Origin of the sequence: Paenibacillus sp. FSL R5-0519 (genome assembly GCF_037974275.1) — a bacterium.
Lineage (GTDB): Bacteria > Bacillota > Bacilli > Paenibacillales > Paenibacillaceae > Paenibacillus.
The window spans coordinates 3,573,873-3,689,215 of sequence record NZ_CP150234.1 but is presented as its reverse complement, the minus strand read 5'-3'; the positions used below and the strand labels follow the sequence as shown (position 1 = coordinate 3,689,215).

Sequence of the window (115,343 nt, the reverse complement as noted above, 5' to 3'; positions counted from 1 at the left end):
TCCGGCATTACCCAATGCTTACGCGGTGGCAGATGGATCAGCACAGCCCCTGCATATGTTCGGTTTTATACCTGTCGTGGGTTATCAGGGATCGGTTCTGCCCGCGTTCTTTGTAGGTTTGATTGGAGCCAAGTTCGAGAAGGTACTAAGAAGACGGGTGCCTGAGGCACTGGACTTAATTCTGACACCTTTTATTACGTTAACGGTTATGATAACGCTTGGACTATTCGCGATTGGTCCCGTGTTCCATTCCCTGGAAGAGTGGGTACTGCATGGAACAACGGCCGTATTGGATCTTCCGTTTGGCATCGCAGGTATTATCATTGGATTCTTCCATCAGATTATTGTCGTTACCGGTGTGCATCACATCTTTAACTTCCTGGAGATTCAGCTATTGGAGAAAACGGGATTCAATCCGTTCAACGCGATTATCACGTGTGCCATGGCTGCACAAGGAGCCGCTTGTCTTGCGGTTGGTCTGAAAACCAAAAATATGAAACTCAAAGCACTCGCATTACCTTCGTCATTGTCTGCTTTTCTGGGCATTACCGAGCCAGCTATCTTCGGTGTTAACCTGCGTTATATGAAACCATTTATTATGGGGCTGGTTGGTGGTGGTGTGGGTGGTTTCATCGCTTCCCTGTTCCATCTGCAAGGTACAGGCATGGCAGTAACGGTTATCCCTGGAACATTGCTCTATCTCAACAGCCAACTTCCGTTGTACATCTTGTCTAACGTGGTTGCCATGGCGATTGCTTTTGCACTTACCTGGTTCTTCGGATATAAGGATCAACCGATTGCAGAGGAATCGGTGAGCCATGACAATAGTGGAGTAACATCAGTTGACGTTCATGCAGCGGATTCTAATCCGCGCGCTAATTCAGTTACCGATGCTGTTACAAGCAACCGTCCTAAAGTAGATCTGCTCGAAATCGCTTCACCGCTGAACGGTACCATCGTTGCTCTGGAGCAAGTTCCTGACCCGGCGTTCTCGGAAAAACACATGGGTGAAGGCATTGCCATTGAGCCATCAGAAGGTAAAGTGTATGCACCGTTTGATGGTGTCATCGCACATGTCATGAACAAGAGTAAACATGCGGTGATCCTGGAGCATGAGACAGGTGTACAAATGCTGGTTCATATCGGAATTAATACCGTTGGACTCAAAGGAAATGGTTTTACTGCGCATGTGAATAGCGGAGATCGTGTAACTGCAGGGCAATTATTGATCGAATTCGACATGGATGTCATTCAGGCTGGGGGTCTGCCGTTGATAACACCTGTGCTGATTCCAAGCGGGAATGAAGCGATAGCAACGGTTACAGGAACCTCAACCGGTCCTGTGCAAGCCAATGGGGATGCAATACTTGTGGTGAGATTCAATGAACCTCAATAAGTGAACATATTAAATCATTTTCGCCAGATTTTTATGCAATTATTATAACAAAACAGAACGTTCTGTCCGAGCCCATTGCTCTGGACAGAACGTTTTGTAATTCCGATGGGAAATAAGAATTTAGGAACCCTCAAAACTGTTAAGAAGCTACGCCAACAACACTCGTTCCATTTTTTGTGATTTTATACGTAAGCACATCGCCGTTCCAGAAGTGGAACTTGAGGGTGACTTCGCCATCATTGGTTTCATTAAAGAAGTTAGGTTTTAGCTCGATCACCTGACGATCGTAATCTGGGCTGAACGTGTAAGAGAACTCTTTGAACGAAGTCCAGTTCTGTGGACCGGCGTTCTCCCCGTTGGCATATGTCGCTTCCATCGTTGCCAGTTGGTTGCCGTTAAACGTAGTTGGAATGGCAAATGCACTGGTTGTACCAGTCGTATCGTTTAACGTAGGTGTGTTATATTTTATGATATTAAAATTCCAGTCCGCACCTTGGTTGAATCCTGCTGTGAGTGTGGCATTTACGCCCAAATCACCAGAGGCTGTCAATTTGGTTAACAGATTGGATTTTAACGTAAGTACATCTTTTCTGATTGTATAGTCTTTACCTCTGACAAGAGGAGTAGTTCCATTCTTCAACGAATTGAATTTGTTGCCATTCAGATTAAGTTTTACTTTTTTATCTTGAATGCTTTCATTTTGTTTAAGGTACACGAGGTCCGTTTCAGCTGTGGATGAGCGACCTGTCCAGCTTGCTTTCATCGTATCAAACAGTTCCTGATCAGACCAAGTAAAGCTTGTGCGTCCGAAGTGTTGTCCGTTATCCCACAACATCGTTGTCATCTGTTTTTGACGCAGATATTGCCCAACAAATTCGAAGAACTTCAGCTTTTCGCCTTGTTCAATGACACCTGTATGCTGGTCAAAACCAAGCAAGCCATACTCACCGACGATAACCGGAATGCCTTTGGCTGTAAAAGCATTGTATACCCGATCGAAGGTATCGGTAATGTCTTTCTGGACTTCCTCGTTATACTTGGTGTAACCTGCAATATTCACACTGAATGGCCAGAACCCGTAATAGTGAACGGTTGCAATAATGTTGGAGTCACTCAATTTTTGAATGGTCTTATTCAGTTCATCCAGATCAGGTTGAGCGGAAGAGGTATGCATCGTTGGAAGCACAAGTGGACGTGTATCGTTGTTTCCACCCGAAGTTCTTACAATCTTATGAAAAGAAGTATTCAACTCGTCCAGCATGCGATATCCAATAGCCGCATCTGTTGTACCTCCTTCGGAGAAGCGGGGTTCGTTAACACTTTCGAACATGAGCTTGTCGGATGCATCTTTGAACTTGTCAGCGATCTGAGTCCAAGCAGCATTATAACGGGCAAGTACGTTGTCATGGTCTTTCTCCATGTAACTGATCCAGCGCCAGGAGTCATGGTGAAGATTGATCATGACGTAGAGATCGGCATCGAGGGCCCAGTTCACTACTTCTTGAACCCGATTCATGTAAGCGGAATCAATTGTATAGTCGGGTGCGTCACCGATGTGAGCTTCCCAGGTCACAGGAATACGGATACTGTTGTAGCCCTCAGCTGCGATTGATTGAATCAGTTCCTTCGTAATGCGCGGATTGCCCCAGGCTGTCTCATCCTCACCAACGGCATCCAGAGAGTTACCCAGATTCCAGCCAGGCTCCATGGCGTTCACGTATGCCTGCATTTTGCTTGGCGCGGTTGAGGTACTGGCCTGTTCACTGTTGTCTGGTGCAGCGGAAGCGACAGCCGAAGAGAACAGAGACAGAATCATGGCAGTTACAAGAGTAAGAGAGAGGACCGATTTACGATTTTTTTTCATCAACATAATCTCCTTCAGTTAGAATGGTTGAACTTGAATAGAAGTTAAGCAACTGTGAAAATGGAACTTAACTCAAACCAAATCATGACTTGTTCAAAAATGGGATCACCACCGAATTATGTATTGAAAGCGTTTTCGGAATTTAATATATCATGATTATATATAGGGGGATACCCGCATAATTGCAATAAAACTCATATGATAATTAGTGATCTGGTATAGCTAGTAGATTGTGTGAAGATAATGATTTTATTTGGAATTGAGATGATATAATTGATTTTAACAATAATTAGATTCATATACTCTTGGAGGAATGTAAAATGAAGCTGGATGCACATCAACATTTCTGGGAATACAATATTGCCGAGTATGGATGGATTGGGGAAGAGATGAAAGCCATTCGTCAGTCTTTTCTCCCACGTGATTTGGAACCTATATTAACACAATCGGGGATGGACGGATGCATTGCAGTGCAAGCGAGACAATCACTGACAGAAACTGAGTGGCTTCTGCAACTGGCAGACCAATACGAGTTTATCAAAGGTGTGGTCGGATGGGTGGATCTTTGTTCGGATGATGTTCGAAATCAGCTTGAACTGCTCGCGTCCAATCCGGTTCTGAAGGGTGTGCGTCATGTCATACAGGATGAGCCTGATCTTCAGTATGTTTTGAGAGAAGATTTTCAGCGCGGGATTTCATTGCTTAAAGAGTATGATTTGGCCTATGATCTGTTGGTATCCAAGGAGCAACTGCCTTATGCCGTTGATCTGGTTAAGGCGTTTCCTGAACAGCGATTTGTACTTGATCATTTAGCCAAACCCGACATAAAATCAGGAATAATCTCACCATGGCGAGAAGCACTGGAGTCGTTGGCTGCCCAACCAAACACATATTGTAAACTTTCAGGAATAGTGACTGAAGCAGATTGGGCAAGTTGGACTCCGAGTGACTTTACATCCTATCTGAATATCGCCATAGAAGCCTTTGGTGCGGAACGGTTAATGTTTGGGTCCGATTGGCCAGTGAGTAACCTTGCGGCTTCGTATTCTGAAGTATACGGTCTCATTAAGACCCACATTCAATCTTTATCAGAGTCTGAGCAACAGATGATTCTTGGTGGGACATGTGCTGCCTTTTATCAAATATCATAATGGGCATTTCTTCGTTAAACCGGCTTTGGGAAGTTGACAACGGTTCTGATTCTTGCTAAAGTTTTATCCAATCCGCATAATTGATCTGGGAATGTTACCGATATGGGCATAACCTGAGCTGGCTTGTTTACACGTAATCGTGTACCCAGGCTGGTTCGGGTTTTTTGTATTTAAGTTGAACAACTTAAATATTTTGTCTTTTTAATATTCTAACGATTTGAGCGGGTATCTGGACTACATATTTGGAAGGAGAATGATGATGACTAATTTTGAGTTTCCTAAAGATTTTCTATGGGGTGGAGCCATTGCTGCCAATCAGGCGGAGGGCGCGTATCTGGAAGATGGCAAAGGACTGAGCATCGTTGATTTGCTGCCAACAGGAGAGAGCCGCAGAAGCATTATGAAAGGTCATGTCCCGGCTTTTACGCCGCTCGATACCGAGTTCTATCCTTCACATGAAGCAATCGATTTTTATCACCGTTACCCTGAAGATATTGCTCTGTTTGCCGAAATGGGATTCAAGGCACTGCGTGTCTCCATTGCCTGGGCACGGATTTTCCCAACAGGAGAAGATGCACAGCCAAATGAAGCAGGATTGCAATTTTACGATAACCTGTTTGATGAATTATTGAAGAACGGTATTGAACCTGTCGTTACATTAGCTCACTTCGATGTGCCTGTGCACCTGATCGAGAAATATGGCAGCTGGAGAAGTCGTGAACTGGTAACTTTATTCGAGACGTACGCTACAACGGTATTCACACGGTACAAAAACAAGGTGAAATACTGGATGACATTTAACGAGATCAACATGCTGCTTCATCTTCCATTCCTTGGGGCGGGACTGGCGTTCAATGAAGGGGATAACATCAAGGAAATTCAATATCAGGCTGCTCACCATCAACTGGTTGCAAGTGCACTGGCAGTCAAAGCATGTCATGAGATTATCCCTGGTGCCATGATTGGTTGTATGCTTGCGGCAGGAAGCTTCTATCCGTATACCTGTAATCCGGAAGATGTATTCCAAGGTATGGAGAAAGATAGAGAATCCTATTTCTTCATTGATGTGCAATCACGTGGGGAATATCCGGGTTACGCCAAACGTTTCTTCAAGGATCATGGGTTGAACATTGTTATGCAACCGGGTGATGCGGAAATCTTGAAGAATCATACCGTAGATTATATCGGATTCAGCTACTATTCAAGTCGTACTACGAGTACCGATCCTGAAGTGGTCAAAAACATGACCAGTGGCAATGTATTTGGCTCGGTAGCCAATCCATATCTGGCGAAGTCCGAATGGGGATGGACAATTGATCCGAAAGGATTCCGTATTACTGCCAATCAGCTTCATGACCGTTATCAGAAACCGTTGTTTGTCGTTGAAAATGGATTTGGTGCCAATGACGTGGTTACACCGGAAGGTGAAGTGGATGACGCGTACCGGATTGACTATTTGAAACGTCATGTCGCTGAAATGGGTGAGGCCATTCAGGATGGGGTGAACATCATCGGTTACACCAGCTGGGGACCTATTGATATTGTAAGTGCATCCTCAGGTGAGATGAGAAAACGTTATGGCTACATTTACGTGGACCGTGATAATGAAGGTCAAGGAGAGCTAACACGACTGAAGAAGAAGAGTTTTGAGTGGTACAAAAATGTGATTGCATCCAACGGAACAAACCTGGGTGACAAGTAGTTTATATTTATCTGAATTAAAATGGCCTTGTACAGCAATAAAACATCGGAAGTTTCATCTATATAAATTGAACTAAACATTTTATAAAAAAGAAGAGGACAGGAGTTCAATTTATATAACCATGGAACTTCCGTTTGTTCCCACATTGAAAGCGTTGACATATAGTCAGGTTCGCGCTATACTTGACGCAATTATATCGTTTCTGGGATTGTTACTACTCCAAGTAGGCAAAACCTAAGCACCAAAAAAGCAGACCACCATGTCTTGTTTATTTTGTGATGCTTCAGGTTTTTTTTGTATGCCCAAAAGACGATGTATAACTGCCAAGAGAGTGGAACGTGACGGGGGGATTGAAGTGAAAATAGCAAAGGTTATCAACAATAACGTCATTAGCATCTATCAGGCGGATGGAGCAGAGCTTGTGGTGATGGGACGTGGGATTGCCTTTAAGAAAAAGCCGGGGGATAAAGTAGACGAGACCCGCATCCAAAAAGTATTTGCATTGAAAAACAAACAGACATCCGATAATTTCAAAATGTTGCTGCGTGAAGTTCCGATGGAACTGATTGAAATTGTGGAAGAGATCATCACGTATGCGCGTGAGAATCTTGGCCGAAAGCTCAATGAGAACATCTATGTGTCCCTTACGGACCATATTAACTTCGCCATCGAACGTTATCGGGAAGGCGTGGAGATCAAGAACGCATTAATGTGGGAGATCAAGCAGTTGTACAAGCCTGAATTCGAGCTGGGTCTGAAGACACTGGAACAGATCAACACTCGCATGAATATTGAGCTTCCACCAGATGAAGCCGCGTTTATTGCCCTTCATATTGTCAACGCAGAGATGAACGAAGAAGTCATTACAACGATGAACATTACGAAGTTTATTCAGCAAATTATTAATATAGCGAAATATCATTTCAAAATGGAATTTGATGAGGATTCTCTCAGTTATTTTCGCTTCATTACACATTTGAAGTTTTTCTCTCAGCGAGTGCTCAGTGGTACGCATTACGACAACAACTATGATCATTTCTATGACATGATTAAGGAGAAGCATCCTGATGCCGCAGCGTGTGCGGAGAAGATTGAGTTGTTTGTCAGAAAAGAGTACAACCATGAGCTGACCAATGAAGAAAAGTTGTATCTGACAGTTCATATCGAACGAGTGGTTAATCGATAATATTTAAATGTTGACAAAAATGGTTTAATTATAATAATATGTGATTAACAGGAATTGAATACGATTTAACTGGGATTGTTACTGGTTATGCAGGCAAAACCTAAGTCATGAGAAGGTCAGGACCATTGTGTCAGTGTCCCCTTACTCAAGGCTTAGGTTTTTTGCGTGCAAAAAAATCGGTAAAGGGCCTGTTTGAGAAAAAGTGGGGGTGCAGATGATGAGTCAAGAGAAACTGGCCAAAGAGATTGTAGAACTCGTCGGCGGTGAGAAAAATGTGGAGTCGCTTGTTCATTGTGCAACACGGTTACGGTTTGTATTGAAGGACGACGCCAAGGCAGACAAGGCCAAGCTGGAGAAAACAGAAGGTATCATCGCAGTCAAAGAAAATGGAGGACAGTTCCAGGTTGTTGTTGGTAACAAGGTGCCTGAAGTCTATAATGCCATTGGACAGATCAGCAACATTCTGGATGATTCGTCAAACAAAGAAAAACCGGGCAAAAAAGCCAAGGGGATTGGCGGTATCATTGATATCATTTCCAGCATCTTTGCTCCACTTCTGGGAGTTATGGCGGGAGCCGGTATTCTAAAAGGGTTATTGTTGATTGCAAGTAATATCGGATGGCTGGAAACGACAGAAACAACTTATACGATCCTGTATGCAGCAGCAGATAGTCTCTTCTACTTCCTGCCTCTGTTGTTAGCGGTTACAACAGCGCGTAAATTCCAGGGTAATATGTTTGTAGCGATGACGATTGCGGGAGCACTGATCTATCCATCCATCGTCACGTTGAAAGCAGAGGGAACACCAACGGATTTCTTCGGTATCCCTGTCATTCTGATGAACTATTCATCTACGGTTATTCCTATCATTTTAGCTGTCATTGTCATGAGCAAGTTGGAGAAGTTCTTTAATAAGACACTTCACGATAGTGTGAAAAACTTTGTTACACCTTTATTTTTGCTAGTAATTATGGTACCTCTGACACTGTTGGTATTTGGACCATTTGGTGTATACGTTGGTAATGCAATTGCAGCCGGACTCGTTGCTGCATTTGGATTCAGTCCATTGCTTGCGGGAGCCGTTATGGGTGCAAGCTGGCAGTTGCTCGTGATCTTCGGAATACACTGGGGTCTTATTCCGGTATTTATCAACAACGTTGCAGTGTATGGACAGGATGGCGTTAAACCGGCTGCGACAGCTTCGATCTTTGCTCAAACGGGCGCGGCTTTTGGGGTTATGCTGAAAACCAAGAACAAAAAACTGAAAACGCTGGCTGGATCATCCACGTTAACGGCTTTATTCGGTATCACTGAACCGGCTATCTATGGGGTAACATTACCACTGAAACGTCCGTTCATTGCTGGGGTAATCGGTGGTGCAGTTGGTGGAGCGATCATTGGTCAAGCGGGCACATTAGCATTCGCGTCTGGTGCACCGGGATTGCTGACTTTGCCAATCTTCTACGGACCAGGTGGGCAAGGCTTCCCAGGATTGATTCTGGGTATCGTAGTATCCTTTGTCGTTTCGGCTGTACTGACGTACATCCTGGGCTTCAAAGATCCGGTTGAGGAAGAAGAAACAAAATCCGATTCTACGTCATCTGCTCAGCAACCTGCCCGTACAATGAATGCTTCAGACGAAGAAGTATTTAGCCCAATTCAGGGAACGATTGTGGAATTGTCGGAAGTTCCAGATCCGGCATTTGCATCGGGAGCTATGGGTAAAGGGATTGCGATTGAGCCAGCTGTGGGCAGAGTGTTAGCGCCATTCGACGGTACAGTTACCGTTGCATTCAAGAAAAAACATGCCTTGGCTGTAGTATCAGACACCGGTGCTGAAATATTGGTTCATGTAGGTGTAGATACGGTCAAGCTGGACGGACAGCATTTTGTCTCCCATATCAAGGAAGGGGATCGGGTTCAAGCGGGGGATCTGCTGCTTGAGTTCGATATTGCACAGATTAAGGCGGCTGGGTACCACACGGTGACACCTATTATCGTAACGAATTCCGCCAACTATGAGGAAGTTATTCCGCAGGCAACAGGTCAGGTTGATACCCAGGACCTTCTATTGAAGTTGTACAGTGGAAAGGGAGAGGAATAAAGTAGATTAGATGCAAAATCAGTGTTATAGGTTTTCATGGTTCCGTTGACAGGGTGGAATTGGAAATTTATAATTGGAATTGTACATCTATTACCTGATAATGAAAGGTGGATTATTGAACATGACGAATGCGATGAGACTGCGTTTCTTTCCTTTGAATCGTTAAATTAAATACGTTCAAAGGCTCTGACCGTTAGTTCAGAGTAAACGGGATCAGTCTGTCATTTTCAATTATCCTGACCTTATATACATGGTTTAACTTGTATTCTCGTTTACATTGGATCACAGGCCTTTGGCCTGTGATTTTTTTGGTTTACTTATCACGAGTCTGAGCCGATATGATGCTCGATAGAGACTACAGGAGGTACACCGCTATGATGACATTACTATTCTATTGATACGAGCTGGCACGATAAGCTCGTATCGATAGAAGTGTTCTTCGCTATCGATACGAAATAAATCTTATTTCGGAGGTAGCGAATATGGAAAAGATATGTTTTGAATTAGTGCAGGTTGAGATGTCCTATATGGATAAAGCAGTTCTGAATATTGAGCGACTGGCCGTGCATCAACTGGATCGCATCGGTGTAGTTGGTGGTAATGGTCAGGGTAAAAGTACATTATTGAAACTCATTGCGGGACAGATCCAGCCAACAGCCGGAAAGGTAAAACGTTACGCAGAGTTTGGTTACATGGAACAAGTAGAACCACCCCAGCCAAACGAAAATCTGGAGGTTGACAGGGCTTTACTCAGCAAATTGGCGATTCCTCAACATGATAAATCATGGAGTGGCGGAGAACAGACCCGTTTGAAACTGGCTCAATTGTTCACTCATTACCATGAAGTATTATTACTGGATGAACCCACAACCCATCTGGACCAAGAGGGCATTACATTTTTACTGGATGAATTGCAGTATTACTATGGGGCAATCGTGCTGATCAGTCATGACCGTGCGCTTCTGGATGAACTGGTGACCACGATCTGGGAAATTCATCAGGGAGAAGTCCACGTATATACCGGTAACTATAGTGATTATCAGGAACAGAAGAGGTTGGAGCGTGAACAGCAGAACCTGGCCCATGAACAATTCTCCAAAGAGAAAAGAAGATTGGAGCTGGCCGCCAAGGAAAAGATGAAGAAAGCCGAGAAAATAACGCAGGCTGGAAACATGTCCAAAAAAGAATCCAAGGCAAAAGCAAACCGCATGTTTGAGACCAAATCCAAAGGTACCAGTCAAAAAGCAGTGCATCGTGCTGCTAAAGCGATTCAACAACGCATGCAACAACTTCAAGAGGTGAGTGCGGTGCAGGAGGATCGACCGATTATCTTCCGTCAGCCGAAGACATTGGAGTTGCACAACCGATTTCCGATTATGGCAGATCGCCTTACGCTTGAGGTGGATGGAAACATATTGTTGCAGGATGCAAGTTTTCAAATTCCGTTAAAACAAAAAATAGCGATAACCGGAGCCAATGGCAGCGGGAAAAGCACATTGCTTAACCATGTTTTCCTTGCTGGAGATGGAATCACGATGTCTCCAAAAGCAAAGATCGGTTATTTTCAGCAAATGAGCTATCGTTTCACGATGAAAGATACTGTATTACAATTTCTGAAAAATCGTTCGGAATATGAGGAATCAGAGCTTAGAAGTGCGTTGCACGCGATGCAGTTTACAGGGAATGACTTGCTCAAGAATGTGGGAACATTAAGTGGAGGAGAAGCGATTCGTCTTCAATTATGTTATTTGTTTCTTGGGCAATATAACATTCTATTGTTGGATGAGCCGACGAATTTTCTTGATATGCATGCCTTGGAAGCGTTGGAGCGTTTTATCAAAGCGTATGAAGGAACGATTCTCTATGTATCTCATGACCAGAGGTTCGTTGAAAATACAGCGGATCAACAATTTCAGATTACGGAGCGTCAATTAATTCGGGTGAATATATAAGTTGAACTAAAGAATATTTACACTGGACACTACGATGACAGAACAACGAACAAAAACAGCCAAAGAGATTTTGGCTGTTTTTGTTTTAGAATATGGATGCTCGTGATCCAATAGGATATGTAGATTCATTAAGAATCGATTTTTACAACCGTTGAATGCATGTTACCTGTGAGACGTTGAGGTGGAAATACCATGCGCACGGGTGCGATGATGATCGTGGCAAATACCGCTTTGATCAGATCACCAATAATGTAAGGATAGAATCCCTGAATCATGGCCTCGGGCAAGGACATTTTGTATGCATAAGCCAGCCAGGGAACGCCGGAGACATAATTTAATAGTGAACCAAATAATTCAATGATGATAAACGCAAAAATAAAACCTTTAAACCCTTGGATTCTCACTTTGGAGAGGAACAAACCGATCAGGAGTGCGGAAAAGGGCCAGATTACAACATATCCCCCGGTCGGACCTAAGAGAACAGCAAGACCACCAGTTCCATGTAGAAGTGGGAAGCCTAGTGCTGTCAGCACAACAACGAGAGCAATACTTAAGAACCCATACAACGGACCAAGTAACCCTCCGGCCAGCATAACAGCCAAGGTTTGTAATGTTATGGGTACCGGGGAAAAGCCAATAGGAATGCTTATGTAACCAAAAAGTACTAATATTGCGGCCATAAGGGCGCTGAATACAATGCCTCGCAAAGATAATTTCATGTTTGAACAATCCTCTCCATTTTGGTAATATGATTGTTAACCAATTATATAAATGTGGTTGACGATTAGGATCGTACCACATAAAAATAGAAAGGGAAAGGACTAATTTACGATGCAAGGCAACCTGCCCATAATTACATTAGAAGATATCCGAGTGCATTATGCTTCCGAAGATGGTCAAGTAAGGAAAGCGCTGGACGGTATCTCGCTTATACTGCATCAAGGAGAATGGATTAGTATTGTAGGGGCGAATGGCAGTGGGAAAAGTACGCTCGCCGGGCTACTCATTGGATTCATTCCATTATCGGGAGGGGTACGGATTATCCCAGAGGCACTAACCGTCCGAGGTGTATTGCAGCAACCGGATACCCAGGTATTGGGGGACAACATTGAAGAGGAATTCCATTATGCATTGTCTCCATTAATGATTACTGTAGAAGAACAATTGGAGCTCAGGCAGGACGTATTACATACCGTAGGACTTCAATATGCACCGGATATGGCCATCTCACAGTTATCTGGTGGACAGAAACAACTGCTCAACATTGCTGTAGCGCTCGTGTCCAGACCCGATGTATTGATTCTGGATGAACCAACAGCCATGCTTGATCCCGGAGCAAGAGACCGTATTGAGACCATAGCTCAGAAGATCACCCAGCGGGGGACAACGGTAATCTGGATTACGCATCATCTGGAAGAAGCGACCTTGTGTGATCGGATTATTGCTATGGACCGAGGGCGTTGTGTGTACGACGGAAAGCCCGAGTCCTTTTTCTATGAAAAAGAGATGACTGAGAAAACTATTCTGAATAAAGAGCAGCTATCTCCCTGTGAAAGATTGGGGTTGGATCCTCCGTTCACTGTGAAGACTGCGTTATTGCTCAAGCACAAAAAAGGCATCAGGCCAGAAGCCATGCCACTGAGGCCTGAACAATTGGCTAAGGAGGTCGCACGTTGGAGATCGAATTAACCAATATACGTATAGAAGCATCGGAATCGAGCAAGCGTGCACTGCTTGAAGATATAAATATTCAGTTGAACAGTGGGGAAATCACGTTGCTGTTGGGCTGTACGGGTTCAGGAAAAACGACTTTACTACAGACGTTGGCTGGTCTGAGACTTCCCGATGCAGGCAGTATCACATTGGATGGTACACCTTTCTGGAAAGAAGGAAAAGTGCCGAAGTCCATTTTATTGCAAATGGGACTATTGTTTCAATTTCCGGAACAACAACTGTTTGCCAGAAGTATTCAGCGTGAATTCACATATTCTCTGCGTTCCTATCGATATTCAGAGAAACAACAACAAGAGCAGATCACAAAAGCTCTGAATCAGTGGGATCCGCCGGTATCCCCGGAGTTGGAACGACGTTTTCATCTGGACAGGTCGCCATTTGCCCTAAGTGGGGGAGAGAAGCGCAGACTAGGTCTTGCTCTCGGAATGGTGACCAACCCACATTGGCTTCTGCTGGATGAGCCGAGCGCTGGTTTGGAAGCGCAAAGTGTCGTGCTTTTGCTGGATGCATTGGAGCAACATCGTCAGGCAGGTGGTGGGGGCGTGGTAGCAACACATGATTTGGATACATTCTTGCCTTGTGCGGATCGGGTATTGTTATTGCAGGAAGGTCGCCTAATCGCCGATCTTACGCCGCGAGAACTTCACGATAGGCCTGAATTGCTGGAGCAGACAGGGATCGGACTGCCACCTTCGATGCGACTAGCACAGCAGATGAGGGCTGCGGGTCTTGATCTGCCTTCTATTGGGATGACGCCAGAAGAGATGGCTGAAAGTATTATTCAGTCTACGTTCGTTGAGGTGGGCGTTCAGAACGAAGCGAAAGTGGCATCCGGACCAGCGATTGACCTGGCAGAGAGAGAGACAACGGAGAACATGAAAGTGCACGATCCGAAGCTTCTTCCGAACACATGGACTCCTTCAGGCGGATTATATGGTGTTATGGACCCGCGTTTGAAATGGATTTTATATATTTTGCTGGTCACCGCCGCGATGCTTCAACATCGATGGCTGGGATTGACATTAACACTGGTGCCGGTAGTCACAGCACTTGTCGGGCTCCCGCGTCAGACTTTGGCTGGATGTATGAAGTTAATGAAGCCATTATTATTCTTTTTCATCATATCGACAGCGCTATCGGGGACAACCCTTTCAACAGAGGGAGGAGGTCTGCACTTTGGCTTTTCCCTGATGCAGGCAGAAGGCACTTTGCTGAATGTGTATCGTTTGTTTATTGTCACGTTGGCAAGTTTATGGTTTTCACTAACGACACCATATGGGCGAATGGTAGAAGGCCTGAATTGGGTACTCGGTATCGGTAAAAAGATCAGACTGCCCGTAGCTTCGTTTGCTCTTGCTGTATCGTTAATCTTTCGATTTATCCCGATGATCTGGAGTGAATGGCAGCGATTCTCACTGATTGTACGGGCACGTGGAAAGGTCGCTTTAAGACCAAATACCGTACGGATTCGTGATTTGGGTCCGATGGTGATTCCCTTGTTAATGGCACTGTTCCAACGTGCAGAGGATATGACCATTGCGATGGAAATGCGTAAAGTTAGAGAGCACTATATGCTTGGAATGCGCTCTTCGTTATTGGTGTGGTCCAAGCGTGATACCTGGATTAGCATGGCTGGCCTCATTGGTTTTGTACTATTAATATGGATTGGCCAATTGTGAAGAATTAGAATTATAAACGCAGTGTTTTTCCAAAGATCATGAATAAGTACGGTCGACCTTGCTCACAATAAGTGTGCGTGAATCATCTGGAAGTGGATCAGGAGGGATAAACGATGAAAGATAAGTTTTTGCGTGAAGAACGACAAGAATATACCGATGTGTCTACGGTGGAGTCGCAGCGAAACGATATCACACTCGAAGAATTCCCGGAGGGTCCTTACGGTTCATCTCTGTTATCCGAGTCTCTTGGGAAAAGTTCTCCGTGGCGGGCGGATCAGAGGTCTGCACATCGTTTTGATTATGAGAATCATGAGCTTCACGAGGGAGAAGTACGGGATTATCCGGGTCAGGATGTTTTTGACGAAACGGTTCCGGATAATATGTCCAAACCTCAATACACGGAAGAATCATAATGTGATATGGATATAAAATAGAGTGCAGCCTCCGACAGGTTTTATCTTGTTCGGGGGCTATTTTCGTTTGTGCTCAATAAAAACAAATCTCCTTCAATTCCACATTATGGGTTATTATATTTGTAGCTCGAAGTAAAAATTTGGTTGAATATGCGGAGGATTCGGAATGAGAGAGATCGATTATAGTCAATATTTCTGGCTGGATGATAAGGTCAGATTGCGAGCTATGCGTGAGGAAGATTGGGAAGATCATTATTACAACCGCTTTGATACACCTGCCCGGAACCAGAGCTGTTCGCATTTTGCTGAACTATGCCTTCTTCGAGCGCAGGCTCAATAAATTTAATGATTATGTTCTCCAAGGAAATGAACCTTCCGCAGCCATGATGAGAAAACTAGGATGTGTTCAGGAAGGTGTGCGCCGCCAGGTGATCTATACGGATGGAAAATACCAGGATCTAATTCTCTTTGGTTTAACCAAAGACGAGTTTATGGAAAAAGAGGGGCTTGTTTGATTGTTTGATTCCAGCATATATAAGATCACTAGGTGCTTAAAGTCTGCCAATGATCATTGGATAAATGGTAATGTACATTACGCTAAAAGTGAGAGTGTATTCTAATGATATCAAAATCTGAGGTGATCATGTGGCTAAAGCGATACCCGATCCGACATGGAAAAGGTTAGGTTTTGGTGAACAGCCTGATTTTCATACTTCTGGTCTGGGCGTGGGAATTGTAATTATCGATTCAATTAAACCACATTATCTCGTAGATCACTTAAAAACACGAATTAAATGTGTTACCGTACATGAAGATATGACGGTCACTATGCGAGACGTAACTTCTATCAACAGGGAGGAAGGGAATTCGAAAGGTGAGCATGGCCTTATGAGTGTACTAGCTTTGGCCCATGAACCGATTCAATTTGAGGGACAGATTCATGTCGGGATTGCACCAGCAGCAACATTTATCGTTTTAGATCATGGGGCATTTACAACTGGAGAAGGAGAACGTCTGAAAAAAGGAATGCAATGGATTCTTGAACATGGGCTCGAATGGAATATAAAAATTATTTTAAGCACTGGTTGGCAGGCATTAGATAATGAAGTTTATCTTAAAAATACGAGTGAAAACTCAACGGTTAAAGCATTGGCGACAGCTGTGCAACAGGGCATTTTGGTTATTTGTTCGAATGGGAATACACGTTTAAATAACATCATGCCTCCAATACAGTATTTAGCAGTAGGGGGGTTTGTAGATCGTGGAAAGGCTGATCGTTCATTACACGCTCCTTTCCCTGATGAACCTTATGGCAGAAATGGAGATGGTCACTTTAGACCAGATATATTAGCGCCCAGACTAGACCTTACGATCCCCTTTTGTGAAATTGAAGAATCTACTCGGCGTGTATCTTTTTATGGGGGCACATCTGGAGCGGCTGCCCTTGTTGCTGGTGTCGCGGCTCATCTATTCTCCCGATTTCCGAGTTTAAGTTCTGAGATGCTAAGACACTTATTAGTCGAGCATGGAGAATCACTGGAGGGTGATGATAACCTGGCTCCTCGAATTAACGTTGAGAATACAATTCGTTATATGAACAGGGCAGATAAGCCAAGGTACATAACAAAAACTTTACCCATGGTAAGTATAAAAAATCAAAATCCCTATAACACAATTCATTCAATGGATGATATCGAAAGAGCGCTCTCTTTAACAGTTTTAGTGGAGAGGGGAGGATTATCACGTGAAGAGTTGTGGAGCTTCACTAGGGATTCATCCGCTATTGTTCGTAAAATTGCAGTATCGACCCTCGGCCAACCGATGAACGAAGAAGAGCGAAAGTTGTATTGGATGTATTTAATGAATGAAACAGAAGGGGGAGTGCGTGGTTGGTATATGCATGGATTATTGCAAAATGCTCTAAAGGAGGAAATACATAAATGGATAAATTGGTCAACAGATATTAACTGGTCGGTTCGATGGTGTGTTAGCGAATATTTGGCTCAATATCCAGAGTGTTTTCCCCAACTGGAAAAAACCCAAGATCCTGACGCTATACATATCAAGGCATTGCCTTTAAGGCAATGGTTCACGACTCTATTTCTATAATGAAGTAACGTAAATCAGTATGTGGAGGTAACCTTATGAAACAAACCATTTCAAGTGATGAATTGATCATTGATTGCAAGGATATTTATTTGCGCGAGTATCGACTTGAGGACTTAGAGAAACTGCAAGAAATTACGTGGCAACCTGAGGTGTATGAAATGTTACCGGGATGGAACGCTACAATGGAAGAGAGAACCCTGTGGCTCACCGAATATGAAATTCCTGAGAATCAGCGTTTTAAACAAGCAGTGATGGCGGGAGGCAATATCGGAGAGTTATATTTACGTATGGCTATCGTACTTAAAGAAAATGACGAGTTCGTAGGGTGGTGCTGCTCAGGGACCAAGGACGAACTGCCAGCACCCAATCGGGAGATTATGTACGGTATTTCGAAACACTTCAGGAATCGTGGCTATACAACGCAGGCAGTAAAAGGGATGACACAGTATTTGTTTGAACATACAAACGTTGAAATATTAAATGCCATCGCTTTGATTACCAATCAAGCATCCAATAAGGTGATACAGAAATGTAATTTTGAACGGTTAAATTTGATCGAGATTGAGAATGAACCTTATCACCATTATCAACTGTGTAAGTATCAAGGTCATTTGTGATAGAACATAGTCCCATGTAGAATTGTTATAACATTAACATTTTGGGTCAGGCTAGACAGTTATTGCTGGCTGCCTGATCTTTTTCTTTCATTTAATTTATAGGACAAGACTTATTTTAAAAATTTTCTCCGCGATAATAGCGTTCCAGTTTGTGATCCAAATGAACAAGCTGCGCTTTTTTTTCCTCGATATCATTCAGCAACTTTTGCTTTTGATCCTCAATTAGCCTGGTTCTTTCTTTCAACGTGGAGGTTCCTTCATTGACCTGATCATAATACTTCTTGATGTCTTCCACACTCATCCCCGTTTCACGAAGGCATTTGATAAAAACCAGCCAGTTCAGATCATCCTCCAAATAAAGGCGGTTATTCTGCTCATTTCGTGCAGCAGGTTTCAGCAGTCCCTTTCTTTCATAAAAGCGGATCGCTCCAATCGAGATATCAACTTTTTTGGCAACTTCTCCAATCGTTAACATGTGAATCCACCTTTTTATAAAAAAAATTTGACCTGCACTAAGTGTAGCATAGTAACTTATACATTGTTAAATAAAAATCTAATGACGGAAAGAAGGATTCACATGAAAAAGACTGTTTTTGTAACCGGAGCAAATAAAGGAATTGGATATGAAATTGTCAAGCAGTTGGGTGAAGCTGGTTGGAAAGTTATCCTTGGCGCAAGGAGTGTCGAACGAGGGGAAGCAGCTGCTTCGGAGTTAACTTCCAGGGGATTGGATGTAGAATTTGTGCAGATCGACATGATCGACATGAAGAGTATCGAACTTGCAGCTGATACGATCTATAAGAAGTATCCCTCAATAAACCTTCTGATCAATAATGCAGGTATGCCTGGTGCATTCTCTCATTCCTTCACGGATACGAAAGAGAAAGACCTGCGGAACGCCTTCGAAGTGAACTTTTTCGGCACGTTCCGTTTGAATCAGCGACTGTTCCCGTTAATCAAAGATAATGAAGGCACAATCATTAATGTTTCGACCGACATGGCATCTCTGGACCATATGCAAAATGCGGAATTCACTTTAAATGCCTTCGACTATAACTCATCCAAAACGGCCAATAGTGCCATGACTCTTTCCATGGCCTATGAAGTCAAAAACAGCAGAGCTCAAGTTTTTGCAGTCACGCCCGGATTCACATCAACAGATCTTAACGGCAATGCCGAAGGCGGTAAATCAAAAGAAGCCGGCGCTGCGATTATCGTGCGTTATGCGACAGATGGTAAACGCCATAATGGGGAGTTCCTTGATGAGAATGGTGTATACCTTTGGTAATCCATAAGATGATGGGTAAGAGGGGCTAAAAAGTCTTAAGCTTCATTCATGAAACAAACATAAACATAAACATAAACGTAGACGAACATCTTTCTTGTACCAGGTTAAGAGAGCATGTACTGAAAAATCATATTTCTAATAAGTGTATCAATCGGAGGTATATATTTAATGGGGGTTTCATTAGATAAAGCATGTTTAACAGATGCAGTGACTATTCATGAGATGAAAGTTAAATCATTTATGCCTTTGTTGGAGAAATATCAGGATTTTGAAACAAGCCCTGCTAATGAAACCGTAGAAAGAGTTATTACTCAAATCAATCAATCTTTTACAGATTATTTCATAATTCGTCATCTTGAAATTGCTGTTGGTGGAATAAGAGTCGTGAAAAAAGAAAATCAAATCTACAGTGTTAGCCCAATTTTTATACTGCCAGAACATCAAGGAAAAGGAATTGCTCAAAAAGTCTTTACAATAGTTGAGCAGATATATGATGATGCAAAATCATGGAAACTGGGTACCATCTTGCAAGAGAAGGGAAGCTGTTATTTGTATGAAAAGATAGGCTATAATAAAACGGGTGCAACAAAAGCAATTAACGACAAAATGACAATGGTATTTTATGAGAAGCATTTATAGGCCGTAAATCCTTGAACAAGAGGCTTCAGATTCATAAGCTTGTAAGCCCGGAAGCCTCAAACCAATTGGACTACTACTCTTCACTCTATCAAACAGATACAAAAAAGAATCCCCCATTCGTTTCTTAATTGAAATGATGGGGGATTGTTCATGGCAATGAAAAGCCGGAGTTTACCTCAATTTCAGACATCAGTCTTATACAGCGGCAGCAAAATCATAAATTCAGTTCCCGCACCTACCTGACTTCGTACTGTAATTTTCCCGCCATACGACTCCACAATTGAGCGGGTAATGGCTAGACCGAGACCTGCACCACCTTGTTTGCGCGAACGAGAACTGCTTGTGCGGTAAAATCGCTCAAAGATATGGGGCAGATGTGCAGGTTCAATGCCTGTGCCGTTATCCTTTACTGACAACTCAGCCTTATGGTGCGTGGCATATAACGTGATGGAGATGGCCCCATGCTCTGGATCGGTATGCTGCACCGCATTATGGAACAGATTCAGCACAACCTGCTTCAGCTTGTAAGGGTCGGCCAGTATATGGACCGCAGCCGTCAAGTCCAGATGAATGGACCTCAGCTGAGCCATCATCGCAAGTTGGGGTTGCATTTCGAGAAGCAGACTGTCCAACTGAATGACCTCACGCTCCTGCTTCGGAGCCTGGTCCAACTTGGTCAGGAGCAGTAAATCTTCAACGAGCTTGTTAATACGTACCGATTCGCCGTGCATGCTGTCCAGTGCTTTATACAATTGATCCTGATTGGTCGCTGCTCCCCGCTGTAGAACTTCAATGAAGCCGTGAATGGAGGTAAGCGGGGTACGAAGCTCATGGGAAGCATCGGACAAGAAACGCTGCATCTGCTCTTTCGATTCCCGCTCCGCTTCAAACGAGTTCTCCAACCTTTCAAGCATCCCATTAAATGAAACGGCGAGCTGATCCACTTCCTCTTGTCCCTGAACGACGGGAAGGCGTTCTGCAAGGCTGCCTGCATCGATCTGCTGAACTTTATTAACCATGTTGGACAGGGGAATCAATGTCCGGCGTAATACCTTAGTGTATAGAATAAGACCGGCTACCATCGCCAACAGTGATAACATCAGAAAGATCAGAAGCTGTTTAATAATCAAGTCTTTCAGTGGCTTTGTGGCTGTGCCCATCTGAACCATGGGTAAGCCCCGATTGCGTGGACCTGGTGAGGCGAATACAATCAATTGCTCATTCCCTTGACTATCCGTTACGATCCGGTAGGGAATATGTTTTTGTTCTTTCAACTCCGCTGTAATGTCTTGATATTCAACGCTTGATAGATGAGGAGCTTTCAGACCGTCTTCCCCAAAAACATCCTCAAATGTACCTTGATTATCAAACAACGCCAGTGACCGGTCCGGAATAAATAGCACCCGATTGTCAGATCCGTTACCTGCCTGTCCTCCAAAAGGATTGTTGGAAGAGCCACTACGTGACTGGATTCCAAGCCAAACCGGGGGCATGGACATGAGCTGTTCTTGCATGGTTTTTGCCTGATTTCGATACAGAAAGCTTTCCATGATCCAGAATTGCAGGATACCGATTAACAATAGCAACCCAGCAAGCACGAACAGAGAACGTGAGAGCAATTGAGAACGCAGTGAACGGGGCCAGAGCCATTGGTGAAAGCGTCTTAAACGAAGTTTATTTTTCTTAGGCAGTGAGTTCATCAGAGGTCCACCCTGTACCCGACACCCCGAAGCGTGCGTATGAGTTTATGCTCTTTGTCCCCGAGTTTGTCGCGCAAGGAGCGAACATATACCTCCACAATATTTTCTTCTCCGCCAAAATCATACCCCCATACCCGGCTCAGAATGGTCGCTTTGCTAAGTACGATCCCATGATTAAGCACAATAAATTTTAACAGTTCGTATTCGGTTGGAGATAGCTCCAGGACCTGATTCTGATAGGTGATTTCCTTGCGCTGATCATCAATTCGGAACGGACCGTGGGTGACGGCTCCTATTAATAAAGGAAATTGATTGCGCAGTCTGGCCTGAATTCGAGCGAGCAGTTCGTCGAAGGCAAAGGGTTTGATCATATAATCATCAGCCCCCAGCCAAAGGCCCTTAACCCGATTCTCGACTTCGTCCTTCGCTGTCAGCATAATAACACCAACCTGAGCTCCGGTCTTACGAAGACGCTCAACCACTTCGAATCCATCCATCTCTGGCATCATGACATCCAGAATAGCCATATGTGGCCTGAATTCAAGTGCCAACTCAAGCGCAGCCGCTCCATCCGGTGCCGTACGCACATCGAAACCTTCATTGCTTAATCCAAGCTCCAGAAATTGCAAAATATGTGGTTCATCATCAGCCAATAGTATTTTAATTCCGCTGCTAAGCTTCATAATGCGGGGTTCCTCCTTGCTTGCTTCCATCTTAGTTCTCCCTCAAGTGAGAGGGACTATATGTTGTATTATCGCTTGCGAAACTGAAATTTAGCTGAAAGGATTATGAATTATCCTCAGACAACATTCAGCGGACACTCATCCCAGTTTTATTTTGGCATGTCAGAATAGTAGACATGAAGAACTTTGAAGGAGTGATTAACATTGAATAACACCAAAAGAAGGATGGATTTTGTCCTTCTGCCAATTGTATTACTGGCGGCGTTTTTGAATGGGTACGGTATCTGGAACGATCAATATGCCAATTCCTACTATACGACTGCCGTTGGTAGTATGCTCAGCAACTTCCACAACTTTTTCTATGCTTCACTAGACTCGGCAGGCTCCGTCACTGTAGACAAACCACCGGTCGTCTTCTGGATTCAGACGGCCTTTGCCTATGTCTTCGGATTGCACGGATGGAGCGTTATTTTGCCGCAGGTATTAGCGGGAATCGGTTCGGTGCTCCTGATCTATTTCATGGTGAAACCTACATACGGTCTTGCAGCAGCACGGATCTCGGCGCTTGCAATGGCAACTGTGCCTGTCGTGGCAGCAGTCAGTCGTACCAACAACATTGACAGCATGCTGGTGTTTACACTACTGCTGGGTTCATGGTTTTTGTTCAAAGGCAGCAAACAAGGCAGTGCTTGGCGAATTCTCGTTGCCTTTGGATTAATAGGCGTAGCCTTTAATATGAAAATGCTTCAAGCCTACATGGTTCTCCCGGCTTTTTACTTGTTCTATCTACTTGCATTTCAGGCGAAATGGAGAAGGAAGATCATCCTGATGATCGGCAGTACAGCGGTTCTGGCGGTCGTTTCCTTATCCTGGGCGGTCACAGTGGATTCCATACCCGAAGACGAGCGGCCTTATATCGGCAGCAGTGAAACGAACTCGGTCATGGAACTCGCATTTGGATACAATGGCCTGGCTCGCCTAACGGGTCAGCAGAATACGGCAGGTAACGCAGGTATGCCAAATGGTATCGGACAGGGGAATAATCGTGGCAATCGAGGAGACTTGTCTACAATGCCTAATCAGACAGGCACTGGTGTTCCTGGCGCTGGGCAAGATGTCAATGCACCGGATAACGATAATATGAATGGTTCGAATGGAACAAACGCCATGGGCGGCATGAATGGGCCGAATGGCAATTTCCCGAACGGGCAGATGCCGAATGATATGGAAATGCCAAACGGAAGAAATTTCGGCGGAGGTATGGGCGGAATGTTTGGAACAGGGGAGAAAGGTCCTCTGCGTCTGTTCCAGACGGAACTGTCAGGTCAAGCCAGCTGGCTTCTGCCAGTTGTATTGCTTGGATGCATTGCCATATTTGCAGGATTAAGACGGAGAAATATTACGAACAAGCACAAGGAGGCTTTGTTCTGGCTCGCCTGGTTGATTCCGGTTGCTGCCTTTTTCAGTGTGGCAGGTTTCTTCCATCAATATTATCTGATTATGCTCGCACCTCCAATAGCGGCGCTGACTGGTGCAGGATTTGTAGCGATGTGGAAGTTGTATCGTGATCGCACCGGATGGCAGGCATGGTTGCTTCCGGTGTCCGTACTGCTTACGACGCTGTTCGGCTGGTATATCATGCACGTGTATAACGATACGATTGGTGCAGGATGGTCGATTAGTGAATTAATCGCAGGCATTCTGGTTACGGCCATTCTGGTCGTTATGCTTCATCGCACACATCGATGGAAACAGGGCTTCATTATCGCGGGATTCATGGTGATGCTGATTGGTCCAATCTATTGGGCATTCACCCCAATTACTTATGGTGGCAACAGCATGATTCCGGCAGCAGGACCTACGGGTTCCAATGGCATGTTTGGTCGAGCCGGAATGGGCATGCCGATGGGAAACGGTGCAGGAGATACAGAAATGCCTGCAACGGGTGGCCGTGGTGGAGTGGGTAACCGTAACGAAGAAGTGGATACAGCCACATTGAATTATCTGAAAGAGCACAGTACGGGCGAAACGTATCTCTTCGCCACTACGGACTATAATCAGGCAGCGCCTTATATCATCGATGAGAAAGCAGAAGTGATTACACTTGGCGGTTTCTCCGGATCAGACCCCGTGTATACCACAGAGGAACTTGAGGAACTCGTGAAGAGCGGGCAAGTGAAATATTTCATGGTTGGTGGCATGGGAGGCCGTGGAGGAAACTCGGAAATTACCGATTGGATCAAAGAACATGGAACCGAGATTCCAACGTCAGAATGGAAGACAGGCAACGACAGCGGATCTATGGATAACGGAGACACCGGAAACAGAGCTGGCTTTGGATTCGGCGGACAGACGACCTTGTACGAAGTGAAATTGTAGCTATATAAATTGAACTTATCATTTACACGATAACGAAGAGGACAGAAAAAACCTGAAAAAGCGAAGCGTTCGCCTACAAGCTTTCTGCAAGAAAGCTACATCGGAAGCATACGCTATCCCCGGATTTCCCCTTAAGAAAAGGGAATCAAAAAAAATCTGGGGATAACAGCGATTGGAAGGTTGTTCTGTCATCGAAGTGTGCAGTGTAAATATTCTCTAGTTCAATTTATATAGAGTGAAAATCTCGAACGAAGTCCAATGGAAAAGGGAGGGGACGAACATGGCTCACGCGTACCGATACAGCATTATTATTCCCATGTATAACGAGGAAGCGGTGATCGAAGAGACTTATCGGCGTCTGAAGAAGGTCATGGGCAGCACAGGAGAGAGCTATGAACTGCTGTTTGTCAATGATGGCAGCGTGGATGGAAGTGCACAGATGATTCGTGATTACGCCCGTTGGGACGAGAGTGTGAAGCTGATTGATTTTGCTCGTAACTTCGGACATCAGATTGCGATAACAGCAGGTATGGATTATGCAGCGGGGGATGCCGTGGTTATTATTGATGCGGATCTGCAGGACCCTCCCGAACTGATACTGGATATGATCGCCAAATGGAAAGAGGGTTATGAAGTCGTATATGCCCGTCGCACCAGACGAAGCGGGGAAACTCGCTTCAAGAAATGGTCGGCAAGTCTGTTCTATCGTCTACTTCGTGCCTCAACGGATACGGATATCCCGGTAGACACCGGAGATTTTCGCCTCATTGACCGCAAAGTATGTGATGAAATGAAACGTCTTCCGGAGAAAAACCGATTTGTGCGCGGGTTGGTCAGTTGGGTCGGATTTCGTCAGACGGCTATTGAATATGAACGGGATGAACGTCTGGCAGGTGAAACGAAATATCCGCTGAAGCGCATGCTGAAGCTGAGCCTGGATGGCATTACGTCATTTTCTCATAAACCGCTCAAGCTGGCAGGATATGTAGGTGCGATCCTGTCGGTAGGCGGATTCATCTACATGTTAACGGTTATTGGTTCAGCCATCTTTACGGATTCTACGATTAAAGGGTGGCCATCCATTGTGAGTATCATGCTGATGTTTAACGGATTCATCCTGATTATGCTGGGCATTCTGGGCGAGTACGTTGGCCGAATCTATGATGAGACCAAGGCACGTCCACTATACATTGTTAGGGACGTGGTTCAGGCCGAGAGTCAGCAAGCGCAATCCCGATTGACAGCCCGAGTTGCTCATCATGACTAAGCGTCTGGCAACAATCTTCAAGTTTGGTATTGTGGGTGTTGCGAATACCGCAGTGGATGCGGCGGTGTTTGCTATACTCGCACTGGTCGGCATGCCGATTCTGATTGCTCAAGGAGTCTCGTACAGCTGCGGTGTTGCGAACAGCTATTGGCTGAACGGCAGGTGGACTTTTCGAGATGCGACGCGAGGGGGTAACGATAGAGCGAAGCTTATTCGTTTTCTAATCACCAATCTCATCGTTCTTGCATTATCCGCCCTCATTCTGATGACGTTGCACGATGTGTTGGGTTGGAGTCTCGTGATGAGCAAGATCTTGGCGACCTTGATGGGGATGGTGTTGAACTATATGGCCAGCAGATATTGGGTGTTTCGTATAGCAACTTAGCTGCCTGCAGCGTGCAATATGGGTTATATGAAGCAAATGAAAGGAGTGTATGATGAAATGCGAATTAAAAAAGCCGTTATTCCGGCAGCGGGTCTCGGAACCCGTTTCCTGCCAGCAACGAAAGCACAGCCTAAAGAGATGTTGCCAATCGTGGATAAACCGGCTATCCAATACATTGTTGAAGAAGCAGTGCAGTCAGGCATTGAGAATATCCTCATTGTGACTGGACGCAACAAAAAATCCATAGAGGATCATTTTGATAAATCGGTTGAACTTGAGCATTCTTTATATGCCAAGGGCAAACAGTCTTTACTGGAAGAGGTGCAAGCGATCAGCGAGATGGCCAATATTCATTTTATTCGTCAAAAAGAACCGCTGGGTCTGGGGCATGCCATTGGATGTGCACGGCAGTTTGTAGGAGATGATGCCTTCGCAGTACTGCTCGGCGATGACATTATGGTGTCTGATCCGCCTGCACTTGCCCAGATGGTTCATCTCTATGAAAAGACAGGCAGCCAGATCATCGGTGTTCGTCAGGTAGACGCGGCAAATGTGAGCAAATATGGCATTATTGATTCGGATGGTGCAGAGGACCGGGTTCACCGAGTCACCAATCTGGTCGAAAAACCTTCCCTTGCAGAAGCACCATCCCGAACAGCTGTAATGGGAAGATACATTCTGAAACCTTCCGTCTTTCCCATTCTGGATCAGATCGAGAGAGGGGCCGGAGGGGAATATCAGTTAACGGATGCCTTGAAAGAAATAAGTCAGGTGGAGGAGTTGTTAGCTCTTGAACTGAAAGGACGTCGCTACGATATTGGCGATCAATTCGGATATATTCAGGCGATCTTGGAGATCGGATTGATGCGCAAGGAATTACAGCCCATGCTGACACCCTATCTTCAAAAGCTTGCAACCCAGTGGGTATAGGCATTGATATGAAGCGGAGGCCCACATCTGCTGCAACAAGAGAGCCTTTCCTTCGCACATGGTCCTTTCATCGAATCCAGCATTGTACAATGTTTCCAGTAACGCTACAATGAGCAAGAAGTTTAAGTTGCCCTTGGAGGAGTGAGGAATCATGAATGAGACTATCATCAGGGACCTTATCAAGTATATGGACGTCGAGGACAACGCCGCCATTCAATACATTCAGACTGAGCATCGGATGAAACTAGGACACTTTTGGGGAATACAGAAAGGTAACCGCGTGCTGGAAATCGGGTGTGGTCAGGGAGATACAACAGCCGTGCTTGCACACCTGGTGGGGGAGCATGGGTACGTTCATGGTGTAGATATTGCACCAGAGGATTATGGTTCACCGTTGACCGTAGGTGAAGCGGCAGCCAAGCTGCTGAGATCTCCGCTGGGTGACCGAATTCGAATGGATTTTGAGTTCGACATTCTAAGTGATCAGGTTCAATTTGCCGAGAATGAGTTCGATGTGATTGTACTATCCCATTGTTCCTGGTACTTGAAATCGTTTGATGAACTCGCCCGGATTCTTAGCAAGGTTAGGAAGTGGGGACATCAGTTATGTTTTGCCGAATGGGATGCACGAGTAACAGATGTGAGCCAGCTCTCGCATTGGTTATCCGTTCTCATTCAATCTCAAGTTGAATGTTACAAGGAGAACAGCTTCTCCAATGTGCGTACGCTTTTTACACCGGAGGATATTCAGGAGCTTGTCTCTGCGTCAGGCTGGATGATGAAGGAAGAGATTTCGATCCATTCTTCCGCGCTGCAGGACGGTCGCTGGGAAACTGAAATGACACTGGCAGCAGCGCCTGAGGAACTAAAACGGCTTCCGATCCCGGACAAAGTAAAAACACTTCTTCTTTCCGAACTGAAATTACTCAGAACACATCATGCGTTGGGCCCTGGGAGTACACTGGGTACATATGCCATTATTGCCAACAAACAGTAAGGGAATCACGAATAAATTTTAATAGCCAAAAAAATATGTTTACTTCATCACGGTAATTTTGATATTATAATCGCAATATCAAATGCGACGAAGAGACGAGTAGATAAAAACCATTCTTTCAAAGAGAGCTCCGGCAGCTGAAAAGGAGTAAAGAACTTTTATTGAATAAAGACTCAGAGCAGCACATCGGAACTTAGCATTAAGGGATGGTGTGACAGGCGCTCCTGTTACAGAGCTAGAGTAGGAAGGTATACAGCAGCAACATGGTTGTGTAACCTTTACTTGAAGAGGCGGATATGGTGACATATCAGCGAATCTGGGTGGTACCACGAGAGTTCAATCTCGTCCCTGAGACTATTGTCTTGGGGATGGGATTTTTTGGTTTTTTCGGGGCTGTGACTACACGCTTTGGAATTGCCTGAATAGTGTTTAATAAGAGGAAACTCACACCGAAAGGAAATGATGATTGAATGTCAGCAAAATTGAAAGTTGGTATCGTCGGTGGAACGGGAATGGTAGGTCAGCGTTTTGTAGACCTGCTCGATCAACATCCATGGTTTGAAGTAACAGCTATTTCTGCAAGCGCCAATTCGGCAGGTAAAACATATGAAGAATCCGTACAGGGCAGATGGAAACTCGCAGTTCCTATTCCGGAAGCGGTGAAGAAAATCGTGGTTCAAGATGCTTCGCAGGTCGAAGCTTTTGCCAGCCAGGTTGATTTTATTTTCTGCGCGGTTGATATGAAAAAGAATGAGATTCAGGCGCTCGAAGAGGCTTATGCCAAGACAGGAACACCTGTCGTATCCAACAACTCCGCTCACCGCTGGACAGCAGATGTACCTATGGTAATTCCTGAGATTAACCCGGGACATCTGGACGTGATTGAAGCTCAACGCAAACGTCTGGGTACGAAAACCGGATTCATTGCCGTAAAACCAAACTGCTCCATTCAGAGTTATGTGCCAGCATTGCACGCCTTGCGTGAGTTCAACCCGACTCAGGTCGTTGCTTCCACATATCAAGCCATCTCGGGAGCAGGTAAAAACTTTACGGACTGGCCGGATATGCTAGATAATGTCATTCCATACATTGGTGGCGAGGAAGAGAAGAGTGAACAGGAACCTCTCCGGATCTGGGGTAGCATTGAGAACAATCAGATCGTTAAAGCTTCTGCTCCATTGATTACCACACAATGTATTCGTGTACCGGTAACGGATGGGCATCTGGCTACCGTGTTTGTAAACTTCGAGAAAAAACCAAGCAAAGACGAAATTCTGGAGCGTTGGTTGCAGTTCAAAGGTCGTCCGCAGGAACTGGCTCTGCCAAGTGCACCAAAACAATTCATTACGTATTTTGAAGAAGAGAACAGACCACAGACAAAACTGGATCGTGACATCGAACGCGGAATGGGTGTATCGACAGGCCGACTGCGCGAAGATTCACTCTATGATTACAAATTCGTTGGATTGTCCCACAACACGCTCCGCGGAGCGGCAGGTGGTGCGGTTCTGATCGCAGAATTGCTTAAAGCTGAAGGATATATTCAACCGAAATAAGTGTAAGTATACTAAGTACCATGAGTAACAACAGATTTCTGAAAAGAAGGATTAGATGAAAACCATCACTCGTTGATGGTTTTTTTTCTATGTGTAGACAAGCATTTGTAGTTTTATGTCTAACAGCAATATTTTCAGAAACGAATGACTAGATTTACGGAGCGGAGCAGTATCGTAGCGATATTAGTAATAAAAGCAATCCAATGCAAAACGCCGACAATCATGTCGGCGTTTTTTACATTCCAGTATGTTGTTAGGCGGCAGATGTCTTATCCGACTTATGCAGAAGCTGTGAGCGACGACCGAGCAGGTAACCGGTCAGGGAAGCAAGCATCTGTTGGAATACCATGCCGAGCACGACCGGGACAGCAACAGGTGGCGGAAAATACGAAACAGCGAGTACTGCACCTGCGCTGATATTACGCATGCCTCCATTAAACACGAGAGCGACCTGGTCGGCCTCATTCCAGCCCAACAATCGAGCAATGAAGTAACTCAGTGCATAACCGAAAGATGCCAGAAAAATAATGATGACCGCAAGACCAGCCAATTTCCAGTTGAAATCGGCCAAGTAGGGGGCAACAACAGATCCATTTATTGCAACGACGGATGCCATAAACAATTTGGATAATGGATTCAATCTCGGTCCCCAGACCGGGACAATGGCGCCTTTGGTCCACTCATTCAAAAGCATTCCGAGCAGGGATGGCACTACAATCATCCAGAACAGACTGCTCATCATGGCCGCTGTATCCAGGGTGACACTGGTGCCAATCAACAGAGATAATACGCCGGGAACTACGAAAGGAGCAAGCATCGTATCAATCAGGATGATAGAAAGCGTAAGTGCGATATTGCCCCGATAGATGCTGACCCAGATGAAGCTGCTTATTCCAGTTGGTATAACGGCTGCCAGAACCAGGCCTGTTATGGTGTACGCATCTGTAGGGAAAACCAGATGACCCATACCGAGAGCAATTAATGGCATCGCCAAATGTAAAATAAACAAACATACAAACAAGGGGAACGGTTTTTTCAGCACGTTCACAAAATCCCGTATCCCAAGACTGATACTTCCAGCGAACGTCATGAACGCAAAGAGCCAAGGAGATAAAAAGGTATAATAAGAAAGGAAACTCCCGCATAACACGCCAATAATAATGCTGATTGGGGTAATCAGTGGCATGATGCGGTTCAAGCGTTGGTTCAAGGCTTGAAGCATTATCATGACATCCCTTTACCGTGTGATTTTACTATTATACATGTTAATAACGCTGGATGCAGATCCATTTGCAATAAAACAGTCTAAACAGGTATCATGGACTTGGAACAAGGATTTAGAATAGGAGAAAGGGAGATGATCATGTTTATAAGAAAACGAAGGCACACATTAATGATGACAGGCCTTATCGCATCAAGTATTCTTTTGATTTCGGCCTGTTCTGTCGTGGAGCAAGCCAATGAAAGTTTAAATTATGTTAGTGGGGCTACTGATTATATAGAACAGGTATCGAACGCCGGCGCAGATCTGCAAGATCTCGCATCAGGTGCAGTGAACAATCCGGAGATAACCACTCAGATTCAGGAGAAAATCGATCTGATTCAAGCAGAAGCAAGCGAATTTTCTCAGCTGACTGCTCCTGCAATCGGTGAGAGCATTCATGAGAATCTGGTCAGCTACAATACACAATTAACGGAAGTTGTGGACCATTTCGAGAATACGATTGCAGAGCAAGGGTTCACGGTGGAAAATTGGGAGAAGACGGGCATTCCAGAACTGATCACCAACATTAATAACCTGAGAGATCCGCTGAGCGGACTTCAGGGGGAATAAGTTGAATTCATTTTCAATATGCAAAAGACAACTCAGTTTGAATTTTCATATTTTGTAAGGGCGGGATATCGAAGGGATAGAATTTCTGATATCTTCGCTTTTTTTATTTTCCGTTGACTCATGCATATTTAATGTGACAGGAGCTAGACTATAGCAAGTAATCACGAGAGGCATATGCCAAAGGAGAATTGGATCATGACTGAACACAATGGAAAAGTAATCATTATTACTGGTGGAGCTAGTGGTATTGGTAAAGAAACAGCCCTTCAACTTTCGGATCAAGGTGCGACTATTGTTATCGCTGACTATAATGAAGACGGAGCGAAGAAGCTTGCGGCAGAGATTGAAGCAGCAGGCGGAACAGCGGGCGCATATAAAGTGGATGTATCCAAAGGGGACGAGATCAAAGCCCTGATCGACTGGACAGTTGAGCAATACGGGACGTTAAGCGGTATTTTCAATAACGCAGGCATTGGACTTGTGAAGCCATTTCTGGAGATGGACCCGGAATCCTATCACAGAGTCATTGATGTAGATCAACATAGTGTATATTATGGGATGTATTATGGCGCGAAAAAAATGGTTGAATTAAATGTACAAGGTACCATTGTTAATACCGCTTCGATCTATGGAAGTGTTGCTGCAGTAGGCAGCTTCAACTACAATGCAGCCAAGGCTGCTGTTGTTATGATGTCCAAATCCGGTGCATTGGAACTTGCTGAGCATGGCATTCGTGTAGTTGGTGTAGCACCTGGCTTCATTGAAACACCGATCCTGGGCGACGACCAGGCCATGAAAGATGCGCTTGCTACTCAACATATGCGTGGAAAACTTATTCAACCAGAAAAAGTAGCCAGTGTGGTTACATTCCTGTTCAGTGATGCAGCCAGTGCAGTGAATGGGACAACCGTAGCCGTAGATGATGGTTTCCTTAGCTTCAAAACCAAATAAGTAACCTTCTAAAATGCGGGGAATTCATCCTCAAAAAAACAGAAAAAACGGTGCAGAACGATTTATTCGTTTGGCACCGTTTTTGTATTTTCATACATACAGTAATTGAGACATAGGAAATGGGAAGAAGTTTGTCGAATTATCCCGAAAATTCAAAGATCGTGATACAATTAACAAGGCTATAGCTTTTTATCATTTTGTGGTGTCATACACAATTCGGACTCCGAGAGAGCCATAGCTCTCTTCTTTGTAATGACATTGAGAACAGGATTTGGTCGAGCATAACGCATCGTTATGAGCTTGTAATTTTTCGTTGCACTGTGGACATTTATTTTCAAAAAGAGTCTTCAACACGTTAAACATGCTTAATCACTCATTTCGGATTAATTTACTTGGTTTTTATTATAACGGATAATATTCGCCTTGTATAGCACTTTAGATGGGGATCGAAATGAAATTTATATTGGCACGAAAGGAAGCGCATAACCGATGGATCTTCAGCTTTTTATCATCATGTTTATTCTCGGTCTGGTCGGTTCATTTTTCTCCGGTTTGTTGGGTATTGGTGGGGCCATTATCAATTATCCGCTACTGTTATATGTTCCATCCTGGATGGGACTGGAGCCATTCTCAGCACATGAGGTATCGTCGATTAGTATGTTTCAAGTATTTTTCGCTTCACTGGCCGGTGTTGTTGCATTCCGGAGAAAAGTAAAAGCGGGGAGAAGTGGTGGGGCATTTGTTCACCGCGGATTGGTGCTCTACATGGGCTCCAGCATTCTTGCTGGCAGTCTGATTGGCGGGTTCGTCTCAGGTCATTTGGATGGAAGAGTTATTAATCTGATCTATGGTATTTTGGCAATTCTGGCGATTGTTCTCATGCTGATTCCCGGAAAAGGAAAGCTTGATACCTCGGCTCCTTTGGTGTTCGACCGATGGATAGCAGCAGGCACTGCGTTTGCAGTAGGCATTGTATCAGGAATTGTGGGTGCGGGTGGTGCTTTTATCCTTATTCCCATCATGCTGACGATCCTTAACATCCCCGTGCGAACGACGATTGCATCTTCACTGGCAATTGTATTTATCTCGGCCATTGGCGGTGTGATAGGGAAATTGACGGGTGGAGACATTCCGCTGGAACCCATTATCTATACAGTGATCGGTAGCATGCTGGGGGCTTCCATTGGTTCTAAGGTTAGTTCGATGATCAATGTGAGGATACTTCGGTATGCATTAATTGTACTTATCGCCATTACAGCGGTCAAAGTCTGGTCTTCCATTCTGTAAAATCACGTACGTAGAATGAACAGTGACGATTTCGTAACCAAACGGTTGGATCACCGTATAAAGGTTATGAACATGAGCTGACACGTTGGATACATCATCAAATGAGTTCAGTTTTCGTCCATGGAGCACCTCATCTCCTTTCATGGATACATGTTTAACATTAATAGAAGTTGAGGTATCCACCCTATGAATAACGTACTTACAGAACAGGCTGATGCAGGATATCGGCTAGCTGAGCAGAAAGCATCTCAGTATTTTACTTCTCTTAGGCAACAACTTATGGAAAATACGTATACAACAGCACTTACCCAAGATATTCATGTATGGCAAAAAAAACATATTCATCGTTTTGCCTGGCTTTCTCTTTTGTCACCAAGCAAACGAAAACCCGATCCCCGGGATGTTCATAGATATATCCACTGGCTGAATACGACTGGAAAGTTGGATGATTACCTGGATCGGAGTATTTCATATATCTATATGCGAGATCTGGGGCAAGCCCTTGATTCTCCAGATACCCAGACCCGAATTCAGCACGTTGTCGAGAATACCAAAAAATATTTTATAGGCTCTGCCGCTGGGCGCAAAGGACAGTCCGATTACATCAGTCTGGCTGCGCTGTACCGGTGGGGACAGAAGGAGCGCATTGAAACGGCTGTTATCTGGGTGATGAACAAATTAAAGAACGTAGCATCCAACATCCCGAAGGAGCTGGATGCAGAGCAGGCGCAGCGGAAGCTTATCAAAATTATTCTCGGCGTGGTTCTTCATGTGGACGATGAGATGAACGAGCAGACCCCACCTGAGGAACGGGCCCGAAGATTTGATGCGGCGATCAGACTCGGTTATTCCTACGGTTTGACGTATCCATTTGTGGATGACCTGCTGGATTCTCAAGCCTTGACTGCTGAGGAAAAGGAACAATATTCCCTGATGATACGCGATGCACTTCTTACCGGGGTTGTACCTGATCTCGGAGAATGGAAAGGTGCTAACCTTGAAGTGATTGAATATGTGCATTCCGAGCTTCGGGAAGCATTTGAGTACATCAAGAATTACCAGCATCCAGAGAAACAACGCACGTTCCTAGAGCAATCCTATGTTTTCTTTCAGTCTCAAGAGATGGATCGCAACAAGAAATTAGCCAATGCGAATTATACCAATGAAGAATTGTACATTCCAATTATTATTAAATCTTCGTCTTCCCGATTAATTGTCCGGTCTGTACTCAGTGCACCAGTGGATGAAGGATTTGATCTGCGGACGTTCTATTACGGGATATATAATCAGCTGGCAGATGATTTTGCCGATATGTTTGACGATATGGAAGAAGGGGCTGTAACTCCTTATACGTACTATTTGAAGTATCGTGATTTGCGCCCTGATCTGATTAATCCATATGAATTGTATTGGGCAGTCATCTCTCACCTGATCCACGACGTATACAACTCGGACGCCAAGACCCGGGAGGTCATCCTGGATCGGGCTATAAATGGTCTGAAGCGTTGTAAAGAACGGTTGGGGCAGCAGAAATATGATGAAGTGATGACGATCTTTGCCTTGGGGCAGCCTGAATTCAATCAACTGGTTCAACAGATGGTGAGAAAAGCAGATGACGTTGATTTTCTCGATAAATTGTTACGGGATCAGGTTGTGCTTCAGTTAAAACATGACAAGCAAGAGAAAGAGGAGTTCAAGCAGACCATTCGAACAGTTCGCGAACAGATTAATGTGGAGTTGCAGATTGCGAAGCCCGGTGGACTTCATGAGATGAAAGAAACGCTGATCGATGCAGCCAATTATAGCTTGCAGGGAGACGGAAAGAGGTTACGCCCCATATTAACCTGGGTTATGGGTGTGCGCGAGTATGGCCTACCCGAATCATCTATTGTTCCGCTGCTACGATCGCTGGAGTACATGCATACTGCTTCCCTGATCTTTGATGATCTGCCTACCCAGGATAATGCTTCGACAAGGCGTGGACGTTCCACACTGCATCAGGTACACAATAGCGCCACAGCAGAGCTTACGGGTCTGTTTCTCATTCAGAAGGCGATAGGAGAACAATCCTCATTGAATCGCTTTGATGCAGCAACCGTGCTAACTCTCATTCAATATTCGGCTGAAAAAGCTGAGGATATGTGTATGGGGCAAGCGATGGATCTGAACGCCAAAGGCAAAGTGTTAACGCTTGAGCAGTTGAATATGATCTGTTTTTACAAAACAGGCATTGCCTTCGAAGCTGCTCTGGTCATGCCAGCCATACTTGCTCAAGTGAAGGAACCGGAGGTGGCTACGCTGAAAAAGTTCGCTTATCATGCGGGGATCGCCTTCCAGATCAAGGATGACTTGCTGGATTACGAGGGAAATCATCTCATTCTTGGGAAACCTGCAGGTCAGGATGAGCGGAACAACAATTCAACCTTTGTGTCCATCCTGGGTGATGAAGGCGCGAAGAAAGAGATGTGGGAGCATTACTGTCTTGCTACAGATGCATTAAACGAGTTGCCGAAATCTATTCCATTTTTGAGACATCTTTTGGATTATCTTGTGGGTCGTGAGCGATAAACCATTTTTCTCGTGATGCCTTACTGCATATGACTTATAATGATAGATAACGACAAAGGTCGGGATTCCATAGGATGGATTCCGGGCCTTGTTTGCCTTCATAGACACAAATTTCTTGGAAATTTTTGTTTCAAGGGCTGAAATTCTGGGTATTAAGCAGGTACTGTTGTTTTAAAACCGACTAATTATTATAGAAGATCTTTTATCAGGAAAAATCTTAGAGTTCGACAATCTTTAGATGGAGTTTATATGCCAAAAGGAGAGCTTACAATGCAGGTTCAAAAGGTCGATCATCATGAATTGTTCGAGCAGATTTACAACCAAGCGCCTATTGGGATTGCACTCGTTGCTCCGACAGGGCAATGGATGAAAGTGAACCCTGCTTTTTGCTGTATGTTAGGTTACACAAGTGATGAACTAATGAATCTTACGTATCAGGATATTACACATCCGGATGATTCACCACACGATATGATCTGTAGTTACGACCTATTTGAGGGTAAAATAAAAGAAAATCTATACGAAAAGCGTTACATCCATAAAAATGGTGACATCTTATGGACGTCATTGCATGTTACATTAGTTCGTAGCGAAATTACGGATGAACCGATTTACTTTATTTGCCATATTGTTGATATTACTGACCGCAAAATGTCTGAACAAAAGCTTCTGCATAGCGAAGAGATGTTCAAACTTATAACAGATCATGCTCAGGAGATCATCTATATTGCCGATCAGCAGGGTGTTTGTAGATTCTGCTCACCCTCCGTTCAAGGTTTACTGGGTTATTCGCCAGAACAAGTAATTGGTCAAAATAATGATGCATATTTCCATCCACAAGATCTGGAACGGATTTCACAGATGGACTTGACCAAGGGTAAGCTGTTGAATACTAGGGTCCGTCATAAAGATGGGCATTATCTGTGGTTTGAAACCACATACAAGGTCTTTGGTGATGCTGAGCATGGAATGCAGATTTTTTCAATTGGACGAGATGTATCCGAACGGAAAAAACATAAAGACATCAGTGCAGAGGCTGAACGCATCGCCTTAATTGGCAGTTGGGAATGGGATATGGTCAATGACCAGATTGCTCTTTCAGATCAGATTTTTGAGATTCTTGAATTCGAACGTACACGAAAATCATATCGTGCAAGCGATATAGCTAATGTGATTAATCCCGCGGATAAAGCCTCCTTATACGAACAAATGGAATGGGCAAAACAAGGGAAAGCGCTAGATTTCGAGTACAAGCACATTAGTACGAATGGAAGTGAGAAGTATCTTCACTTGCGTGGATTGATTACGTTCGATGAGAATCATCAGCCAGTCCAGCTAAACGGGACACTACAGGATATAACTGAACGCAAACGCATCGAATTTAAATTACAGGAATCTGTGGAGCGATACACTTCGCTTAAGAAATACAATCATGACGCCATTATCTCGTTTAACATGGATGGTAATATTATGAATGCCAATCCCGTAGCGGTCAACATGACGGGCTGTCCCGTGGCTGAGATGATCGGCACAAGCATAAGCAGATTTATCGGAGCCGACAACTTGGGTCTGATCTTGGGCAGTAATTATGAGATGGCTGAAAAGGAAATCAACGCTGTAAGGCACACCGATGGCTCTGAGACCGAAGTCTTGGCTACGCTTGCTCCAATCATTGTAAATCAAACCAATGTCGGGTTTTACCTGATTGCGAAGGATATCATGGAGCAGAAGAAACTGCTTGTTGCCAAAGAGACAGCGGAGAGAATGAATAAGGCCAAAAGTGAATTTTTAGCGATGATGAGCCACGAGATCCGCACACCTATGAATGGTGTAATTGGGATGACGGATTTGCTATTGGATACTCCTGGACTTAGCGCGGAACAAAAGGAATATATTGAAATCATTCAGAAGAGTGGGGATTCCTTGCTGGCTATCATTAATGATATTCTTGATTTTTCCAAAATCGAGTCAGGCAAAACCGATCTGGTAGAAGATCCTTTTGATGTCGTAGAAATCGTGACCGAGACGGTACAAATCGTAAAACCACTGGCTATTGAAAAAAAACTGGATGTTCGTATGTGCGTAGAAGATGTCATACCAACTCCGGTATATGGTGATGCGTATCGACTGAAACAGGTGCTTACCAACATCATTGGCAACGCGGTCAAATTCACTTCAGAAGGCGGCGTGGATATTAAAGTTGGGGTTAAGGAGCAGTCCAGCAATAGCGTGAAGCTTTATTTTCAAGTGAAGGATTCGGGCATTGGGATTCCGGCTGAGAGGAGACAACAATTATTTGAACCCTTCTACCAACTGGAGAATTTTATGATCCGCAAACCTCAAGGTACCGGTCTTGGCCTAGCCATTAGCAAGAAACTGGTGGAGCTTATGCAGGGCGAGATTTGGATTGAGGATTCGGATCAACCGGGTACAATATTTATATTTACTGCCCAATTCAAATTAAATAATGGTGAAGAAAGCAACAGATTGGATCAACAGCAGAAGAAGAGCAGAACCTCAGCCTTGCGAATATTAGTCGCAGAAGACAATGAGGTGAATCAGCTTGTCCTTAGCAGAATTGTGGAGAAAAAAGGACACTTTGTGGATCGTGTGGCGGACGGTATTGAGGTAGTCGAAGCGGTCAAACACAATTCATATGATATTATCTTCATGGATGTGCATATGCCAAGGCTTAATGGATTCGAAGCGACAAAAGTGATTAAAAATTCTTTGCACTCCGAGAGTTGTCCGTACATTATTGCGGTAACTGCCAATGCGTTAAGAGGAGACAAGGATAAATGCTTGAAGGCAGGCATGGATGCGTATGTCAGCAAACCGATTAAAATCGAGTCCATCATGCAAGTCTTGGAAACCTATTACGTCAAACATAATCTTTGAAACTAATTTCTAATTGTACTAAAAAATAGATTGGCAATAGAGCCGTTAGCTTATCACAAATAAACTAGCGGCTTTTTTTGCTGTTCCATGATTTTGGTCCACCCCTGTATCCCACAGATGCAACTGCACAGGAATATCACTAAGGATTTTTGATCCACAATTTGGAGATGTCCATATATCCGAATTCTGCTATCTGCATGCCGAAGATGCTTTGATCCAGTTCAGCCTGCTTGTTCATGTGGCAACCATGCAAGATCCAGCATTGATCACGAAGCAAGGCTTCAGCTTCGTCCAGGAGCACTGTACGGTCTTCCCGATGAAGCTTCGCGAAATGATCCAGTTTGTCATCCAGTTGAGACTGGAATGCAGGAGACATACACATATGAAAATGGTTGGACAGGTTTTTGAAAAAATGAATCATGCCGTACTGCCAATCTTCCTCCAGTATCTCTTCAGCCAAGATCAATTGTGCGTTCGTGGTTTCCTCTGAGTTGAAATAATCCACAACGGGCTGCATGCTGATGTTTATTCCGATGGACTGCGCACGATATTGGAACCACTCCGCAACATCTGCATCCTTATTTTGCTTATACGATAAAGTTATCGTCTCACCCTGGTATCCACAGCCATGCAGCAATTCACGAGCATGGTCAAGAGAAACCGCTGTCCAATCTTGGGCTGCACTTCTCCAGGGAAGGAAACTGCTGGCTGGTGTGATCCGATTGCCACCGAGATCTCTGACAAGAGCGACCGAATCATAGACGATACGAAGGGCTTGTCGAAATAGAGGATGATGATGGATGCCTTCCTTGTGAAAATTAAACAGCATATACTGACAACCCAGTGCCGGATAATTGATGCTGTTGGTCCGTTCAAAGCCTGTTGCGAGACTCAATCGATCTGTACCTGGTAGCTCATAATAACGATCATTCGGGCTCAGGTCAGGTACGAACCAGAAATGGACTTGATCCAGATGTGGCCGAATGCCGTAGTAGGCATCAAATGCAGTAAGTTCCAATACATCTTCATTCAGCTCAGAGATCTGGAAAGGACCGGTACCAATTAAGGTATTGGCTACATTGTAATCGTAGGGCAGGATCGTCATTCGAATACAGCTGAACAGATGCAAAAAGAACCGATTAGGACGACGAAGAACAAACTTGATGCAGTAATCACCTGCTACTTCCGCGTGTTCGATATCCCGATATAACCAGATGGACGGACTATGCACGTCTTTTAATCGTTGCAACGTTGCTTGCACATCCCGGGATGTCATGACACGACCGTTGTGAAAACGTACACCCTTCCTGAGATAGAAGGTCCATAATCGGTGGTCCTCGCTGCACTCCCACATATGAGCCAATGCTGGGCGGAATGATTCTTTTTTGGCATCATAAGTGATTAATGTATTACAGACCTGGCTCAACAGATAGGTTTCAAAAGCAGTATACACAAAGGCTGGGTCCAAATCGCCTAACTGGCGAGACCTCATAATGCGCAGGATATCCTGACCTGAGGAAGTTTCGTCGTGGCTGTGAAATCCCATCTGTTGATGGAGGGAAAGCATGAGCTGTTCTCGCAATGAATCATGCATCTGAATGGTTCCGATGAGTTCAATGGCATCTTTCATTTTGCCTTTAGAGAGAAGTTCGGTAAAACTCGCTTCCAGCGCTTCATTCATGCTACGCAGCAACGTTAACTCCGAATGGTGCCCACGACCACGCCCGGGTTGCCAGTGGATGAAGCCTTGCTCCTCCAATTTTCTAATAATGAACTTCACATTACGAGGGGTGCAGCACAAGGCAGCGGACAGGCTATCAATGGTTACCGCTACAGGTTCATGGAGCTTGAATGAAAGTTGTTCGGAACCGGCGAGCCTTAGAAAGTGTGTATGTAGAGTATCCATGTGCATAACTCCTCTATTAAAGGTGAAAAGTGTGATCAAATGTTTACACTTTTCTTTCCCCCTTTTATCCTTACAATTATACATTAGTAGAAGTTGTTCAAAAAGTCCGCTTCTGAAGCATCTAGAATGAATAGGAGAAGTTCGCATGAAGCAATATTTAAGGCAAATTCACCCCTTGGCATGGACCATCATTATCGGAACCATGTTTGGACGTCTTGTCACGTCAATGAGTATCCCGTTTCTATCCATTTATCTGACACGTGTACTAGAGGCTACACCTACCCAGACCGGTGTTACTGTGGCCGTTAGCTCGCTGGCAGGTGTAATGGTCAGCTTTTATGGCGGTTATATTTCGGACCGGATTGGTCGCAAAATCGTGATGTTAATCTCGGTATTTAGCTGGGCAGGTGTGTTTTTCATTTTTTCAGCAGCAGAGCATCTATGGGTGTTCTTTGTTGCCAATACGTTAAACGGATTATGCCGCGCGGTATTTGAGCCCACCTCCAGAGCACTGTTATCGGATATTACGTCTCCGCAGAACAAATTGCTGGTGTTCAACCTCAGATATGCTGCAGTTAATCTTGGTGTGGTCTTTGGGCCAATTATCGGATTTCAGCTGGGATCATCTGAATCAACGTTCCCATTTATGATTTCCGGCTTGATATACATAGCCTATGGACTTGTATTATTTCTGCAATTCAAGCTACAGCATGCCAATCTGCCAGAGCGTCATCAGGCAACCGCACCACGTTTGCGTGAAGCACTCATAACCACTGGTCGCGACCGGGTGTTTCTGCCAGTATTAATCGGTACCACATTTTGTGTTCTGGGTTACGGGCACTTTAGTTCTACGTTGGCACAGTACTTGGCGAGGAGCCCGATCTTCGAAAATGGAAGTCAGATGTTCTCGTACATGCTTTCCCTGAATGCGGTGACGGTACTGATTATTCAGTATCCGCTTGTGCGAACCTTCCGAAACTTTCCACCGCTTGTTCCTCTGATTGTGGGTAACCTGCTTGTTGCAACCAGTCTGATGATGGTCGGAATCGCTGAAGGTGTACTCATGATGATGATGAGTGTCATACTATTTACCATTGGGGAAGTGCTGTTGTTCACGATGATGGATATGCTCATCGACCGGATTGCGAAGCCCGAATGGAAGGGGACGTATTTCGGAACTATCGGCTTCAATAATATTGGTAGTGTCATTGCTCCTGTAATGGGAGGGGTGTTGTTAAGTCAATTTGGAGCAGAGAATGGGCTCGCTGTCTTTGTACCGATTTCACTGACGACTGCACTGGGAGTTCCTTTTCTTCTGATCGCACATAGACGCCTTGTTGTTAGAGAGAAGCAAACGGAGTCCACATCATTGGGTATGTAGCAGGAATTGAAAGATTAATGACATGAATTAAATAACAATTCAGTTAAAATTATCTTGACGGATGTTAAACCAGCGAATACAATAAACAACAAATATGTGAAACGGGTGGGATGATGATTATGTTTATGCCTATACAGATTTCGAATCAATAACTGAATACGCATAAGCATAGTGACATTAATCCGATTTTTTGCAATGATCGCGTTTAGACAGTCATGTTTGTGCACCCCTGTCGTGGACGCTCATCATTATTGCGATGCAGAGGAGGTTCGGGAAATGCTTGCATTTCATCCGGACTCTTTCGGTTATAAGCTGTAGATGAACTTTAGTTCATCTATGGCTTTTTTGCATGCATTCCACCAATCCGTTCACATGGAAAGGAGCATTTGTTTTTCTTTTTGGCAATGAACATACCCTTAAGGGAAGAAAGAGAGGTAACCCTATGAAGCAACCTGCGCAAAGTTATACCATTTGGTTCTCCCAACGCACGGGCAGTACTCTATTGGGTGACGCTTTAAGTTCTACAGGTGTAGCCGGTTATCCGAACGAATGGCTGCATTATCAGTTTAAAAGTCCAGATCATTTGAAACATGAAGATCTGGAGCAGATTTGGAGCCAGGGGACAACGTCAAACGGCGTGTTTGGCATAAAGATTAATTTTGAACAACGATGGATTGATGCATTTCGTAGTCTCTATCATCTGCCACCAGTGTTATCGCGAGCTGAGGTATGGAGTACGGGGTTTCCGAATTGTAACAAGCATATATACATGACACGTCGCAACAAAGTCAGATTGGCGGTGTCGTGGTGGAGAGCCATTGTTTCGGGGGAGTGGCATCGCAAGCATGGAGATTGCCCTCACATACAAGATATTGCAGATCAATACAACTTTGATGCGATTAAACATTTGCTTGTTGAGAGTAACATGTGCGAAGCTGCAATCGAAGATTTTCTGTCCGAATCGGGCATTGAACCGATGACAATTGTTTATGAGGATTTTATACAAGATTATGAGGGGACCGTCATGGATGTGTTAGCGTTTTTGGGAGTTCAATCGGACGGTATTACGGTATCAGCCCCTTCCTTTGACCCGATTGCAGATGAGATCTCTGAACAATGGGTCCAACGATTTCGGGAAGAGTGCCAGAGAGGATGGGAGAATGTAAGATGGTAAACACACATGGAAAAATACATCCACGGGTCGGAAATGTTGCATTTAGTGTTATTATGTATGATTCATCTTAGTGAGGAACAAAGATGGTCTGAATCATTAGAACAGAAAAGAATTGTTATACGAAGGAGTGAGGGGTTATGCCCAAAAGAGAGAAACGCTCCATGTCTTGGCTGCTGCGCTATTTAAAACCAGTCAAAGGACGGCTGGCCTTACTTTTAATCATGTTGCTGACATCAACGGGGCTTCAGCTTTTGAATCCACAGATTATCAAACGATTTATCGATACAGCGGCAAATGGTGGAGTGCTCACCAATCTCATTCAGCTTGCAGGAATATTTCTGGTTGTGGCCGTGTTTAATCAACTCATCACGGTAGCTGTCAGTTATTTGGGGAATGATGTGGCCTGGCGGGCTACGAATCAACTTCGTGGAGATCTGCTGAAGCACTGTCTGCGTCTTGATATGCGTTTTCATAATGTGAAAACGCCTGGTGAGATGATTGAACGTGTGGATGGTGACGTAACGAGTATCTCCAATTTTTTCGCAATGTTTATCGTGCAAGTGATCGGGAGTTTTGTACTGCTGGCCGGAATTCTCGGGTTCATGTTCAGCGTCAATGTGCCTATTGCTATGGTCATGACCGTGTTCACATTGTTATCGATCCTGTTCATGGTCTTCATCCGAAATCTGGGCGTGGACTCTTCCAAAAATGAACGGGCGGCAAGTGCCGCTCTGTTCGGATTAATTGAAGAACGTATTGCCGGGATTGAAGATGTGCAAGCGAATGGCCATGTGCCCTATGTGATGAACCGCTTTTACCGCACGATGCGCACAGTATTCCGTAAGGGGAGAAAAGCCTGGCTGCTTCGGGTTATTCCATGGAATACCACAGTAGTTCTGTTCGCTCTGGCGGTGACTGCGGTGTTATTGTTGGGTGTGCATTACTATATGGAAGGTCTCATTAGTATCGGAACATTATTTCTGATCTACCAATATACGCAGATGCTGAATGATCCGATTGAGATGCTTGGAGATCAGGTGCAGGAGTTCCAAAAAGCAAAATCAGGTATGCTGCGTTCCAGAGAGCTGCTATCCATGCAGAGTGTGATTGAAGAGGGGACAGAGGAGCAATTGCCTGAAGGACCGCTTGGATTGGAATTCAATCAGGTACATTTCAGCTATAACCAGGATAAACCGGTATTGCAGGACATTAATTTTGCCATTAAACCTGGAGAACGTCTGGGAATCATCGGTCGCACAGGTAGCGGCAAGTCGAGTCTTAGTCGTGTTCTTCTCCGATTGTACAATCTCGATCGGGGAACGATCCGTGTAGGTGGAACGGATATCACGAAGCTTTCATTACAAGCGCTCTATCGCCGGGTGGGTATGGTGACACAGGATGTGCAGTTGTTTGATGGCACGCTGCGTGACAATCTGACCTTGTTCAATGGGGATGTATCGGATCATATGATCAAGGAAACGACGGATCGCCTTGGGCTTAGCCAATGGATTAATTCACAACCAGAAGGACTCGATACGTATCTGGCAGCAGGTGGAGCTTCGTTATCGGCAGGGGAAGCACAGTTATTTGCCCTGACCCGCGTATTCCTGACCGAACCAAGTCTGGTCATTCTGGATGAGCCATCGTCACGTCTGGATGCTGCGACAGAAGGCATGCTGCAATCTGCAATTGACCAGTTAATGAAACAATCTACCGGAGTCATTATTGCTCACCGACTGGCTACACTCGAGAAAGTTGACCGGATTATGGTGCTGGGGGATGGCAAGGTACTGGAATTTGGAGCGAGAGAAGAACTTGCCAGTAACCCGGCATCTCATTATGCCAGACTGCTCATTACAGGCCGAGAGGAGGAATTGGCATGACTGTAGCAGGATTTATAGGCCGTTTGTTTCGATTTAGGCCATTTTTGTTTGTAATCAACGGATTGTTATGGTGTATATTTCATTCCTTGCCGTTAGCCACGGGTATTGGGATGCAGTGGTTTTTTGATCGCACAACAGTGGGGTCAAATGACTATATGTGGCTTGCTGTGCCGCTTATCTTTATTGCTCTGGTCCGAATGGCTCGGGTGGGCACATTCTTTGTAGCCTTCTATGCATGGGTTACGTATCTGTATCATGTTCAGGCGATTTTGCGAACCAACATGCTCGCAGCGATCATGCGCTGGCCAGGCCGTAATCTTCCGGCTTCACCAGGGGAAGCGATGAGTCGCTTTCGGGATGATGTGGATGAAGTCGTCGAGTATGTAGAATCATGGGTGGACTTCTGGGGACGACTTGTATTTGCTGTTGTGTCCATCGTCATTATGGCGAACATTAATTGGCAGATCACATTGGTTGCCGTGCTGCCATTGGTGGTCGTGACCTTACTTAATAACCTGTCCGGAAATCGGGCTCGAAAGTATGCACAGGTTAACCGCGAAGCGACTGGGCGAATTACCAGTTTTATTGCGGAAACGTTTGGAGCTGTGCAAGCCCTGAAACTGGGTCAGGCGGAAGAGAACGTCTCTTCACGTTTTAACCAGTTGAATGAGGATCGTCGTCAGGCTGCACTCCGGGACAATCTGTTCAAACAGTGGATGAGATCAATGAATCAGCATGTGTTAAGTATTTGTACCGGACTGATTCTACTGATGTGTGCAGCCGAGATGAAAGCAGGGAACTTTACCGTAGGTGATTTTGCTTTATTCACGAGTTATCTGGCTAATATCGGATTTAGCATTTCACTGTTTGGTTATATGGTGTTTCAGCACAAAAGGCTTAAGGTATCCTATGATCGTATGCGTAAGCTATTTCGCCCAGGGGAAGAAGACCAGATCATGGATTCGAGAGAAATCTACCTGTATGAAGATCCGCCAGAGCTTGTAAATGAACAGAGAGATCCCAAGGAGAAATTGCAATCGCTTGAGGTGAAGAATCTGACGTATCAATATCCGAATTCTGGAAATGGCATAGAAGAGATCAGTTTCCGTCTGAAACGCGGACAATTTCTTGTTATTACGGGACGGATCGGGTCAGGTAAATCAACACTTGTACGCACACTTCTTGGACTGTTACCCAAGCAAAAAGGGGACATTCACTGGAATGGAGCAGCTGTTGATCCAGCCACGTTCCTGATGCCGCCTAGAGCAGCGTATACCCCACAAGTGCCAAGACTGTTCAGTGATACGTTGAAAGAAAATATCGTCCAGGGCAAACGGGGTAACATGGAGCAAGCGCTTGAAAAAGCCATTCGTCTGGCTGTGATGGAGAAAGATATCAAACATCTGGATCAGGGGCTTGAGACCCCGGTTGGTCCAAGAGGGGTGATGCTGTCAGGCGGGCAGATTCAACGAGCGGCTACAGGGCGCATGCTGATGACGGAGGCGGACCTCTTTATCTTTGATGATCTGTCCAGCGCACTGGATGTGGAGACAGAACAACAAGTATGGGAGGGGCTGTTCCAAGAGCCGGATGTCACCTGCATCGCAGTTTCTCACCGCAGGGCAGCACTTACCAAAGCAGATCATATTATCGTGATGAAAGATGGACGCATTGAAGCGGAGGGAAGCTTGGCTGAATTGCTTGCCACCAATGAAGAGATGCAACTGCTGTGGCAAGGCGAACAAACTCCCGCTAAAGTCGGATAGCTTTTAATAAATTAGAAAAGACAATAAAAACCAAAAAAGCCTTACAGACGTTTACTCCTTGAAAGAGTATAGTCTGTAAGGCTTTTTCGTTATAACGAGTGTAACGGTTTTATCTCATCATTTGAGCAATCAAGGAATACGCAATGATGACCAAGAAGATAATAGTGATATGGTTAATGGAGAAGATAAACATCCGTTTGGACCATTTCTCCGTTTCATTCCGATCAAAGGTAGCCACACTGAGAATGAGCCAGGCCAAGGTAACCAGAAATGCCACAATAGCGACAAAAGGACTCATCGGCCAGAATAAAAAGCTGGATATTAGCAAGAGTACCAGATACACATTCGTCTGAATGTATGTCCGTCTAATACCTTTGACGACAGGCAACATGGGAACACCGGCAGCTTTGTATTCGTCAAAACGACGAATTGCAATGCCGTAGAAGTGAGGCATTTGCCATAGGAGCATCGTTACGACCAATGCCCAGATCTCAAAATGACCCAGTTCCGGTGAAATGGTTGCCCAACCGATAAGCGGAGGCACAGCCCCTGAAAGACTTCCCACTTCCGTGTTGTAGATCGTTGTACGTTTGGTCCACATCGTGTATGGGAACACGTAAAGCAACAGTCCCAAAATACCGAATACGGCAGCAGATGGGGAAGCGATGTACAACATGATGCCCCCGATGATGGTGATTGCAATGCCGAGAATTAACCCCGACTTGGTATCTACGCGTCCCGTAACGGTAGGACGTGTCTTCGTGCGCTCCATAATCGCGTCAATATCGCGATCATACAAGTTGTTAAACACCCCTGCTGCCCCAATAATAAGGGAAGACCCGATAAAAGAAAGGATAATTGGTACAATATTAGCTAAGATTGAAGCATCAAATACATATAAAGCCAAACTTAAACCCGCAAACATGGCGATCAGGTTGGACTTGATGATTCCGATTTTGATCGTATCGAAGAATACTTTCGGAATCGAGCTATACTCCAGGCTGATATTGGTCTGTGAACCATTGTTCAATGTTTTCAAGAACTCACTTCCTATATCTATACTTATATATTATGTCGCTATTATACCATTCAATACACTATGTGATTTAATTAACGTTTTAGTATTTAAAATAATGTCATTTGATTGTGAACAATTTAAAAACAAGGTTTTTTTTAATTGTTAAATAATTATTTCTGTGTTACAGGAGAGAAGCAAAAAATCCGTGGATAACAGTGATGTGAAGTTTGTTCTATCATTAGTAGTGTAAATGTTCTTTTGTTCAACTCACATAGGGTGGATTGAAGAATGTAAACCAAGATATATGTTGCAAAATGTATGAAACTTGTATATTGTAGATATAAGATATCTTTAATGGTTTTGTTTTAAATGATTTTACGTAAATCTCCGAATGGTTTTTCTTAAGAGAAAGCGGAGGTTATTTTTAGAAGTCAATTAGAGATATTAAATGTCTGGAAAGGGTGAGTAATATGAGTCATACGAATCAACTCTTGGATGTACTTATTATTGGTGGAGGACCAGCGGGGCTTAATGCAGCCCTTGTACTCGGCAGGGCCCGCAAGAACGTCGTAGTCATCGACGATGAGACACCGCGAAACTGGGTTACAAAGGAGACGCATGGGTTTGTGACGAGAGATGGGGCCAGTCCTCGTGAATTTCGCAAAGCGGCAAAAGAGCAGATTGCAGCATACCCTTCAGTTCAATTTGCATCGGATACGGCAGTAGCGGTTACAGGTAGTGATGGTGATTTTGTAATCCAGACTACACAGGGGACAAGCTATCGCACGAAAAAGATCTTGTTTGCAGTAGGTAAGAAAGATCTGCCTCTGGATATTAACGGATTAACAGAGGTTTACGGCAAAAGTGCGTTTGTGTGTCCATATTGTGATGGATGGGAGTTAAGAGACCAGTCGCTGGTCATCATCGTTAGTGGAGATAAGGCATTACATATGGCAAAAGTCATATCCGGCTGGACAGATCGTTATACAATCTGTACGAATGGATCAGATTCCTTAACCGATGAGCAGCGTGAAGAGCTGAAACAGCATCATGTTACTGTATTCGATGCACCAGTTAAATCCATTGACTCTGAAAAAGGAATGGTAAAGCAAGTTGTACTGAATGACGGTACAGCGATTCCATGCACGGGAGTTTTCTTCCAACCCAAACTGTTCACCGGATCAGAACTGCCGAAGGCCATCGGTTGTGAAATTTCAGAATCAGGAACAGTTATCGTTGATGCTTCGGGCAAAACATCCATAGCGGGTGTGTACAGTGCAGGTGATGCAGCCTCTGAGTTGTATCAGGCCATTACGGCTGCGTCTCTGGGAGCATTGTCTGCAGTAAGTATTAATACTGAATTGAATTTTGAGAAGTGGGATAAGCAAAGTCAGCATTAGATTATATGAATATGCGTTATAGAACCACCTATTATGTCGTAATAGTATACCGCCATTCATCCAAAACAGCCGTTCGATCTGGATTTTCACAACATCCAAATCGACGGCTTGTGAGGTTAAGACACTTTGTAAGAAGAAGAATGATTCTTATCTGGAATCCTGAATTGTTGCAGAGCTATTATTGGCACTCAGATCGGTAAGCGGATCGAAAGGAGGCCCTGTTATTGTACCTGCGAGCAGTGCAATATCCACCGCATTGACTGGACTGCCCCATGAATTTCCCGAGAAAACCATAACGGCCTGATCATTCACAAATCCTCTGGTATTATAAACTACATTACTGATGATTTCTCCAGTCGTGTTAGGGTTAAAGTATGCTGGTTGACGCAAGGAATAAAAAATATTATTGCGTACAATCAATCCGGTCATATTTCCAATCTGGGTGACGAGGCCCCGATTAACAACCCAACCTGAAGAGGGACCTGCTTGCGGAGGACCGAATATGGTATTGTTTTTTACGGTGTGGTTGGTTCCGCCTAATTGAATAAACTCAACAGCATAAGGATTGTCACTGGTGATCGTTAATCCGTCTACAGTTACTCCGCTTCCTATGATGGTGAAAGGGATAACAGCAGCTTGTAACAGGACGATTGTACTAGGATAGCCCATCAAAGTTACTCCTGCTTTATTAATAGTTATATTTGCAGTAATAGGGTATGTGCCACCAAGAATATGAACGGTTCCCGTTGGAGATACCGCGGTTACACCTTGTTGAATCGTTCCAAAAGGGCTAGCCTGCGTTCCATTTCCGCCCACCGCGCCTTGTAAAACATATACGTTAAAGGGATCGGGCAGTACAGTACCCGTAGCTCCAGTGGCTCCAGTGGCTCCAGTGGCTCCAGTGGCTCCAGTGGCTCCAGTAGCTCCAGTGGCACCAGTGACTCCAGTAGCTCCAGTGACTCCAGTGGCTCCGGTGGCTCCGGTGGCTCCAGTGGCTCCGGTGGCTCCAGTAGCTCCGATCGCACCTGTTGCACCTGTATTACCCGTTGCACCCGTGGGGCCTTCTGGACCGCCTGATGGACCAGTATCACCCGTTGCACCCGTGACACCCGTCGGACCTGTATCCCCAGTAGCGCCTGTTGATCCTGATGCACCCGTAGCTCCAGTCGTGCCGATGGCACCAGTGAGCCCCGTTGCGCCAGTAGCACCTGTATTTCCTGTAGGTCCAGTAGCTCCTGTAAGTCCCGTAGTACCTGTAGCGCCTGTTGTACCGGTACCCCCAGTAGCTCCGGTAGCTCCATTAAAATTCTCACTGCCAAATAATTCGGAATAAACAAGTCGATGAGCAGCAACTAAAGAGCCGGCACTGTTTTTCCCCCAAACAGAAACTAAAATGTCCTCAGGGGTTGCACCTGTATCTGTAATAACGAATTCAAAGCTGTTGATATCGGCAAAATAACTATGTGTAGCTACTGCGCCAGGTAAAATGGTGAATTGCTCACTCACATATAAAGCTCTGGTAGTAATTAATGAATATCCCTGTATGAGTATAGTCGCGGCGTTTACAGCACTCTGATTTTCAATTTTAATTGAAACAGTCTGGGTGGGTCGTACGCCATTTACTGGACTATTATCAATAGGGCCAGTTAGCAGGATTGCCAAGTTTCTCACTCCTTTTCTCATAAAGCGTAATTATGTGTAATTCACTCACACTGATGTATGTTTATTCTGGATTAGAGAAATGTGCCTTACTTTCTGAGAAACAAATGTAAGAAAGGTAACAATAAAAAAATAAAGATGGCGTGATGAATTCATATGAAAATGCTTACATCTAAAATTTGAAATAAAAAGGATTGACAGTGCCTATTTTAGCGGGTTTAATTATATAGACCGATTGTTATATTTATTTGAAGGAAGTGGCTTTCGTTGAGTGAAAAGTCTAATGCTAGGGAGTCCATTGTCAGCACAGCAGCGAGACTGTTTTTTTCACAAGGATATCATGCGACCGGTCTGAATCAGATCATCAAAGAGAGTAATACGCCGAAAGGGTCGTTGTATCATTATTTCCCTCATGGCAAGGAAGAGCTTGCGCACGAGTGTATTCAAAAAGCCAATGAACAGATCCTGCAGACATTTGAGAAAACATTTGCAGCCCATGATAATACAGGGGACGCCATTCAAAGATTTATTCATGATTTGGCTCATGAAACAGAAACAGCCGGGTTTACCGGATTTCTGCCATTCAGCTTCTGGGCAGCTGTGGAGACATCGTGTATTAGTCAGCAGTTGCGTATTGCATGTCAGGGTGTATTTGCAGATTGGCAGGATATCATTAAGAAACATCTGATTCTGGATGGCGTTGGTGAAGAGAAGGCGCGGGAGACGGCACTTCTGATCATTTCTTTGATGGAGGGAGCACTGATTATCAGCCTGACCAATCAGGATAAACAGCCTCTGCTGACGGCTGCTGAGTATTTGTCGGTTGTGACAAAGAACGCCAAACAGGTTCTATGAGTTATAGCAAGAGCCAGAGAAAAAGAAAGTAAGTTCGATACGTTTGAGGAGGATGGGATCGTGGAGGTTTCCATGAAGGCTGATTCTGCACAGAATCAACAAGAAACGAAGCAATACAAGGTATTTCCGATTTTGTTCGCAATGCTGCTGAGCGGCTTTATTGGTCTGTTTGGAGAAACGGCATTAAACGTGGCTTTGACGCCACTTATGGGTCTGCTTGAAGTTGGACCTACAACGATTCAATGGTTAACCACAGGTTACTTGCTTGTGTTGGGAATCCTGGTGCCGGTATCCGGTATGCTGTTGCAATGGTTTACAACCAGACAGCTATTCACAACATCCCTGATTTTCTCCATTGCAGGCACATTTGTTGCTGCGCTTGCACCTAGCTTCGAAATTTTGTTGGTGGCACGGGTACTACAGGCTGTAGGTACAGCACTGTTGCTGCCGCTGATGTTTAACACGATATTGGTTATTTTCCCGATTGAAAAACGTGGCGCTGCCATGGGATTAATCGGTTTGGTTATCATGTTTGCGCCAGCAAGCGGGCCAAGTATCTCCGGTCTGATCCTGGCTAATCTGAGCTGGCACTGGATCTTCTGGATTTCGTTGCCGTTCTTCATTATCTCACTGGTATGCGGCTTGCTGTTCTTGCCGAATATTTCGAAATTGACCAAGCCCAAAATCGATGTACTATCCATTATCCTTTCTACTCTAGGTTTTGGTGGTATCGTATACGGCTTCAGTAGCGCAGGTGGACATGGGGATACCGGTGGGGGCTGGACAAGTCCGATCGTTGTATCCACATTGGTTGTTGGTGTGCTGTCCTTGGTACTCTTCAGCATCCGTCAGTTGAGAATGAAACAGCCTATGATGGACTTGCGAGCCTTCAAGTACCCAATGTTTACGATTGGTTTGATTCTTGTCTTCATTTGTATGATGATGATTCTGTCTTCCATGTTAATCCTGCCTATGTATCTTCAGCAGGGAATGGCTGTGACAGCGTTGACTGCTGGATTGGTACTATTACCAGGCAGCTTGTTGAATGGATTTTTATCACCAGTCATGGGACGTTTGTTTGATAAGTTTGGACCGAAATGGCTTGTGATTATTGGAATGACTGTCGTGGCAATAGTTCTGTTCTTATACACAGGTATTGAGGCGACGACTTCCCTTGGTACGATTATTACGTTGCATGTGTTCATGATGGTCGGCATTTCGATGATTATGATGCCTGCACAGACCAATGGTTTGAACCAGTTGCCTCGTGAGTATTATCCGCACGGTACTGCAATCATGAATACATTACAGCAGGTATCCGGAGCAATCGGTACTGCGGTGGCGGTAAGTATATTGAGTGCAGGGCAATCCAGCTTTCTAAGTAGTGTGGCCAATCCGGAAACCCCGGAGAATCAACTGGCAGGTTTCACATCAGGAGTACAAAACGCTTTCGTCTTTGCTTTGGTTCTGGCGATAATCGGTTTGATCACTTCACTCTTCGTGAAACGAGTCAAGGTTGGATCTGCACCAGAGCAACAAGGTCCAATGCATTAATATTATACCTGTGCAATATCAAGAGCGATGCGTTCCTTAACCATAAGGATGCATCGCTCTTTTATTAGGTGAAATTTATTAGTTTAATAATTTGTGTTGACGTGAAACGGGTTTCAGCCATTAGAGTAAGTGTATAGCCAGTCTTCGGCAGCACAAAACATTGAATTTCAGAGCAAATACTTCATGTTCCTGCAAGATTGTATATGTTCATACTAATATAACAGGGTAATATAGAATATATTCGTGCAATTTTAATTAATCGAAAACGATTTATATCTTTTATCTTTATGCAAGGAGACCTCATTATGATAATCATTCATCCCATCGATAACACGATCGAAAAGATGCTGTTACACTACGAAAAAAATGGTCATCTCACACTACAGGCTTCGCTTATTAGTAATAGCTCGGTTGTATATAGATTGCAAGACTATTGTCTCAAGGTATACGCTTCACGAGCAAGATTGGATGGGGAGATGGAAAGTGCAGCAATTAGGTCATTGCAAAATAACCCTTATTCACCTAAATTGTATGCGTATTCACCAGGGGAGTACATCCTGACAGAGTGGATTGACGCATGTAATCTGAAACAATACCGTGCGGCGTATGGACATATTCCTCCAAGCTTGATATATGATATGTTCTCGACAGAGCTTCAGCAGATTCAAGCGGGATATTGGGATTGGGATGTTATCCGATACGAAAATTTACTTTGGACGGAAACCGGAAATGTGAAAAGAACAGACTTTTGGTTGTGTGAGCCTGTAAGAGCCAGACGCGAGAGCCTGTATGAGCAGGTCATTCACAAGATTGAACAGATCTACAATGGGGATCGAATCGAAATGGAGGCAATGGCGCAGTATTTCATTCGTCACCAGCTTACTTCTTCAGAGATCCAGCAAGCCTTCAACGATTTCCGGTCTCAACGGCCAAGACTGGCGATAGCACAATAAATCATACTTAAAACCCCAGAGATATGGATAATCTTTGGGGTTTCTTTTTTTACTATAGCCTTGCATTACTTTGGTAGATTGTAAGTTACTTCTTCACCAGGGCCAATATTTCATCGGCAACGAGGTCAGGATGATATTGATGGATGTAATGGTCGGTATCTTTAATGGTTACCTGTTTCGATTCATCTGACCAAGATTTGAATTCTGCTTGTGTTTTATCCCATTCGGGCTCACTTGCACCAAAGTAGTCAGCCGTCAGTATGGTGAGTGGAAACGGGAATGGTTGCTTGTGATCTACGACCACTTTTCCATTCTCAGCTATTTCACGCAATTCATCCAACGTGTTTTCATTACCATAGTTGTGCAGTAGGGCAGTTGTATCCAATTTTTTTAAATCTTCAGGTACAAGTTTCAGTTCATTACGGTTGGCATTGGATGTTTCGACAACCAAGTCAGATTGCATGGAGAGGCGGAATAGTCCGGTTTGGATACGTAATTTGTTAGCAAAACCACCAATTGTGTCTGCCAAAGAGTCATCGTCCTTTGAATAATATTCAGGGCTTCCGCCATCAATCATGACGATACCCTTAACGAGATCCGGGTATTTTTGAGCGAAACGGATGGTCTCCAGCGAGCCGAGCGAATGTCCAACTAATACATAAGGTGGCTTCTGTCCAGATACCTGCAACAACTCGTGTAATTCTTCAGCTATGGTATCAACATCACGTTTGTTATCGGTCTGATCACTGTATCCATAGCCAAATCGATCATATACAGCGAATTTTGTGTTGGGAGCGAGCTTTTCATATAATGGATAATAATCTACATAGGGATTAGCGGTACCCCAGCCGGAGGCGAGCACTACGGTTACATCGCCTTCTCCACCCTTATATAGATGCATATTTTCACCATGTACTTTGTACAACTCTCCAGGGGGCACAAGTATTTTTGCATCTTGCCTTACACCTACTTGTTGGTAGATTACCCCTGTACCGAGAAGCAACAGAAGCACCGCCAGGTCGAATATCAAAAACTTGACTAATCTTTTACGCCATTTCTTCATGTTTTCTCACACACTCTCTCGATGTATTTTCTCAATTATATATGCCCAATCTTATACGAGAGAAAACCGTGTCTTAATTCTATCTTAATTAACCGAAAATTGAATATCACCAGCCAATGAATTAATATATAGCTACGATATGAATATATGTTATCCAAATGTTTAATCATAGATTGATTATATAGAACAGAAGGTATGAACAATGACAAAATACGAAAATCAGCTTCCGACATCAGCTGGCATGAACTTCAAGTCCTTGGTCAGTATATTGAGAGATTCCATGCGTGGAGATGTTGAGCGGAGGCCATCAAGTACGATGCCGATAGTGATGTGTGAACCTGCAGAGTCATTCAGTGCATCCGATCATCCGCAGGTTACATGGTTCGGCCACTCGGCGTTTTTGCTTGAAATCGAGGGTCACAGGTTACTCTTTGATCCAATGCTGGGCAATCGTCCATCTCCCGTATCCTGGGTGGGTACCAAACGTTACAGCACGAATCTGCCGATTCAACCGGAGGACTTCCCGACGCTGGATGCAATCATTATATCGCATGACCATTATGATCATCTGGACTATGATTCCATTCGCAGATTGAAGGATAAAACAAAACGATTTATTGTGCCACTTGGGGTACGTCGTCGACTGATTCAACTGGGGGTGCCTTCGGAGCAGATTACCGAGCATAACTGGTGGGATGAGTTATCGTTCAAAGGTCTAACATTGGCTTGTACGCCAGCACGACATTTTTCAGGCAGGGGATTGTTTGACCGTAATTCTACCTTATGGTGTTCGTGGGTCATCGCTGGACAACATACAAAAGTGTTCTTTAGTGGTGACAGCGGATACGGTCCTCACTTCAAGGAAATTGGCAGTAAATACGGTCCATTTGATCTGACTTTGATGGAATGCGGGCAATATGACGAACGGTGGTCCAACATTCACATGATGCCGGAAGAGACGGTGCAAGCACATTTGGATGTAGGTGGCCAGTTGCTTATCCCGATTCATTGGGCCGCATTTACGCTGGCTTATCATGCCTGGAATGAACCGGTCGAACGGATTACCAAGGCAGCACATGCTATGAATGTTAAGATTGCAACACCTAAAATTGGCGAGAAGGTTGTACTTCATACAGAGGGCTACCCTACACATCCATGGTGGAGACCTGGGTTAGGGTAAAATAAAAGCGTTCAGCTCATTCAATGAGTGGACGCTTTTTCTGTTGCATTTTACATCAGGATCGATAGTGCACTGTAGATTAACATTATACCCATCACGATATTAACTGGACGTTCATATCGCAATAGAAAGCTCTGGAATAATAGTCCACCAAAAGCCCAGGTCATATTGGCGCTAATCCCGATAAAGGTGAGCAGCAAGGAAAATGCGATAAGTTGAACATGGGATTGCCCAAGAGGCAGAACAAAAACGGATATGGCCGTAAGTCCATACAGAATGACTTTGGGATTAATGAATTGCAGGGTGAACCCAAATAGAAATGAATAATGATTCACTGTGTTTTCTTCCGTATCTGCAGGTTTGCTTCGCATAATTTTGATTGCCAGGTAAAGCATGTACACACATCCCAACAGGTTCAAAATGGGTGTGATCTTGGGGATATATTGATGCAGAATAAGGTTGAAATAGCTAGACAGAAACATAATAAGCAAGCAACCGGCTGCAACTCCACTAATAAACGGTAGGGTCTTGCGGAAACCCTTATTTCTTGCATGCGTCATGGAAATGATATTGTTGGGGCCCGGTGTAAATGATGCGATGATTGCGTATGTCACCAAAGGTATGATGTTCATGTGTCCTCCATGTCTTCTCAAGTTGTGTGATATAATAACCTAAATGTACGTTATAGCGTATGGTCTTTATAATTGTGCAATATGTGCGTTATAAAGCACAACTAGTTTATATCATGAGGAGGATGGATCTTGAAAAATATTAATCATATTCTTGCCCAGAACTTGAAACAGCTCAGGGAACAGAGAAAGCTTAGTCTGGACAAGGTTGCCGAAATGTCCGGTATTAGCAAGACCATGCTTGGTCAGATTGAACGTGGCGAATCCAACCCATCGATTGCAACCGTATGGAAGATTGCCAACGGCCTGAAAATTTCTTTTACTGCTTTGATCCACGAGCCGAAGTCAGATACTACCGTTGTAACGGGCAATGATATTCAAGTATTGGTGGAGGATGAGGGAAGGGTACGAATATATCCGCATTTTCCTTTTGAAGAGGGGCGGCGTTTTGAAATATATATGATGGAGATGGACCCTCAGACTGCATTAAATGCAGAATCGCATATCGAAGGTACGGAAGAATTTATTACGGTCTTTGAAGGGGAAGTTTCGATTCGAGTTGGGACGGAAGAATATACGGTGAACCAAGGGGAATCCATTCGTTTTGGAGCGGACAAGCCTCATGCCTATGTCAACGCTGGTGCTAAGACCAATAAATTAAACATGGTTATTCATTATTCGAAGTGAACGCCAAGAGCCAATTGTGAAGGTAACGAACGATGAACGAATGTATGCATAAATGAATGAAATGACAATAAAGCAGCCTGGTCATTGAACTGCACCTCCTTCAGTCTGACAAATGACAAAGAGGATACCGTTCAAACCATTGGCTGCTTTATTGGTGTGTGTGTTCGTTATGGAGCGCAACGCCTATGATATGGCTGGGTTAAGGCTTTTCTTTGGCTTGACGCTGAATTTCCTTGGCTGTTAATGCTTTATCGTACACTTTAACATGATCCAGACTACCTTTGTAGAACGGATCAGCCGCATAACGACTCTTGCCCACATAAGCTTCCGTTACCTGCAGATCTTTCGGGTTAAAGGTGATCTCAGAGCTGCTTGCAACCGATGTGCCATTCACATATAGAGTGCCTACATCACCCTGAAGAGTTACAGCCACATGAACCCACTCCTTGGAAGGCAAGGGATTTGCAGCAATCAGACTCTGATCCCGTCCCTCATTATGGATGGTGAATTGTAATGCTCCATTATGCTGGGATGGAGTAAGGAACATGTGTCTCGTCAAGCCATTTCCAAAGTCGAAAATACGCTGCCAGGACCCGCCACCATCCCAATTGACCCAAGCGCTAAACGTAAAATCCGTGGTATCAGTCAACAGTCCAGGCAACTGGATGTAACTGTTGGTCCCGTTAAATGTGGCAGCCTGATTTTTGCCACCTGCAGCAGAACTCACCACATTATAGGCTTGTCCATGATATTTGTTCTTACTGTCATCCTGTGCGATTTTTGCAATTTTCTTGTGTTCAAACGTATACTCCCCGAGCAATGGACTTACCGCTTGCTGCGGAATAATCACGTTGAACGTTTTGGAGCTTACCGCAGTACCTTTACGAATAGTAGCAGTTAATTTCACTTTGGCATCCCCCTTGCCAGCGCGTGGTCGCTGCACTACACCAGTAGCTGATAGAGCCGAAGGGTTTGAGCTTTTCCACGTAATGTCTGCATCACTTGAGCCCTTTGAAGGCAGTGAGAGATTGAAGAATAATTGATTTGTATTACCAATGCTCAGATCCTTTTTCACCGCATCTACAATGTCTTGATCGCTCCGTTCAACACCTTGACTTCCCCAGATGGTTACCCCGGAGGAGGAGAGGGCGCTAAAGGCCAGAACTGTACTTTGAGATTCCGAATTCCATTCATGTGTGAAAACTCCTTTGTAGACAACGTTATTCGATTTGATCTGAACTTTGTTGTCTGCCTCAAGGCTCCAAGTTCCTGTCACGGCACCATGAATCTGCCCATCTGCTGTGAACTGAACGGCCTGCGATGGCTTGATGTCCGCCGTGATGTCCTTACCGTGATTCACCCACTGGTACTGACCGACGATATCCTGAGCTGTTAGTTGCGTTGTATCCTCTCCCAAGGCAGCATAGCGATACGGAGAAACGACGAGCCAACCGTCTGCATTCATATGCATATCGTGTACGCGGACTTCATGTTCTTCACCACGCCCCGGAAAACGTGAATGGAAGATCAGATATTGTTTGCCTGTCTCCACATCAATATAAGCTGAGTTGTGTCCCGGTGATACATAACCGGTTCCCAGGCCTGTGCCCGGATCGCCAATCTGTCTCTCGAACAGGAAGTTCCCCATTAATTTGACACCAAAAGGCTCAATGGAACGATCATCAAATAGCGGTTTATCCTTGTCCGCTTTAACGTTGATCATATCGTTTCCTTCGGCATCCAGGAAAGGACCATCCGGCGTTTGGGAACGAGCAACTCGAATGTTATATCCTCCGTCAGCACCCAGTCCGCCGTAAGACAGGTACAGATAATAATAATCGGTTTCGGGACTGTAGAGCATATAAGGGGCCTCAATACGACTATGGTTGCCTCCCGTCAGCTTTTTGCCATAACCTTGATTGGGCAGCGGTTTACCCGTCGTCTCATCCATCTCCAGAATGAAAATCCCCCCGGAGTAGGAGCCATACACCATCCATAACTTGCCGTTTTTATCATAGAAGACATCAGGATCGACCACATTGGGATGAATCGTTGCATCGTAAATGGTACCATCCTCACTGATCTGATCCCACATGCCAGATTTCAACAGTATCCCTTGGTCCTTATAAGGTCCTTCAATGTTGTCTGCGACAGCAATGCCAAGCGCTGATCGCGGAGAGTCGCCTTTACAAGCATTGTAGTACATATAAAATTTGCCGTCTGCGAGCTGAATGACATCTGCCGCCCATAACGTATCTGTCTGTGCCCATTCCAATGCTTCAGCGAATTCTTTGGTTACATTCGGGACCACAGGATTATTGTCCGTAACACCCGAAGCGACGAGGTCCCAGTTCAGAAAATCTTTGGACTTGGCTACTTGCAGGTGTGATCCAAAAATATAAAAGGTATCCTCCACCTTAATGACAGAAGGGTCATGAACAGAAACATTTTTGAATGTTGGAGCTGGATTTACCATTGGTGTAATGGAAGTCTGTGCGTTACCCACAGTTGCCCCTGAACCATTGGCGAACACCGAGACCGGCGTCAAAGTTGTTGCTGTAAGTAATACGGTGCTTAGTACAGAAATGTTAAGTACATTTACCCAATAACGTTTCATATTTTTCCCCTTTCCTAATTCCCGGAATGAAAAATAACGCGATACTTGGCAACACACGATATAAGGTTCAGCAGACCTCCTTTGAGTGTCCAATCATAATCAAGCGATTTCATTTGATATATTATCAATTGGTTTATATGTTTGTAAACCATAAATATGATCGATTTATAGCAAAATGAATAAAAATAAGAGCAGAGAGATGGACCGACCAAGCTTCTTACATTGAAATAAACATAAATAAAACAGGAGTCATTTTTAAATTTAGGATTGAAATAGGGCTCTGTAATGAGATAGTATTACGTTTAGATTATGTCTTTAAATATTTATCAATCATTTTATAATTATGCGAATCAAAAGAGGGGAAGACAATTCTACACTACATAGGAGGTTAGCACATGACTTCGTATCAAAACCAATTAATCGCACGGTACATATTCGAAGATGCTGTTCAGATCGGTAAAGACAACTCCGGGAACGGACATGATAGTCTGGCAAAAGGCGAGATTCTGCCAGTGGGATCCAAAGTGAAAGGCAGATCGGCTGTAACTTTTAGCGGGGGAGTGAATGGAACTTCTTATCTGCAGTTACCTTCGGATCTACTTCGGAATGTAAGCGATAACACAGGGATTACGATTACCACTTGGGTGTTCATGGGCAAGGGGTCTAATGTGTGGGAACGCATTTTTGACTTTGGCAAAGGGGAGAAGGGACCGTATATGTTTCTGACGCGTCAGCTCCTGGGTACGTTATATGCCGGAGATAATCTGGTTGTTCATCCAAGTGGGGGAGTTGCAAGCGGTGAATGGATGCATATTGCACTCTCCGTGGCAGGCAGCCAAGGAGGGACGCTCAGCAGTGCAGGTCCGATTGTATATGTGAACGGAGAGAAAGCCGCAGACGGTTCGATCAGTCAGACATCCAGTGGCAATTATGCCAAACTGCGCAATTGGTTTGATACGTTCAAGGACCCTGAGAATTATAACCAGAACTATATTGGACGCTCCCAATACGCAGCTGATGTGGATTTTGCAGGTTCGTTGTCCGACTTTCGGATCTATGGGGCAGCGCTCACCATGGATCAGGTGATTGAAGTGATGTGTGAATCACTGACAGATGAAGCGATTGTGAAGCTAGCGGCAGACAAGTATTTGTCCTTCCCTAACCGAATTATCACCAAAGATGTGTCATTGCCCACACATTTACTGGGTGATAAAGTGACGGTACAGTGGAGTTCCAGTAATCCGGAAGTCCTGTCTGAGAATGGAGAGGTTCAGGCAATTACATCAGCACAAGAGGTTACGCTCCGTGCGCTTCTGAACAAGGGTGATAGCAAGCTGAGCCAAAGCTTTGACGTGTCTGTTGTGCCGGCGCACGTCCCGCCGTATACGATCACCATCCATGGAGATCAGAAGGTGGCCGACATCAGTGAAGTGATGTATGGTTTGTTCTATGAGGATATTAATAACGCCGCTGATGGCGGGATCTATGCGGAGCTTGTTCAGAATCGATCATTTGAATCTTTTGCATTTGATACATATTCACAAGATTCGGGGGAATGTGGTTGTTCGACAGGTCGAAATCGTGAACCTTTGTTTGCCTGGTCAGGGGATACCGAGAGGATGCTCGTGCAGCATACGGAGGGATTGAATACACATTTTAACGTGCAAGATCCTGAAGTAAATGCTTATTATGTCACGGTTCAGGATGGGGCAACGATTCGAAATCGTGGATTCTCAGACTCCAACCAGCATTGTGCCATGTCTATCAAGCAGGGTGAGGCGTATGATTTTACCGTATGGGCAAAAGCAGAGTCGGCAGGAACAATCACTGTTCAATTGCAGGATAGAGAAGACACTTCCATCAGTGATTCGGTAACGTTACATGTTGAAGGCGGGAACACATGGAAGAAATACGGCTTGTCACTTACCGGAAAGCATACTGTACTTGGTCAACTGGCACTTACGTTTGCAGGTGACATATCTGTTGATATGGTGTCTTTAGTGCCTCAGAATGTATGGGGAGCTGATCCGACAGAAGAAGGAATATCCGCTACAGCACATGCCAACTACACAGGTAATCCGAACTATCGATTGAGAAAAGATCTAATTCAGGCACTCGCAGATCTGCATCCAAAGTTCCTGCGTTTTCCGGGAGGATGTATCTCGGAAGGGTCCTTCATATGGGACAACGTATACGATTGGAAGGATTCTGTAGGACCCGTTGAGCTGCGCAAAGAGAATTATAATGTCTGGGGTTACATGATGACGATGGGGCTTGGTTATATGGAGTACTTCCAGTTGGCGGAGGATCTGAATGCTGCTCCGGTTCCGGTGATGGCTTGCGGTGTGTTATGTCAGGCACGTTCGGATTATGCTCACCCTGCGGGTGGCGCATTAAGGGAATATTATATCCGCAACTTCACCGACCTGATCGACTTTGCACTCAGTACAGATGTTGAACACAACGAATGGGCGGCGGTACGAAGCCAGATGGGACATCCTGAACCGTTCGATCTTCGTTATCTGGGTGTAGGTAATGAGAACTGGGGCACTGAGTTTTTTGCCAATTTCGAAGTATTCAAAAGCTCGATAGATGAGTACATGAAACGGAATTATCCGGATCATGAGCTGCACATTATCTCGACGGTTGGTGCTCAGGCGGATGATGATGCGTATCAGGAAGGATGGAAGTTTCTCAGCGGAAATCTGACCGGATCAGCCCAAGTTGCTTTTGCAGATAGTACAGAGGTCATTGAGGAGACCGTAACCTGGTATGAGAATCAGGACAATTATATGGACACCATCGCAGATGAGCACTACTATCGATCCAATGAATATTTGCTGAATAACGTGGATCGTTACAACTACTATGACCGGGCCTATCATGAAGACGGAAGTGTCGACTGGAAAGAAACATCCAAAGTGTTTGTGGGAGAGTATGCTTCCACGGACAAAAATACACTGGCAGGTGCGGTTGCGGAAGCTGCGATCATGACCAGCTTTGAAAATAATGCGGACGTTGTTCGTCTGGCTGCCTATGCGCCATTGTTCAACAAAGTACTAATGGACGGGACCTACCGCTGGACGCCGGACTGCATTTGGTTTGATGATGAAACGGTGTGGTACACACCGAATTATTATGTGCAGCAGCTTTTTGCAAAATATATAGGGGATCATGTCCTTGCGACTTCGTTCTCCACATATAGCAAAGGCAAACCGCTGAATCTCATTCCACGTGGCGGCATCGAGATTGCGACAGGGAATGCAGACATCGTGGTGAAAAGAGTCACCGTCACGTCCAATGTGGATGGCAGCTTGATGTTTGAAGAAGATTTCAGGGAACGTACAGAGCTTAGTGAGGCATGGAGCCAGATTCCTGAATCGGAAGGATACACTTTAACCGCAGGAAAAGGGCTCATCTTGAGCGCACAAACTACTGGATTAAATGGACTGTACCTGCTGAATGACGAATGGACCAACTACCAGGTGCACGTTGAGGCGGAGAGAATTTCGGGTGAGGATGGTTTTTACATCGGCGTGGGATTGACGGATATCATACCTGAGAACAAGGATGTCATTGAGTACGCAATCAGTTACAGTGGGGACGCAACAGGCGTGAAGGTGTACAAACAAGGGGTCGAGGGTTATACACTGGGAGATTACTCATCCAGTTCAGCAGCAGGTAATCTGAGAACGGCCAATTATGAACCAATCGAGAATGGGACCGATTATAGGATTACGGTTAACTATGGTGGGGATACAGGAAAGAATCTGATCTGCTCGTACACAGATGGTCTCCATCCCAGCAAAGTTCTGGATTACAAGCTGGAAGCCTACAACCGGGAAGTATTCCACTCCGTTACGAAGGACGCACGGCATGTGTATGTGAAGCTGGTGAATGCAGATGATGTGGATAAATCAACCCGGATTTGCCTTCAGGATCTGAAGGTGGAATCTTCAGCCAGACTGCTCACGCTTACCGGAGAAGAACATTTGGTGCATATTCCAAATGTGAATCAGAAGAATGATGAGAAAGTGGTTCCCCTAGAACAGGAGATAAAATGGAATGGTGAATCAGTGATTGTTGATTTGTCAGCTCATTCGGTAAATGTTCTTATTATGGATCTTCAGTAAGAAAATATATTAAAAAAGGCCCCTTTAAGCAGACATCAGTTGTCTCCGATAAGGGGGCCTTTTGCTATTGAACTTGTTTTGACCTAAAAAGCAATTAATTTTCGCAATAGGATTAACATGTCATAGTCCGGTATGTTAACCAATAAGGACATGGTCCTCTGCATAACCGATTTTGGATGTGCGTTTCTTCTGAGCCAGTGCAAAAGCCAGAGTTAATGGTCCCAATCGTCCTGCAAACATCGTAATAGAGACTATCATTTTACCGGCAACACTCAACTCACTCGTCAGACCCATCGAGAGTCCTGTGGTGCTAAATGCTGAAGTAGCTTCAAACAGAACATCCAGAAAATGATTTTCTAGAATGCCTTCGGATATGGATAGCAGAATGGAAATCCCAAGCACAAAGGCGAGAGAACTTAAGACAACAGCGAGTGCACGCATTACTGTTTCTTCTGCAATTTTACGCTCAAAAGCATGAATCTGTCCGCCACCCCGAAATGTTTGTATGGTCGCAAGAATAAGGACTACAAAAGTATTGATTTTAATTCCTCCACCTGTTCCGCCGGAAGAAGCCCCAATGAACATTAGGATTATAATGAAAAATTGGGATGTGGCCAACATACTTCCAATGTCAATGGTATTGAATCCAGAGCTTCGAGGAGCAGTACCCTGAAATAGAGAAGCCCATATACGTTCACTGTAAGATAAATCAGCAAACGTAGAAGGATTCCAACTCTCGAGTAAAAAAATAGTGAGAAATCCAAACAAGTACAGAGAAAAACTACCGATTAACACAATTTTTGAATGAAGGGAGAGCTTTCTCCATGAACGTTTGCGGAATACATCCACAACCACAATGTAACCCAAGCCGCCAATGATAAAGAGCGTAATGACTGTGAGATTAACAATCGGGTCACCAACAAATGGGGTAAGGCTATCACTCCAAAGAGAGAAACCCGCATTATTGAAGGCAGAGATGGAATGGAATATGGCGTAATAGAAAGCTTGTCCCCATCCCAAATCACTCTGCCAGCGCAATGTAAGAACTACCGTAGCTAGAGCTTCAAAAGCAAAGGCTATAAGTACAATATACATGGATAACTTAACCAGACCTTGAGCAGAGGAGGTGTTGGTGGCTTGTTGAATAAGAAGCCTCTGTTTCAAACCAATCCGTTTCCCCAGAATAATGGCAACCATTACACCTAGTGTCATAAAACCCAGTCCACCAACCTGAATCAAAATCATGATGATGACCTGTCCGAATGTTGAAAAGACACTCCCTGTATCCAGTACGATAAGCCCGTTTACACAGATTGCAGAAGTAGCTGTAAACAGAGCATCAATTAACCCGATTGATTTTCCGTTACTGGAAGATACCGGTAGTGCTAACAATATGGCTCCGATCCAGATAAGGGTGAAGAAGATGATCATGATCAGTTGAGGAGGGCTCATATTATTTTTTAGCTTGTTCACAATGGATTCAATCTTATCTAGCGGCGAGTTTCCATGTGTGTTTTTATTTCTTTGGTTCATAGTCACTCTCCAGATTCCGAATGTCATCGTTACTGCCTATTAATAGGAGCATATCTCCCGCACGGACTATGTCTTCTGCCATGGGTGAGATATTCAGGTTATTTCCCGTTTTGATGGCGATAACGGTACATCCATATTCAGCCCGAATGTTGAGTTCCAGAAGTGTCTTCTGATTCATACTTAAGGGAGCTTTGATTTCAACCAGATTATAATCTGAAGACAATTCAATGGAATCAATAATGTTGTCTGAGCTAAGCTGATTCCCCAGCCTTGTAGCCATGTCACGTTCAGGATAAACGATCTGATCCGCACCAATCTTGCTAAGTACACTGCCATGGTTATCATTTTTTGCTTTGGCTGTTACTTTGGGTACATTAAGTTCTTTCAATAATAGAGTGGTCAGTATGCTTGCTTGCAGATCTTCGCCAATCGCCACAATGGCGTGTGAAAAATTGCTTGCTCCAAGCTCCATAAGGACTGATTTGTCAGTGCAATCTGCTTGTACCGCATGGGTTGCCACCGTTGAAATCTCCTGAACAAGAGTTTCGTTTTTGTCTACAGCGAGCACTTCATGCCCATTTTTAATGAGTGTGTGTGTCAAGCTTGAACCGAATCGTCCAAGACCAAGTACCATAAATTGTTTTTTCATAATATCCCTCTTTTGTTATTAGGTTTCATCTATATAACGAACTATTCGTCATGCAATCTTATCAAAAATCATTGTATCTATACATATCCCAAAATTATATATTCTAAGGGGTTAAGAATAGCATTGCAACTGGATTGGAATTTTTGAAAGGATATGGATTAATAAAATTGGGATCATGACCTGATTGTCATGCGATTTCGTCTATTAAAATCATGAGATTTATAAAATTACATCAAAAAAATGGTGCCTTCCTTAAAGGAAGACACCATTTTTTTACTTCGAATTATCTGCGTTTCAATAACAGAACTCCACTGATGGCTGATGTTTTCTGGCGGTATACCACTTTGAATCCAATATCGTTGTCCAACAAACAGTTTAATGCATTGATCAATAATGCCCCGGGAACTAATGTAAATGTACACGGAGCGGTGTTTCCAATCACACGTACGCTTTGAATTCTGCGAGCAGAACCAGGCACGAGCGGATTTCTGGACCAGTAGATTAACACCAGATCCGGTTGCCGAACAGCATTGACACGAGCCATACCAATCATCTCTTTTCTATTAAAGGTTCTTAATAGTAGATGAAAAGTAGATGAAAAGGTGCTAGACAGAAGTCATGCTGTTCAATAAATAGACTCTACTTATTCGTAGAATGCTGTTTTGATGGCAACTTGTCTCCAGGTGTTCCCTTGCCATTGTTCTTATTTTGACGCGCTTTTTCGGCATTTTCATTAACTTTCTTCACAAAATCTTGCGTGCTTTCCATTAAAAATTACAGCTCCTTCCACAAGCAAAATGGGTATCCGATTCTTAATATAACCACTGGAAAGTGATTTTATTTTGGAGACATCGCTTAATTTAATTTTGATTCAAACAATCCCACGTTAGTTGGGACATACTGGACATGGGAAGTATAGCCGTCTAAACTAGATAGACCAGACATAATAAGAAGGGATGCGCCGATCTAAATATGTTGCAGAAATTCGGTTTTACACAATATGAGAGCCAGGTATACGAGGCTATATTTGCACAAGATGAACCGCTTGATGCCACATCCATTGTTAATTACTCGAACGTTCCCAAAGCCAAAATATATGAAGTGCTTAATCGACTGATCGACAAGGGAACGGTGCTGACCACGATGGATGGAAAGAAAAAATTATATATGGCCGTGGATATCCAGTCCGTTATTCATAAGATCAAGGCTGATTTTGATAAAGATATCGAGGAACTGAAGAGTTACAAAATCAAACGTACATTCACGGACGAACATATCTGGACGTTAAAAGATGAATCATCCATTGCATCAAACATTGAACAACTTATCGAGGAAGCGGAATCATCAATTCTTTTCCTGGCATGGAATGAGCGAATGGAGAAATATCGTGAACTGCTGGAGCAGAAGGAAAAGCAGGGAGTGTACGTTGAAGTGTTAGCCGTAGGGGAAATGGAGACCTCCTTAACGCGCAAATACTCGTTGATTCCTTTACTTGACGCGCCGGAGCCATCACAACTGCTCATTGTGGATCATGCTTATCTGTTGTTTGCCGGTGTGGAACACGATTCATGGCGAGCCATCAAGACGATGTCCAAACCGATTGTTAAAGCCATGACTGATTATTTCTACCATGATGTTGCCCTTACTCAAATTACAAAAAAATATGGTGACCAACTGTTGCAGGATGCTGAAATCGAGCGATTGCTCACCAGGTTGATCTATTAAACTATTCTCCAAAGAGAATAGTTTTTTTGTTATAACTTTATTTGAAAAAACAATGAAAATAACTATTGAAACTTTCATTCCTATGAGTTACTATCGTAGTTGTAACTTTTGAGGAGGATTCAACATGAATAAGAAAGTATATGTGCTTGCTATCGCAGCATTTGTGGTCGGAACCGTTGAACTGATCTTGGGCGGCATTCTGGACCTGATTGCTACGGATCTTCATCTATCCCTGGCTAAGGCCGGATATTTAATTTCTATTTTCTCACTTGTCTATGCGTTATCTGCGCCGATTTTATTAAATATGACGGCTAGATTCGAGCGTAAAAAGGTATATATGTGTACGCTGTTTGTATTTTTGATCAGTAATCTCATCTCTGCGTTCAGCACCAGCTTCTACATGCTGATGGCGGGTAGAGCTCTCGGAGCCGCGACGGGTTCACTTATTTTTGTGCTCTCCCTGACGCTTGCAGCGCGCATTGTGAAACCACAGTATAAAGGACGCGCGGTGGGGACCATTACCATGGGAGGCAGTGCCTCACTTATCCTTGGTGTACCACTTGGTATTTTTGTAGGGAACTTGGCTGGCTGGCGTGAAGTGTTTATGTTGATTGCCATACTGACCGCAGTGGTTATGGTAGCGATCTGGATTGCGATGGATCGAGTGCAGCCGATTCCTGCTGTATCCCTGAAGAAACAGCTTACGGCGCTGTGGAATCCGAAAATGTTGGCAATCCATGCGACGACTTTGCTTGTACTTGCGGGTCATTTGACTTTATATGCGTATTTCACACCATTTCTGCAAGAAACCCTGGGTGCCAGCGCAACGATGGTTACCTTTATCTATATGATGTTTGGGATCGCTGCTGTTGCAGGTGGAGGCATTGGGGGCATGTTATCGGATCGTCTGCATCCTGCTAAAGCGATCGTCATTGTTCTGATTCCCTTTATCGTGAGTATGGCTATCATTCCGTTTAGTGTTCAATTGCCTTTGATTGCCTTCTTGATATTGTTAAGCATCTGGAGTGCACTGAGCTGGACGGTTACACCTGTACAGAATAGTCTGATTATCAAAACGTCGCCGGAAACAGCTGAAACACTAATCAGCACCAATTCCGGTATAGCACATGCAGGTATTGCACTTGGTACCTATATCGGTGGCATGGTGATCGATCATTCATCGATTCTGAACACCGGATGGGTCGGCTCTGTACTCATTTTGCTTGGTTTGGTGTCTGCCATCTACGCTATTAGCGTGAAGGAAAAAACCATTCAGGCGGTTGCATAAAATAAAGAACTTAGACAAAAAATTTGAACCTCTGCATTCCCCTGTTCAATGGGGTGTAGAGGTTTTTGGCTATCTTACGAGATTGTGCGTGAGTAGAATATACCATTTTCATATAGAGCAAGACTTGTTTTATTCATTGTAATCTATATAATTAAAATAGTTTTAAAAAGTATTATCTAATGTTAAATTATATGATGTGTACCAAGGGAGCAGTGATCATGACCACAAAGACGGAAAAACAAAAAATGCTGGATGGCGAGCTGTACATGGCTTCTGATCTCGAATTGTCTAAGGATCGAGAATATGCACGCAGAATGACGCGCACATTCAATCAAACGACAGAAACGGACGGAGAGCTTAGAACCAAGTTACTGAAGGAACTGTTTGGATCTACAGGTGAACATCTGAGCATGGAACCTAATATTCATGTGGATTATGGATATAACATTCATGTGGGCAATCATTTTTATGCCAACTTTAACTGTACGATATTAGATGTGTGTGAAGTTCGTATTGGAGACTATTGTTTAATGGGGCCAGATGTACATATCTATACAGCTACTCATCCACTCCATCCGCATGAACGCAATACGGGGGCAGAATATGGCAAACCAGTCACGATAGGGAATAATGTCTGGATCGGTGGAAGAGCCGTCATAAATCCGGGTGTTACCATAGGGGATAACGTTGTTATTGCTTCAGGCGCTGTGGTTACGAAGGATATTCCGGATAATATGATCGTCGGCGGCAATCCTGCCAGAATCATTAGAGAGATAGAGCTTTAACAAATGTATAGATAGAAGATGGGAAGTGCCAGGATATGATGACTGAAAAAGAGAAATCTCAATTAGGGCTCTTATATAATGCCAATTATGATCAAGAGTTGATTGAAGAGCGTTTGTATGCCAAAGGACTTTGTTACGATTATAACCAGCTCCATCCAGGCAAGATCCATGAACGAGAAGCGTTAATTAAGAAACTGCTCGGGAAAACGACTGATCGTTTCCTAATTGAACAGCCATTTGTATGTGATTATGGTTATAATATTCAAATTGGTGAGAACTTCTATAGCAATCATAATATTGTCATGCTGGATGGAGGCAAAATCAGTTTTGGAGATAACGTTTTTGTTGCTCCAAATTGTGGATTTTATACTGCTGGCCACCCTTTCGATGTAGAGCAGCGCAATGAAGGTCTGGAGATTGTTGGACCGATCACGGTGGGGAATAACGTGTGGATCGGTGGCGGTGTGACCGTTCTTGCCGGTGTGACGATCGGAGACAATACAATCATCGGAGCAGGGAGTGTAGTAACCAAGAGTATACCGTCTGGGGTGATTGCAGCGGGCAACCCTTGCAGGGTCATTCGTGAGATAACGGAAGAAGACAAAACAAAGTACAGCAGGGATGTAGTGAAGACCATCTAGTGAAGAATAAATAGTGAACAACGTGATTCTCGCTAAAGAGAATGCCCGATGTGTATCATCGGGTGTTTCTTTTTGAAAATAAAAATAAAATCCCCAGACAAAAAACATGCCAAGGTATCGTATAACCGACACTTTTTTCATGTGATTTGCTGGGGGATAGACGGATGAATCTGTTACATGTAACTTTGCTAAAAAACTTTATCGCTGCAAACTTTTCCCGTTACTGCTGATCACTTCTTTGTACCAATGGAAGGATTTCTTGCGGTAACGTTCGAGTGTTCCTGAACCATCGTCATGACGATCAACATAGATGTAGCCATAACGTTTTTTCAACTGGGCAGAAGACGCACTGACTACATCAATGCAACCCCATGATGTATAACCCATAATTTCAACGCCATCTTCAATGGCTTCGCCAACCTGAACCAGATGATCATTCAGATACTGGATTCGGTAATCATCTTCGACGGTTTTCTCGCCGTCCGCACCCGTGATCAACTCATCAACAGCGCCAAGACCATTCTCTACAATGAACAGTGGTTTCTGATAACGGTCATAGAACATGTTAAGCACATAACGTAAACCTTGCGGGTCAATCTGCCATCCCCACTCACTTGCTGGCAGATAAGGGTTAGGTACGCCGCCAAGCAGGTTACCTTCACCTGCGATTTGTTTCTCGGGGTCTGCTGTCTGGCAGATACTCATGTAATAACTGAAAGAGATGAAGTCTACCGTATGAAGCAACATTTCCTCGTCGCCAGGTTCCATATGAATCTCGATTCCATTCTCCCGGAAGTAACGTTTCATATAACCAGGGTAGCGGCCTCTTACATGCACATCACCGAAGAAATAGTTGCTGTGTTCGAATTCCATGACTTTAATCATATCGTCTGGGTTCGGTGTCAGCGGGTAGGTAGGCATACTGAGCATCATACAACCAATCTGTGCCGTAGGGATAATCTCATGACAGAGTTTCACAGCAGAAGCACTCGCTACAAATTCATGATGGATTGCCTGATACAGATCTTGCTTGCTGAGCTTCTCCTTTGGCGTGTAGATGCCTCCACTCATGAAGGGAGCTTCCAGAATTGAATTGATTTCGTTAAAGGTAAGCCAGTATTTTACTTTGTTTTTGTAACGGTTGAAGACAGTGGTTGCATAACGCTCGTAGAATCCAACCATTTTCCGGTTAACCCAGCCGTCGTATTCTTTGGACAAGTGAAGAGGTGTCTCATAGTGGGATAACGTTACGAGTGGTTCGATCCCGTATTTGTGACACTCGTCAAACAGATCGTCGTAGAACTGCAGACCTTCTTCATTCGGTTCCAGCTCGTCCCCTTTTGGGAAAATCCGGGACCAGGCGATGGAAGTACGGAATACTTTGAAGCCCATCTCTGCAAACAGTTTTACATCTTCCTTGTAACGATGATACAGATCGATACCGATCAGTTTCATGTTATCTTCGGTTGGTTCTTCCGTGATCGGCCCCATGATGCCTTTGGGAGCTACATCCTGAGTAGATAATCCTTTGCCGCCTTGATTGTATGCACCTTCAGCCTGATTGGCTGCAATTGCGCCACCCCACAGGAAATTTTCCGGGAATTGATAGGTTTGATTTTGAGAGTTGCTCATCTGTATCGCTCCATTCATCAAGTTTATATTTAAAATGATCGATGTATGACATAAAAAAGCTTAAACGTTGTAACGGGTTACACGTCAAGTTTTACTTTTGATCCTAATCTGAGGCATACTATTATTCGAGGTAATCTTGGTTGAACTTATATCGTTCATTAGCAAGAAAGGAGTCTCCGATGTCCAAGTTTGATGAAATTATGAAGCGGTCCGGTTACTCAAAAGCGACAGTGTCACGCGTGATTAATCATTCTCCGCATGTTAGTGATGAAGCAAGGCAGATCATCACGGATATTATGAAACAGTTGAATTATATTCCCAACCGAAATGCGATATCGTTATCAACAGGGCAAACGAAGCAGATTGGAATTGTGACCTCTACCACAGGAGAAATCATTCTTACATTCATGAATCAATTCATTGATACAGCTATGGATTTTGGATTTCAGACGATTATCTATACATCCCGTGGAGATCCGGAGATTGAATTGCAAGCGTTCGAAGATCTGCGCAGTAAACGAGTCGATGGGCTAGTGATTATCGCTTGTGTCAATGACCCTCGCAAGTTGAAAGCATATTGTGAGTATGGTCCCATTGTCTCCTGGCAGCGAATGGGGAATGACGAGATTCCGTCTGTCGCGATGGATCAGGCAGAAGGGTATACGTTAGCTCTGGAGCATCTGGTTTCGAGAGGATACACTCGAATTGCAAATGCATTTGGCAGGGCTGAAAGTTTGAATACCCAGAGCCGCCGTGAAGCTTATGAATCTTTTATGAAGAGCAAAGGGTTACCTGTGTGGTCTGAAGCGTATCAATATTCTGTTTTCAGCTCCACAGATGGCGAAGAAGCGATGTGCAGAATGGCAGAGGGAGCAGAACTTCCACAAGCTGTATTATGTTCGAATGATTATGCAGCCATCGGCATTCTGAGTGAAGCACGCAGACGAAATATCCAGGTACCGGAACAACTCGCCATTGTGGGGTTTGATGATATTGAGCTTTCCCGTGTTCTCGGAATAACGACCATACACAATCCGATCGCAGAGCAAGCCACCCAAGCATTTCATCAATTATGGGCTGTATTGGGTAAAACAGAGTTGAAAACCGAGAAGCTGACATACCAGCTGATTGAGCGTGAGACAACTTGAATCCGTAAGACCTGAACCTAATGTGGGAATCGGGTTTTGTGGATTCAATAATTATTCAAATTTGAAGCATTTCCGTATTAACCTCATACGTTATACTGAGGATAAGCTTCAGAACAACATATCTGTACGGAGATGTGGCGTGAAGTTTTCGTATCATGTTACAAGTTACATATTTCACAAACGATTAAGCGGGAAAGGTGAGAATGGACCTTATGAAAACAGTGACAGGCCGATTCAGAATTGCGGGCATATGGGAGGGTGTGTCATTACTTCTATTAATTTTTATTGCTATGCCTCTGAAATATTTTGCAGATATCTCTTCCGCTGTAGCCGTAATGGGCATGATTCATGGTATTTTGTTTCCTTTGTACCTTATTGCGCTAGTTCATCTGGCTGTGGTTAAAAAGTGGAAGATTACGCGCTGGCTGATGGGTGTAGTGGCCGGTTTTCTGCCATTTGGAACTTTTGTATTTGAATCTTATCTTCGAAAGAGAGATTGGAATTAACATGTAATAAAAGAGGCAAAATCAATAGAATACAAATCAAAGCAGGCGACCCAGTACGGATGTTATCCGAATAGGGTCGCCTGCTGAGTTCTATCGAGTTTTATTTCACTACACCTGTTTGACGATCGGACAACAGGCTGACTCCAACATCGTCAGAGGCATTGGACACAGGTGCATAGGCCGAGAAGGAAGTAACAACAACCAGGGCAGTGAACAGAAATAAGAATGATTTTTTCATACCATAACCTCTTTCTTATGGGGATATATTCCATTTAATTGTAACGCATTTAAGCTATACTTGAAAAGAAAAAATTTAACTAAGAAAGCCATTGAATGATGGAAAGGGTTGAGTTTCTGTGAAAGATATTCATGAATTAACATCCATAGAAATGGTTGAAGAGGCTATTCAGCAACATGAATTCGTTTTTTTGTATGTATCTCGTCCGGAGTGCAATGTATGTCACGCTTTACTTCCGAAGATCAGGGCGTTGCTTGAACCTTATCCATCCATATATTTGGGGCACATTGATGCTAACGTAGTGGAAGAAGTCGCTTCCAAGTTTCTTATTTTTACCGTTCCAACAATGATCATGATTGTGGAGCAGAAGGAATATATTCGAGCGGATCGTTTTGTGCGCTTGGAACGTCTGGAAGAGCAGCTGCAACAGATTTACTCCATGTATAACCAGGATGGGGAATAGAAAGCGAAAGCTTCAGGAACGGCGGCTCATACGTGAGCCGTTTTTTGTGCTCGAAAATTAAAGTGTTGCCATGAAAACGGTTTTATGATAATTTAAACATTATAAAAACGTTTTTATAGCAAAGGAACAAAAATTATGGCAAAAATAACGATTAAAGATGTAGCAAGGGAAGCTGGCGTATCCATATCTACCGTCTCCAACGCTTTAAATGGTGTAGATGTCTTAAACCCGGAGACGAAATCACATGTCCTCAAGGTGGCAGAGCGATTGAATTATGTGCCCAACCTGAATGGCAAGCTTTTGAAGTCCGGTCAAACCAAAATGCTCGGTTTTTTCACCACAAGTGTATCGGGTCCGTATTTCTATAAGCTCGTCGAGTCGATGTCTCGCGAATGTGATCGTCTTGGGTATGGTTTGAATGTATTTGTGACCAAGGATAAACACGTTATTATGAGTAATATTCTGGGTCGGCGGGTGGATGGTGTCATTATATACGAAGAGCTTCGGATCGATGAGCAAGATATTATCGCCATGGAGAAAGACAAGATCAAGGCTGTTTTTCTGGATCGGGTCTATCAGAGCGATACGATGGGAAGTGTCATTTTTGACTCGTATGTGGCTGCTTACGAAGCAACCAAGTATTTGATTGGGCTGGGGCACAAGAAAATTGCTTATATTTCCGGTGTGGACACGATGTTCGATAGTGTGCAACGTAGAGATGGCTATCTGGCTGCTCTGCATGAATACCAGCTTCCAATCGATGAAGATTACATTATACAGGGGTATTTTGAAGAGGATAGCACATATAGTGCTATAAAATCTTTTCTTCATTTGCATCCCGGCAAGCGGCCGGATGCATTTCTTGCAGGGAATGACTTGAGTGCAATTGGCTGTATGCATGCGTTGAAGTCAGAGGGCTTTGAAGTGCCTCAAGATGTTAGTGTCGTGGGTTTCGATGATATTGATATCGCACAGTATTTTTCTCCACCGCTCACAACGGTAAGAAATCAGATTGCAAGACAGGGTATCCTGGCCATCAATCAACTGGTAGGCATGATCAAGGAGAAAGAACAAGGGGCAGCGCAAAAATTGGCGGGTGAACTGGTGGTTAGAGGTTCAAGTCATGTGAAGATCGACCGGAAAGACTATCGTACATAAGTTGACTCAGCTGCTTCTCCGGTCTTTTTTTACATAAATACAAACAAAGGGGGTTTTTATGGCCGAAAATAAAAACGTTTTTATAATAAATGTAAGGCGGAGGGGAGTACAAAAACGTGGATAAATTAGCCGTAGAAACTTTATCCGGTAAACATACGATCGGTCCTAACGGAAAGAAGCCCATCGGGCAACGGATCAAAGAATTCATAGTGGATTATCGAAGACAATGGGAGATTCAATCAATGATTATCCCTGGCATTATATTTATGATTATTTTCTGTTATATCCCGATCTACGGATTGACGATTGCCTTCAAAAATTACACGGTCATTGATACGCTTTCCACCGCTCCATGGGTAGGACTGGATAACTTCAGAATCATTTTGTCTGACAAATATTTCTGGGATGCAGTTGTGAATACACTGGGGATCAGCTTTTTGAAACTGGGGATCGGCTTTGTCATTCCGATTATTCTTGCGATCATGATCTATGAGTTAAACAGCGGACGCTTCAAAAAGTTTGTGCAAACGGTTTCATATTTACCCCACTTTTTGTCCTGGATCGTGCTCGGGGGAATGCTGATCACCTGGTTTTCAACAACGGGCTTATTTAACCAGTTGTTGCTTAGTCTTGGAGTGATATCGCAACCGCAGAACATTTTGCTGGATGCAGGCAAGTATTGGTGGATTGCTACCTTATCGGATATTTGGAAAGAGGCAGGCTGGGGAACGATTCTGTATCTGGCGATCATGGCAAAGATTGATCCTACGTATTATGAAGCTGCCAAAATCGATGGTGCAAGCCGTCTCAGACAGATATGGAATATCACATTACCTAATATGAGATCCATTATCAGCCTGAATCTGATTCTGACTGTAAGCGGTTTATTGGGGTCGAATCTGGATCAGACCTTGGTTCTCATGAACTCCCAAAACCGGGACAAAGCGGAAGTCATCAATTCGTACGTCTATCGTATGGGGATGTCTCAGGGTGACTTTTCATATGCAACGGCCGTTGGCTTGGGTGTCTCAATCATTTCTGTCATTCTACTCGTCACGGCAAACAAAATCACAAGCAAATTAAACGATAATCAATCTGTGTTGTAAGAAGGAGGCATCCCGCGTGAATGGAAAGGTGGCAAAAGAAGATCTCGATAGTCGGATCTTTGATACGTTAAACATGATATTGCTAATCATCTGTACAATCGTTATTCTGGTTCCGCTCTGGAATGTCATCATCTCTTCCTTTAGTTCAGGCAAGGCACTGGCGGAAGGCGGATTCATCTTCTGGTCACCGGAATTCTCGTTGGAGAATTACAGAGCGGTATTCAACGATCAGGGCATATGGCAGGCTTTCTTCATATCGGTGTCCAAAACAACGATTGGTGTTGTTACACATGTGTTCTTCTGTGCCATGGTTGGTTACGGTCTGAGCAAAAAGTACATAAGAGGCCGTAAATTATATGTTGCCATGGGTGTCATCACAATGTTCTTCTCCGGTGGCATGATCCCAACATATCTGTTAATCAAATCCCTTGGATTGTTAAACAGCTTCTGGGTGTACATTATTCCGGCGTTATTCAGTTTCTATGATGTCGTGATTCTGATGAATTTCTTCCGAAATGTCCCGGATTCTCTGGAGGAGTCGGCTAAGATTGACGGCGCAGGGGATTGGCATATTTTCCTGAAAATATTCATTCCACTCTCCATGCCTGCCATGGCTACAATTGCGCTATTTAATGGGGTGGGGCAATGGAACGACTTCATGACAACCAAGTTATACATTACCGATCAGTCACTGTATCCACTTCAGATGATGCTGTATGAGATTATCGTTCAGTCCCAGACCCAATCCATGCAAAATGTTGGGGGTTCAGCTGTGATCGAAACAACGACCAAAGGCGTGCAATTGGCTACCATTGTCATAACTACATTACCTATCGTACTGATCTATCCCATCGTTCAGAAATACTTTATCTCGGGAATGATGCTGGGTGCGGTCAAGGAATAGGAGCAACAAAAACCCCATTATGAGGAGGAACAAAAACATGTTGAAGTTGAACAAGGCATCAGGAAAAAAAGGGATTACATTGTTCGCGACATTACTTGCAGCAGTGATGATGATAACAGGTTGCAGCGGTGGATCTGGGGGCTCCAGTGAAGGGAATTGGGTATCCATTGAAGATCGGTATACGGTTGACCCGGAAAAGCCGGCTTGGCAGTTGGATAAAAAGGAAGAAGTTACAGACCTGACGTGGTACGTCAATGCGGACTGGTGGAACACCGATTTTGGCAAGGACATTGTCACGAAGAAAATTAAAGAGGATCTGAACATCAATATTAAATTCATCACGGGTGATGATACCAAGTTAAACACCTTTTTCGCCGGCGGAGATATGCCTGACTTGCTGACCGTATTTGACTCCAATTCTCCTGTGGTACAAAAAGCTGCAACCTGGGCCATGCCGTTGAACGATCTGGCGGAAAAATATGATCCTTACTTCAATAAAGTCGCAGCTGCCGATACATTGAACTGGTTCCAATTGGCGGATGGTAAAACCTATGGTTACCCGAACTATTCCAATACACAAGAGGATTATGACAGCGGTAACATTCCGGCCAAAACAGCATTTGTCATTCGTAAGGATGTGTACGAAGCTTTGGGTAGTCCGGTTATTGGAACGCCAGAGGAATTCCAAAGTGTGATGAAACGAATCAAGCAAGAGTTCCCTGCACTGATTCCGTTTGGATTCAACTCTATTGGTGAAGGAACAGGGTCACTCGGGGATACGTTGCAAGATTTCATCGGCGTTCCGCTGGAGACCGAATCGGGAGAATTCTACGATCGTAATCTGGATGAAGATTACCTAACGTGGTTGAAGACATTGAACACCGTATACAGAGATGGCAATATCAGTGATGACAGTTTTGCTGATGATGGAACGGCTTTTGAGGAAAAAGTAAAGTCTGGTAAATACGCGACCATGCTGCTTGACGGTACACCTCAACAAGGGGGAAACCTGCAAATTTACATGAGTGCCAACCCGGGCAAAGAATATATTGCAATTGATGGTCCGCAGAGCACCAAAGGCAATGCTCCGACATTGAATCAATCCGGGATAACTGGGTGGATGATTAATTACATCTCCAAGGATTGTAAAGATCCGGCCAAGGTGATTCAAATTTTCACATATTTGCTGAGTGAAGAAGGACAGACTCTAATGAATTACGGAATTGAAGGGGAAACCTACCAAACCAAAGCCGACGGTAGTGTAGAGTTGTTGCCAGCGGTGAAAGAACTGCAACTGAATAACGCAGATCAATTCAAAAAGGATTATCGGATGGGTGAGTTTATGTTCTTCGGTCATGACCGCCACAAAGCACTCAGTGCAGATGCATTTCCGGAAGCGATTAAACAGATGCAGGAGTGGGGCAAAGGCAAGCTGAAACCACACTTCATTTTGGAGAATATTAGTCCGGATCAAGGTACACCTGAAGCTCGTGCGTTGTCAGCGATTAACACCAAATGGAACACAACACTGGTTAGTATGGTACGTTCCAAGGATGATGCATCGTTTGACAATGCACTGGCTGCGTACAAGTCATTTTTAGGTGAAAACCGTTGGGAAGAGATTGTGAAAGTGCGCAGTGAAAAGATGAAACAGAACAAAGAGAAACTGGGCATTCAATAATTGAAACATGAAGGAGAATTCTATGACTACATTCAAAATGTACAAATCAACAGGAGAAGATGAATGTTTTGTACCTGTGTCCGTGAATCAATTGCAACCTCATGCTCCTGATCTGGAGACAACCACCATCCATCTGAATGATCAGCTAACGTATCAGGAGATGGACGGATTTGGTGCTTCTTTTACCGATTCATCTGCCTATTTGATTAACCAGATCTTGAGTGAGGAGCAGCGGGAAGAGGTTATGACCCGGCTGTTCCATCCTGAGATAGGTATTGGGCTCTCGGTCATACGTAACCCGATGGGTGCTTCGGACTATGCGAGAACGGTATACAGTTATAACGATATGCCAGAACAGCAGACAGATCCAGAATTAACCCGGTTCAGTATTATGCATGATGAAGAGGACGTTATTCCGTTAACGCAAAAGGCGTTGGCATTGAATCCTGAACTGAAACTGTTTGCTTCACCATGGAGTGCACCCGGCTGGATGAAAACGAGCGGATCGATGATTACCGGACAATTGAAAACGGAATGGTATCCTGTTTATGCCGAATATTTCGTGAAATACATTCAAGGGTATAGAGAGCATGGATTACCGATCCATGCCATCACACCACAGAATGAGGCGCTTTATGAACCAGGGCATTATCCCGGTATGTTGATGCCGGCTGAAGCGCAAGCGGAATTTATCAAAAACCATCTCAAACCAGCCTTTGTTCGTAACGATATTCAAACCAAAATTCTCTGTTACGATCATAACTGGGATCAACCGGACTATCCACTTACTGTGTTGGAACAAGTGGGAGAGGCAGTGGACGGCGTAGCCTGGCACTGGTATGGGGGTGATGCATCTGCTCAAACGAAGGTATACGAAGTCTTTGCAGGCAAAGAAGTACATTTCACCGAAGGCTCAGGTGGGGAGTGGATCCCGCCATTTGAACAGGCCTTCTCCAATGTGATGAGAACGGGGATTCAGATTCTGCGCAATTACAGCAAATCGTTGGTACTTTGGAATATGGCACTGGACGAGAACAACGGGCCAACCGTTCCCGGATTTGGCCGCAGTACATGTCGTGGGATCGTGCAGGTGAATCAGCAGACGAAGGAGCTTACGTATACACTCGATTATTATGCCTTGGCACACTTTAGTGCCTTGATTCGTCCAAAGGCTGTTCGCATTGAATCAACGTCCAGTGATCATGCGATCTGTTCCGTGGCTTTCAAAAATGTAGACGGTTCCGTCGCACTAGTCCTCTTCAATGATGGAGATGGGACGGGTAACGTACAGGTCAAGCTGCGTGACGATACATTGACGAAGTTTCAGCTGGAAAGCAAGAGTGCATTGTCTGTATTAATCAAAGGTTGATCAATGGATGAAGTTATAAATAGGTTTCATCAGTAACGAAAGCAAAAGAAGCGACGTCCGGAGAATACATGGACATCGCTTCTTTTGCTGACATTACCTGTGGATGGATCACCTTATAAAGGTTGAATGGCAAGATTGGGCGTTCCACTACTCTCATCTACGAACAGAATATATTGATTGCCAGCGGTCCCCGTTAAGACCAGACCGGGTTGACCTGCAACACCAGGATTGTAATACCTGAGCTGCTGTACAATCGGCAGAGCTACTGGAAGCACTGGTTGATTAAGTGCCATTAATTGTGTAGTAGCCTTGACGCTGTCTCCAGCTTCAATAACACCGCCTACACCCAGATTATTAACGATAGAGGAGCTGGCATTGATTTGGAGGCTGCCTGCTACGGTCTGGCTACCATTGACCTGTAGATCAACGCCAATGGTTTCATTACCATTGACTTGCAGATCTTGATTAATGGTCTGATTACCGGTGACAAGAATACTATCAAATGTTGGCAATGAGATCATCTCCTATATAGTATTCTTATATTCTATGAGGACAAGATTTGAACCGACCCGGGTGACTACACATTATATGTACGAGATAAAGCCCGTTTTACATGATGAGCCAGTGAAGCCATTAATAGAAGAAACCATGCCACTATTTCGTGCATATTGTAGCCAGAGAATGTTTTCGTACGGAACGGGAGGGTTTGCTATCCGAAAGAAGTCCAAAATGCAGGTTAAGTCTATAAAGAAGAATCGTTCAGTTCACGATGCAAACCAGTTATTTCTGAGACAGATGCATGCAGTACTGAACAGAAAACTCAAATCCATGCGCAAACATATGGCAGTACAGCAGTCGGATCTCAAGCAACAATGGTTGAAAATGATGCAGGAGGAACATGCAACTAATCGAGTAAAGTCCAAAGTGATCTATAAGGAGTTAAATGTGCTTCTGATTACACCGTGTAATGACCGGGAAATGTCATCACATTGTGTACTGATTGAACATAGCCTTAAACATCTCGTGAGGCATGTAAATGAGATTAAATATATAGAATCCGTTTCAGCCAGTCTGTCTGCTATGGAGGTTGACCTGATTCTGATTGTTGGAAGTGATGAACAATTGCCGAATGAGAATATCACAGCTCTAAAAGAATCAACCGCCAAAAAAGCAATTTGGTTGTCTCCGAATCAAAATGGAAGTCAGAGCGAAGCCATATTGCCATGGTTTGATCACGTGTTTGTGCAGCATTCATGGTCAATAAGTGATCAGTTGCATCTGGCAGGCTCTGCTCTTAATGAACTATTAATGCCCCCTGATCCCCATATTTTCTGTCCGCAAGCTGTTCCCCCGGAGTATGAATCGGATGTTTATATCATCGGGGATGCAGAACCGGGTAGCATCATCACAACTTTTGCCAAATCGGGTCTTCTGGATAACAAAAACGTTCGGGTGGACGGGAAGGGGTGGACTCCGCTTGGGGATTTCTATCCCGTTCAAAGACATGAAGCTCGTCAGATGTTGTATAACGGAAGCAAACTGGTCATTCATAGTGGAGAATCAATCCAACATTTGATGGGAATTGCCACATGCGGGACGTTTCAGCTCATAGGGCCATCGCTGAATCAGAGTAACATGGTAGACCTTGGTATCTTTCAGCAATACACTTCCGGTGAAGAACTCATTCAGAAGTTTGAATATTACTGGCAGAATATTGATGCAAGAAGACTGGCCGCTAGCCATGCTCTGGCATACATGAAATACAATCAATCCCATCTGCAAAAAACACTGCGACTGTTGGATATCATTTTTATATAACCATCAAGAATCTCGGGTGTATGCTGTATCATGTTGCTCCATTGGAGGCGTTCTGATTGAAGGTAATTGCTCTGCATCTACCCCAGTTTCACCGGATTGAGGAGAATGACCGTTGGTGGGGGGAAGGTTTTACTGAATGGACCAATGTAAAAAAAGCCACTCCCCTATATTCGGGTCATCATCAGCCGAACCAGCCATTTCAGGGGAAATATTATGATCTTTCCGATCCGGATGTACGAAAATGGCAAGCAGAAACAGCCAAACATCATGGCATTTATGGATTTTGTTATTATCATTACTGGTTCAAAGGTAAACGATTGCTGGAAAAACCGGTGAATGAAATACTGAGCAGTGGAGAGCCTGATTTCCCATTTTGTTTGTCTTGGGCCAATGAAACATGGACAAGAAAATGGGATGGCCAGGAATCGGACATTCTCATGGCCCAGAACTATGGGGATCAAGATGATTGGGAAGAGCATTTTAATTATCTGGTAAACGTATTTAAGGATAAACGATATATTCGAGTCGAAGATAAGCCGCTATTTCTGATCTATCGGCCAGCAAGCATTCCTCGATGTGAGGAAATGATACAGTTTTGGCGTGAATTGGCTCTAGAGCATGGCCTGAAAGGGATCCATTTTGTACAGACCATCGGTGGGTTCCCTACATTTAATCATCAGATCTTTGATGCAAGTATGGAATTTGAACCACATTACACCTATGCACATGGACATATGAATGGAATCTGGATCGAAATGAACATCGAGGGTCGGCAGCATATTGCTGTGAATTACGACAAAGTATGGTCCTCCATTCTGGAGCGAACGCCACATCGTAACGGAGAAATGATCTATCCAGGTGCTTTTGTCAATTGGGATAATACACCGCGAAGAGGCGTTGACGGCCAGAGTACGCTAGGGTCAACCCCAGAGAAGTTTGGGATATATCTGGCGAGGCAGATGGAGAGAGCGAGGACAGTGTACAATAGTGAATATCTCTTTGTTAACGCCTGGAATGAATGGGCGGAAGGGACATATCTTGAGCCGGATCAAAAATATGGTTACGCTTATTTGAGAGAACTCAAAAAAGTAATCCAGCAAGAGTTGTTGAACAGAAACAAGTCTGTGGGAGGGAGTTCCGAATGAGGGAACTCTCTCTTAATTGTGCTTGTTCATAAACCCTGTTTCGTAGTCAGTACTGTTGTTTGTCTACGGTACTCCGTAGGTGTGAGCCCTGTATGCTTTTTGAACTGTCTGGAGAAATAGTACAAATCACTGAAACCGAGATGCTCTGCAATAGCGGTGATTGTGTTCGGGGTGCAGGTCAGTAATTCCTTGGCTTTATCGATTTTTTTTCCAGTAATGTAGAGGATTGGAGGAAGGCCAATCTGCTGCTTGAAAAATCGAATGAAATAATTCGGATGCATGTAGGCAATCTGGGCCAGATCCTGAACTGAAATATTCTCTTCAATGTTGGAATCAATGTAAGCCAGAATGGTGGATAGCTTCTCCATAACCGGCACGTTAATAAAAGAGATCTGATCCAGATCGAGATTCATTATATAGTGGGACAGTAACTCGGTCAGTTTGCTTTTGGCCATCATATGGGCATAGACTGAGTCGGATTTTGCATATGCAAGGATACTGCTGAAAATCCCCTGAATCAACTCAGGTTGATCCAGCGTGCAGCTATTCGGAAATTTCAGAATTTGGAACAAATTGATTCCCCCAACCTTTGCACTAAAGTGACACCAATACTTGAGAAAAGGACGGTCATTAATGGCAGAGTAGGATTGTTTGATTCCTTCCGGCATTAAAATAAGCTGATTAGGCGTAGGGTAAAACTCCTCGTTCCCAATCTTGAGCCAGCCTTCACCTTCACATATGAAATAAAACTTGCTGTAATCGGGTGTATAATCCAGATCTCTCCAATCGATGTCGCAACGATTATAGTTGACCATGAATAATTCAACTTGCAGATTGGACAGATAATTTGTAAGCAACGTTTGGTGGTTCATGTTATTCATCTCCATACAAGGTTAGTATTGTCCATCTAAAAGTTAGTGTTCTGCATGTTTAACCTTTGGCCGTAACACTACAATACAAGTGCAGACGATAACGGAGGGAATGAGAACAGTTCATGGACAAAAAGGAATATTTGCAACAGATCGAAGCAACAATTGCGAACGGTAAATTTAAGGACAACTGGAGTTCGCTCAGCGCTTTCCAAGTTCCAGAATGGTACCCAAAAGCGAAATTCGGTATATTCATCCACTGGGGGCTGTATTCCGTCCCGGCTTATGATAGCGAATGGTATTCGCGAAATATGTATATTCAAGGCTCCAAGGCTTATGAACATCACCTTGCGGTGTATGGACCTCATAAGGAATTTGGATATAAAGACTTCATTCCGATGTTTCGTGCAGAGAAGTTTGATGCAGACGAATGGGCAACGTTATTCAAAAAGGCCGGAGCCAAATATGTTATGCCTGTAGCTGAGCACCATGATGGTTTTCAGATGTACAAGAGCTCTATCTCTCACTATAACACATATGAAATGGGCCCCAAACGAGATATTCTGGGCGAGATGAAGGTTGCATATGAGAAGCAGGGATTAACCTTATGTGTATCGTCCCACCGTGCGGAGCATTGGTTCTTCATGTCTCACGGGAAGGAATTCGAGTCAGATATTCAAGAGCCCCTGAAACGTGGTGATTTCTATTGGCCTGCCATGCCAGAACCGGATCATCATGATCTGTATGGTTCGCCTCCGACCGAGGAGTATCTGGAAGACTGGTTGATTCGTTGCTGTGAACTGGTAGATCAATATCAGCCGAAGGTCTTCTATTTCGATTGGTGGATTCAAACGGTTGCATTCAAACCCTATTTGAAGAAATTTGCGGCCTATTATTATAACAAAGGCGAAGAATGGGGCGAGCCTGTTGCGATCAATTATAAACATGAAGCCTATATGTTTGGCAGTGCTGTTCCGGATGTGGAGCGCGGACAGTTCGCTGATCTCAAGCCTTATTTCTGGCAAACGGATACGGCTGTCGCTAAAAACTCATGGTGTTATACGGAAAATAATAACTATAAAACGGCCGAAGAGATCATTCGGGATCTTGTCGATATTGTAAGCAAGAACGGAAATCTTCTGCTGAACATTGGACCCAAAGCAGACGGCAGTATACCGGATGAAGATCGCGACATTTTGCTGAGCATCGGCAAGTGGCTGGAAGTGAATGGGGAAGCGATCTATGACACATCATTCTGGCGCACGTTTGGCGAGGGTCCAACCGAGGTGAAGGAAGGGCAATTTACTGATGGAGATACCAAGGCGTTTACGAGTGAAGATATACGGTTTACGATAAAAGAAAGCAGTCTGTATGCCACGGTTCTTGCCTACCCGGATAACGGAGTGATTCACATTAAATCGCTGAAGGAAGGATCTCATCATTTCCAAGGCGTTATTCAAGACATTCAGGTACTTGGATACGAAGAAAAACCGCAATGGGAGAGATCTACGGACGCACTGACAATCACAACGACAACTGTGAAGAGTAATGCACCGATTGTTTTCAAAATTGAATTGGATTAATCTCAAAGATCATTTTCAATACGGTTATTATAAAAAGGGCGCATCCAGGAGTATTGTTCTCATTGGATAGCGCTCTTTGGGTTGTTTAACTTTTGCAGTGATAATCAATATTCTGCAATGACTTACACTCTTTTCCGGTTTCGAGCTGTAGACAGGCGAGACTTGATACCTCGTTTTTTGAATAATCGAGGTGTCTTTCGTTTGCGTTTAACTGCACGATTCGGGTTGTGACGGGAAGTTTTCTTATTTATGGGTTGTGGTGTTGATGGACTTATGGGGAGTTCACATGGTTCCTCCGGTGATTTTTTCAACGCTGTGTAGTTAACAGGCAAGATATTCAATGCCCGCATCGTACGGGGAATTTCCTCGTTCATGAACACGGCAAGTTCCCGCTCACGAATGTCCGTCCATTCCGAAATCCCAAGCAGAATATCATCCACATAGCCGGGGTGACATACAATCTCAGTGGTTCCTTCTTGCAGCGTAAACAAATGATGAAGCAGTCGCTGCAAACCTTCATTGTCTCCATAAGTATCCAATAATATCATCTCGGTCATTCGGGGGACGGGCGCTTGGGGAATGGAATGAACAATCTGAGATTTGCGGAGTGGTACATTTTCCCGAATGGCTTTTTCCGCCATAATTTGATATATCATGGGATCGTTCTGATGCAGCAAATGATGGGCATCCAAATGTGTAGGGTAACGGAAGGCTTCTATAAACCGATTCCATTGTGCATCAAGTTCTTTGATGATATCAGCGGGATCTCGTACATATACACTATTTCCGTTATGAAATGAACCATCTTTTTTCACTAAAGAAGATACGCTTCCCGGATCGCAAACAGGGCATCCGTATGTGAGGTTGAAATGCAGACCGATCCCGAAATCAGGTAGCGACTGTCCAGCATGCACTGCATGATCAAAGCCCGGCATATTGACCATCATCGAAGTACTCGTAATTCCTCCTGATTGATAGGCTTTGATAATGCCTTCGTTAATGGCAGGTGACAATCCAAAGTCGTCTGCATTAATAATTACTTGCCTGCTCATGTCCAGTGATCCCCCTCCTTCGGATTGAAAAAATCGAATAGTATCTAGCTAATATATTAAAGGAACACACAAGGGGATCGTACATCCGCACAGGTTTGCTAAAAATCTTGCTCTTATCAAATCAATACATGACCGTTTCGTCGAATGTGTCAAATTCAGTCTAAACATTGCAAAGTAAGGAGTGTTGTCCATCCCTGGGGAGAGATTTTCAGTTCATATTGCGAATATAATTCACGTAAGTGCTGTCAGTATGGCTCGACCAGACTTGGTATGAAGTAATCTTAGCTGCACAATATCGCGGAAGCACAATGGCGTTATGGGTATGTTTACTCTGACTCACTAAGGAGGGGATCCCGTCAGATGAAGTCAAAGAAACATTCTGGTCATTTTGATTCGGGCAACTGAATTGGCTATTACTACAGGGCTAAGAAACATTGGGAGTCAAGGTCCGGCTGGACCTGCAGGGCCTGCGGGTCCTCAGGGCGTACCTGGACCACAAGGCCCTGCGGGTGGTGCAATAGGAGCGACAGGTGCAACGGGGAGTACTGGAGCTGTTGGTGCAGCAGGTGTTACAGGAGCAACAGGTGATCCTGGTGTAGCGGGTGCCACGGGAGTCACAGGTGATACGGGTGCAGCCGGGATTGCGGGAGTAACCGGGGCTACCGGTGCCACAGGTGTTACGGGACTGACCGGCGCAACCGGGATTACGGGAGTAACTGGCAGCACTGGCGTAACAGGCGCTACGGGTTCGGGAGCTATTATACCATTTGCTTCTGGCGGACCTGCCACATTGACAACCATTGCTGGTGGACTGGTAGGAACGACAACTCTAATCGGTTTCGGAAGCTCGGCAACCGGAGTCAGCATTCTGGGTGGCACGATTGATTTGACGGGGATGGTTGTCGGCCCACTCATTAACTTTGCGTTCTCTGCCCCACGTGATGGCGTGATCACTTCCATCGCGGTCTATTTTAGTACCAGAGCAGCCTTGGCCTTGGCCGGGTCAACAGTGACCATCACCGCGCAATTATTCAATTCACCTACTTCGGATAATGCATTCAATGCGGTACCAGGGGCCATCGTTACACTGGAGCCGCCACTCACAGGTATTATTGCTTTGGGAAGCATCTCCAATGGCATAACAACCGGATTGGCGATACCGGTGACAGCAGAGACACGTCTTCTGCTCGTATTCTCCGCGACGGCAACTGGACTCAGTCTTGTGAATACCGTTGTTGGCTATGCAAGTGGTGGCGTAAACATTACATGATGCGATATACATTTTGATCTGGGGCCGACTCAATCGTTTCTTTCAAAAACATAAAGTAACCCCATGACTCATGAGAGCCATGGGGTTTGAACTTTTTATACATAGCTGTGATATCTATGACTACCAAGCATTAATAGTAAATGTCATAGCTTCCACCATAACCATTGGGTGAGTAAGCCACAATTTTATGATATCCTTTCAAGTTCTCAAGAGTGATGCTTTTCGTTCCATAATCAGACACGATTACTCTTCCATCTCCCTTCAGGTTTCCACTCATATCTTCAACTTTAAACACATATTCCCCTGTTGTAAGAGGATTAAATATAAAGGTGACACTTCCACTCAAGTAAATATCGGTACTATATCCTCCATTGAAATATTCTCTTATGGGATTTTGAGCAAAAATATTAATATCTTGAGCTTGGGACTGTTGTTGTGTCTGAACTTCCTGGGAGGAAGGGAGAGTTACCGTATGAGCTTCATCAGCGAATACCGCTGGAACAGATGCTAAAAGCATCGCCATGGAAGAAAGAGCTGCAATTGCTGTTTTTTGATATTTTTTCACAATCAAACATCTCCTTAGGGTATTTAAAATTTAAAATAGAGTAGAGTTCGTACTTGTCACAAAAAGACAAAAGATCAATAGAGCAGTAGCTTTCCTCACAGTCATTTCCTAGGATGAGAGTAAGGTTGATCTGGCGCCAAATGTATGTTACAAGACAATCGTACATTTTATTCCAAATATATATAATAACATTTGCAGGATTTTATATGCTTTTTTGTTAAATATATACTTTATTCATATATAGTTCACAAATTAACGTATATAAGCTCAGACGATTACGGAAAGGGAATACACGATTTGAACATGCAATAAACGAAAGGGGACACAAGCAGGATAAATCTCCGCTTTATCCCTTTGGTTGAATAGTAACCTTGACCATCAAAACGTAGTTTCATAGAACTACTAAATTTGATCATTTAGCAAAATGGAATGCATAATTGCGAAAAAATAGTATGAACGCGTAAGCGACATGAGACACATAAAAGCATTTAATAGGCTTATTTTCTATATTTTTCAATAAAAGTGCTTGTATATATCGAATAATGATTTTATACTATACCAATAAAATCCAATTAAATTCCTAATTGACTATTATATGTAATTTAAATGTTTGCACACTCACTCGAATCACGATCGAAAGTCATATTCACCACTCCTTAGAAAGCGTTCTGCTAACGCTCCTGATTACCCTTCCATATGAATGCTTATAGACATTCACTCTCGTCGCATAACTCAAACACCCAACCTATTACACTCGCGTCTTAACCCTTGAGGTATCAAATCTCCTAAACTTCCAAGTGAAAAAACATAGATGAATCGGTGTGTCTCTTCTGACTCATATTGTCCCTAATTCCCTAACCAAACCTGTAAAGGAGGTGAGGCTTTATGTGAAATCCAGGGCGTTTATTCCGTCCGCAATTAAGGTTAGTCTACCGTTTTATTCTGCAGAGAAGGGCATATGTACCAGACTAAATTACAAAACCGGGTAAAGGGAGTGGAAAAGTTTGATAAAGATTAATCGGTTACGCAAGCCCATCTCTATAGGGCTCTCGCTTCTCCTTGCATTTTCAATCATTCATCCGGTTTCAGCTGAAAACTCCACATCATCCAAATTGGATATGAAATCTGGACTTGCCAAAGTTTCTGAGGCCAAAGTAAACGCCAAGTTGACCAAAGAATTTGAAGGTAGTGAATATGTTACCTATCTGGTGAAAATGAAGGAACAGGTGGATACAGCAGCAGTCTCCAAGCAGGCCCTCGAAAAGGCGACGATCGCCAAACAAACGCCTTCAGCCACAAAGCTGTCCGTTCGGAATTCAGTCGTCAGTTCTCTGCGAGAAACGGCCTCACGTACACAATATCCATTGGAAACTTATCTGGAAAAGGAAGTTGACCTGGGCAAGGTCAAAGAATATAAAAGCTATTTTATTGTCAATTCACTGGCAGTGACGAGTACCAAAGAAGTCATGGAACAGATTGCGCTGCTGCCTGAGGTAGAGAAGATTCTACCGAATGAGACACGATACTTACAGAAAGCCGAAGTGAGTAAAGAACCGGCGAGTGCGGGACCAGCCAAAGATGCTGTGCAAACGCCAGCTAAAGACGCTTCAGTCGGAGTCAAAGATAAAGAGCCTGCTGCAAAGGACAAGCTTGCAACAGAGAACGTGGAATGGAACCTGGATTACATCAATGCGCCAGCCGTATGGGATCGGGGCATCGATGGAACGGGGATTGTCGTTGCCAATCTCGACAGCGGTGTAGACTATACCCACCCTGCGCTTCGCAGCAAGTGGCGAGGACTGGATGCTTCGGGCAATATTGTTGATCCTGAACTGAGCTGGTATGATCCGCACAGTAATGCTTCACTTCCTGCGGACGGAGACGGACATGGTACACACACGATGGGTACGATGGTTGGCTCGGAACCAGATGGTACCAATCAGATCGGGGTTGCCCCCGGTGCGAAGTGGATAGGTGTACGGATATTTAATCCGGAAACAACAGATGCCATTATTCTGGATGGCGGACAATGGTTGATTGCACCAGTGGATGCAGAAGGTAATCTGCACCCTGAACTTGCACCGGATGTCGTCAACAATTCATGGGGCGGAGGTGCAGGACTGGATGAATGGTTCCGGCCCATGGTGCAAGCCTGGCGTGATGCTCAGATTTTCCCAGAATTCTCCGCAGGAAATGTGAGACTGGGTAACCCGGGCGGACCTGGTTCTGTTGCTAACCCGGCCAACTATCCTGAAAGTTTTGCTACAGGAGCAACGGATATCAACGGAAATCTGGCTTCGTTCTCCCTGCTGGGTCCATCTCCGTATGGCGAGATCAAACCGGAAGTATCTGCGCCTGGTGTAAATATCCGTTCAGCAGTTCCGGGTGGTGTCTATGAGGGAGGCTGGAACGGAACGTCAATGGCAGGCCCGCATACCACTGCACTTGCTGCACTCCTGCTTCAGGCCAACCATTCCCTTACTGTGGATCAGCTGGAGCAGATCATTACAGATACGGCCACACCGAGAACAGATAGTCAGTATCCGACATCTCCTAATAACGGCTACGGTCACGGCATTATTAATGCGCTTGATGCTGTGGGTTCTGTACTCGAAGGAATCGGCACAGTATCCGGCAGAGTCGTTACAGCCGGAGATGATCTGGAAGAGCCGGTACTGGAACACACACCTGTCAATTCAGCCTTTACAGGCATTGATATTCCATTAACGGCTCATGTGACAGATAACGTCGCGGTAGTCTCCGTCGAGGCTTTTGCCAAAACGACAGGTACCAACCAGTACGTCTATCTGCCGATGAATCGGATTGCCGGAGATAGCAAAGATGGAACTTACACAGCAACCATTCCTGCCTTTCTCATTGAGCCACAAGGTGTGGAGTATTATATCCGCGTGAATGACTATGGCAATAACGGATTCGATAGTCAGGTATACAAGGTGGCTGTCTCCAATGGTGTTCAACCCGGATATCTTCAGGATTTTGAAGAAGATCAGCTGGGCTTCACCACTGGCGGTACGGGAAGTACATGGGTATGGGGAGCACCAAGCAGTGGTCCTGGAAGTGCATACTCTGGTGAAAAGGTGATTGCAACCAACCTGCAAGGTACTTATCTGGCGAATAGCAATGCATATCTGCTTGCGCCGCCAATTGATCTTACTGAGAGCCCGGAAGGCGCGTTATTGTCTTTCAAACACTGGTATGATCTGGAGAATAACATCGACTTTGGCAAGGTATATATCGCTTCCGAGGATAGCGATTATGTGTTCGAAGAGTTGTTAAGCTTCACGGGTACGGGTGGTAACTGGAAGAAACAATATGTGGACCTTCGCGCATACGCGGGACAGCAGGTATTTGTCAAATTCAATCTGACCAGTGATAACTCGGTGCAAAAGGCTGGTTGGTATATTGATGATTTCGCAGTTGAAGAATTGGATGAGCTTGCACCGGGAGCTCCTGCTGGATTGACTGCAACTGCCGATATTCTGGGCAACGTAGCCTTGAGCTGGACTGGAGCGAGTGATGAGGATCTCGAATCCTATGTCGTATATCGTTCCACAACCGCAGGTACAGGTTATGAAGCTATTGGAAGCACGACAGGAACAACGTTTACGGATACAACTACAGTTACGGATTCGACCTATTACTATGCCGTTGCTGCACTGGATTATAGTGGCAATGAAAGTGACAAGTCGAATGAGGTCTCCATTACAGTGGAGGTGCCTGAGGATATCTACATCGATCACTTCGACGGCAGTGATGATAATGGCTGGACTCATTCGGGAACCAAAGATGAGTGGGAACGCGGCATTCCGGTAACGGGACCTGCCAGCGCCGTTTCTCCGCCGAATGTGTGGGCAACTGATCTCGACAATACGTATGAGAATGGCTCCAACTATTCACTCGTATCCCCAGTTATTGATTTGACGGATGTATCCGAAGGAACACTCACGTTTAATCATTGGTACGAGATTGAGAGCGGATACGATTACGGATATGTGGAAGTCACCAAAGATGGTGGAACGACATGGTCAGAACTGGGCAAATTCTCACATAGTACAAACGGTAAACAATGGACACCGGTATTCTATGACCTGGATGCACTTACCGGCAATGAAGTACAATTCCGGTTCCGTCTGACTTCAGACAACAGTGTTGTGAGGACAGGTTGGTTCATTGATGATTTCCGCGTACTGGGTGTTGCTGCGGAGACGGTCACACAGGACAGTGCTGTTGTGCTTAACAGTGACAAACCAAAACCGTCCTATGATAACCCTTGGTACAAAATTTCGCGGACAGACAAAGCGGAATTCAACAAAACGAAACAGCAACAACCGGAAGTCGAAAAACCAGGAACAGGTTCGGTTACTCCACAAAGCCTGCCTGCAAGTGCAACGGTTACCGTATTGGAAACCGGACGTTCGGTGAAGACAGATTCGGCTACAGGCAAGTACAGCTTCACACACGTAGCAGGTGATTACACGTTAAAAGCTGAGGCATATGGATATTATCCTCGAACTCAGCAGGTAACGATCACCGATGGCAGTGGAGCCAAAGCCAACTTTAATCTGGAGGCAATCCCGCATGGACAGATTGAAGGTGTAGTAACGGATGAGCGGACAGGACAACCACTGGCTGATGCTTCCGTTCTCGTCATCGAAGATGCCAATGTAGGTGAAGTTCGCACAGGTTCAGATGGCAGCTTCGTTATTCAGGTATTGGAAGGAAGCTATACTTTATCCATCCGGGCTGCGGATTATTACAGTAAGACGGTTACTGTGACTGTACCTGGTAATGGTACGGCAGAGGCAAATGTTGCCTTGAAACCATTCATCGGCTTCCCGGGGGAAATTGCTTATGATGATGGAACAGCAGAGAACGCACGAGCTTTTAACGCTGCGGATAACGCTTGGGCAGTTCGAATGACACCAGAGCTGGAGACTGCACAACTTACGGGTGCATCGTTCCGTTTCTGGAACACCGAGTGGCCTGTGCCTGGAGGTACAGCGTTCAAATATGCCGTCTATGATGCATCGGGTCCTGGCGGAGCTCCGGGACGACAACTGGCTGGACCATTTGACGGTACTGCACTTCGTAACGATCAATGGACAACCGTTGAATTCCCGGAACCGGTCATTGTAACGGGCGACTTCTATATCGTGTATGTACAGAGTATTGCTGGAACTGGCGCTCCGGGACTCGCTACCGATGAGAATGGTCCAAATGCAGGTCGAAGCTGGCAGCGAGTAAGTGGGGTGTGGAGTACTTCACCTGCAGAAGAAGGTAACTACATGATTCGTGCAGTTGTGAGATACCCGGTAAATGCACCTGTGCTCACAGTACCTGCGAACACGTATACGAATCAATCGACCTTCCCTGTGTCGGGAACATCTCCGGCATCCGGCGCACAGATTAAGATTTACAACGGCAAAGATCTCGCTGGCACGACAACTGTCGCAAATGGGAAGTTCTCATACGGTGTGAAACTCCGTTCTGGCATTAATGCGATTACTGCCGAGGCAGTAGTTGACGGAAAAACAACCGACCGTTCACTCCCTATCGTCATTATTCTGGATCAGACCAAACCACAGTTGACCATCACGAGCCCGACGGAAGGAAGCCGGATCAACACGGAAGTTGTTCATGTAACAGGTAATGTCGTGGAACAATTCCTCGATAAGTTGACTGTTAACGGACAAACCGTACAAGTGGGCAAAGACAGAAGCTTCAGTCATCGCGTATTGGTTAACGAAGGCGAGAACACGATAACCATTACAGCAACCGATCTTGCTGGCAACAAAACAACGGTAACCCGCACCGTCTACGTGGAAACGGCGTTGCCAGAACTTACGAATATTACGCCAGCTGAAGATGTTCGAATCACATCAGGAGAGAGTGTCACTGTATCGTTTGACAGTAAACCTGGACTGCAAGCATCTTTCCGGATTCAGTTACCGCTGAATCTAAATGCCTCAGGGGCAGGAGAGATTCCATTAGTGGAGACCGAACCTGGTCGTTACACGGGTACGTACACAACACCTTCATCACTTACTCTTGAGGGGGGAGTCATTGTGATTCGTGCTCAGGATGCAGCAGGCAACAAAGTAGAGGCAGAAGCAGCTGGACGATTATTCGTCAGCGCAGCACAGGAACAATCCAATCCAGAACCAGATTCGAGCCTTGAAGAGACAGAATCTACTGAACCTAGTCCACCGTCTGCTGAGGGTCTGCAACCTTAATTAATCAAAATATGACATGGATGATAACTGCGTTCTGACCATCTAAGCAAGAAGCCGATAAGCCGAGGTATCCTGGCTTGTCGGCTTTTTGTTATATCCTCTTTTCATAGCTAACGCCTAAGATTAGTTCGACCAAAATACATATACTGCATGGTTGGCAGCATTAGGAGTAACAAATACGATAACAGGAGGAGTGAATTGTGGGAGTTGATGCAGTACAACGATCCCAACCGCTACGAAGTAAATGGCTCAAAACCAAAATGTTGCTGAATAACTCGGCGATCAAACCATTTATCCCTGATACGCAACGATATAGCCAATCCAACTTGAAGACCATGCTGGAGAAATATAGGATGGTATATGTCAAACCCGAGATAGGCACCTTTGGAATGGGAGTCATTAAGGCTGAAATGCACAATCAGCACCACTTCGCCTACCAGATTGGTCAAAAGCGTCTGACGTTCAACAGCTTTGAGTCATTCTATCGAAGCCTGACCCATCGAATTAAGCAGAAAAGCTATCTCATTCAACGAGGTATCCATCTGCTGCAACATAATAACAGGCGCTTTGACATTCGGGTAATGGTTCAATTAAATCTCGGGCAGGAGTGGGAAGCGACAGGGGTCATAGGCCGACTGGGTCATCCAAAGAAAATTGTGACCAACTACCATAGCGGTGCGAAGCCAATGAGCATTCATACGTTGTTGAGATCCCATGCCTCTGATAAGCGGATTAACGAATTGATTCAGGAGATGAATCACTTAGGCATCCATATCGCTCGGCACATGCGGAAGAAATACACGCGTTTGAGAAGCATTGGGGTGGATATCGGGCTTGATCGAAGTCTGACTCCATGGATTATTGAGGTAAACGCGAAGCCAGATCCCTATATATTCAATCAGTTAAAGGACAAGACAATGTATCGTAAGGTGATTCGATATTATCGTCAGAACGCACTATAAAGGATGAAGGTGTCAAAACGAATCCAGAAAATCATGTGAAAATAAATATGTGGAAATGAAGCATCCATCGGGATGCTTTTTCTTTTGCTTGCATATGACAGCAGGGAAGTAGTCTCCTTTCTTCACATTAATGATATAACATGATATATTAGGATGTAGAACATGAGAAGTATGGGTATTTATGGAGGTGCTTGTATTGGGGAAAGACTCGGCATCCAAGCCGATGTATGAACAGATCTTTGAATCCTTGCGCGAACGGATACAGCTTCATCAATATCAAGTGGGTGAGCGTGTTCCTTCGGAGAAGGAATTATGTGATGAATTTGGAGTTAGCCGGATTACGACGAAAAAAGCGCTTGAGATGTTGGCGAGTGAACAATTGATTGTTCGTCAGCCGGGACGGGGTTCTTTTGTAGCCGACACGGCAGAGGGTATGCAGGAAAGACCTAACAGACCTGCTCCGCATGGTGCGGTTAAAGATCCAGAGAAGAAGCTGCTCATTGGTCTGGTCATTACCAACTTCAGTGATATGTATGGTACAGAACTGTTATATGGCATGGAAGAAGCTTCACGAGAGCATGATTGTTTTCTCGTACTTAGACGATCCTTCGGGATTCCCGAGCAGGAGGAACGCAGCATTCAGGAACTGCTGGAACTGGGTGTGGACGGATTGATCATTTTCCCTGCACAGGGTGAATATTTCAGCGATGAGATTCTTAAACTGGTCGTGAACAAATTCCCGTTTGTTCTGATTGACCGGTATCTGAAAGGCATTCCAGCTTCTTCGGTCAGTACGGATAACGTAGGCGCGGCGAGAGAAGGGATGAATTATCTGTTCAATCTGGGTCATCGACACATTGCTTTTCTTACACAGCCTCCGGCCAACACCACACCGATTGAAGAACGAATTGAAGGGATTATTGAGGCACATCATGATCAAGGTGTGCTGGTGAACAGAGAATTGTGGCTGGAATCTTTTCTTTCGACATTGCCTAGTGTGTTCGATCCTCAGGTCGAGGTCCGCGATGTGGAGACACTGGTGGAACATTTGCAGAAATATCCGGAGATTACTGCACTCTTTGCTGCGGAATACCATATTGCTTTGCTAGCGGAACAGGCAGCCGATCGACTTGGTCTGAAGATTCCGGAGGATTTGTCCATCATTTGTTTTGACAGTCCAAACGCTGCCGAAGGAAGCCGTGTAACACATATGCGACAGAGTCAGTTTGATATGGGGAAACAAGCATTCGAGATGGTGCTCCAAAATATGCAGAACAACGAAATGGCAGTGAACAGGGTTGTTTTGCCTGCCCGATTGGTGAAGGGGAAATCAACGAGTATAGTGAAACAAAAGGGTTCATTTTAGCGGCCTATATTCATTGGGTTTAATCAGAGACTTCGTGGAAACGAGGTCTCTTTTTGGTATGGATAATAAGGGAAACATCACCTTGATTGGTATATTGTTTGGATTAAAAAAATGATAATAACATGCTAATATACAAATAAATATATTGACATAACATTATATTCGTTTTAGGATGATGAAAGCGGTTAATAAACTGGATTACATAAGGAGGACAACATGCTGACACCCAGAGAAGATCAAGACATTTCCCCCTCGATATACGACATGATTGATCGAGTTAACAAACGTATGCCGGATTATCCGGAACTAAACCAAATGTTTAAAAACTGTTTTACCAATACGATGGCGACTACCATTCAGCGCAAAGAGGATGGAACAACTTTTGTGATTACGGGAGATATCCCTGCCATGTGGTTACGTGATTCTGCTGCACAGGTCAGACCGTATCTGGTTCTCGCTTCAGAGGATGAAGATATCGCCGACATGATCGCTGGACTGGTTGAACGGCAACTGAATTATATTCTCCTAGACCCTTATGCAAACGCTTTTAATGAGACAGAGAGTGGGAAAGGACATCAGGAAGATCTAACGCAGATGAATGATTGGATCTGGGAACGGAAGTATGAGATTGACTCTCTGGCTTATCCAATTCAGCTCAGTTATCTCCTGTGGAAGAACACGGGAAGAACAACGCAATTCAATGATACGTTCCGCAAAGCAACCCAGATTATCATGCAGTTATGGCAAGTGGAGCAGCATCATGAGACGAAATCACCCTACACGTTCCAACGTCTGGATGCGCCCGAAACCGATACGCTCAGCCGAGAGGGACGAGGTACTGAAACAGCCTATACAGGCATGACATGGTCGGGATTCCGTCCCAGCGATGATCGCTGTGAATATGGTTATCTGATACCATCCAATATGTTCGCCGTTGTGGCGCTGAGATATCTACAGGAAATTGCCGAAGTCGTGTTCGAGGATAAAGGGCTGTCAGCAACTGCTCAGCAGTTGGAGGAACAGATCAACAAAGGTATTCAGGATTATGGTACTGTCGAACATCCGGAATATGGCACCATATATGCGTACGAAACCGACGGGAAAGGCAATCACAATCTGATGGATGATGCCAATGTACCAAGCCTGCTGTCTTTACCTTATCTCGGATATGTTGATGAGAACGACGAGGTGTATCAGAATACACGCCGATTCATTCTATCCTCACACAACCCGTATTTCTACGAGGGAACAGCAGCAGCTGGAATCGGTAGTCCACATACACCGGATGGGTACATCTGGCATATCGCTTTATCGATGCAGGGGCTGACTACAACGGATCGCAACGAAAAACTGCGATTGCTCCAGCTTATCCAACAGACGGATGCGGGCACCGGACTTACCCATGAAGGCTTTTCGGCTAACGATCCACATGAGTATACCCGCCCATGGTTTTCATGGTCCAACATGCTCTTTAGTGAACTGATGATGGATTATTGCGGATTCGGCGTAGAGAAATAGGATTGCGTACAGAAATAGATAGGAAAGCAAAAGAGAACCTGCGAGTACATCATAATGTTCGGAGTTCGTTGAATTCCGACAAGAGGAGAGCGAACCATGAGAAAAATATCTTTGAAAATGCCGGTAGCAGCAGTTATGACATCCTTGCTCATTCTAACGACAGCCTGTTCAGGCGGAAGTTCAAGTACAGGCACAACCAGTGATGGCAAGAAGGAAGTAACCGTCTCGTTCCGTTCTTCAGGATCTGAAGATACACTTACGAAGTTTTTCCAATCCGGATTGGTGGATCAATTCGAGAAAGAAAATCCGGATATCAAAATCAACATTGCGCCTGTATTGGCAAGTGAAGGTGATTATACGTCCAAAATGGTTTTGCAGATGAAGTCGCCTGACACGGCGCCAGATGTTATTGCCGAAGATACATCCATCATCAAATCCGATGCTGCTGCGGGATATCTGGAGCCGCTGGATACAAGGGTTCAGGGCTGGTCCGATTGGGAAGAACACATCATCGACAACCTGAAGGCAGGGGTTACGGGTGAAGATGGCAAGGTATACGGCGTTCCGGCTACCTCGGATACACGCGGGATCTGGTACAACAAGGAATTGTTTCAACAGGCAGGTCTGGAAGTTCCATTCAAACCTGCAAGCTGGGCAGAAGTACTCGAAGCAGCACGTACCATCAAGCAAAAACTGCCAGGTGTGACACCGCTTAATATGATCGTGGGCAAAGCAAACGGTGAAGGGGTTACCATGCAGACGCTAGAAATGCTGCTCTATGGTACGGCAGACACATTGTATGACGATACCAGCAAGAAATGGGTCGTGAACAGCCCGGGGCTGCTGGATTCTTTCAAATTCATAGATCAAGTGTTCAACACGGATAAAACAGGTCCGACCATGCAGGTCGCCTTGAATGGACAAGCTGGCAGTATTGCATTCCAGCAACAGTTCCCGCAAGACAAACTGGCGATGGCTGTAGATGGTAGCTGGGCAGGTTCGACATGGGCCGAGAACGGTGCTGCCCCAATTGCCAACGTCGAAGAGAAAATAGGTTTTGCGCCATTCCCGACACAAAATGGGGAAGCACCTGGAGCAACGACGATGTCTGGAGGATGGGCCTGGTCTGTTCCTGCACAAGCGAAGAACAAGGAAGAAGCTTGGAAATTTATCGAGTTTCTGATGAATAAGGAAAATGCGACTGCACGCGTAGTAGCGGAAGGCAGCCTCAGCCCACGTAATGATTCCACAGACGTTGAAGGGTATACGGATCGTCCATATACCAAAGAAGCACAGGAACTCCTGAATGTGGCTCACTTCCGTCCAGCGAACGATCAATATGCAACGGTATCCGCCCAATTGCAAAGCATCGTAGAGAGTATTGCCTCTGGCAAGCTGACGCCGGAAGACGGAATTACGCAATTGAAGGACAACGTATCCCGCTCCCTTGGCGCGGACAGCATCGAAGAGAAATAAGGATATCGATATATTCGGAGGGGGAGGAACAATCTCCCCTTTTTCCGGTTCGAATGGAGAGTGACTTATGAAAAGGAAAGCACCAGGCTCATTTCTGTTTCTCATGCCTTCCGTACTGTTATTACTCGTGTTTTTCATTGTTCCCATTATTTTGACGATCTGCTTTGCCTTTACGAATATGGCTCTGACCGGGGCGGCAGCCAAGAGTCTGGAGTTCGTCGGATTTCAGAATTTCATTAATATGTTCCATGATCCGGACTTCCGCATTAGTGTCTGGCGTACGCTGGTCTTTCTCATCTTCTCCGCAGTGATTGGTCAGGTATTGCTTGGGTTCATTCTGGCTCTTCTAATGAAGGAAAAAAATGTGACGTTCCGCCGGGTCATTGGCATCATCGTCATTGCTGGCTGGGTGACACCCGAGATTGTGGTGGCATTCTGTATGGTTGCCTTTTTCAGTGACAATGGTTCATTGAATCAGATTCTTGGCTGGTTTGGGGCGAATCCGATCTCCTGGTTGTTCAGTTTCCCAATGGTGAGTGTCATTATCGCGAATATTTGGCACGGCACAGCCTTCTCGATGATGGTCTACCAATCGGCTCTGGATGATATTCCGAAGGAAGTCGAAGAAGCTGCCATTATTGACAGCGCTACAGGGTTCCAGATCGTCAGACACATTACAATTCCAATGGTAAAAGGGTCGATCGTGACCAACATGATGTTGGTTACCCTACAGACACTGGGTGTGTTCACGCTGATCTATACGATGACCGGTGGTGGCCCGGGTACTTCGACACAAACCTTGCCAATCTTCATGTACAACCAGGCCTTTGTGAATTATCAGTTTGGATATGGTACAGCCATATCGCTGGTTCTGCTGTTCATCGGTATCATCGCCAGCCTGTTCTACATGCGATCCATGAAAGTGAAAGTGTAACCATGAAGGAGGTTCGATCCCTATGGTCAAACATGGGCTTCAACGCAAAATCCAGTACGGGATTCTAGTCTTTCTAGGGCTCTGTTTTTTATTGCCGCTGCTCTGGATCATCTTGGCTTCATTTGATCCGAACGCACAGCAGGGCATCAAAATGCCCAGTACCTGGACCATTCAAAATTTCAAGGATGTACTCGGGGATGCGAGCAATCTTCGTTCATTCGGTGTCGGCCTGATTCTGTCGGGAGGGCAAGCGATATTGGTTGTTCTGGTATCGGTTCTTGCCGCCTATCCATTATCCCGATACGAGATGAGATTTAAAAAGAGCTTCCTGTTATCCATTCTGTTCATGACAGCTCTTCCGATTACGGCCGTGATGGTTCCGGTATTTCAAATGTTTCTGTTCTTCAAAATGCAAAATAGCATCATTGCCACAATGCTGTTCCTGACCGCATCTTCACTTCCTTACGGTATCTGGATGATGAAAAACTTCATGGATTCGGTGCCCATTGATCTGGAAGAATCCGCATGGATTGATGGAGCGTCCGTATGGAATGGCTTGAGACGAATTGTGGCTCCGCTAATGTTGCCAGGTATTGCAACGATAGCGATATTTACCTTTTCGGGAAGTTGGGGTAACTTCTTCGTGCCCTACATCCTGCTCCAGACACCGGAGAAACTTCCGGCATCGGTCACGATCTATCAATTCTTCGGCAGCCACGGCATGGTTGAATACGGCAGATTGGCTGCATTTTCACTACTTTATACGATGCCTTCGGTTGTGCTATATATCTTCTCCCAGCGTTACATGTCCAAAGGCTTCAGCATGGGCGGGGCAACCAAAGGTTAATGACAGGAGGTACGCAACATGACAACCAAAAAGACGGCACATCTCATCTCGCATACCCATTGGGACCGGGAATGGTATATGCCTTATGAACATCATCATGTTCTTCTCATTGAGCTGATGGATAAACTGCTGGATACGCTCGATCAGGACCCGGAATATCGCTATTTCCATCTGGATGGGCAGACGATTATTCGTGAGGATTATTTGCAGGTTCGGCCTGAACAACAGGAGAGACTTGACCGCTATATTCGTGAAGGGCGCATTCATTTTGGCCCATGGTATGTGTTACAGGATGAGTTTCTGACCAGCAGCGAGGCCAACCTGCGAAATCTGCTCATCGGTCATCGTGATGCTCGTCCATTCGGTGTGATATCCAAGACGGGGTACTTCCCTGACTCATTCGGAAATATGGGACAGGCACCGCAGATTCTGCAACAGGCGGACATTCATAACGCGATCTTCGGGCGCGGGGTAAAGCCTACCGGATTCAATAATGCCGTGGTTGATGCGGATAGTTACGAATCTCCCTATTCCGAGATGATCTGGCGTTCGCCGGATGGCTCGGAAGTGCTCGGTATTTTGTTCGCGAATTGGTACTGCAATGGGATGGAAGTTCCAGTTGATCCGGAGAAAGCCAAAGTATACTGGGATAAAAATCTGGAGGATGCCGAGAAATTCGCCTCGACCCCACATATGTTGTTCATGAATGGTTGCGATCACCAGCCGATCCAGACGGATCTGCCTGAGGCTTTACGCACGGCGGCTGCGTTGTATCCGGATGTGGAATTTATTCACTCCAATTTTGACGATTACATTGAGGCGGTTAACAAAGATGTCCCTGAAAATCTGGCGACCATTGAAGGTGAACTTCGCAGTCAGCACACGGATGGTTGGGGAACACTGGTGAACACGGCATCCGCACGGGTTTATCTGAAACAGTTGAATCAGCAGGGGCAGACGTTGCTCGAAAAAGTAGCCGAACCACTCGCTGCCATGGCCCATATAGCCGGGGTAAAAGATTATCCGCACCATCTGTTGACGCATGCATGGAAGATGCTGATGCAGAACCACCCGCATGATAGCATCTGCGGATGCAGTGTGGATGAGGTTCACCGTGAGATGGTGACCCGCTTCGCCAAGAGCAGACAGCTTGCAGAGAAATTGGTTTCCCAGAGCGCGCAAGCGATTGCTGAATCCATTCGTGCGCAACCTGCTGAGGCTTGGGGAGAGGAAGCCGTGCCGTTCACTGTATTCAACACGAGTGGATGGAATCGAAATGGCATCATGGAGATGGATCTCATTGTGGACAAAGCCTTTTTCCCGGAAGGGCCTAATCCTCAGGCGCTTGCACAGAAGGTGGAAAAAGATGCATTGCCAGCGTATCAGCTCATCGATTCGGATGGACACGTGTACTCGGCTGAAATCAAGGATCTGGGTGCACATTTCGGTTATGAACTTCCGAAGGATCGCTTCCGGCAGCCTTATATGGCTCGTAAAGTTAGAGTGACTTTCCAGGCGGTGGATGTACCTTCGCTGGGTTATAAGACGTATGCTCTTATTCCAGTTCAGAAGCAAACAGAGATTGCTGAAGTGCCCGCTACGAGCGAACTCGTTCAGGTTCAGGGAATGATGATGGAAAACGGTCATTTGCGGGTGACGATTGAAGATAATGGTACGGCAACGATTGAAGATAAGGTCTCCGGTGTTGTATACAGGGGCTTGAATTCATATGAAAATACCGGTGATATCGGCAATGAATACGTCTATCGTCAGCCTGACGGAGAGATGACGCTGACCACGAAGCATCTGAAGGCAGACCTGCGGATCGTGGAGCAATCTCCGTATCGTGCAGTCATGGAGAGTGTATTACACTGGGACATTCCTGCTGGAGCAGATGAACTGTTCGAGTTGGAGAAGCGCCAAATGGTTCCTTTTACAGAACGCAAGGCACAGCGGGTGAAGAACAGGGTTCCGCTGGTAATTACGACAACGTATACGCTGGAAGCAGGCAGTAATATGGTCAAAGTGAAATCTGAATTTAACAATCAGGCCAAGGATCATCGGCTGCGTGCACTCTTTCCATCCGGACTGGTGACAGAGGATCATTATGCGGATTCCATCTTTGAGGTTGCCAAACGCTCCAATACACCGGCCAAAGAATGGGTGAATCCAAGTAATGCGCAGCATCAGCAAGCGTTTGTACATGTGACGGATGGTGATCATGGCTTGATGATTGCAAACAAAGGGCTGAATGAATACGAGATTTTACAACATGAAGAGGGCAGTACGATTGCGGTTACGCTACTGCGTGCCTCTTCGGAGCTGGGAGACTGGGGCGTGTTCGAGACACCAGAAGCCCAATGTCTGGGACAACAGAGTGTGGAATATGTGATTATTCCATTTGCAGGGGATGCAGCACAGTCAGGCGCATGTGCATCCGCATATATGTATCCCATTCCGTGGACGACTGTGCAGATAGGGTCATTAGCACGCACTTTTGAGTGGGAAGGTCATGCCGGAGCTGATGGGCAGAAGGTGGAGTTGCCTCTGTCGAAGCAATGGTTAGCATGGAATGCGCAAGGTTCGACACTGGCATTCTCCACACTGAAGATCGCGGAGGAAACTGGAGACGTGATCGCTCGCTGGTATAATCTAAACTCCGAAACTGCTGAATTGAACGTTCAGCCTGGATTCGAGTGCGCCTCTGTCTATGAGAGCGATGTGCTGGAACGGGTCAAGGATACGTTGGAAGAGGACAGCCAGACGATATCCGGGTACAAAATTGTTACACAAGGGTATGCGTTACGTTGAGGTGATGTTTAACATTATAACCATAGAAACCTCCTGTTCACGATAGTGTGGACAGGAGGTTTTTGTCATGTGCTCCGTTATGTGCACCTGCACCCAAAGTAATATGGGAAAACCGCATACATACCTAATGATAGACGTGTCGTGATTTTATACATTAATTGTCGTGAGTTTCTATTAAAAATACATGAAGTCTGTGATAACTTATAGATAAATGTCAGAATATTATATAGTATGGAGGTAAGCCAACAGTGACCATTCGAATTGGGAAAATTAGCTTGTGGCATGTTCACGCATGGGATTACATCAAGCAGGCACAGGAACATGAAGATACAGTCATCGCAGCGGTGTGGGATGAAGATGCCAAGCGGGGACAGGAAGCGGCTGAACGTTTAAACGTACCATTCTATGCTTCACTCGAAGATATGCTGGCTAAGGATGACATCGATGCCGTTATTGTAGATGCGCCAACCCGCATCCATGAAGAAGTGATCACCGCTGCTGCAAAAGCAGGGAAACACATCTTTACGGAGAAAGTTATTGCAGCGACACAAGCGGAATCCAACAGAATCCTTGATGAGGTAAAGGCAAACAAAGTCAAGATGACAGTCTCCTTACCACGTCTGAATGCAGGGTATACGCTCACGATTCAGGATGTACTTAACCAGGGATTGCTTGGCAAAGTGACTTATGTTAGAGCACGTTTATCGCATGATGGAGCGATTTCGAACTGGTTACCTGAACACTTCTATGATCTGAAGGATTGTCAGGGCGGTGCACTGATTGATCTGGGCTGCCATCCAATGTATCTGGCCAAACTGTTTCTGGGTCAGGAAGTAACAGCGGTTAATGCGAGCTTCGGATACATTACAGGCAAAGAAGTGGAAGATAATGCAGTTGCAACCTTGTTTACGGATTCCGGAGCAGTTGGTGTTGTTGAAGCTGGTTTTGTGAATAGCCATTCTCCGTTTACGATTGAGGTTCATGGTACGGAAGGCACCCTTCTCTACGGGACACCTGATGATAAGCTGTTGATTCGTACAAAAGCAGCACAGGGACAGTATGAAGAATGGACTGAACTTCCTTTGGTAGACAAAAGGGAAAGCGCATTCAATCAATGGGTTGCACATATACAAAATGATACGGATGCAACCGAAAACGTGCAGATCGCTATGGAGCTGACCCGGTTGATGGAAGCTGCGAATCTCTCTGCCAAAGAAGGGCGCAGAATCACTCTGAGTGAGTTGAAGGGTTAGGTCTTATGAAGGAGGTATGCAAACTTGAGCCTGTATCCTTATGAGAAAATGCTTGAACGGCAGGATCTCCTAGAGAGACTGGATATTTCAATGGTGTGGGGACATTATGAAATTCGCGTAATGCGATTTCATCTGACTTCTTTTCCAGCGGGCCGAGTTGTGGATTTCCATAATCATGCGGAGTTTGAATTTCATTTTATCCCGAGAGGCAAAGGTAAGGTTATTCTCGATGATCAGTCACATGCACTCTCGGAAGGCATGCTGTATTTGACTGGACCGGGTGTCTTGCATTATCAGGAGGCGGACGCCAAAGAGGACATGGATGAACTCTGTCTTCATGTGGATATCGTTCACAAGCCAAGAGAGCATGTCGATCCTTGGGAAGCCACTGAATCCGAGGAAACGATTGAAAAGCTGAGAACGCTTCCGCATACTCCGGTGAATGATTATCATCGGGCGATGCAGTGTTTTTTGGAAGCTTATGAGGCCTGTGATCAGAAATTATTAGGTTATTATACGTCGATCAAACAGCTGGTCATTAGCATATTACTTAAAACTGTGCGAGCATACGACACCGGTGGGAATCGACCGGAAGCCCCTGTTCGGGATATGTCGGCGTATCGTTATGAGTATGCAGTGCAGTATATGGAGGCGAATCATCCTACAGCAGTCACGCTGGAGCATGTAGCTGAGAAACTTCATATCAGCAGCAGACAATTGCAGAGAATCTTCTATCAAGTACAGCCTGAGATGCCGTTCAGCCGCGTACTGGAGGATATTCGTCTGCGCGCCGTGTGCCGTAATCTGGAGGAAAGTAACGTATCCATCGAACAGATCGCTCTCGCTTCGGGCTTCAATAATGCCAACTATTTGCATGCTGTATTTCGTAAACGTCTGGGGATGACCCCGTCGGCTTTTCGTAAAATGAAACAACCAATACTTAAGTGAGGGTGAATATATATGAGTAAAGTATATCGTATCGGAATTATTGGCTGTGGTGGAATCGCGAATGGTAAACATCTGCCAAGTCTGAGTAAACTGGATAATGTTGAACTGGTGGCTTTCTGCGATATTGTTCAGGAACGTGCAGATGAAGCCAAGCAAAAATATGGCTCTACAGATGCTGAGGTCTACACAGATTATCAAGAACTGCTCAAGGATGAGTCTCTGGATATTGTGCATGTGCTTACCCCGAATATTTCCCATGCCGAGATTTCCATTGCTGCCCTGGAAGCAGGCAAACATGTCATGTGTGAGAAGCCAATGGCGAAGACGTCTGCTGAAGCACAACTCATGTTGGAAGCGGCAGAACGTACCGGTAAGAAACTGACGATTGGATACAACAACCGTTTCAGAGAAGACAGTCAATATTTGAAGAAGGTGTGCGAAGCGGGTGATCTGGGGAATATCTATTTTGCCAAAGCACATGCCATTAGACGGAGAGCAGTACCAACCTGGGGTGTTTTCCTGGATGAGGAGAAACAAGGTGGCGGTCCGCTGATTGATATTGGTACGCACGCACTTGATCTGACGCTCTGGATGATGGATAACTATCAACCAAAGGTTGTACTCGGCACGACCTACCATGAACTCTCGCAACGTGAAAATGCGGCCAACGCCTGGGGCCCATGGGACCCGAAAAAATTCTCGGTAGAGGACTCGGCCTTTGGCATGATTGTAATGGAGAATGGTGCAACGATCATGCTGGAATCCAGTTGGGCGCTTAACTCACTGGACGTGGATGAAGCCAAATGCAGCTTGAGCGGAAGCGAAGCGGGTGCGGATATGAAAAACGGACTGCGCATCAATGGCGAGAAATTCAGCCGTCTATACACCAACGAGATTGAACTGAGTGCAGGCGGGGTAGCATTCTATGATGGCAAGAGTGAGAGCGCACCGGATGTGGAGATGAGAAAGTGGATCGAAGCGATTGAGAACGATCAGGAGCCAGTCGTTACACCAAAACAAGCGCTCGTTGTATCTCAGATCCTGGAAGCACTCTATGAATCTGCTCGTACAGGCAAGGCTGTATACTTGAATAGCGCTAACGAAGCATAGAACAGAACGAAATACAGAAAGAACAGATTACAGAACCCTTTGTCCCGTTATTGTGGACAGAGGGTTTTTGGGTGTTGTGGTTACTAGCTATTGGTCCATACCAGACACTATTTCGGCACATATGCTGAGAGAAAACGGAGTTGAAAAGAGGGTATGTCTTGACTAAACATAAAACGAGTCATGGTGTTTCCATTGTTGTATGTACCAATCGGCCGCAATTTTTTGAGAACATTCTACAGAATTACAGTCGGCAGCATTATCCAAGCAAAGAGCTGGTCATTGTTCTGAACCATGACCGTATGAATCTGTCATTATATCAGAAACGCGTTCGAAATCTTGCCAATGTTCATGTATACCAAGTTCCGGAGAGCATATCGCTAGGACAAAGCTTAAACGCCGGAATAACAAGGACTCGCTTTTCGTTGATTGCCAAATTTGATGATGATGACTACTATTCACCACATTATTTGACAGAACAGGTGAGAGAACTCAGACGGACCCAAAGTGATATTGTGGGCAAACATTCCTGTCTGGTCTACCTGGGTGCGTCTAAGACACTATTGGTCAGGTCACCTACTGAAAAAAATAAACCGGTTGAATTTGTACAGGGGGGCACGATTTTATTCAAAAGGGAGATCTTGAAAAAAGTCCGATTCACGGACCGTTCAATAGGGGAAGACGTAACCTTCCTGAGACAATGCAGGAAAAGAGGATTCAAAGCGTACGCGACCTCACCTTTCAATTATGTGTATCACCGGAGAAAAAACAAAAAAAGCCATACGTGGCGAGCGGATGATAACTTTTACCTAGAGGGAAGCACCAAACTTGCAGTTACGGACGATTTCAGATCCTTTGCTAATAAGAAACTTTAGAGGACAGGAACTAAACATTTACACAAAACGGAGAGGACAGAAAGAACCTGAAGAAGCGGAGCGTTCGCCTACAAGCTTTCTGAAAGAAAGCTACATCGGAAGCATACGCTATCCCCGGATTTTCCCCTTTCAAAAGGGCTTCAAAGAAATCCTGGGATAACAGCGATCGGAAGGTTGTTCTGTCATCGTAGTGAACGGTGTAAATCAACGAAGGGGAAGATGCTTCTGCCCAATGCGGATGCGTCTTTTTTGTGCCCAAAATGGTTCAATTGGGAGGTGGTGAGAAAAAAAGTTGAATTAACTTGAAAAAAAGTATTGCATATAAGTTTAGTCGGAATTATATTAATGGTATAAGGTCTAGACCATATACAGATCGGAGTGTTTAGATGTCCAGTACGTTTTCATTTCGTTTTGAGAAAGTATCCACCAAAAAGGTTAGTGAATTCATAAGAGAGCAACTGGAAGAAGCTATTATCTTGAAAGAATTGATGAGTGAAGAGCAGCTTCCAGCCGAGCGTGATCTGGCAGAGATTTTTAATGTAAGTCGCATTACCGTTCGTGAGGCACTCTCTTCACTTGAAGAGAAAGGCTTGATTGAAAAAAGGGTAGGGGCCAAAGGCGGAACATTTGTATTGCCTCTGACAGCCAATTCGCATAAACGGACCAGAGAAGAGATTAAACGGGATTGGTCACAGATGCTCAAGGTGTTTGAATATCGAACCATCATCGAGCCGGAGGGAGCTTTTCTCGCTGCTGAGCGGATCACCGCAGGCGAACTGGAGCTTCTGGAGAGCTATATGGAGCAAAGTATAGAGCCAGACTGTACAAGGGAATGGTTCAGAGCGCTGGACGTGAAATTTCATCTGACCATCGCCAAAGCTTCCGGGAATCCCTATTGCGAGAAGGCTGTCAGACAGATTCGGACCAAAATTAATCCGGCGCTCGACTTGATGCCTTATGATGACCGGATCCGTACCGTCAACCATGGTGTACATATGGAGATTCTTGAAGCACTGAAGGCACATGACCAATCCAAGTCCCGAGAGATGATGAAAAAACATATCGAATTCTCGGCGGATGCAATCTATGCCCGTTTGGTTTCTGAATCAGATGAAAATGAAGGGAATGACAGCGAATGAATCGTTCAGAACTGATTAAGCTGGCTCAGCCACTACAAGCCCAGTTAAGCATCTGGCGCAGAGATCTGCATCGCCATCCGGAGATTGGTTACGAGGAGCATCGTACTTCCGCTATCGTAGCTGAACATCTGGAGAGCCTGGGCCTGGAAGTTACACGTAATGTGGGACAGACCGGGGTTACAGGCCTGCTTCGCGGAGAGACCGACGGACCAACCTTTGCCTTGCGAGCAGACATGGATGCTCTGCCAATCCAAGATCAGAAAGCAGTGGAGTATCGCTCGCAAGTGGAAGGCAAAGCCCATCTGTGTGGACATGACGCTCACACCTCCATCCTGATGGGAGCAGCTCAACTGCTTACTGGACTTGGGAGACCGAAATCAGGCAACATCAAATTCATTTTCCAGCCAGCGGAAGAAGGACTTGCAGGAGCAAGAGCCATGATCCAGAACGGTGTTCTGGAGAACCCGAAGGTTGATGCCATTGCAGGGTTACACATGACCCCTGGACAGGACACGGGAACCTTGGGCATAAGTCAGGGCGTTGCATTTGCATCAGCTGACCCATTGGTTATCAAGGTGTTTGGCAAGGGTGGACATGCAGCTCGTCCGCATGAGGGCATTGACGCGATTGCGGTATCTGCACAGGTTATCACCGCCTTGCAAAATATCGTCAGTCGGATGGTAGATCCGCTTGAACCCGCTGTAATCACCATTGGCAAAATCACCGGAGGTTATATGGGAACAGCCATCGCCCCGGAAGTGGAGATGATTGGTACGGTTCGTACACTCTCGCCTGCCATTCGTGAACAGATGCCAGCTTTGATCGAGCAGGTTGTTAAAGGGGTCTGTGATTCTTTCGGAGCAGGTTGCGAAGTTGTCTATGGAGATGGATACCCTGTTGTCGTGAATGATCTTGGCATGGTTGATCTGCTGACAGAGACCTGCGATCAGGTTAATGCGCAGAAGGGATGGAACTATATCAAACCCTCTACAGGGGGCGAGGATTTCGCTTTTTATTGTGAGCAGATTCCGGGTGTGTTTTTCAGACTAGGATCTGGTAATGATGAGGAACGTACTCGTTATCCACTCCACCATCCCATGTTTGATCTCGATGAGACAGCGATGCCTTATGGTGTGGGCATGTTGTCGGCAGTAGCTCTTGAATTTTTGGCAAGGAATACAACTTCTGAGGGGGAGCAATGACAATGAAAAAAAGACAATGGACAGGCTTGTGGATTACGTTACTGGCAATCGTAATGGTACTCAGCGCTTGCGGAGGTAAAACGACAAGCACGAATGATAATACCGCAACAGGAGGAACGGACAGTGGAAGTCCAAGTACAACACTGACCATTGCTGCGGCAACAGATATTGAGAGTTTCGATCCGCACAACAACAACAACACTTCCAGTGAAGCGGTTCTCGTGAACGTTTTTGATTATCTGATCAAAAATGACAGTGAACAGAAAAAAGTGGCGGGACTCGCGACATCATGGGATCAGGTTGATGATACAACATGGAGATTTAAGCTGCGTGAAGGCGTAACCTTCCACAATGGCGATCCTTTCACTTCAGCAGATGTAAAATACACGCTGGAGCGCGTAGCCAAGGATGAGACACTGAAACAAAACAGTTATTTCAAAAATATCGTAGAAGTTAAAGCGGTGGATGACTATACCGTAGACATCATCACGGATGGTCCAGATCCGCTCTTGCTGAATCGTTTGTCCAAAATGGGAGCTGGTATTCTGCCGGCAAAATATATTGCGGATAACGGATTTGATACTTTCCTGAAACAGCCGGTAGGCACAGGTCCTTACAAGTTCAGTAAATGGACCAAAGACGATCGTGTCGAATTGGTGAAAAACGAGAACTACTTCGACGGTGAACCCAAATGGAATGAAGTGGTATTCCGCGTTATTCCTGAAGCCTCCACACGTGTATCCGAATTGCTCGCTGGTGGTGTAGATGTAGCGTCTTCCATTCCGTCCACTGACATTGCCCGGATCGAAGGTGAAGAAGACAAGAAGATTGTCAAAGCACCAATCCAGCGTGTGCTTCAGTTGATCTTCCGTCAGACGGAAGGCAGCATCACGGCTGATCCAAAAGTGCGTGAAGCGATTGACCTGGCGATCGACAAACAAGGAATCGTGGACAGCATTGCTGGCGGAGCAGGTATTGTAACCCGCACATCTGTAACGCCGGGCAACTTCGGTGCTGATCCTTCATTGTACAAAACGTCACTCTATGACCTGGAAAAAGCAAAACAATTGCTGCAAGAAGCTGGCTATGCAGAAGGTGAAGCTGAGATGACCATCTCCGTTTCTGCACAATACAAAGAACAAGCTGAAGTTGTTGCAGCGATGCTGGAACAAGCCGGATTCAAAATCAACCTGGATGTCCTGGAAGCTAGTGCATTCAGTGAACGTTACAGCTCCAAATCATTCAAAGAAATCTTCATGATCGGTATTGGTAACTCCTTATTCGATGCTTCGAATAACTACAATCGTTATATGTTGGAAGAAGCCAAAGGCGAGTCGGATTACAACAATCCTGAAGTAGAAAAACTGCTTCAATCTGCATTGGTAAATATGGACCCAGCGGCTCGTGAGAAAGAGTATCAGCAAGTACAGCAGATCTTCTCTGAAGAACGCCCAGCCGTATATCTGTACCAAATGGAAGGTGTGTACGGAACAAACGCCAAAGTGAACTTCGCGCCGCGCAGTGACGAGATGTTCTATGCTGACGAGATTACACCTGTTGCACAGTAACATCGAGCATTATAACCGGTCATTGAAAAGATAAGGCCGTGAACGGCAGGGACTGGATAACCATGTTCCTGCCGTTCTTTTTCTTAACAAGGGAGGTGAACAAGGAATGGGCAAATACGTACTTAAGTCATTACTGCAGATCATTCCGGTGCTGTTCATTGTTTCATTAATTGTGTTCATTTTGGTTCGAGTCACCGGTGATCCGGTTGCGCTAATGTTGCCTGAAACGGCTACCGCTGAAGATCGTGCTGTCTTGACGCAGGCACTTGGTTTGGACCAGCCTTTATATACGCAGTACGTGAAGTTTCTGGGAAGTGCGATCCAGGGAGACTTTGGTCAGTCTTTTCGCTACAATCAGCCTGCATTAGAGCTAGTGCTGGAGAGATTGCCTGCCAGCTTTGAACTGGCTGTAGCCGCCATGTTTTTTGCCGTACTTATGGCTGTACCACTTGGTGTTATTTCAGCTGTCAAACGCAATACGTTTACCGATCTCATCATTTCCGGAATATCCGTCATTGGTAAGGCGATGCCAAACTTCTGGATGGGAATCATGCTCATCCTCTTGTTCTCCGTCATGTTGGGTGTATTGCCGGTATCCGGTCGCGGAGGATTGTCACATCTGATCTTGCCGGCATTCACGCTTGGCGTTGGACTGGCTGCGCAGATGACCCGGCTGATTCGCTCAAGCATGTTAGAGATTCTGAATCAGGACTATATTCGAACAGCCCGAAGCAAAGGACTGGGTCGGATGGTTGTCATTGTGAAACATGCGTTTCGGAATGGATTGATTCCTGTGGTGACGATCATGAGTTTGCAGTTTACAAGTCT

General features: G+C 44.8%; 91 protein-coding genes and 1 other annotated feature (2 of these 92 cut by a window edge). Of the genes, 69 read left to right on the top strand and 22 right to left on the bottom strand.

Going from position 1 to position 115,343, the window contains the following annotated elements; translation table 11 throughout:
* A protein-coding gene (locus tag MKY73_RS16525) for a sucrose-specific PTS transporter subunit IIBC (protein ID WP_339302665.1) crosses the window boundary here: on the top strand, positions 1-1,396 show its 3' portion. 587 nt of this gene lie to the left of the window's left edge; 1,396 of the gene's 1,983 nt are visible here — the last part of the coding sequence; its start codon lies beyond the left edge, outside the window; it ends in the stop codon at positions 1,394-1,396.
* 139 nt (positions 1,397-1,535) lie between these two features.
* On the opposite strand, the gene MKY73_RS16520 is transcribed toward MKY73_RS16525, so the two are convergent.
* Complete coding sequence (locus MKY73_RS16520; protein ID WP_339308637.1) at positions 1,536-3,263, bottom strand: cellulase family glycosylhydrolase; 1,728 nt, start codon at positions 3,261-3,263, stop codon at positions 1,536-1,538.
* A 317-nt stretch (positions 3,264-3,580) separates the two neighbouring features.
* Here MKY73_RS16520 and MKY73_RS16515 point away from each other — a divergent pair, with 317 nt between their 5' ends.
* The 5 genes from MKY73_RS16515 to abc-f all read left to right on the top strand — a co-directional run bounded on the left by MKY73_RS16515 (position 3,581) and on the right by abc-f (position 11,355).
* The gene (locus MKY73_RS16515; RefSeq protein WP_339302664.1) at positions 3,581-4,411 is read left to right on the top strand and encodes an amidohydrolase family protein; all 831 of its coding nucleotides are present in this window, start codon (positions 3,581-3,583) and stop codon (positions 4,409-4,411) included.
* 259 nt (positions 4,412-4,670) lie between these two features.
* Complete coding sequence (locus tag MKY73_RS16510; RefSeq protein WP_339308635.1) at positions 4,671-6,113, top strand: 6-phospho-beta-glucosidase; 1,443 nt, start codon at positions 4,671-4,673, stop codon at positions 6,111-6,113.
* A 355-nt stretch (positions 6,114-6,468) separates the two neighbouring features.
* Positions 6,469-7,299 (top strand): PRD domain-containing protein, encoded by an 831-nt coding sequence (locus MKY73_RS16505; protein WP_339302662.1) that lies wholly within the window; start codon positions 6,469-6,471, stop codon positions 7,297-7,299.
* Between the two features lie 217 nt (positions 7,300-7,516).
* The gene (locus MKY73_RS16500) at positions 7,517-9,403 is read left to right on the top strand and encodes a beta-glucoside-specific PTS transporter subunit IIABC (RefSeq protein WP_339308634.1); all 1,887 of its coding nucleotides are present in this window, start codon (positions 7,517-7,519) and stop codon (positions 9,401-9,403) included.
* Positions 9,404-9,885: 482 nt separating this feature from the next.
* Positions 9,886-11,355, top strand: coding sequence for an ABC-F type ribosomal protection protein (abc-f, locus tag MKY73_RS16495; protein WP_339302660.1), 1,470 nt, complete (start codon positions 9,886-9,888; stop codon positions 11,353-11,355).
* Positions 11,356-11,483: 128 nt separating this feature from the next.
* On the opposite strand, the gene MKY73_RS16490 is transcribed toward abc-f, so the two are convergent.
* Positions 11,484-12,074 carry a biotin transporter BioY gene (locus tag MKY73_RS16490; RefSeq protein WP_339242262.1) on the bottom strand — a complete coding sequence of 197 codons (591 nt, stop codon included), beginning with the start codon at positions 12,072-12,074 and terminating at the stop codon, positions 11,484-11,486.
* A 112-nt stretch (positions 12,075-12,186) separates the two neighbouring features.
* Here MKY73_RS16490 and MKY73_RS16485 point away from each other — a divergent pair, with 112 nt between their 5' ends.
* The 7 genes from MKY73_RS16485 (at position 12,187) to MKY73_RS16455 (ending at position 17,907) form a co-directional block, all read left to right on the top strand.
* Entirely contained in the window at positions 12,187-13,044 is an 858-nt protein-coding gene (locus tag MKY73_RS16485; RefSeq protein WP_339302659.1) for an ATP-binding cassette domain-containing protein, read from the top strand.
* Entirely contained in the window at positions 13,029-14,768 is a 1,740-nt protein-coding gene (locus tag MKY73_RS16480; protein ID WP_339302658.1) for an ATP-binding cassette domain-containing protein, read from the top strand. The genes MKY73_RS16485 and MKY73_RS16480 overlap by 16 nt, the downstream gene beginning before the upstream one ends.
* A gap of 113 nt (positions 14,769-14,881) precedes the next feature.
* Positions 14,882-15,181, top strand: coding sequence for a hypothetical protein (locus MKY73_RS16475; RefSeq protein WP_339302657.1), 300 nt, complete (start codon positions 14,882-14,884; stop codon positions 15,179-15,181).
* 166 nt (positions 15,182-15,347) lie between these two features.
* Positions 15,348-15,521, top strand: a complete 174-nt coding sequence (locus MKY73_RS16470; protein ID WP_339302656.1) for a hypothetical protein — start codon at positions 15,348-15,350, stop codon at positions 15,519-15,521.
* On the top strand, positions 15,484-15,696 hold the full coding sequence (locus MKY73_RS16465) for a GNAT family protein (RefSeq protein WP_339302655.1): 213 nt from the start codon (positions 15,484-15,486) through the stop codon (positions 15,694-15,696). The genes MKY73_RS16470 and MKY73_RS16465 overlap by 38 nt, the downstream gene beginning before the upstream one ends.
* A 130-nt stretch (positions 15,697-15,826) precedes the next feature.
* Complete coding sequence (locus tag MKY73_RS16460; RefSeq protein ID WP_339302654.1) at positions 15,827-17,290, top strand: S8 family serine peptidase; 1,464 nt, start codon at positions 15,827-15,829, stop codon at positions 17,288-17,290.
* 35 nt (positions 17,291-17,325) lie between these two features.
* Positions 17,326-17,907, top strand: a complete 582-nt coding sequence (locus MKY73_RS16455) for a GNAT family N-acetyltransferase (protein WP_339302653.1) — start codon at positions 17,326-17,328, stop codon at positions 17,905-17,907.
* Between the two features lie 115 nt (positions 17,908-18,022).
* On the opposite strand, the gene MKY73_RS16450 is transcribed toward MKY73_RS16455, so the two are convergent.
* Positions 18,023-18,382: a MerR family transcriptional regulator gene (locus MKY73_RS16450; RefSeq protein ID WP_339242273.1), complete on the bottom strand. Its 360-nt coding sequence runs from the start codon at positions 18,380-18,382 to the stop codon at positions 18,023-18,025.
* Between the two features lie 102 nt (positions 18,383-18,484).
* Here MKY73_RS16450 and MKY73_RS16445 point away from each other — a divergent pair, with 102 nt between their 5' ends.
* Complete coding sequence (locus tag MKY73_RS16445) at positions 18,485-19,195, top strand: SDR family NAD(P)-dependent oxidoreductase (protein WP_339302652.1); 711 nt, start codon at positions 18,485-18,487, stop codon at positions 19,193-19,195.
* Positions 19,196-19,363: 168 nt separating this feature from the next.
* Entirely contained in the window at positions 19,364-19,834 is a 471-nt protein-coding gene (locus MKY73_RS16440) for a GNAT family N-acetyltransferase (protein WP_339302651.1), read from the top strand.
* 182 nt (positions 19,835-20,016) lie between these two features.
* Here the strand turns inward: MKY73_RS16440 and MKY73_RS16435 are convergent, their stop codons facing one another.
* Together MKY73_RS16435 and MKY73_RS16430 are read right to left on the bottom strand one after the other, a co-directional pair.
* Positions 20,017-21,534, bottom strand: coding sequence for an ATP-binding protein (locus MKY73_RS16435; protein ID WP_339302650.1), 1,518 nt, complete (start codon positions 21,532-21,534; stop codon positions 20,017-20,019).
* A complete protein-coding gene (locus MKY73_RS16430) occupies positions 21,534-22,217 on the bottom strand; it encodes a response regulator transcription factor (RefSeq protein WP_339308632.1) in 684 nt (227 codons plus the stop codon). Before MKY73_RS16430 ends, MKY73_RS16435 begins: the two co-directional genes overlap by 1 nt.
* Positions 22,218-22,442: 225 nt before the next feature.
* Between MKY73_RS16430 and MKY73_RS16425 the strand changes: the two genes are divergently transcribed.
* The 6 genes from MKY73_RS16425 (at position 22,443) to asd (ending at position 29,731) form a co-directional block, all read left to right on the top strand.
* The gene (locus MKY73_RS16425) at positions 22,443-24,596 is read left to right on the top strand and encodes a glycosyltransferase family 39 protein (protein WP_339308631.1); all 2,154 of its coding nucleotides are present in this window, start codon (positions 22,443-22,445) and stop codon (positions 24,594-24,596) included.
* A gap of 280 nt (positions 24,597-24,876) precedes the next feature.
* Positions 24,877-25,863, top strand: a complete 987-nt coding sequence (locus MKY73_RS16420; protein WP_339302649.1) for a glycosyltransferase family 2 protein — start codon at positions 24,877-24,879, stop codon at positions 25,861-25,863.
* Positions 25,856-26,248: a GtrA family protein gene (locus tag MKY73_RS16415; protein ID WP_339302648.1), complete on the top strand. Its 393-nt coding sequence runs from the start codon at positions 25,856-25,858 to the stop codon at positions 26,246-26,248. Before MKY73_RS16420 ends, MKY73_RS16415 begins: the two co-directional genes overlap by 8 nt.
* 57 nt (positions 26,249-26,305) lie before the next feature.
* Positions 26,306-27,178, top strand: coding sequence for a UTP--glucose-1-phosphate uridylyltransferase GalU (gene galU / locus MKY73_RS16410; RefSeq protein ID WP_339302647.1), 873 nt, complete (start codon positions 26,306-26,308; stop codon positions 27,176-27,178).
* 151 nt (positions 27,179-27,329) lie between these two features.
* Positions 27,330-28,175, top strand: coding sequence for a class I SAM-dependent methyltransferase (locus MKY73_RS16405; protein ID WP_339302646.1), 846 nt, complete (start codon positions 27,330-27,332; stop codon positions 28,173-28,175).
* Between the two features lie 78 nt (positions 28,176-28,253).
* Positions 28,254-28,528: a binding site (T-box leader), on the top strand.
* Between the two features lie 117 nt (positions 28,529-28,645).
* Positions 28,646-29,731, top strand: a complete 1,086-nt coding sequence (asd, locus tag MKY73_RS16400) for an aspartate-semialdehyde dehydrogenase (protein ID WP_074094892.1) — start codon at positions 28,646-28,648, stop codon at positions 29,729-29,731.
* A gap of 253 nt (positions 29,732-29,984) precedes the next feature.
* Here asd and MKY73_RS16395 read toward each other — a convergent pair whose 3' ends face one another.
* Positions 29,985-30,953 carry a bile acid:sodium symporter family protein gene (locus tag MKY73_RS16395; protein ID WP_339302645.1) on the bottom strand — a complete coding sequence of 323 codons (969 nt, stop codon included), beginning with the start codon at positions 30,951-30,953 and terminating at the stop codon, positions 29,985-29,987.
* Positions 30,954-31,094: 141 nt separating this feature from the next.
* On the opposite strand from MKY73_RS16395, the gene MKY73_RS16390 reads away from it, so the two are divergent.
* From MKY73_RS16390 to MKY73_RS16370, 5 genes are all read left to right on the top strand, one after another.
* The gene (locus tag MKY73_RS16390; protein WP_339302643.1) at positions 31,095-31,565 is read left to right on the top strand and encodes a DUF6376 family protein; all 471 of its coding nucleotides are present in this window, start codon (positions 31,095-31,097) and stop codon (positions 31,563-31,565) included.
* Positions 31,566-31,760: 195 nt separating this feature from the next.
* Complete coding sequence (locus MKY73_RS16385) at positions 31,761-32,516, top strand: SDR family NAD(P)-dependent oxidoreductase (RefSeq protein ID WP_339302642.1); 756 nt, start codon at positions 31,761-31,763, stop codon at positions 32,514-32,516.
* A gap of 489 nt (positions 32,517-33,005) precedes the next feature.
* On the top strand, positions 33,006-33,803 hold the full coding sequence (locus MKY73_RS16380) for a sulfite exporter TauE/SafE family protein (protein WP_339260886.1): 798 nt from the start codon (positions 33,006-33,008) through the stop codon (positions 33,801-33,803).
* A 186-nt stretch (positions 33,804-33,989) separates the two neighbouring features.
* Entirely contained in the window at positions 33,990-36,371 is a 2,382-nt protein-coding gene (locus tag MKY73_RS16375) for a polyprenyl synthetase family protein (protein WP_339302641.1), read from the top strand.
* Between the two features lie 270 nt (positions 36,372-36,641).
* Positions 36,642-39,269: a PAS domain S-box protein gene (locus MKY73_RS16370; protein ID WP_339302640.1), complete on the top strand. Its 2,628-nt coding sequence runs from the start codon at positions 36,642-36,644 to the stop codon at positions 39,267-39,269.
* Positions 39,270-39,408: 139 nt separating this feature from the next.
* On the opposite strand, the gene MKY73_RS16365 is transcribed toward MKY73_RS16370, so the two are convergent.
* Positions 39,409-41,175 carry an ABC transporter substrate-binding protein gene (locus MKY73_RS16365; RefSeq protein WP_339302639.1) on the bottom strand — a complete coding sequence of 589 codons (1,767 nt, stop codon included), beginning with the start codon at positions 41,173-41,175 and terminating at the stop codon, positions 39,409-39,411.
* 145 nt (positions 41,176-41,320) lie between these two features.
* Between MKY73_RS16365 and MKY73_RS16360 the strand changes: the two genes are divergently transcribed.
* The 4 genes from MKY73_RS16360 (at position 41,321) to MKY73_RS16345 (ending at position 47,379) form a co-directional block, all read left to right on the top strand.
* Complete coding sequence (locus MKY73_RS16360; RefSeq protein ID WP_339302638.1) at positions 41,321-42,556, top strand: MFS transporter; 1,236 nt, start codon at positions 41,321-41,323, stop codon at positions 42,554-42,556.
* A gap of 442 nt (positions 42,557-42,998) precedes the next feature.
* Positions 42,999-43,730, top strand: a complete 732-nt coding sequence (locus MKY73_RS16355) for a Stf0 family sulfotransferase (RefSeq protein WP_339302637.1) — start codon at positions 42,999-43,001, stop codon at positions 43,728-43,730.
* Positions 43,731-43,867: 137 nt separating this feature from the next.
* The gene (locus MKY73_RS16350; protein ID WP_339302636.1) at positions 43,868-45,613 is read left to right on the top strand and encodes an ABC transporter ATP-binding protein; all 1,746 of its coding nucleotides are present in this window, start codon (positions 43,868-43,870) and stop codon (positions 45,611-45,613) included.
* Positions 45,610-47,379, top strand: coding sequence for an ABC transporter ATP-binding protein (locus MKY73_RS16345; protein ID WP_339302635.1), 1,770 nt, complete (start codon positions 45,610-45,612; stop codon positions 47,377-47,379). Before MKY73_RS16350 ends, MKY73_RS16345 begins: the two co-directional genes overlap by 4 nt.
* 109 nt (positions 47,380-47,488) lie before the next feature.
* Here the strand turns inward: MKY73_RS16345 and cyoE are convergent, their stop codons facing one another.
* Positions 47,489-48,418: a heme o synthase gene (cyoE, locus tag MKY73_RS16340; RefSeq protein ID WP_339302634.1), complete on the bottom strand. Its 930-nt coding sequence runs from the start codon at positions 48,416-48,418 to the stop codon at positions 47,489-47,491.
* Positions 48,419-48,867: 449 nt separating this feature from the next.
* On the opposite strand from cyoE, the gene MKY73_RS16335 reads away from it, so the two are divergent.
* Entirely contained in the window at positions 48,868-49,797 is a 930-nt protein-coding gene (locus MKY73_RS16335; protein ID WP_339302633.1) for an NAD(P)/FAD-dependent oxidoreductase, read from the top strand.
* Between the two features lie 147 nt (positions 49,798-49,944).
* On the opposite strand, the gene MKY73_RS16330 is transcribed toward MKY73_RS16335, so the two are convergent.
* The gene (locus MKY73_RS16330; protein WP_339302632.1) at positions 49,945-51,468 is read right to left on the bottom strand and encodes a collagen-like triple helix repeat-containing protein; all 1,524 of its coding nucleotides are present in this window, start codon (positions 51,466-51,468) and stop codon (positions 49,945-49,947) included.
* A 255-nt stretch (positions 51,469-51,723) separates the two neighbouring features.
* Between MKY73_RS16330 and MKY73_RS16325 the strand changes: the two genes are divergently transcribed.
* From MKY73_RS16325 to MKY73_RS16315, 3 genes are all read left to right on the top strand, one after another.
* Positions 51,724-52,311: a TetR/AcrR family transcriptional regulator gene (locus MKY73_RS16325; RefSeq protein WP_339302631.1), complete on the top strand. Its 588-nt coding sequence runs from the start codon at positions 51,724-51,726 to the stop codon at positions 52,309-52,311.
* A gap of 72 nt (positions 52,312-52,383) precedes the next feature.
* The gene (locus MKY73_RS16320; RefSeq protein WP_339308629.1) at positions 52,384-53,865 is read left to right on the top strand and encodes a DHA2 family efflux MFS transporter permease subunit; all 1,482 of its coding nucleotides are present in this window, start codon (positions 52,384-52,386) and stop codon (positions 53,863-53,865) included.
* A gap of 305 nt (positions 53,866-54,170) precedes the next feature.
* Positions 54,171-54,818, top strand: a complete 648-nt coding sequence (locus MKY73_RS16315; RefSeq protein ID WP_339302630.1) for a hypothetical protein — start codon at positions 54,171-54,173, stop codon at positions 54,816-54,818.
* An 85-nt stretch (positions 54,819-54,903) separates the two neighbouring features.
* Here MKY73_RS16315 and MKY73_RS16310 read toward each other — a convergent pair whose 3' ends face one another.
* Positions 54,904-55,881, bottom strand: coding sequence for an alpha/beta hydrolase (locus tag MKY73_RS16310; protein ID WP_339302629.1), 978 nt, complete (start codon positions 55,879-55,881; stop codon positions 54,904-54,906).
* 202 nt (positions 55,882-56,083) lie between these two features.
* Between MKY73_RS16310 and MKY73_RS16305 the strand changes: the two genes are divergently transcribed.
* The gene (locus MKY73_RS16305) at positions 56,084-57,061 is read left to right on the top strand and encodes an MBL fold metallo-hydrolase (protein ID WP_339302628.1); all 978 of its coding nucleotides are present in this window, start codon (positions 56,084-56,086) and stop codon (positions 57,059-57,061) included.
* Between the two features lie 50 nt (positions 57,062-57,111).
* Here MKY73_RS16305 and MKY73_RS16300 read toward each other — a convergent pair whose 3' ends face one another.
* Entirely contained in the window at positions 57,112-57,693 is a 582-nt protein-coding gene (locus MKY73_RS16300) for a LysE family transporter (RefSeq protein ID WP_339302627.1), read from the bottom strand.
* Between the two features lie 129 nt (positions 57,694-57,822).
* Here MKY73_RS16300 and MKY73_RS16295 point away from each other — a divergent pair, with 129 nt between their 5' ends.
* Entirely contained in the window at positions 57,823-58,377 is a 555-nt protein-coding gene (locus MKY73_RS16295; RefSeq protein WP_339302626.1) for an XRE family transcriptional regulator, read from the top strand.
* A gap of 199 nt (positions 58,378-58,576) precedes the next feature.
* Here MKY73_RS16295 and MKY73_RS16290 read toward each other — a convergent pair whose 3' ends face one another.
* On the bottom strand, positions 58,577-60,994 hold the full coding sequence (locus MKY73_RS16290) for a LamG-like jellyroll fold domain-containing protein (RefSeq protein ID WP_339302625.1): 2,418 nt from the start codon (positions 60,992-60,994) through the stop codon (positions 58,577-58,579).
* A 395-nt stretch (positions 60,995-61,389) separates the two neighbouring features.
* Here MKY73_RS16290 and MKY73_RS16285 point away from each other — a divergent pair, with 395 nt between their 5' ends.
* On the top strand, positions 61,390-65,127 hold the full coding sequence (locus MKY73_RS16285; RefSeq protein WP_339302624.1) for an alpha-L-arabinofuranosidase C-terminal domain-containing protein: 3,738 nt from the start codon (positions 61,390-61,392) through the stop codon (positions 65,125-65,127).
* A gap of 135 nt (positions 65,128-65,262) precedes the next feature.
* Here the strand turns inward: MKY73_RS16285 and MKY73_RS16280 are convergent, their stop codons facing one another.
* The 4 genes from MKY73_RS16280 to MKY73_RS16265 form a co-directional block, all read right to left on the bottom strand.
* Positions 65,263-66,660 (bottom strand): TrkH family potassium uptake protein, encoded by a 1,398-nt coding sequence (locus MKY73_RS16280; RefSeq protein ID WP_339302623.1) that lies wholly within the window; start codon positions 66,658-66,660, stop codon positions 65,263-65,265.
* Positions 66,644-67,309 (bottom strand): TrkA family potassium uptake protein, encoded by a 666-nt coding sequence (locus tag MKY73_RS16275; RefSeq protein ID WP_339302622.1) that lies wholly within the window; start codon positions 67,307-67,309, stop codon positions 66,644-66,646. The genes MKY73_RS16280 and MKY73_RS16275 overlap by 17 nt, the downstream gene beginning before the upstream one ends.
* A 283-nt stretch (positions 67,310-67,592) precedes the next feature.
* Positions 67,593-67,853 (bottom strand): hypothetical protein, encoded by a 261-nt coding sequence (locus MKY73_RS16270; RefSeq protein WP_339242352.1) that lies wholly within the window; start codon positions 67,851-67,853, stop codon positions 67,593-67,595.
* A 95-nt stretch (positions 67,854-67,948) separates the two neighbouring features.
* Entirely contained in the window at positions 67,949-68,077 is a 129-nt protein-coding gene (locus MKY73_RS16265) for a DUF4023 family protein (protein ID WP_124114522.1), read from the bottom strand.
* Positions 68,078-68,281: 204 nt separating this feature from the next.
* Here MKY73_RS16265 and MKY73_RS16260 point away from each other — a divergent pair, with 204 nt between their 5' ends.
* The 4 genes from MKY73_RS16260 (at position 68,282) to MKY73_RS16245 (ending at position 71,748) form a co-directional block, all read left to right on the top strand.
* Positions 68,282-69,034, top strand: a complete 753-nt coding sequence (locus MKY73_RS16260; protein WP_339302621.1) for a helix-turn-helix domain-containing protein — start codon at positions 68,282-68,284, stop codon at positions 69,032-69,034.
* Positions 69,035-69,158: 124 nt separating this feature from the next.
* Positions 69,159-70,322 (top strand): MFS transporter, encoded by a 1,164-nt coding sequence (locus MKY73_RS16255; RefSeq protein ID WP_339302620.1) that lies wholly within the window; start codon positions 69,159-69,161, stop codon positions 70,320-70,322.
* A gap of 218 nt (positions 70,323-70,540) precedes the next feature.
* Positions 70,541-71,107 (top strand): sugar O-acetyltransferase, encoded by a 567-nt coding sequence (locus MKY73_RS16250; protein ID WP_339302619.1) that lies wholly within the window; start codon positions 70,541-70,543, stop codon positions 71,105-71,107.
* Between the two features lie 38 nt (positions 71,108-71,145).
* The gene (locus MKY73_RS16245; RefSeq protein ID WP_339308627.1) at positions 71,146-71,748 is read left to right on the top strand and encodes a sugar O-acetyltransferase; all 603 of its coding nucleotides are present in this window, start codon (positions 71,146-71,148) and stop codon (positions 71,746-71,748) included.
* Positions 71,749-71,946: 198 nt separating this feature from the next.
* Here MKY73_RS16245 and MKY73_RS16240 read toward each other — a convergent pair whose 3' ends face one another.
* Positions 71,947-73,380, bottom strand: a complete 1,434-nt coding sequence (locus MKY73_RS16240; protein ID WP_339242358.1) for a glycoside hydrolase family 1 protein — start codon at positions 73,378-73,380, stop codon at positions 71,947-71,949.
* Positions 73,381-73,559: 179 nt separating this feature from the next.
* Here MKY73_RS16240 and MKY73_RS16235 point away from each other — a divergent pair, with 179 nt between their 5' ends.
* Both MKY73_RS16235 and MKY73_RS16230 read left to right on the top strand, forming a co-directional pair.
* On the top strand, positions 73,560-74,528 hold the full coding sequence (locus tag MKY73_RS16235; protein WP_339302618.1) for a LacI family DNA-binding transcriptional regulator: 969 nt from the start codon (positions 73,560-73,562) through the stop codon (positions 74,526-74,528).
* Positions 74,529-74,740: 212 nt separating this feature from the next.
* Positions 74,741-75,034, top strand: a complete 294-nt coding sequence (locus MKY73_RS16230; RefSeq protein ID WP_339302617.1) for a DUF3817 domain-containing protein — start codon at positions 74,741-74,743, stop codon at positions 75,032-75,034.
* A gap of 100 nt (positions 75,035-75,134) precedes the next feature.
* On the opposite strand, the gene MKY73_RS16225 is transcribed toward MKY73_RS16230, so the two are convergent.
* Positions 75,135-75,272, bottom strand: a complete 138-nt coding sequence (locus MKY73_RS16225; protein ID WP_339302616.1) for a hypothetical protein — start codon at positions 75,270-75,272, stop codon at positions 75,135-75,137.
* Between the two features lie 118 nt (positions 75,273-75,390).
* On the opposite strand from MKY73_RS16225, the gene MKY73_RS16220 reads away from it, so the two are divergent.
* The 6 genes from MKY73_RS16220 (at position 75,391) to MKY73_RS16195 (ending at position 81,953) form a co-directional block, all read left to right on the top strand.
* Entirely contained in the window at positions 75,391-75,735 is a 345-nt protein-coding gene (locus tag MKY73_RS16220) for a thioredoxin family protein (protein ID WP_339302615.1), read from the top strand.
* Between the two features lie 135 nt (positions 75,736-75,870).
* The gene (locus MKY73_RS16215; protein WP_339242367.1) at positions 75,871-76,893 is read left to right on the top strand and encodes a LacI family DNA-binding transcriptional regulator; all 1,023 of its coding nucleotides are present in this window, start codon (positions 75,871-75,873) and stop codon (positions 76,891-76,893) included.
* 116 nt (positions 76,894-77,009) lie between these two features.
* A complete protein-coding gene (locus MKY73_RS16210; RefSeq protein ID WP_339302614.1) occupies positions 77,010-77,999 on the top strand; it encodes an ABC transporter permease subunit in 990 nt (329 codons plus the stop codon).
* Positions 78,000-78,015: 16 nt separating this feature from the next.
* Positions 78,016-78,903 (top strand): carbohydrate ABC transporter permease, encoded by an 888-nt coding sequence (locus MKY73_RS16205; RefSeq protein ID WP_339302613.1) that lies wholly within the window; start codon positions 78,016-78,018, stop codon positions 78,901-78,903.
* Between the two features lie 37 nt (positions 78,904-78,940).
* Positions 78,941-80,584 (top strand): sugar ABC transporter substrate-binding protein, encoded by a 1,644-nt coding sequence (locus MKY73_RS16200; protein ID WP_339302612.1) that lies wholly within the window; start codon positions 78,941-78,943, stop codon positions 80,582-80,584.
* 22 nt (positions 80,585-80,606) lie between these two features.
* Complete coding sequence (locus MKY73_RS16195; protein ID WP_339302611.1) at positions 80,607-81,953, top strand: glycoside hydrolase family 30 beta sandwich domain-containing protein; 1,347 nt, start codon at positions 80,607-80,609, stop codon at positions 81,951-81,953.
* Positions 81,954-82,066: 113 nt separating this feature from the next.
* Here the strand turns inward: MKY73_RS16195 and MKY73_RS16190 are convergent, their stop codons facing one another.
* Entirely contained in the window at positions 82,067-82,474 is a 408-nt protein-coding gene (locus MKY73_RS16190) for a hypothetical protein (RefSeq protein WP_244660886.1), read from the bottom strand.
* 208 nt (positions 82,475-82,682) lie between these two features.
* Here MKY73_RS16190 and MKY73_RS16185 point away from each other — a divergent pair, with 208 nt between their 5' ends.
* Both MKY73_RS16185 and MKY73_RS16180 read left to right on the top strand, forming a co-directional pair.
* Positions 82,683-83,771: a hypothetical protein gene (locus MKY73_RS16185; RefSeq protein WP_339302610.1), complete on the top strand. Its 1,089-nt coding sequence runs from the start codon at positions 82,683-82,685 to the stop codon at positions 83,769-83,771.
* Positions 83,772-83,827: 56 nt separating this feature from the next.
* The gene (locus MKY73_RS16180) at positions 83,828-84,916 is read left to right on the top strand and encodes a glycoside hydrolase family 99-like domain-containing protein (RefSeq protein WP_339302609.1); all 1,089 of its coding nucleotides are present in this window, start codon (positions 83,828-83,830) and stop codon (positions 84,914-84,916) included.
* A gap of 26 nt (positions 84,917-84,942) precedes the next feature.
* Here MKY73_RS16180 and MKY73_RS16175 read toward each other — a convergent pair whose 3' ends face one another.
* The gene (locus MKY73_RS16175) at positions 84,943-85,788 is read right to left on the bottom strand and encodes an AraC family transcriptional regulator (protein WP_339302608.1); all 846 of its coding nucleotides are present in this window, start codon (positions 85,786-85,788) and stop codon (positions 84,943-84,945) included.
* Between the two features lie 122 nt (positions 85,789-85,910).
* Here MKY73_RS16175 and MKY73_RS16170 point away from each other — a divergent pair, with 122 nt between their 5' ends.
* A complete protein-coding gene (locus tag MKY73_RS16170; RefSeq protein ID WP_339302607.1) occupies positions 85,911-87,368 on the top strand; it encodes an alpha-L-fucosidase in 1,458 nt (485 codons plus the stop codon).
* Positions 87,369-87,490: 122 nt separating this feature from the next.
* Here the strand turns inward: MKY73_RS16170 and MKY73_RS16165 are convergent, their stop codons facing one another.
* Complete coding sequence (locus MKY73_RS16165; RefSeq protein WP_339302606.1) at positions 87,491-88,420, bottom strand: ChbG/HpnK family deacetylase; 930 nt, start codon at positions 88,418-88,420, stop codon at positions 87,491-87,493.
* A gap of 406 nt (positions 88,421-88,826) precedes the next feature.
* On the opposite strand from MKY73_RS16165, the gene MKY73_RS16160 reads away from it, so the two are divergent.
* Entirely contained in the window at positions 88,827-89,690 is an 864-nt protein-coding gene (locus MKY73_RS16160) for an exosporium glycoprotein BclB-related protein (RefSeq protein WP_339302605.1), read from the top strand.
* Between the two features lie 130 nt (positions 89,691-89,820).
* Here MKY73_RS16160 and MKY73_RS16155 read toward each other — a convergent pair whose 3' ends face one another.
* On the bottom strand, positions 89,821-90,255 hold the full coding sequence (locus MKY73_RS16155) for a hypothetical protein (protein ID WP_339302604.1): 435 nt from the start codon (positions 90,253-90,255) through the stop codon (positions 89,821-89,823).
* Between the two features lie 1,004 nt (positions 90,256-91,259).
* Here MKY73_RS16155 and MKY73_RS16150 point away from each other — a divergent pair.
* From MKY73_RS16150 to MKY73_RS16075, 16 genes are all read left to right on the top strand, one after another.
* The gene (locus MKY73_RS16150; protein WP_339302603.1) at positions 91,260-96,509 is read left to right on the top strand and encodes a S8 family serine peptidase; all 5,250 of its coding nucleotides are present in this window, start codon (positions 91,260-91,262) and stop codon (positions 96,507-96,509) included.
* 200 nt (positions 96,510-96,709) lie between these two features.
* Positions 96,710-97,471 (top strand): YheC/YheD family protein, encoded by a 762-nt coding sequence (locus tag MKY73_RS16145; protein ID WP_339302602.1) that lies wholly within the window; start codon positions 96,710-96,712, stop codon positions 97,469-97,471.
* Positions 97,472-97,658: 187 nt separating this feature from the next.
* Positions 97,659-98,837 (top strand): GntR family transcriptional regulator, encoded by a 1,179-nt coding sequence (locus tag MKY73_RS16140; RefSeq protein WP_339308625.1) that lies wholly within the window; start codon positions 97,659-97,661, stop codon positions 98,835-98,837.
* Positions 98,838-99,053: 216 nt separating this feature from the next.
* The gene (locus MKY73_RS16135) at positions 99,054-100,355 is read left to right on the top strand and encodes a glycoside hydrolase family 125 protein (protein ID WP_339302601.1); all 1,302 of its coding nucleotides are present in this window, start codon (positions 99,054-99,056) and stop codon (positions 100,353-100,355) included.
* Positions 100,356-100,451: 96 nt separating this feature from the next.
* Entirely contained in the window at positions 100,452-101,831 is a 1,380-nt protein-coding gene (locus MKY73_RS16130; protein WP_339302600.1) for an extracellular solute-binding protein, read from the top strand.
* 67 nt (positions 101,832-101,898) lie between these two features.
* Positions 101,899-102,765, top strand: coding sequence for a sugar ABC transporter permease (locus MKY73_RS16125; RefSeq protein ID WP_091016580.1), 867 nt, complete (start codon positions 101,899-101,901; stop codon positions 102,763-102,765).
* 22 nt (positions 102,766-102,787) lie between these two features.
* Positions 102,788-103,612 (top strand): carbohydrate ABC transporter permease, encoded by an 825-nt coding sequence (locus MKY73_RS16120; protein ID WP_339302599.1) that lies wholly within the window; start codon positions 102,788-102,790, stop codon positions 103,610-103,612.
* A gap of 18 nt (positions 103,613-103,630) precedes the next feature.
* Positions 103,631-106,423: an alpha-mannosidase gene (locus MKY73_RS16115; RefSeq protein WP_339302598.1), complete on the top strand. Its 2,793-nt coding sequence runs from the start codon at positions 103,631-103,633 to the stop codon at positions 106,421-106,423.
* 248 nt (positions 106,424-106,671) lie between these two features.
* Positions 106,672-107,676, top strand: a complete 1,005-nt coding sequence (locus MKY73_RS16110; protein WP_339302597.1) for a Gfo/Idh/MocA family oxidoreductase — start codon at positions 106,672-106,674, stop codon at positions 107,674-107,676.
* A gap of 24 nt (positions 107,677-107,700) precedes the next feature.
* Complete coding sequence (locus MKY73_RS16105; protein ID WP_339302596.1) at positions 107,701-108,624, top strand: AraC family transcriptional regulator; 924 nt, start codon at positions 107,701-107,703, stop codon at positions 108,622-108,624.
* Between the two features lie 12 nt (positions 108,625-108,636).
* Positions 108,637-109,734: a Gfo/Idh/MocA family oxidoreductase gene (locus MKY73_RS16100; RefSeq protein ID WP_339302595.1), complete on the top strand. Its 1,098-nt coding sequence runs from the start codon at positions 108,637-108,639 to the stop codon at positions 109,732-109,734.
* A 158-nt stretch (positions 109,735-109,892) separates the two neighbouring features.
* Positions 109,893-110,606 carry a glycosyltransferase family A protein gene (locus MKY73_RS16095; protein ID WP_339302594.1) on the top strand — a complete coding sequence of 238 codons (714 nt, stop codon included), beginning with the start codon at positions 109,893-109,895 and terminating at the stop codon, positions 110,604-110,606.
* A gap of 386 nt (positions 110,607-110,992) precedes the next feature.
* Positions 110,993-111,745 carry an FCD domain-containing protein gene (locus MKY73_RS16090; RefSeq protein WP_339302593.1) on the top strand — a complete coding sequence of 251 codons (753 nt, stop codon included), beginning with the start codon at positions 110,993-110,995 and terminating at the stop codon, positions 111,743-111,745.
* Positions 111,742-112,947 carry a M20 family metallopeptidase gene (locus tag MKY73_RS16085; RefSeq protein ID WP_339302592.1) on the top strand — a complete coding sequence of 402 codons (1,206 nt, stop codon included), beginning with the start codon at positions 111,742-111,744 and terminating at the stop codon, positions 112,945-112,947. Before MKY73_RS16090 ends, MKY73_RS16085 begins: the two co-directional genes overlap by 4 nt.
* A 2-nt stretch (positions 112,948-112,949) precedes the next feature.
* Positions 112,950-114,515: an ABC transporter substrate-binding protein gene (locus MKY73_RS16080; RefSeq protein WP_339302591.1), complete on the top strand. Its 1,566-nt coding sequence runs from the start codon at positions 112,950-112,952 to the stop codon at positions 114,513-114,515.
* 106 nt (positions 114,516-114,621) lie between these two features.
* Positions 114,622-115,343, top strand: the 5' portion of a protein-coding gene (locus tag MKY73_RS16075; protein ID WP_017688654.1) for an ABC transporter permease. 196 nt of this gene lie beyond the right edge of the window; 722 of the gene's 918 nt are visible here — the first part of the coding sequence; its start codon is at positions 114,622-114,624; the stop codon falls past the right edge of the window.

Bases quoted from the DNA above. Each gene is read 5' to 3' on its own strand.
- MKY73_RS16115 (WP_339302598.1), top strand. From the start codon at position 103,631: ATGACAACCAAAAAGACGGCACATCTCATCTCGCATACCCATTGGGAC.
- MKY73_RS16420 (WP_339302649.1), top strand. From the start codon at position 24,877: ATGGCTCACGCGTACCGATACAGCATTATTATTCCCATGTATAACGAG.
- MKY73_RS16490 (WP_339242262.1), bottom strand. From the start codon at position 12,074: ATGAAATTATCTTTGCGAGGCATTGTATTCAGCGCCCTTATGGCCGCA.
- galU (WP_339302647.1), top strand. From the start codon at position 26,306: ATGCGAATTAAAAAAGCCGTTATTCCGGCAGCGGGTCTCGGAACCCGT.
- MKY73_RS16370 (WP_339302640.1), top strand. From the start codon at position 36,642: ATGCAGGTTCAAAAGGTCGATCATCATGAATTGTTCGAGCAGATTTAC.
- MKY73_RS16260 (WP_339302621.1), top strand. From the start codon at position 68,282: ATGTTGCAGAAATTCGGTTTTACACAATATGAGAGCCAGGTATACGAG.
- MKY73_RS16385 (WP_339302642.1), top strand. From the start codon at position 31,761: ATGACTGAACACAATGGAAAAGTAATCATTATTACTGGTGGAGCTAGT.
- MKY73_RS16430 (WP_339308632.1), bottom strand. From the start codon at position 22,217: ATGAAGCTTAGCAGCGGAATTAAAATACTATTGGCTGATGATGAACCA.
- MKY73_RS16275 (WP_339302622.1), bottom strand. From the start codon at position 67,309: ATGAAAAAACAATTTATGGTACTTGGTCTTGGACGATTCGGTTCAAGC.
- MKY73_RS16165 (WP_339302606.1), bottom strand. From the start codon at position 88,420: ATGAGCAGGCAAGTAATTATTAATGCAGACGACTTTGGATTGTCACCT.
- MKY73_RS16455 (WP_339302653.1), top strand. From the start codon at position 17,326: ATGAAACAAACCATTTCAAGTGATGAATTGATCATTGATTGCAAGGAT.
- MKY73_RS16215 (WP_339242367.1), top strand. From the start codon at position 75,871: ATGGCAAAAATAACGATTAAAGATGTAGCAAGGGAAGCTGGCGTATCC.
- MKY73_RS16510 (WP_339308635.1), top strand. From the start codon at position 4,671: ATGACTAATTTTGAGTTTCCTAAAGATTTTCTATGGGGTGGAGCCATT.
- MKY73_RS16175 (WP_339302608.1), bottom strand. From the start codon at position 85,788: ATGAACCACCAAACGTTGCTTACAAATTATCTGTCCAATCTGCAAGTT.
- MKY73_RS16355 (WP_339302637.1), top strand. From the start codon at position 42,999: ATGAAGCAACCTGCGCAAAGTTATACCATTTGGTTCTCCCAACGCACG.
- MKY73_RS16440 (WP_339302651.1), top strand. From the start codon at position 19,364: ATGGGGGTTTCATTAGATAAAGCATGTTTAACAGATGCAGTGACTATT.
- asd (WP_074094892.1), top strand. From the start codon at position 28,646: ATGTCAGCAAAATTGAAAGTTGGTATCGTCGGTGGAACGGGAATGGTA.
- MKY73_RS16435 (WP_339302650.1), bottom strand. From the start codon at position 21,534: ATGAACTCACTGCCTAAGAAAAATAAACTTCGTTTAAGACGCTTTCAC.
- MKY73_RS16270 (WP_339242352.1), bottom strand. From the start codon at position 67,853: ATGGCTCGTGTCAATGCTGTTCGGCAACCGGATCTGGTGTTAATCTAC.
- MKY73_RS16335 (WP_339302633.1), top strand. From the start codon at position 48,868: ATGAGTCATACGAATCAACTCTTGGATGTACTTATTATTGGTGGAGGA.
- MKY73_RS16280 (WP_339302623.1), bottom strand. From the start codon at position 66,660: ATGAACCAAAGAAATAAAAACACACATGGAAACTCGCCGCTAGATAAG.
- MKY73_RS16185 (WP_339302610.1), top strand. From the start codon at position 82,683: ATGCAGGTTAAGTCTATAAAGAAGAATCGTTCAGTTCACGATGCAAAC.
- MKY73_RS16470 (WP_339302656.1), top strand. From the start codon at position 15,348: ATGAGAGAGATCGATTATAGTCAATATTTCTGGCTGGATGATAAGGTC.
- abc-f (WP_339302660.1), top strand. From the start codon at position 9,886: ATGGAAAAGATATGTTTTGAATTAGTGCAGGTTGAGATGTCCTATATG.
- MKY73_RS16380 (WP_339260886.1), top strand. From the start codon at position 33,006: ATGGATCTTCAGCTTTTTATCATCATGTTTATTCTCGGTCTGGTCGGT.
- MKY73_RS16080 (WP_339302591.1), top strand. From the start codon at position 112,950: ATGAAAAAAAGACAATGGACAGGCTTGTGGATTACGTTACTGGCAATC.
- MKY73_RS16200 (WP_339302612.1), top strand. From the start codon at position 78,941: ATGTTGAAGTTGAACAAGGCATCAGGAAAAAAAGGGATTACATTGTTC.
- MKY73_RS16255 (WP_339302620.1), top strand. From the start codon at position 69,159: ATGAATAAGAAAGTATATGTGCTTGCTATCGCAGCATTTGTGGTCGGA.
- MKY73_RS16405 (WP_339302646.1), top strand. From the start codon at position 27,330: ATGAATGAGACTATCATCAGGGACCTTATCAAGTATATGGACGTCGAG.
- MKY73_RS16130 (WP_339302600.1), top strand. From the start codon at position 100,452: ATGAGAAAAATATCTTTGAAAATGCCGGTAGCAGCAGTTATGACATCC.
- MKY73_RS16360 (WP_339302638.1), top strand. From the start codon at position 41,321: ATGAAGCAATATTTAAGGCAAATTCACCCCTTGGCATGGACCATCATT.
- MKY73_RS16300 (WP_339302627.1), bottom strand. From the start codon at position 57,693: ATGAACATCATACCTTTGGTGACATACGCAATCATCGCATCATTTACA.
- MKY73_RS16315 (WP_339302630.1), top strand. From the start codon at position 54,171: ATGATAATCATTCATCCCATCGATAACACGATCGAAAAGATGCTGTTA.
- MKY73_RS16235 (WP_339302618.1), top strand. From the start codon at position 73,560: ATGTCCAAGTTTGATGAAATTATGAAGCGGTCCGGTTACTCAAAAGCG.
- MKY73_RS16310 (WP_339302629.1), bottom strand. From the start codon at position 55,881: ATGAAGAAATGGCGTAAAAGATTAGTCAAGTTTTTGATATTCGACCTG.
- MKY73_RS16285 (WP_339302624.1), top strand. From the start codon at position 61,390: ATGACTTCGTATCAAAACCAATTAATCGCACGGTACATATTCGAAGAT.
- MKY73_RS16135 (WP_339302601.1), top strand. From the start codon at position 99,054: ATGCTGACACCCAGAGAAGATCAAGACATTTCCCCCTCGATATACGAC.
- MKY73_RS16190 (WP_244660886.1), bottom strand. From the start codon at position 82,474: ATGATCTCATTGCCAACATTTGATAGTATTCTTGTCACCGGTAATCAG.
- MKY73_RS16195 (WP_339302611.1), top strand. From the start codon at position 80,607: ATGACTACATTCAAAATGTACAAATCAACAGGAGAAGATGAATGTTTT.
- MKY73_RS16390 (WP_339302643.1), top strand. From the start codon at position 31,095: ATGTTTATAAGAAAACGAAGGCACACATTAATGATGACAGGCCTTATC.
- MKY73_RS16395 (WP_339302645.1), bottom strand. From the start codon at position 30,953: ATGCTTCAAGCCTTGAACCAACGCTTGAACCGCATCATGCCACTGATT.
- MKY73_RS16090 (WP_339302593.1), top strand. From the start codon at position 110,993: ATGTCCAGTACGTTTTCATTTCGTTTTGAGAAAGTATCCACCAAAAAG.
- MKY73_RS16415 (WP_339302648.1), top strand. From the start codon at position 25,856: ATGACTAAGCGTCTGGCAACAATCTTCAAGTTTGGTATTGTGGGTGTT.
- MKY73_RS16345 (WP_339302635.1), top strand. From the start codon at position 45,610: ATGACTGTAGCAGGATTTATAGGCCGTTTGTTTCGATTTAGGCCATTT.
- MKY73_RS16265 (WP_124114522.1), bottom strand. From the start codon at position 68,077: ATGGAAAGCACGCAAGATTTTGTGAAGAAAGTTAATGAAAATGCCGAA.
- MKY73_RS16305 (WP_339302628.1), top strand. From the start codon at position 56,084: ATGACAAAATACGAAAATCAGCTTCCGACATCAGCTGGCATGAACTTC.
- MKY73_RS16320 (WP_339308629.1), top strand. From the start codon at position 52,384: ATGAAGGCTGATTCTGCACAGAATCAACAAGAAACGAAGCAATACAAG.
- MKY73_RS16445 (WP_339302652.1), top strand. From the start codon at position 18,485: ATGAAAAAGACTGTTTTTGTAACCGGAGCAAATAAAGGAATTGGATAT.
- MKY73_RS16100 (WP_339302595.1), top strand. From the start codon at position 108,637: ATGAGTAAAGTATATCGTATCGGAATTATTGGCTGTGGTGGAATCGCG.
- MKY73_RS16350 (WP_339302636.1), top strand. From the start codon at position 43,868: ATGCCCAAAAGAGAGAAACGCTCCATGTCTTGGCTGCTGCGCTATTTA.
- MKY73_RS16375 (WP_339302641.1), top strand. From the start codon at position 33,990: ATGAATAACGTACTTACAGAACAGGCTGATGCAGGATATCGGCTAGCT.
- MKY73_RS16450 (WP_339242273.1), bottom strand. From the start codon at position 18,382: ATGTTAACGATTGGAGAAGTTGCCAAAAAAGTTGATATCTCGATTGGA.
- MKY73_RS16425 (WP_339308631.1), top strand. From the start codon at position 22,443: ATGGATTTTGTCCTTCTGCCAATTGTATTACTGGCGGCGTTTTTGAAT.
- MKY73_RS16290 (WP_339302625.1), bottom strand. From the start codon at position 60,994: ATGAAACGTTATTGGGTAAATGTACTTAACATTTCTGTACTAAGCACC.
- MKY73_RS16240 (WP_339242358.1), bottom strand. From the start codon at position 73,380: ATGAGCAACTCTCAAAATCAAACCTATCAATTCCCGGAAAATTTCCTG.
- MKY73_RS16500 (WP_339308634.1), top strand. From the start codon at position 7,517: ATGAGTCAAGAGAAACTGGCCAAAGAGATTGTAGAACTCGTCGGCGGT.
- MKY73_RS16515 (WP_339302664.1), top strand. From the start codon at position 3,581: ATGAAGCTGGATGCACATCAACATTTCTGGGAATACAATATTGCCGAG.
- MKY73_RS16120 (WP_339302599.1), top strand. From the start codon at position 102,788: ATGGTCAAACATGGGCTTCAACGCAAAATCCAGTACGGGATTCTAGTC.
- MKY73_RS16365 (WP_339302639.1), bottom strand. From the start codon at position 41,175: ATGGATACTCTACATACACACTTTCTAAGGCTCGCCGGTTCCGAACAA.
- MKY73_RS16230 (WP_339302617.1), top strand. From the start codon at position 74,741: ATGAAAACAGTGACAGGCCGATTCAGAATTGCGGGCATATGGGAGGGT.
- MKY73_RS16245 (WP_339308627.1), top strand. From the start codon at position 71,146: ATGACTGAAAAAGAGAAATCTCAATTAGGGCTCTTATATAATGCCAAT.
- MKY73_RS16485 (WP_339302659.1), top strand. From the start codon at position 12,187: ATGCAAGGCAACCTGCCCATAATTACATTAGAAGATATCCGAGTGCAT.
- MKY73_RS16170 (WP_339302607.1), top strand. From the start codon at position 85,911: ATGGACAAAAAGGAATATTTGCAACAGATCGAAGCAACAATTGCGAAC.
- MKY73_RS16085 (WP_339302592.1), top strand. From the start codon at position 111,742: ATGAATCGTTCAGAACTGATTAAGCTGGCTCAGCCACTACAAGCCCAG.
- MKY73_RS16225 (WP_339302616.1), bottom strand. From the start codon at position 75,272: ATGAAAAAATCATTCTTATTTCTGTTCACTGCCCTGGTTGTTGTTACT.
- MKY73_RS16125 (WP_091016580.1), top strand. From the start codon at position 101,899: ATGAAAAGGAAAGCACCAGGCTCATTTCTGTTTCTCATGCCTTCCGTA.
- MKY73_RS16475 (WP_339302657.1), top strand. From the start codon at position 14,882: ATGAAAGATAAGTTTTTGCGTGAAGAACGACAAGAATATACCGATGTG.
- MKY73_RS16250 (WP_339302619.1), top strand. From the start codon at position 70,541: ATGACCACAAAGACGGAAAAACAAAAAATGCTGGATGGCGAGCTGTAC.